Origin of the sequence: Gilliamella sp. Occ4-3, from assembly GCF_001690675.1 — a bacterium.
GTDB lineage: Bacteria > Pseudomonadota > Gammaproteobacteria > Enterobacterales > Orbaceae > Gilliamella > Gilliamella bombi.
Window position 1 is genome coordinate 1 of record NZ_LZHR01000108.1, and the last position, 115,343, is coordinate 115,343.

Annotated in this window: 95 protein-coding genes, 5 tRNA genes, 1 other RNA gene, 4 pseudogenes and 1 riboswitch (1 of these 106 running past the window's edge); of the genes and pseudogenes, 57 read left to right on the plus strand and 48 right to left on the minus strand. The window is 35.1% G+C overall.

Going from position 1 to position 115,343, the window contains the following annotated elements:
- Positions 1–385: 385 nt before the first annotated feature.
- Positions 386–1,126: pseudogene (locus tag A9G44_RS10525) on the plus strand (IS3 family transposase); the annotation flags it as partial.
- A gap of 111 nt (positions 1,127–1,237) precedes the next feature.
- On the opposite strand, the gene A9G44_RS10530 reads toward A9G44_RS10525, so the two are convergent.
- The 5 genes and pseudogenes from A9G44_RS10530 to trxB form a co-directional block, all read right to left on the minus strand.
- Positions 1,238–1,801 carry a hypothetical protein gene (locus tag A9G44_RS10530; protein WP_065609922.1) on the minus strand — a complete coding sequence of 188 codons (564 nt, stop codon included), beginning with the start codon at positions 1,799–1,801 and terminating at the stop codon, positions 1,238–1,240.
- A 23-nt stretch (positions 1,802–1,824) separates the two neighbouring features.
- Positions 1,825–2,896: pseudogene (locus A9G44_RS10535) on the minus strand (IS3 family transposase).
- A gap of 123 nt (positions 2,897–3,019) precedes the next feature.
- Positions 3,020–4,651: a heme ABC transporter ATP-binding protein/permease CydC gene (gene cydC / locus A9G44_RS10545; RefSeq protein WP_065610910.1), complete on the minus strand. Its 1,632-nt coding sequence runs from the start codon at positions 4,649–4,651 to the stop codon at positions 3,020–3,022.
- Positions 4,645–6,360 (minus strand): heme ABC transporter permease/ATP-binding protein CydD, encoded by a 1,716-nt coding sequence (gene cydD / locus A9G44_RS10550; RefSeq protein WP_065610912.1) that lies wholly within the window; start codon positions 6,358–6,360, stop codon positions 4,645–4,647. Before cydD ends, cydC begins: the two co-directional genes overlap by 7 nt.
- A gap of 15 nt (positions 6,361–6,375) precedes the next feature.
- A complete protein-coding gene (gene trxB, locus A9G44_RS10555; RefSeq protein ID WP_034909659.1) occupies positions 6,376–7,329 on the minus strand; it encodes a thioredoxin-disulfide reductase in 954 nt (317 codons plus the stop codon).
- A 363-nt stretch (positions 7,330–7,692) separates the two neighbouring features.
- On the opposite strand from trxB, the gene A9G44_RS10560 reads away from it, so the two are divergent.
- Complete coding sequence (locus A9G44_RS10560; RefSeq protein ID WP_034909658.1) at positions 7,693–7,878, plus strand: hypothetical protein; 186 nt, start codon at positions 7,693–7,695, stop codon at positions 7,876–7,878.
- Positions 7,879–7,941: 63 nt separating this feature from the next.
- Here the strand turns inward: A9G44_RS10560 and A9G44_RS10565 are convergent, their stop codons facing one another.
- Together A9G44_RS10565 and A9G44_RS10570 are read right to left on the minus strand one after the other, a co-directional pair.
- Positions 7,942–8,613 carry an NAD(P)H-dependent oxidoreductase gene (locus A9G44_RS10565; protein ID WP_065610914.1) on the minus strand — a complete coding sequence of 224 codons (672 nt, stop codon included), beginning with the start codon at positions 8,611–8,613 and terminating at the stop codon, positions 7,942–7,944.
- Positions 8,614–8,621: 8 nt separating this feature from the next.
- Positions 8,622–9,836, minus strand: coding sequence for an AmpG family muropeptide MFS transporter (locus tag A9G44_RS10570; protein ID WP_218837586.1), 1,215 nt, complete (start codon positions 9,834–9,836; stop codon positions 8,622–8,624).
- 330 nt (positions 9,837–10,166) lie between these two features.
- Here A9G44_RS10570 and A9G44_RS10575 point away from each other — a divergent pair, with 330 nt between their 5' ends.
- The 5 genes from A9G44_RS10575 (at position 10,167) to A9G44_RS10595 (ending at position 15,452) form a co-directional block, all read left to right on the plus strand.
- The gene (locus A9G44_RS10575; protein ID WP_065611049.1) at positions 10,167–11,156 is read left to right on the plus strand and encodes a 2-hydroxyacid dehydrogenase; all 990 of its coding nucleotides are present in this window, start codon (positions 10,167–10,169) and stop codon (positions 11,154–11,156) included.
- A 55-nt stretch (positions 11,157–11,211) separates the two neighbouring features.
- Positions 11,212–12,285, plus strand: a complete 1,074-nt coding sequence (gene mltB, locus A9G44_RS10580) for a lytic murein transglycosylase B (RefSeq protein WP_065610918.1) — start codon at positions 11,212–11,214, stop codon at positions 12,283–12,285.
- Between the two features lie 575 nt (positions 12,286–12,860).
- Positions 12,861–13,280: an OsmC family protein gene (locus A9G44_RS10585; protein ID WP_034909652.1), complete on the plus strand. Its 420-nt coding sequence runs from the start codon at positions 12,861–12,863 to the stop codon at positions 13,278–13,280.
- A gap of 112 nt (positions 13,281–13,392) precedes the next feature.
- A complete protein-coding gene (locus A9G44_RS10590; protein WP_218837587.1) occupies positions 13,393–14,721 on the plus strand; it encodes an APC family permease in 1,329 nt (442 codons plus the stop codon).
- A gap of 104 nt (positions 14,722–14,825) precedes the next feature.
- Positions 14,826–15,452, plus strand: coding sequence for a LysE/ArgO family amino acid transporter (locus A9G44_RS10595; protein ID WP_065610922.1), 627 nt, complete (start codon positions 14,826–14,828; stop codon positions 15,450–15,452).
- Positions 15,453–15,629: 177 nt separating this feature from the next.
- Here the strand turns inward: A9G44_RS10595 and A9G44_RS10600 are convergent, their stop codons facing one another.
- From A9G44_RS10600 to A9G44_RS10620, 5 genes are all read right to left on the minus strand, one after another.
- Positions 15,630–16,583, minus strand: coding sequence for a tetratricopeptide repeat protein (locus tag A9G44_RS10600; protein WP_065610925.1), 954 nt, complete (start codon positions 16,581–16,583; stop codon positions 15,630–15,632).
- A 163-nt stretch (positions 16,584–16,746) separates the two neighbouring features.
- A complete protein-coding gene (locus tag A9G44_RS10605) occupies positions 16,747–17,352 on the minus strand; it encodes a tetratricopeptide repeat protein (protein WP_065589568.1) in 606 nt (201 codons plus the stop codon).
- A gap of 443 nt (positions 17,353–17,795) precedes the next feature.
- Positions 17,796–17,871 (minus strand) — tRNA-Lys (locus tag A9G44_RS10610).
- A gap of 9 nt (positions 17,872–17,880) precedes the next feature.
- Positions 17,881–17,956, minus strand: a tRNA-Val gene (locus A9G44_RS10615).
- Between the two features lie 35 nt (positions 17,957–17,991).
- A tRNA-Val gene (locus A9G44_RS10620) sits at positions 17,992–18,067 on the minus strand.
- Between the two features lie 203 nt (positions 18,068–18,270).
- Between A9G44_RS10620 and A9G44_RS10625 the strand changes: the two genes are divergently transcribed.
- The 6 genes from A9G44_RS10625 to tusA all read left to right on the plus strand — a co-directional run bounded on the left by A9G44_RS10625 (position 18,271) and on the right by tusA (position 22,533).
- Positions 18,271–19,221 carry a PilN domain-containing protein gene (locus A9G44_RS10625; protein ID WP_065610927.1) on the plus strand — a complete coding sequence of 317 codons (951 nt, stop codon included), beginning with the start codon at positions 18,271–18,273 and terminating at the stop codon, positions 19,219–19,221.
- Complete coding sequence (locus A9G44_RS10630) at positions 19,211–19,678, plus strand: hypothetical protein (protein WP_034915054.1); 468 nt, start codon at positions 19,211–19,213, stop codon at positions 19,676–19,678. Before A9G44_RS10625 ends, A9G44_RS10630 begins: the two co-directional genes overlap by 11 nt.
- 1 nt (position 19,679) lies before the next feature.
- On the plus strand, positions 19,680–20,051 hold the full coding sequence (locus A9G44_RS10635) for a hypothetical protein (protein WP_065610929.1): 372 nt from the start codon (positions 19,680–19,682) through the stop codon (positions 20,049–20,051).
- Positions 20,044–21,378, plus strand: a complete 1,335-nt coding sequence (locus A9G44_RS10640; RefSeq protein ID WP_218837588.1) for a secretin N-terminal domain-containing protein — start codon at positions 20,044–20,046, stop codon at positions 21,376–21,378. The genes A9G44_RS10635 and A9G44_RS10640 overlap by 8 nt, the downstream gene beginning before the upstream one ends.
- 102 nt (positions 21,379–21,480) lie before the next feature.
- Positions 21,481–22,287 (plus strand): Cof-type HAD-IIB family hydrolase, encoded by an 807-nt coding sequence (locus tag A9G44_RS10645; protein ID WP_141671787.1) that lies wholly within the window; start codon positions 21,481–21,483, stop codon positions 22,285–22,287.
- A 9-nt stretch (positions 22,288–22,296) separates the two neighbouring features.
- On the plus strand, positions 22,297–22,533 hold the full coding sequence (gene tusA, locus A9G44_RS10650; RefSeq protein ID WP_065610931.1) for a sulfurtransferase TusA: 237 nt from the start codon (positions 22,297–22,299) through the stop codon (positions 22,531–22,533).
- A 47-nt stretch (positions 22,534–22,580) separates the two neighbouring features.
- Here tusA and A9G44_RS14130 read toward each other — a convergent pair whose 3' ends face one another.
- Positions 22,581–22,985, minus strand: a complete 405-nt coding sequence (locus tag A9G44_RS14130) for a protein YgfX (RefSeq protein WP_065610933.1) — start codon at positions 22,983–22,985, stop codon at positions 22,581–22,583.
- A 258-nt stretch (positions 22,986–23,243) separates the two neighbouring features.
- Here A9G44_RS14130 and A9G44_RS10660 point away from each other — a divergent pair, with 258 nt between their 5' ends.
- The 10 genes from A9G44_RS10660 to rlmB all read left to right on the plus strand — a co-directional run bounded on the left by A9G44_RS10660 (position 23,244) and on the right by rlmB (position 38,067).
- Positions 23,244–25,775 carry a penicillin-binding protein 1A gene (locus tag A9G44_RS10660; protein ID WP_442902936.1) on the plus strand — a complete coding sequence of 844 codons (2,532 nt, stop codon included), beginning with the start codon at positions 23,244–23,246 and terminating at the stop codon, positions 25,773–25,775.
- Between the two features lie 13 nt (positions 25,776–25,788).
- The gene (gene rsmD / locus A9G44_RS10665; protein ID WP_065610935.1) at positions 25,789–26,352 is read left to right on the plus strand and encodes a 16S rRNA (guanine(966)-N(2))-methyltransferase RsmD; all 564 of its coding nucleotides are present in this window, start codon (positions 25,789–25,791) and stop codon (positions 26,350–26,352) included.
- Positions 26,352–26,621, plus strand: a complete 270-nt coding sequence (locus tag A9G44_RS10670; RefSeq protein ID WP_065589576.1) for a DUF1145 domain-containing protein — start codon at positions 26,352–26,354, stop codon at positions 26,619–26,621. Before rsmD ends, A9G44_RS10670 begins: the two co-directional genes overlap by 1 nt.
- A gap of 72 nt (positions 26,622–26,693) precedes the next feature.
- Positions 26,694–26,769, plus strand: a tRNA-Gly gene (locus tag A9G44_RS10675).
- Between the two features lie 940 nt (positions 26,770–27,709).
- Positions 27,710–29,053, plus strand: a complete 1,344-nt coding sequence (locus A9G44_RS10685) for a hypothetical protein (RefSeq protein ID WP_143426389.1) — start codon at positions 27,710–27,712, stop codon at positions 29,051–29,053.
- A gap of 260 nt (positions 29,054–29,313) precedes the next feature.
- Entirely contained in the window at positions 29,314–30,657 is a 1,344-nt protein-coding gene (locus tag A9G44_RS10690) for a hypothetical protein (RefSeq protein ID WP_143426390.1), read from the plus strand.
- A gap of 286 nt (positions 30,658–30,943) precedes the next feature.
- Positions 30,944–32,326, plus strand: a complete 1,383-nt coding sequence (locus A9G44_RS10695) for a hypothetical protein (protein ID WP_143426391.1) — start codon at positions 30,944–30,946, stop codon at positions 32,324–32,326.
- A gap of 1,142 nt (positions 32,327–33,468) precedes the next feature.
- Entirely contained in the window at positions 33,469–34,389 is a 921-nt protein-coding gene (locus tag A9G44_RS10700) for a hypothetical protein (protein ID WP_143426392.1), read from the plus strand.
- Between the two features lie 429 nt (positions 34,390–34,818).
- Complete coding sequence (rnr, locus tag A9G44_RS10705; RefSeq protein WP_065610947.1) at positions 34,819–37,278, plus strand: ribonuclease R; 2,460 nt, start codon at positions 34,819–34,821, stop codon at positions 37,276–37,278.
- A 27-nt stretch (positions 37,279–37,305) separates the two neighbouring features.
- Positions 37,306–38,067: a 23S rRNA (guanosine(2251)-2'-O)-methyltransferase RlmB gene (gene rlmB / locus A9G44_RS10710; RefSeq protein ID WP_065610949.1), complete on the plus strand. Its 762-nt coding sequence runs from the start codon at positions 37,306–37,308 to the stop codon at positions 38,065–38,067.
- Between the two features lie 943 nt (positions 38,068–39,010).
- On the opposite strand, the gene A9G44_RS10715 is transcribed toward rlmB, so the two are convergent.
- Entirely contained in the window at positions 39,011–40,471 is a 1,461-nt protein-coding gene (locus A9G44_RS10715) for a catalase (RefSeq protein ID WP_065610951.1), read from the minus strand.
- Between the two features lie 851 nt (positions 40,472–41,322).
- Here A9G44_RS10715 and A9G44_RS10720 point away from each other — a divergent pair.
- Genes A9G44_RS10720 through A9G44_RS10730 form a run of 3 tightly spaced genes read left to right on the plus strand, consistent with a single transcriptional unit; the run spans position 41,323 to position 48,443 of the window.
- Positions 41,323–43,851 carry a TonB-dependent receptor plug domain-containing protein gene (locus tag A9G44_RS10720; RefSeq protein WP_162162642.1) on the plus strand — a complete coding sequence of 843 codons (2,529 nt, stop codon included), beginning with the start codon at positions 41,323–41,325 and terminating at the stop codon, positions 43,849–43,851.
- A gap of 57 nt (positions 43,852–43,908) precedes the next feature.
- The gene (locus A9G44_RS10725; RefSeq protein ID WP_065574695.1) at positions 43,909–45,639 is read left to right on the plus strand and encodes an ABC transporter ATP-binding protein/permease; all 1,731 of its coding nucleotides are present in this window, start codon (positions 43,909–43,911) and stop codon (positions 45,637–45,639) included.
- 5 nt (positions 45,640–45,644) lie between these two features.
- Complete coding sequence (locus tag A9G44_RS10730; RefSeq protein WP_065610953.1) at positions 45,645–48,443, plus strand: M16 family metallopeptidase; 2,799 nt, start codon at positions 45,645–45,647, stop codon at positions 48,441–48,443.
- A gap of 406 nt (positions 48,444–48,849) precedes the next feature.
- Here the strand turns inward: A9G44_RS10730 and A9G44_RS10735 are convergent, their stop codons facing one another.
- The 13 genes from A9G44_RS10735 to A9G44_RS10795 form a co-directional block, all read right to left on the minus strand.
- A complete protein-coding gene (locus A9G44_RS10735) occupies positions 48,850–49,395 on the minus strand; it encodes a 5-formyltetrahydrofolate cyclo-ligase (RefSeq protein WP_065610955.1) in 546 nt (181 codons plus the stop codon).
- 29 nt (positions 49,396–49,424) lie between these two features.
- Positions 49,425–49,605: non-coding RNA, 6S RNA (gene ssrS, locus A9G44_RS10740), on the minus strand.
- Positions 49,606–49,670: 65 nt separating this feature from the next.
- Positions 49,671–49,955 (minus strand): cell division protein ZapA, encoded by a 285-nt coding sequence (gene zapA, locus A9G44_RS10745; protein ID WP_034910649.1) that lies wholly within the window; start codon positions 49,953–49,955, stop codon positions 49,671–49,673.
- 7 nt (positions 49,956–49,962) lie between these two features.
- Positions 49,963–51,819, minus strand: a complete 1,857-nt coding sequence (gene dxs, locus A9G44_RS10750; protein ID WP_065610957.1) for a 1-deoxy-D-xylulose-5-phosphate synthase — start codon at positions 51,817–51,819, stop codon at positions 49,963–49,965.
- Positions 51,820–51,846: 27 nt separating this feature from the next.
- Entirely contained in the window at positions 51,847–52,725 is an 879-nt protein-coding gene (ispA, locus tag A9G44_RS10755; protein ID WP_081298322.1) for a (2E,6E)-farnesyl diphosphate synthase, read from the minus strand.
- Positions 52,709–52,954 (minus strand): exodeoxyribonuclease VII small subunit, encoded by a 246-nt coding sequence (gene xseB / locus A9G44_RS10760; protein ID WP_034910657.1) that lies wholly within the window; start codon positions 52,952–52,954, stop codon positions 52,709–52,711. Before xseB ends, ispA begins: the two co-directional genes overlap by 17 nt.
- Positions 52,955–53,020: 66 nt before the next feature.
- Positions 53,021–54,373: a DNA recombination protein RmuC gene (rmuC, locus tag A9G44_RS10765; protein ID WP_065610961.1), complete on the minus strand. Its 1,353-nt coding sequence runs from the start codon at positions 54,371–54,373 to the stop codon at positions 53,021–53,023.
- 2 nt (positions 54,374–54,375) lie between these two features.
- The gene (gene epmA / locus A9G44_RS10770) at positions 54,376–55,350 is read right to left on the minus strand and encodes an elongation factor P--(R)-beta-lysine ligase (RefSeq protein WP_218837591.1); all 975 of its coding nucleotides are present in this window, start codon (positions 55,348–55,350) and stop codon (positions 54,376–54,378) included.
- 64 nt (positions 55,351–55,414) lie between these two features.
- On the minus strand, positions 55,415–57,775 hold the full coding sequence (mdoH, locus tag A9G44_RS10775; RefSeq protein ID WP_065610965.1) for a glucans biosynthesis glucosyltransferase MdoH: 2,361 nt from the start codon (positions 57,773–57,775) through the stop codon (positions 55,415–55,417).
- A gap of 35 nt (positions 57,776–57,810) precedes the next feature.
- Positions 57,811–59,373, minus strand: a complete 1,563-nt coding sequence (locus tag A9G44_RS10780; RefSeq protein ID WP_080702306.1) for a glucan biosynthesis protein G — start codon at positions 59,371–59,373, stop codon at positions 57,811–57,813.
- Positions 59,374–59,391: 18 nt separating this feature from the next.
- Entirely contained in the window at positions 59,392–60,054 is a 663-nt protein-coding gene (locus A9G44_RS10785; RefSeq protein ID WP_034910661.1) for a hypothetical protein, read from the minus strand.
- A 202-nt stretch (positions 60,055–60,256) separates the two neighbouring features.
- A complete protein-coding gene (locus A9G44_RS10790) occupies positions 60,257–60,496 on the minus strand; it encodes a YecH family metal-binding protein (protein WP_034910662.1) in 240 nt (79 codons plus the stop codon).
- Positions 60,497–60,700: 204 nt separating this feature from the next.
- Positions 60,701–62,638: an exoribonuclease II gene (locus A9G44_RS10795; RefSeq protein WP_065610967.1), complete on the minus strand. Its 1,938-nt coding sequence runs from the start codon at positions 62,636–62,638 to the stop codon at positions 60,701–60,703.
- Between the two features lie 136 nt (positions 62,639–62,774).
- On the opposite strand from A9G44_RS10795, the gene A9G44_RS10800 reads away from it, so the two are divergent.
- Entirely contained in the window at positions 62,775–63,524 is a 750-nt protein-coding gene (locus tag A9G44_RS10800) for an alpha/beta fold hydrolase (protein ID WP_065610969.1), read from the plus strand.
- 22 nt (positions 63,525–63,546) lie between these two features.
- Here the strand turns inward: A9G44_RS10800 and A9G44_RS10805 are convergent, their stop codons facing one another.
- The 4 genes from A9G44_RS10805 to A9G44_RS10820 are packed head-to-tail and all read right to left on the minus strand — an operon-like array spanning position 63,547 to position 65,326.
- Complete coding sequence (locus tag A9G44_RS10805; protein WP_065610971.1) at positions 63,547–63,882, minus strand: prepilin-type N-terminal cleavage/methylation domain-containing protein; 336 nt, start codon at positions 63,880–63,882, stop codon at positions 63,547–63,549.
- A complete protein-coding gene (locus tag A9G44_RS10810) occupies positions 63,875–64,309 on the minus strand; it encodes a DUF2509 family protein (RefSeq protein ID WP_065610973.1) in 435 nt (144 codons plus the stop codon). Before A9G44_RS10810 ends, A9G44_RS10805 begins: the two co-directional genes overlap by 8 nt.
- On the minus strand, positions 64,293–64,856 hold the full coding sequence (locus A9G44_RS10815; RefSeq protein WP_065610975.1) for a prepilin peptidase-dependent protein: 564 nt from the start codon (positions 64,854–64,856) through the stop codon (positions 64,293–64,295). Before A9G44_RS10815 ends, A9G44_RS10810 begins: the two co-directional genes overlap by 17 nt.
- A complete protein-coding gene (locus A9G44_RS10820) occupies positions 64,850–65,326 on the minus strand; it encodes a prepilin-type N-terminal cleavage/methylation domain-containing protein (RefSeq protein WP_034910673.1) in 477 nt (158 codons plus the stop codon). Before A9G44_RS10820 ends, A9G44_RS10815 begins: the two co-directional genes overlap by 7 nt.
- Before the next feature lie 922 nt (positions 65,327–66,248).
- Between A9G44_RS10820 and A9G44_RS10825 the strand changes: the two genes are divergently transcribed.
- From A9G44_RS10825 to yqfB, 5 genes are all read left to right on the plus strand, one after another.
- Entirely contained in the window at positions 66,249–67,778 is a 1,530-nt protein-coding gene (locus A9G44_RS10825) for a hypothetical protein (RefSeq protein WP_065610977.1), read from the plus strand.
- Between the two features lie 733 nt (positions 67,779–68,511).
- Entirely contained in the window at positions 68,512–69,336 is an 825-nt protein-coding gene (gene dapD, locus A9G44_RS10830; RefSeq protein ID WP_065610979.1) for a 2,3,4,5-tetrahydropyridine-2,6-dicarboxylate N-succinyltransferase, read from the plus strand.
- A 104-nt stretch (positions 69,337–69,440) separates the two neighbouring features.
- Positions 69,441–69,932 (plus strand): YajQ family cyclic di-GMP-binding protein, encoded by a 492-nt coding sequence (locus A9G44_RS10835; protein ID WP_065610981.1) that lies wholly within the window; start codon positions 69,441–69,443, stop codon positions 69,930–69,932.
- A gap of 213 nt (positions 69,933–70,145) precedes the next feature.
- Complete coding sequence (gene bglX, locus A9G44_RS10840) at positions 70,146–72,425, plus strand: beta-glucosidase BglX (protein WP_442902937.1); 2,280 nt, start codon at positions 70,146–70,148, stop codon at positions 72,423–72,425.
- A 43-nt stretch (positions 72,426–72,468) separates the two neighbouring features.
- The gene (gene yqfB, locus A9G44_RS10845) at positions 72,469–72,777 is read left to right on the plus strand and encodes a N(4)-acetylcytidine aminohydrolase (protein ID WP_065610985.1); all 309 of its coding nucleotides are present in this window, start codon (positions 72,469–72,471) and stop codon (positions 72,775–72,777) included.
- Positions 72,778–72,830: 53 nt separating this feature from the next.
- Here yqfB and A9G44_RS10850 read toward each other — a convergent pair whose 3' ends face one another.
- The 3 genes from A9G44_RS10850 to A9G44_RS10860 all read right to left on the minus strand — a co-directional run bounded on the left by A9G44_RS10850 (position 72,831) and on the right by A9G44_RS10860 (position 74,648).
- On the minus strand, positions 72,831–73,295 hold the full coding sequence (locus tag A9G44_RS10850) for an NfeD family protein (protein ID WP_034910677.1): 465 nt from the start codon (positions 73,293–73,295) through the stop codon (positions 72,831–72,833).
- A 106-nt stretch (positions 73,296–73,401) separates the two neighbouring features.
- Positions 73,402–73,632 carry a hypothetical protein gene (locus tag A9G44_RS10855; protein WP_065610987.1) on the minus strand — a complete coding sequence of 77 codons (231 nt, stop codon included), beginning with the start codon at positions 73,630–73,632 and terminating at the stop codon, positions 73,402–73,404.
- 107 nt (positions 73,633–73,739) lie between these two features.
- Positions 73,740–74,648, minus strand: coding sequence for an SPFH domain-containing protein (locus A9G44_RS10860; protein ID WP_034910684.1), 909 nt, complete (start codon positions 74,646–74,648; stop codon positions 73,740–73,742).
- A 359-nt stretch (positions 74,649–75,007) separates the two neighbouring features.
- Between A9G44_RS10860 and A9G44_RS10865 the strand changes: the two genes are divergently transcribed.
- From A9G44_RS10865 to A9G44_RS10920, 12 genes are all read left to right on the plus strand, one after another.
- Positions 75,008–76,570: an anthranilate synthase component 1 gene (locus tag A9G44_RS10865; protein WP_065610989.1), complete on the plus strand. Its 1,563-nt coding sequence runs from the start codon at positions 75,008–75,010 to the stop codon at positions 76,568–76,570.
- A complete protein-coding gene (gene trpD, locus A9G44_RS10870) occupies positions 76,570–78,201 on the plus strand; it encodes a bifunctional anthranilate synthase glutamate amidotransferase component TrpG/anthranilate phosphoribosyltransferase TrpD (RefSeq protein ID WP_065610990.1) in 1,632 nt (543 codons plus the stop codon). Before A9G44_RS10865 ends, trpD begins: the two co-directional genes overlap by 1 nt.
- Before the next feature lie 15 nt (positions 78,202–78,216).
- Positions 78,217–79,599, plus strand: a complete 1,383-nt coding sequence (gene trpCF, locus A9G44_RS10875) for a bifunctional indole-3-glycerol-phosphate synthase TrpC/phosphoribosylanthranilate isomerase TrpF (protein ID WP_065610991.1) — start codon at positions 78,217–78,219, stop codon at positions 79,597–79,599.
- A 26-nt stretch (positions 79,600–79,625) separates the two neighbouring features.
- Positions 79,626–80,819 carry a tryptophan synthase subunit beta gene (trpB, locus tag A9G44_RS10880; protein WP_065560175.1) on the plus strand — a complete coding sequence of 398 codons (1,194 nt, stop codon included), beginning with the start codon at positions 79,626–79,628 and terminating at the stop codon, positions 80,817–80,819.
- A complete protein-coding gene (trpA, locus tag A9G44_RS10885) occupies positions 80,816–81,622 on the plus strand; it encodes a tryptophan synthase subunit alpha (protein WP_065610993.1) in 807 nt (268 codons plus the stop codon). The genes trpB and trpA overlap by 4 nt, the downstream gene beginning before the upstream one ends.
- A gap of 220 nt (positions 81,623–81,842) precedes the next feature.
- Positions 81,843–81,919, plus strand: a tRNA-Met gene (locus tag A9G44_RS10890).
- A 191-nt stretch (positions 81,920–82,110) separates the two neighbouring features.
- A complete protein-coding gene (gene rimP / locus A9G44_RS10895; protein WP_065560173.1) occupies positions 82,111–82,572 on the plus strand; it encodes a ribosome maturation factor RimP in 462 nt (153 codons plus the stop codon).
- A 16-nt stretch (positions 82,573–82,588) separates the two neighbouring features.
- A complete protein-coding gene (gene nusA / locus A9G44_RS10900; RefSeq protein ID WP_065610996.1) occupies positions 82,589–84,064 on the plus strand; it encodes a transcription termination factor NusA in 1,476 nt (491 codons plus the stop codon).
- Positions 84,065–84,081: 17 nt separating this feature from the next.
- Entirely contained in the window at positions 84,082–86,745 is a 2,664-nt protein-coding gene (gene infB / locus A9G44_RS10905) for a translation initiation factor IF-2 (protein ID WP_065610997.1), read from the plus strand.
- Between the two features lie 66 nt (positions 86,746–86,811).
- Entirely contained in the window at positions 86,812–87,189 is a 378-nt protein-coding gene (gene rbfA / locus A9G44_RS10910) for a 30S ribosome-binding factor RbfA (protein WP_065560170.1), read from the plus strand.
- A gap of 66 nt (positions 87,190–87,255) precedes the next feature.
- Positions 87,256–88,161, plus strand: a complete 906-nt coding sequence (gene truB / locus A9G44_RS10915) for a tRNA pseudouridine(55) synthase TruB (RefSeq protein WP_143426394.1) — start codon at positions 87,256–87,258, stop codon at positions 88,159–88,161.
- 492 nt (positions 88,162–88,653) lie between these two features.
- On the plus strand, positions 88,654–90,012 hold the full coding sequence (locus tag A9G44_RS10920) for a hypothetical protein (RefSeq protein WP_065611001.1): 1,359 nt from the start codon (positions 88,654–88,656) through the stop codon (positions 90,010–90,012).
- Here the strand turns inward: A9G44_RS10920 and A9G44_RS13845 are convergent.
- A pseudogene (locus A9G44_RS13845) lies at positions 90,011–90,196 on the minus strand (transposase); the annotation flags it as partial. The gene A9G44_RS10920 and the pseudogene A9G44_RS13845 sit on opposite strands and share 2 nt — an antisense overlap.
- A gap of 407 nt (positions 90,197–90,603) precedes the next feature.
- Between A9G44_RS13845 and A9G44_RS10930 the strand changes: the two are divergent.
- Together A9G44_RS10930 and A9G44_RS10935 are read left to right on the plus strand one after the other, a co-directional pair.
- Complete coding sequence (locus tag A9G44_RS10930; RefSeq protein ID WP_065611002.1) at positions 90,604–91,113, plus strand: hypothetical protein; 510 nt, start codon at positions 90,604–90,606, stop codon at positions 91,111–91,113.
- A 117-nt stretch (positions 91,114–91,230) separates the two neighbouring features.
- On the plus strand, positions 91,231–92,154 hold the full coding sequence (locus A9G44_RS10935; protein WP_065611003.1) for a hypothetical protein: 924 nt from the start codon (positions 91,231–91,233) through the stop codon (positions 92,152–92,154).
- 206 nt (positions 92,155–92,360) lie between these two features.
- On the opposite strand, the gene pssA is transcribed toward A9G44_RS10935, so the two are convergent.
- Positions 92,361–93,716, minus strand: a complete 1,356-nt coding sequence (gene pssA, locus A9G44_RS10940; protein ID WP_065611004.1) for a CDP-diacylglycerol--serine O-phosphatidyltransferase — start codon at positions 93,714–93,716, stop codon at positions 92,361–92,363.
- A gap of 181 nt (positions 93,717–93,897) precedes the next feature.
- Positions 93,898–94,950 carry an AI-2E family transporter YdiK gene (ydiK, locus tag A9G44_RS10945; protein ID WP_051634168.1) on the minus strand — a complete coding sequence of 351 codons (1,053 nt, stop codon included), beginning with the start codon at positions 94,948–94,950 and terminating at the stop codon, positions 93,898–93,900.
- 100 nt (positions 94,951–95,050) lie between these two features.
- Between ydiK and eco the strand changes: the two genes are divergently transcribed.
- The 6 genes and pseudogenes from eco to ribB all read left to right on the plus strand — a co-directional run bounded on the left by eco (position 95,051) and on the right by ribB (position 101,522).
- A complete protein-coding gene (eco, locus tag A9G44_RS10950) occupies positions 95,051–95,545 on the plus strand; it encodes a serine protease inhibitor ecotin (protein WP_034910714.1) in 495 nt (164 codons plus the stop codon).
- A gap of 339 nt (positions 95,546–95,884) precedes the next feature.
- Positions 95,885–96,994, plus strand: coding sequence for an extracellular solute-binding protein (locus tag A9G44_RS10955; protein ID WP_034910715.1), 1,110 nt, complete (start codon positions 95,885–95,887; stop codon positions 96,992–96,994).
- 101 nt (positions 96,995–97,095) lie between these two features.
- The gene (gene potG / locus A9G44_RS10960; protein ID WP_218837592.1) at positions 97,096–98,232 is read left to right on the plus strand and encodes a putrescine ABC transporter ATP-binding subunit PotG; all 1,137 of its coding nucleotides are present in this window, start codon (positions 97,096–97,098) and stop codon (positions 98,230–98,232) included.
- A gap of 321 nt (positions 98,233–98,553) precedes the next feature.
- Positions 98,554–99,423: pseudogene (locus A9G44_RS10965) on the plus strand (ABC transporter permease subunit); the annotation flags it as partial.
- A 243-nt stretch (positions 99,424–99,666) separates the two neighbouring features.
- Positions 99,667–100,425: an ABC transporter permease subunit gene (locus A9G44_RS10970; protein WP_141671052.1), complete on the plus strand. Its 759-nt coding sequence runs from the start codon at positions 99,667–99,669 to the stop codon at positions 100,423–100,425.
- Positions 100,426–100,535: 110 nt separating this feature from the next.
- Positions 100,536–100,713, plus strand: a riboswitch (FMN riboswitch).
- 161 nt (positions 100,714–100,874) lie between these two features.
- On the plus strand, positions 100,875–101,522 hold the full coding sequence (gene ribB, locus A9G44_RS10975) for a 3,4-dihydroxy-2-butanone-4-phosphate synthase (RefSeq protein ID WP_065611006.1): 648 nt from the start codon (positions 100,875–100,877) through the stop codon (positions 101,520–101,522).
- Between the two features lie 122 nt (positions 101,523–101,644).
- Here ribB and A9G44_RS10980 read toward each other — a convergent pair whose 3' ends face one another.
- From A9G44_RS10980 to A9G44_RS10990, 3 genes are read right to left on the minus strand one after another with little or no spacing between them, the layout of a single operon-like run.
- Entirely contained in the window at positions 101,645–102,745 is a 1,101-nt protein-coding gene (locus A9G44_RS10980) for an amidohydrolase (RefSeq protein WP_065611008.1), read from the minus strand.
- A 14-nt stretch (positions 102,746–102,759) separates the two neighbouring features.
- Positions 102,760–103,227 carry a YjiG family protein gene (locus tag A9G44_RS10985; RefSeq protein WP_065589180.1) on the minus strand — a complete coding sequence of 156 codons (468 nt, stop codon included), beginning with the start codon at positions 103,225–103,227 and terminating at the stop codon, positions 102,760–102,762.
- Positions 103,220–103,876 (minus strand): nucleoside recognition domain-containing protein, encoded by a 657-nt coding sequence (locus A9G44_RS10990; protein ID WP_034910728.1) that lies wholly within the window; start codon positions 103,874–103,876, stop codon positions 103,220–103,222. The genes A9G44_RS10985 and A9G44_RS10990 overlap by 8 nt, the downstream gene beginning before the upstream one ends.
- A gap of 559 nt (positions 103,877–104,435) precedes the next feature.
- On the opposite strand from A9G44_RS10990, the gene A9G44_RS10995 reads away from it, so the two are divergent.
- Together A9G44_RS10995 and A9G44_RS11000 are read left to right on the plus strand one after the other, a co-directional pair.
- A complete protein-coding gene (locus tag A9G44_RS10995; protein ID WP_202961581.1) occupies positions 104,436–104,759 on the plus strand; it encodes a DMT family transporter in 324 nt (107 codons plus the stop codon).
- Between the two features lie 24 nt (positions 104,760–104,783).
- Positions 104,784–105,098, plus strand: a complete 315-nt coding sequence (locus A9G44_RS11000) for a DMT family transporter (RefSeq protein ID WP_065574718.1) — start codon at positions 104,784–104,786, stop codon at positions 105,096–105,098.
- A 90-nt stretch (positions 105,099–105,188) separates the two neighbouring features.
- Here the strand turns inward: A9G44_RS11000 and A9G44_RS11005 are convergent, their stop codons facing one another.
- Together A9G44_RS11005 and srmB are read right to left on the minus strand one after the other, a co-directional pair.
- Positions 105,189–105,791, minus strand: coding sequence for a peroxiredoxin C (locus A9G44_RS11005; RefSeq protein ID WP_034914850.1), 603 nt, complete (start codon positions 105,789–105,791; stop codon positions 105,189–105,191).
- Between the two features lie 131 nt (positions 105,792–105,922).
- Positions 105,923–107,221: an ATP-dependent RNA helicase SrmB gene (gene srmB / locus A9G44_RS11010; RefSeq protein WP_034914852.1), complete on the minus strand. Its 1,299-nt coding sequence runs from the start codon at positions 107,219–107,221 to the stop codon at positions 105,923–105,925.
- 368 nt (positions 107,222–107,589) lie between these two features.
- Between srmB and trmA the strand changes: the two genes are divergently transcribed.
- The 3 genes from trmA to A9G44_RS11025 all read left to right on the plus strand — a co-directional run bounded on the left by trmA (position 107,590) and on the right by A9G44_RS11025 (position 111,119).
- A complete protein-coding gene (gene trmA, locus A9G44_RS11015) occupies positions 107,590–108,687 on the plus strand; it encodes a tRNA (uridine(54)-C5)-methyltransferase TrmA (protein WP_065611010.1) in 1,098 nt (365 codons plus the stop codon).
- A 361-nt stretch (positions 108,688–109,048) separates the two neighbouring features.
- Positions 109,049–109,735 carry a heavy metal response regulator transcription factor gene (locus tag A9G44_RS11020; RefSeq protein WP_034914857.1) on the plus strand — a complete coding sequence of 229 codons (687 nt, stop codon included), beginning with the start codon at positions 109,049–109,051 and terminating at the stop codon, positions 109,733–109,735.
- A complete protein-coding gene (locus tag A9G44_RS11025; RefSeq protein WP_179854844.1) occupies positions 109,722–111,119 on the plus strand; it encodes a heavy metal sensor histidine kinase in 1,398 nt (465 codons plus the stop codon). Before A9G44_RS11020 ends, A9G44_RS11025 begins: the two co-directional genes overlap by 14 nt.
- Here the strand turns inward: A9G44_RS11025 and A9G44_RS11030 are convergent.
- The 6 genes from A9G44_RS11030 to A9G44_RS11055 all read right to left on the minus strand — a co-directional run.
- Positions 111,112–111,312, minus strand: coding sequence for a YaeP family protein (locus A9G44_RS11030; protein WP_034914884.1), 201 nt, complete (start codon positions 111,310–111,312; stop codon positions 111,112–111,114). The genes A9G44_RS11025 and A9G44_RS11030 overlap by 8 nt on opposite strands.
- A gap of 24 nt (positions 111,313–111,336) precedes the next feature.
- Positions 111,337–112,299: a lipopolysaccharide heptosyltransferase RfaC gene (gene rfaC, locus A9G44_RS11035; protein ID WP_065611014.1), complete on the minus strand. Its 963-nt coding sequence runs from the start codon at positions 112,297–112,299 to the stop codon at positions 111,337–111,339.
- Entirely contained in the window at positions 112,299–113,348 is a 1,050-nt protein-coding gene (gene rfaF / locus A9G44_RS11040) for an ADP-heptose--LPS heptosyltransferase RfaF (RefSeq protein WP_065611017.1), read from the minus strand. Before rfaF ends, rfaC begins: the two co-directional genes overlap by 1 nt.
- 15 nt (positions 113,349–113,363) lie before the next feature.
- Positions 113,364–114,290 (minus strand): ADP-glyceromanno-heptose 6-epimerase, encoded by a 927-nt coding sequence (rfaD, locus tag A9G44_RS11045; protein WP_065611019.1) that lies wholly within the window; start codon positions 114,288–114,290, stop codon positions 113,364–113,366.
- 100 nt (positions 114,291–114,390) lie between these two features.
- Positions 114,391–115,170: a methyltransferase domain-containing protein gene (locus A9G44_RS11050; RefSeq protein WP_065611021.1), complete on the minus strand. Its 780-nt coding sequence runs from the start codon at positions 115,168–115,170 to the stop codon at positions 114,391–114,393.
- A gap of 3 nt (positions 115,171–115,173) precedes the next feature.
- Positions 115,174–115,343: the final stretch of a 1-acylglycerol-3-phosphate O-acyltransferase gene (locus tag A9G44_RS11055; RefSeq protein ID WP_065611023.1), read on the minus strand. 562 nt of this gene lie beyond the right edge of the window; only the last 170 of its 732 coding nucleotides appear in the window; the start codon falls outside the window, past its right edge; it ends in the stop codon at positions 115,174–115,176.

The following is a 115,343-nucleotide window of genomic DNA, read 5'->3' on the forward strand; positions in this document are numbered from 1 at the left end:
TACGGCAGAGTTCCTTGACAGGAATACCTGCTTCAGCTTCTTTTAAAATAGCGACGATTTGATGTTCAGTCATTTTTTTCATAATTAAATCCCCTTTTACTTTTATCATAGATAATTTTCTACTTTTTTGCTGTACTATTTTAGGGGATAGTTACACAATCGAAGATCCGGAAACTGATAAATTTGTCAAAACGGTTTGGAAGTTATTTAAAAAAGGGACAAAAAAGCTGTATTTTATTGATAGAGAAACGGGTAAAGTACAGGAAAAACCTGAGACTCGTTTTTTTGCCTGGTCTGATGCAGCAAAAAAATTTAATGGTGAAAATGGGCATTATTTAACTAATCATGCTTTTGCTTATTTTATTCCAAAGCAACCTTAATACAGTATTGGCAACATAAAGCCCGTTTGGGTGCACCAAGCCTGCTTCATGAAGCAAGGGAAGTGGGCTATCAAGTTTCAGAAAGGACAATTAGCCGTGTTTTGCAACAATTGGGATTACGTAGTTTGAGATGACATAGTAAAGCAGCACGTAAATTCAAGTATAAAACAGACACGGCTCATCACAATATTGTGCCCAACACGTTAGATAGACAATTTAACCCTGATAAGCCGAATACGACATGGGTAACCGATATTACTTATATTAAAACGGGGGAAGGTTGGTTATATTTGTCGGTGATTATCGATTTATATGGACGAAAAGTGATTGCTAGGCAAACCAGTCGCTACATAGACCGTCATTTAGTGTGTAATACATTAAAACAAGCCTTATTTCGGCGTCACTTTCCTAAAAATGTACTCATTCATAGTGACCAAGGAAGCCAATATTGCAGTGCTGATTTCAAGCAATTATTGTTACAATATGGGCTAAGGCAAAGCATGAGTCGAAGAGGAAACTGCTTTGATAATGCGGTTGTTGAGAGTTTTTTTCATACACTCAAAACCCATATTATTCATGACTGTTACTACAAAACGAGGAAGCAGGCTAATAAAGCACTATTTGAATATATTGAAATCTATTATAATCGGATACGCCGTCATTCAGCCAATGGCTGGGTATCACCTGAACAATATGAACAACAATATTACCAAAACGAAAAAATGATAGAGGCGGGCACTGTCTAATATTTTGGCAAGGATCAAGCTGATGTTTTTAATAAGCCTGTCTAGGGCATAGTAGTAGTCGATATTATTGCTACTGAATATTTATTTATATGTTTTATTTTAATTAAATAGTTATGAAAGCTCTATTTCCCTTGAAAAATCGAAAGCAAGTAGGCCTGCTTCTTCAACTCGCTGTTTAAATTTATCTGTCACAAACACTCGGCTAATATCTTCTTCAATTGAAAAAATATATTCCTCTGTAATATTTTCGGCTATTAATACAGGTTTTTCAATTAGTAATCCTTGATCTGCTTCCTTGTATATTGATTTTTCTCTATCTAAACATCCTGATAAAGGATTGGTTGGGTAGTATCCAAAGAACTGTTTTCTTTTGCTTTCAGTGATGACAGACAGTATTTGTCCCTTTACCAGTAGAATATCTTCTAGTTTTTCTAAAGTCAGCTGGCTGCAAATATAAAAGGGTCTCAATGATCCACTAAAATCTAGCTTGTAATTTTTTTTACCAGTATCACTTCTGTGTAATTCAAGTTTTATCGGTTCGTATCTCTCAAAAGATTTCCATTTTTGATCCATTGCTATACCCATAATACCTTCTGTCTTATTTGGATCCCAGTCCTGAATAAATGATGAGTAATTTCTTGTATCAGATTTCAAAAAATATATTTTATTAATCATAGTATGTGATCCTCGCCAAAATATTAGACAGTGCCCGCCTCTATCATTTTTTCGTTTTGGTAATATTGTTGTTCATATTGTTCAGGTGATACCCAGCCATTGGCTGAATGGCGGCGTATCCGATTATAATAGATTTCAATATATTCAAATAGTGCTTTATTAGCCAGTTTCCGCGTTTTGTAGTAACAGTCATGAATAATATGGGTTTTGAGTGTATGAAAAAAACTCTCAACAACCGCATTATCAAAGCAGTTTCCTCTTCGACTCATGCTTTGCCTTAGCCCATATTGTAACAATAATTGCTTGAAATCAGCACTGCAATATTGGCTTCCTTGGTCACTATGAATGAGTACATTTTTAGGAAAGTGACGCCGAAATAAGGTTTGTTTTAATGTATTACACACTAAATGGCGGTCTATATAGCGACTGGTTTGACTAGCAATCACTTTTCGTCCATATAAATCGATAATCACCGACAAATTAACGTGTTGGGCGTAATATTGTGATGAGCCGTGTCTGTTTTATACTTGAATTTTACTATGCAATCTCAAACTACGTAATCCCAATTGTTGCAAAATACGGCTAATTGTCCTTTCTGAAACTTGATAGCTCGCTTCTCTTGCATCATGAAGCAGGCTTGGTGCACCCAAACGGGCTTTATGTTGCCAATACTGTTTTTGGATATACTCGCTGAGTTTGGCGGATTTGTTTGCTCTTTTTAACCAAGCATAATAACCTGATGAACTGACACCAAGTAATCGGCATATCCTAGTAACGGGATAGCAGGTTAAATGATTTTTCATATAAGCGTACTTCATCGACTTGGATTGTTGATGATATGCACATGCGCCTTTTTTAGTATATCATTGGCCATTTTCAGTTCTTTAATCTCTTTTTCTAACACCATAATCCCTGTTGCTCAGCTGTTAACTCTCGACGGCTGGTTTTATTCGGGGAAAGTTGCCTAATCCATTTATCTAGGGTTGATTTACCCACACCTAGATGGTTGGCAAGTTCGCTGATAGAAAGGTGTGCATTAGATAACGCATAATCCACTGATTGTTGTTTGAATTCGATACTAAATTTTTTGACCATGATATTTGTCTCCTATGATTTTTGTTTATATCATAGAGGCGACTTTTGTCCACTTTTTTGGCGAGGATCAGTTTTTCAAATTACTGTAAACAATGCTGGTAAATTCTACAATTAAACCATTTATTAAAGTGAAATAATTCGATCAAACAGCGGTTTATCAGTCAAACGATGTGTAACCATGATTAGTGTTTTGCCTTTACATGTCTGTTTTATCAATTGAATAATTTGTTGTTCTGTTTGTTGATCAAGGCTTTCTGTTGGTTCATCCATTAAAATTAAAGGGGAATTATGCAGTAATGCTCTTGCAATGCCTATACGACGAATTTCACCGCCAGATAAAGTACGCCCACCTTGTCCAATTAGCATATTTAAACCTTGTTCTGTAGTTAGTAATTTGTCCAATTCAACTTGATGTAGAACCTCAATAAGCTGTTGATCAGTTGCATTAGGATTACCAATGAGTAAATTTTGCCGTAAAGTCTCACTAAAAATAGTAATAACTTGCGGAACCATTGCAATGGCTTGTCGCAAAGTTTTTTCATCCAGTTGATTTATTGGGGTATCATTAAAATAAATATTGCCGGAGCTTGCCTCCCAAGTCCGATTTACTAGGCTTAATAAAGTTGATTTACCACAACCTGTTTTACCAATTATTCCAATATGTTCACCTTGTTCAACCATTAAGGAAAAATCAGTTAATATCGCAAAAGGTTGATTTGGATAGCTGAAATTAATTTGTTCAAATTGTAATTTTGCCGTAGTTAAATCTATCGCTTTACCTTTAGAAACAAATTGAATGTCGGGTGTTTGATTAAAAATAGCCGTTGTGCGTGTGGCAGAAGTCAGTACTTGTCCTAAAAAGATAAATGCGCTAGGAATTGGCATGAGTATTTCAGCACTTGCAAGACTAACAAATACAAATAGTGCCACTAAAGGCGATAGGGTGTATTGGGTAATTAGCCATAGAACAAGCAACGTTAAAAATCCAGCAATCAGCACAATCAATGCGCTTGATAGTGCCATTAATGTTGATTGACGTTGCTGGTTACAAAGCCAGTTTGATTCAAGCTCATCAAGTTTAGCACGATAGCGTGGTTGTGCATTAAATAGGATAAGTTCAGCTTGTCCTTGTAGATAATTAATTAATAATAAACGATATTCACTTTGTTGTTTAGCTAGTGTTTTGCCGAGTTGTTTTCCTGCTTGATAAAAAATGACCGGAACCACAAGTAAGGCGGTTGTAAGGATAATAGTAATAATTAACGCAATAGGTAAGTTTATATTTGCTAACCCAACAAACAAAACAACAATGGTAACAAGTGCGGTTACAATAGGTGAAAAAAGTTTTAGGTATAAGTGATCAAGTGCGTCAATATCGACAATAAAGCGATTAAGCAAGTCAGCCCGTTGGTAGTGGGCTAATTGATTGGCACTTAATGGCAAAATCTTACGAAAAGCTAACGTTCTTAAATAAGCTAAGATTTTAAATGTAGTATTATGATCAACTAAACGCTCCATATAGCGAGCGGCGGTTCGAATAATTGCCGCAGCACGAACACCAGCAGCAGGCAACATATAATTGAAAGTATACAAACCTGCAACGCCAACAAAAGCGGTAGAAGCCAAAAACCACCCTGATAATGACAGCAAAAATACGCTGGCAAATAGGGTAAGAATTGACAAAAATAATCCCAATAAAATTTGCCCAAAATAGTGTTTATATAGTGCGATATAAGGGCGTAATATAGCTAGCATAAATCCCCCTTGATATCACAGTGTAGCTTACCATTAGCCAATTGCCAGATTTGTTTAAAATCTTCCATGTCATCTGTTTGATGAGTAATTGTAATGCTATTCGGGGCAATGTGCTGCTGATCCAAATTTTGGATGGTTTGTTTATCTAAACTAGCAGTTGGTTCATCGAGAATCAATAATTGACAGGGTTTTAGCATTGCTCTGGCTAAGGCGATCCGCTGTGCTTGCCCAACTGATAAACGTACCGCATCTTCGCCAACTTGGGTTTTAATTCCTTGTGGTAATTTAGCAATAACTTCGGTCAATTGGGTTTTGGCTATCACGTTATCCAGTTCATGGTTGGTTGCATTTTGTTTACCCAATAAAATATTTTCATGGATAGTACCATTAATCAAGTAAGGATTTTGACCAATCCAGCTTACTTGCAGTTGCCAATCATTAATATCTAATTGATTAAATTCAATACCATTAATCTTTAGTGAGCCTTGATAAGGTAAAAAGCCGAGTAGTACTTGCATTAACGAAGTTTTACCCTCGCCACTAGTTCCTATTAGCGCTAATTTAAATGGTGCTTGCAAGCTAAACGATAATGGACCAACGATAGGTTGTTGTTCGTTAGATAATACAATTAAATTATTTGCTTCAATTATTTTTAATGGCTCAGTCAATTTTATGTTTGTTATATTATCATTGGCTTGTTTTGTTGCGATTTTTTTACTTAAAAAAGTTTCGATATTATCTGCTGCTGCGATTGCCTCAGCTTTGGCATGATAGTAAGTTCCCAAATCACGTAAAGGTTGAAAGTATTCAGGGGCTAACATTAGCGCAAAAAAACCAGCAAATAAAGTAACAGTTCCATTATATGCACCAAAATCGAATTCGCCTAAATACGAGAATCCAAAATAAACCGCCACAATGGCGATTGAAATAGAAGTAAAAAACTCCAATACGGCTGAAGATAAAAAGGCTATTTTGAGCACTTGCATAGTTTTAATACGAAAATCTTCAGAGGCAATGGCTATTTCGTTAGTTTGTTTTTCGCCTTGGTTGAATAATCGAATGGTATTGAGTCCTTTTAAACGGTCTAAAAAATGACCGCTTAAATATGCGAGCGCTTTAAAATGACGACGATTAATATCGGCGGCTCCCATTCCCACTAAAATCATAAAAATAGGAATTAGGGGGGCGGTGCACAGCAAAATTGTAGCAGCAGCCCAGTTAAATGGGAAGATAGCAATACAGATTAAAATCGGTGCCATGCCTGCCAATCGCATTTGGGGAAGATAACGGGCAAAAAAGTCATGCAATTTATCAACTTGTTCAATAAGCAACGTACTCCATGCGCCGATCGTGCTTTGATTTAAATAAGCAGGCCCATGCAACTCAAGTTGATCAATTAATTGCTGTCGAATTTGCTGGCGAACTTTTTTGCCTATGGCAAAGTTGATCTTTTCGCGTAGATAAATTAAGCCTGCTCGACCGAGTAACACTGCAACTAGTGCGCCAAAAAAAGGCAGAATATCCAAAAAATAGTGTTGTTCAATAATAATTTTTTGCAAAATTACAGCGAGTAAAGCAGATTGAATAATGATTAATATAGTTAAAACCAAGCTGGTTAAAATTGAAGCTCGCAAATTAGTTTTATGCATTTTTGCTTGCTGTTTTAACCAGCCAAGTAGATAGGTCTGGCGTTTTTTATCTAATGACATAAAGATCTTTACTGCTTATTTTAAATTATCCAAATAATGTTCTGCATCTAAAGCAGCCATACAGCCTGTACCTGCTGAAGTGATTGCTTGACGATAGACATGATCCATTACATCACCAGCAGCAAAAATCCCTTCGACACTGGTTTGAGTAGCGTTGCCTTGCGTGCCTGATTGTACTTTGATATAACCACCATTTAGTTCAATTTGACCTTCAAATATGGCGGTGTTTGGTTTGTGACCAATAGCGATAAATACGCCTAAAACCGATAACTCTTCGGTAATATTAGGATCTTGTGAGCTACGGATTCTAACTCCAGTTACTCCCATGTTATCCCCTAAAATTTCATCAACTACACGATGAGTATGTAAGATAACTTTGCCTTCTTTAATTTTTTGATCTAAACGATCCATTAAGATTTTTTCTGCTCTAAAAGTATCTCGGCGGTGAATTAAATGCACTTCACTTGCGATATTGGCTAAATAAAGCGTTTCTTCAACCGCAGTATTGCCACCACCCACTACGGCAACTTTTTGGTTGCGATAGAAAAATCCATCACAGGTAGCACAAGCCGACACACCTTTACTTTTGAATGCTTCTTCTGACGGTAAACCAAGGTATTGTGCTGATGCGCCAGTTGCAATAATAAGCGCATCACAACAGTATTGCGTTTCGCTACCATAAAGCTTAAATGGTTTTGTGCTAAAATCAACGCGATCAATTTGATCTAAAATAATTTCGGTATTAAATCTTTCTGCATGTTCTTTCATCTTAACCATTAATTCTGGACCTGTTAAATCAGGAGCACCGGCTGGCCAGTTTTCAAGATCGGTTGTGGTTGTTAGTTGCCCACCTTCTTGCATTCCAGTAATTAACACGGGTGAAAGGTTAGCTCGTGCAGCATAAACAGCAGCAGTGTAACCGGCAGGACCAGAGCCAAGTATTAATAAGCGAGCATGTTTGGTTTTCATTTTAAATCCTTACTTATTTTAAAATTTTGACGATTTTAGACAAAATTAACGCAATTTATTACCAATAAGTCTAACATTATCAATCGTTATAATGTAAAAAAATTGTTTATTGTAGCAATAGGTAATCATAATAGGCTTTTTTGTATTGCGCTAATTTTTATTAAACTAAAAGTTTATCTTTTTATTTTCAATTATTTTAAATACATTTATTCTTTATTTAAACTACATTAATTTTTGTTTTTGTTTTTACTGTTTAGAATATGCGATTTTCTTATTCTTATATCCGTTATCTCAAATTTTTTATTATTTAATAAGATATTTTTGATTATTGGTTTAGTTAACATCCTAACAGTAGGAGAGAAGATGAGTAATCCTTCAAAAGAAAGTGTCGAAGCTGTACTTACAAAAATTAATTGGGCTCAAGAGATTTTAAACTCAGTACAACAAAATATTACTGATCCTCAGATTGGTAATATTTTATCAGGAATTGCCTTTATTATGGATTCAGCTTCATCTGAAGCCGAAGCACTTTATCAATCAATTGAATAATAATAAGTATCTATTTTTATCAACACCTTCAATTACCATTTTGTGATTGAAGGTGCCTATTGTTTAATTCGTTTCACTGTTATCAGTTAGATATGTTGTTAAGTCTGAAAGTGGCCAACGAATATGCGCTGTTGGTTCATTAATTCGATAACCAAAAGCTAAGCAAAGTCCTATCCCGAATGAGTCGCCACCAAATTGTGGAATATATTTTTCTAGAATCTTGATGACTTTATCATGATCGAATCCTCCAATAGCACATGAATCAATATCACGAAATGCCGCTGCAGTCATCATGTTGGCGCAAGCAATATAATCTTGCATTTCTGACCAATGATTAATTGTTAAACCGTCAGCGAGTCCTTGTTCACAAAAATTGATAAATGCTTGGCAGGCTATGTCAATAGAAGTTTGATTATTTGGATCAGGTAAAGTGCGTGCAATTGATCGTCGTAAATAATCACTTTGCAACGTAAAATTATTGGCTTTGCGGTAAAGTACAATTACAAAATGTGAACAGCTGGTAACTTGTTCTTGGTTATAGCAAACATTACGTAATTCAACTTTTATCTTGTGGCTATCAACAACCACAAAATGCCATGGCTCCATACCAAATGATGAAGGAGATTGACGACCCGCTTCTAAAATATATTTAATATCATCATCACTAATTTTTTGGGTATTATCAAATTTTTTACATGCATGTCTAAAGTCGAATGCTTGGGTTAGTTTGTCCATATTTTCTCCTAAGATTGGCTATTCCACGGGGCAACTTTTAACAATAATAACATACCAGGAAAAGCAAGAATAAAACATAACCAAAAAAAGTTTGTCCATCCTAAGTGTTCAACCATAAAACCGGTAGATGCATTAATTAGAGTTCTTGGCACTGAAGCAATGCTGGTAAATAAAGCAAATTGTGTAGCGGTATAAAGTGGATTGGTTGTTTTAGCAATAAAGGCTACAAAAGCAGCCGAACCAAGACCGACACCAAGTGATTCAATCCCTATCACTATGGCTAATAACGTTTTTTGAAATATTCCTATTGTAGTAAAAGGTCCTTCTATCGAAAGCCAAATAAATCCTAAAATTGATATAACTTGGACAACACCAAAAGACCATAATGCTCGGTTTATGCCTATTTTGATCATCAAAATGCCACCCATTAATGCCCCAATCACACTTGGCCATAAAGAAGCATTTTTGGCAATCCAACCAATGTCGGGTCTGCTGTAACCCATTTGTAAATAAAAATTCGTAGCTAAAGCGGTTGCCATACTGTCGCCTAGTTTATATAAAAAGATAAATGTTAAAATCCATATGGCTGTTTTAAGTCCATTTCGAGTAATAAATTCACTAAATGGCTTAATGATGATATCTTCAAAAGTATGATTTAGGGGCGATTGGTTAATTGGTTCTTTTACTAGTAACGTCATAATGATAGCAGGTAGCATAAATAATGCAGTGATGATAAAAACACTATTCCAAGGCAAGGTATTTGATAATATTAGTGATAATGAACCAGGCACTAAACCTGCAATGCGATAAGCATTAGTATGAATACTATTACCAAGTCCTAATTCTTTATCAAGTAATAACTCTCGTCTAAAGGCATCAAGTGCAATATCTTGTGTAGCTGAAAATAGTGCAATAATAAAGCAAATGGTTGCTATTAACCAAATATTTAATGAAGGTGAAAAAAATCCTAATATTGCGATCGAAAATATAAGTATTATTTGAGACCCAAGCATCCAACCACGCCGTCTCCCTAAATTAAAGAGAGAAATATTATCCATCAATGGTGACCAGATAAATTTAAAAATATAGGGAATTTGCGTTAATGAAAAAGCTCCAATTGTTTTGATATTAATACCATCACTTTCTAACCATGCAGGTAACAGTTGTAATAATAAATAAAAAGGAAGACCAGAAGCAAAACCTGTAAAAATGCAGATTAGCATCTTGGTCGTAAAAATGGTTTTTAAAAGTGAATTCTGCGAGCTATTCATTATTTAACTTTATTGTTAGTTTTTGGCAAAGTGTTATCATAGCACACAACATATAAAAAATAATTCTGCAAGCCAAGATTGACCGTTTTATCCAAAGTCATGTTTTCAATATAAGGAAGTTATGCGCAATGACTTTTTAAAAGTTAGAGATTCATTATTTTAGCTATTCTTTGTTAAAAAGTTTCAGGTAACTATGTGTTTCAGTATAAAATTAATGTCAATAATAAATTAAGAGATTAACAAACTACCATTTAAAAGGGGTGTAGTAATATGAAAAGTTCAATTAGAGTGGCTGTTTTTAGTAGTAAACATTATGATAAAGAACATTTAGAAATCGCTAATAAAAAATATGGCTTTGATATCGAATATTATGAACATAAACTTAGCTGTAAAACAGTGGTTACCGCTCAAGGTTATGACGCAGTTTGTGCATTTGTTAATGACGAAGTAGATAAAAAAGTACTAAAAAAATTAGCAAGTTATGGCATTAAGATTTTAGCGCTTCGTTGCGCTGGATTTGATAATGTTGATTTAACTGAAGCTGAAAAGTTAGGTATCACGGTGGTTCGTGTGCCAGCTTATTCACCAGAAGCAGTTGCAGAACATGCAGTGGCTTTAATGATGACGTTAAATAGAAGAACGCATAAAGCCTATCAACGTACTCGTGATGCTAATTTTTCGTTAGATGGTTTGACTGGCTTTAATATGCACAATCGTACTGCTGGTGTTATTGGTACGGGCAAAATTGGTCAAGCAGTTATTCGCATTTTGAAAGGTTTTGGTATGCATATTCTTGCCTATGATCCTTATCCTAATGATGTTGCAGTTGAATTAGGAGCGCAATACGTTGAGTTAGATGAGTTATATGCAAAATCTGATGTGATTACGTTACATTGCCCTATGACCCCTGAAAATTATCATTTATTGAATAAAGATTCTTTCCAAAAAATGAAAGACGGTGTGATGATTATCAATACTAGTCGTGGCGCATTACTTGATGCAACCGCAGCTATTGATGCATTAAAGAAAACAAAAATTGGTGCTTTAGGCATGGATGTTTATGAAAACGAACGTGATCTCTTTTTTGAAGACAAATCTAATGATGTTATTTTAGATGATGTGTTCCGTCGCTTATCTTCCTGTCATAATGTTATTTTTACGGGGCACCAAGCCTTTTTAACACAAGAAGCATTGTTAAATATTTCTGATACGACGTTAAATAATATTAAACAAGTTTCGGCAGGAGAATCATGCCCAAATATTGTTAAATAACAATAAATATCTTATGATGTTGTCGATTTTTAATTACTTAAAATATGGATTTTTTATGCAGCGTATTGCCATTTTTATTAGTACAATTTTATTGCTTGTAGCTTGTAGTAGTAATAAATCTTCAACATCTCCCATGAAAGAACACCGTGGACATGCAAATGTTAAAGGCGGTGTTTATCTCGAAAAAGAGCACAATCAATCTAAAACCGTTAGTGCGTCACTAGACATAGATAAAGAAAAATTTATTGATAGAATGGTCAGTAAGCATGGTTTTAATCGTCAACAACTCCGTAATGTGCTTGCTCAAGCTAATAAGCTTGATTGGGTAATTAATTTAATGGATAAACAAGCACCAAAAGCAACTTCGCCAACGGCACCAAATGGCGCTTGGATTCGATATAAAAATAAATTTATTACACCAAGTAACCTTCCTCGTGGTGTTGAATTTTGGAATCAATACCAAAAAGAATTACAGCGTGCTTATAATGAATATGGTGTGCCACCTGAAATTATTGTTGGCATTATTGGCGTCGAAACAGGTTGGGGTAGAGTGATGGGTAAAACTAAAATCATTGATGCCTTGTCAACTCTTGCATTTTACTATCCAAGACGTGCCCAATATTTTTCTGACGAATTAGAAGATTTTTTAGTTATGTGCCGAGATGAAGGCGTTGATCCCTTTGATTTGAGTGGATCATTTGCTGGTGCTATGGGATATGGTCAATTTATGCCATCAGCATTTAGACGTCACGCTGTTGATTTTAATCATGATGGGCATATTGATTTATGGGATCCTGTTGATGCCATTGGTAGTGTGGCAAGCTATTTTAAATCATACGGTTGGCAACGTGGTAAAAAAGTGGCTGTAATGGCTGATGGCCAAGCATTATCACTTGATACTGGTTTTAGTACTAAATATTCAATTGAAACATTGGCAAAAGCTGGATTAAAACCGCAAAGTTCATTAGAAGGACATACGCAGGTAAGTTTATTGCGTCTTGATATGGGCGATCGTTACCAATACTGGTATGGATTACCAAACTTTTATACTATCACCCGTTATAACCACAGCACTCATTATGCAATGGCTGTTTGGCAATTAGGACTTGCAGTTAAAGAAGCAAGATAGTCATTTAATGGTATTGCATCAAAACTGATAAGGTCGCTTTTGCGGCCTTTTTATTTGTTAATGATGTTTAAGAAATGATTAATTTCGTTGCAAGCAATAATAAAATATACCAAAGAATTTAATTAATTTTTTAATCGATAATTTTTGTGTAAGTTGTGCACCTACTTTAGCCATCGAGATGCTTGCTAGCATAATAACTAATACGTCACCACCAAAATACTAGCTAATAATCTAGCCAAGGATCCTATCAAAAGGAAGATAATAAACTTAAAAATCATATTCAATCCTTAGAGTAGAGGAAACCAATCTGTATAATTATTTGTTAAGCAAAAATCAAGATGAAAACATTGATTTTAATTACACATTGCTAATATTTTATTGCAAATAATACAGTGATTTTACCTGAATAATTTAAAAGATCTTAATGATTCTCTTAGTAAAAAGTTCACTAACATTGTCATATTTGATCAATAAAGTAATAATCAAAATGATGACAGCGTGGTTAAAAACGATTATGTTATTTAATAAATTTGTAACTAATAAGAAGTTTAAAGATAAATTTAAAGGAGATAATTATGAAAGATCGTTTAAAGTGGATTGATGAATTTGGTTTTTTAGGTGAGACAGCAAGTGGACATTCGCTAGTGATGGATGGCGGTATTGAACATGGCGGTCGTAATCGTGGAGCTCGTCCTATGGAGCTTTTATTGCATGGTGCAGCTGGTTGTATGGCTTATGATATTATTGCGATTTTAAAAAATAAAAAAAAAGATGTTCGTGATCTTTGGATAGATATTGATAAAACTCAAGCAGAATCTTCCCCTAAAGTGTATACGTCAATTAATTTTCATATTGTTATTACAGGTATTAATATCGATAACGAAACAGTCGAAACAGCCGTAAAACTTGCATCAGAAAAATATTGCAGTGCCTCTATCATGCTTGGTAAAACAGCAAAAATGTCTTATACCTATGAGGTTAAAGAATATCACTAAAGTATTTTTTTATAACAAATAATTATAACCTAATAACAAGCTGATCTTAGCACGTTGTGAATTAATCATTTAATATTTCATCATTACAGATAATTGTGATACGAGAATGATTATGCAACAGTTAAATAAAAATATGCGATTCCGGGATTTGGTTATTCTGGGATTGCTTTTTATTGGTCCAGCAGCACCTGTAGGATTATTTGGTGTTTTAGATGCGATAAGTGATGGTGCAGTTGCTTTGGTTTATATCATAGCAACTTTTGTAATGGCATTTACCGCGCTTTCTTATGCCAGAATGGCAAACGCTTTACCGCATGCGGGAGCCGTTTATGCTTATTGTTCTATTGGCATTCATCCAAGTGCTGGATTTTTAGTAGGCTGGTTGCTATTACTTGATTATATGTTTATCCCTGCGGTTGCGTACTTATTTAGCGGTATATCGTTCAATGCATTGATTCCCGAAGTACCAATATGGGTATGGACATGTTTAGCTGTTATGTTAACTACTACGCTGAATTTAGTTGGTGTTAGAAAATCGACTAAAATTACGTTAATCATCTTGATATTTGAAATTATTATATTACTTGCTGTGTTATCTGTTGGTATTTGGATAATAGCCACTAATGGTAGTAACAGAGATTGGTTACTACCTTTTATTGGTGGTGATTTGTTCAGTTGGAGTAATTTATTTAATGCTGTGTCTATTGCTGTACTATCTTATTTGGGATTTGACGCTATTGCTACTTTTTCAGAAGAAAATGGCGGACCTCATAATTTAGTTAGTAAAGCGATTATATGTTGTTTAATTTTAGCTGGTTGTTTATTTGTGCTACAAATTTATGTCGGTAGCTTACTTAACCCTTATAACCCTGAATATTTGCGTAGTCATCCAGAACTACAAGGTAAAGTTTACTATCATATTGTTAATCAAGAAATTAATTTATGGTTAGGATGGGCGCTAGCTTTAATGAAAGCTATTGGTGCATCATTTGCAGCAATGGTTGGACAAGCCGCAGCAAGTCGTCTTTTATTCAGTATGGGGCGTGACAAACGTTTACCTTCATTTTTTGCAAAAGTGGGAAAAAAAAGCGGTGTACCGACAATGGCTATTATATTTGCAGCGCTATTTAATTTATGTTTAGTTGTTGTTGCAGCTAATAATGCTAAAGGGTTGCCAACTTTAGTCTCATTTGTTGATATTGGAGCATTAACTGCATTTATCATGTTACATTTATCTGTAATTGGCTATTTTAAGTTTAAAAAAGGCTCAAAAGGATGGTTTTCGTGGTTTTTAGATGTCTTTATGCCTATTATAGGTATTTTAGTGCTATTACCTGTATTATTACATATTGATAATGACGCAAAAATGGTCGGTATTATTTGGTTAGTTATTGGAATGATCATTCTCTATTTAAACAAAAATAAAACCAAGCTATTGTGATTAGAGAAAAATAACAAATAACAAATTCAATACGTTTGTTATAAACTTATAGCATTTAGATTATATAATAAATTATCCCATCTTTATTCTGGTGTTATAACTAAATGCTATTAGAAATATTACGTGGTGCTTTTATTTCAGCTAGTCTAATTATTGCTATTGGTGCTCAAAATTTATTTGTACTCAAGCAAGGATTATTAAAAAATCATATCTTTTATGTGTCGGCAATTTGTTTTATTTGTGATTTTGCTCTAATGTCAATAGGGATTTTTGGGGTAGGTACTTTTATTCGTAGCAATTCTTTAATTACTAATATTTTAGCAATCTCTGGGGCGATTTTTTTAATTTGGTATGGTTTTTGTGCGTTTAAAAGTGCAATTAAAGGCACAAGTAGCATGCAAATAGAATCTCAATCTCTTAACAATATCAACTTATTAAAAGTTGTATTGGCAACTTTGGCTGTTACACTACTCAATCCTCATGTCTATTTGGATACTGTTGTTATTGTTGGAGGAATTGCTGGCACGTTAACTAATGAACAAAAATTTGCATTTTTGGTTGGTGCCGTCAGTGTTTCATTCATCTGGTTTTTTAGTCTTGGTTATGGAGCAAAATTACTCATACCGCTATTTAGAAAGAAAAGAATGTGGGTAATATTGGACTGTATAGTTGGTGCTGTAATGTTCTATATTGCCTATTGTTTAGTTATGTATGTATTTGATGTGCATTAAGCACATATATAACCAAAACGTTGAACTAATAATTATTATTTGGGAATTGTGTTAGGTTATTTTTGACAAGCTTGATATATATTATTTTTACAATATTGTTTAAAAGTAATGTTTACCAGTTTAAATACCTTTTATAGTGCCATTTTGTTATTTCCCATTGCCAATATTATTCTTTTATTAAAGAAGTTTCTTGACATGTTTACATGCCTCTTGATGGTTGTTTTGGCAAGCTTGTTGAAAGTAATATTTTGCAGTATGGGTATTTATTGCCACTCCCAATCCTTGATGATAGATAATACCTAAATTGTATTGTGCATCGGCATGATTTTGTTCAGCGGCAAACTGAAACCATCTTCTAGCTTCTGTATAATTTTTTTCAAACCATGAACCGTTATAATATAACCAACCTAAGCTATATTGTGCTTCAGGATTTCCGCTTTGTGCAGATTGAGTGTCTAATTCTACACCTTTGGCAAAATCTTTTTTTAATCCACCTAATCCATTGTAATACATATTTGCTAAATTATGCAGTGCATATATATTGCCTTGCTTGGCTGCTTGTTCATATAGTTTTCTAGCTTTGGTATAGTTCTTTTTAACAACAATTCCAATATAATAAAATCTACCCAGATTGTTTTGAGCCTCTTTGCTACCTAGTTGCACTGCTTTCTCGTAAAAATATTTTGCCTTAACATAGTCTTGGCTAATAACATTATTATCTGAATTTTGTTCAATTCCTTTTCGATAATGTTTTTTTTCTGCAAATTCGTAAAGTGCCCCTAGATTGAATAGACCTAAAGCATAACCGTTTGAGGCTGCTTTTTCATATAGCTGCTTTGCTTTAAGCAAATTTTTTTTCACGCCGAGACCATAATTGTACATGTAGCCTAAACTCACTTGTGCATCGGCGTAATTTTGATTAGCCGACTTTTGGTACCATTCAATAGCTTTAGCATAATCTTGTTGAACGTTTAGACCGTACTGGTACATATAACCTAACCGGTTTTGTGCTTCGGCACTATTTTGTTCTGTTGCTTTTTTATATTCAACATCAAAGTTATATTCTATATTTTGTGTTGCAAAAATGGGCACATTAACAAATAAGCATATTATTAATAGTAATCTTTTCATTTAACTGCCTCTTTATTTTTTGCACAAATTATTTTTTATTAAAGAATGTTTTTAACTTGTTTGCAAGTTTCTACGTGTTTATTTTGATAAGTCTATTGAAAGCGATGATTTAGTGTATAGATATCTTTTAATATTTTTCCATTTTGGTATAACAGATTAATTATCAACAACCGCAATCGTTATTACTAGCTTGCTTTTTCTTGGCCTGTTGTTTGGCTACAATGGCATTAACCTTTTTTGTTACAACATTTAAGTGATCTTTAGCATCGGAATAGTTTTGTTCAGCGGCCTTAGCAAACCATTGTTTAGCTTTAAAATAGTTCTTTTTAACCCCTGTACCATTGTAATAGAGTGTTGCTAATGTATATTGAGCAACGGCATCTCCTTTTTTAGCTGCTTTTGTATCCCACTCAATTCCCTTAGAATAGTTTTGTTTTGTTCCTTGTCCATTATAATACAATAAGGCTAAACTGTGTTGAGCTGCGATATGACCTTGATTGGCAGCCTTTTCAAACCACTCTTTTGCTTTAATATAATCAGGTTGTGCTTTTAATTGCTCATCAAAACCATATTCGAAACCTTTAAATTGCCGTTTTTTAGTATATGAGCCATCAGCGTACATAAGACCTACATGGTATTGCGCCTCTGCATCTTTTTGTTCTGTTGCTTTTTGATATTCTTCATTAAAATCAAATAATGTTTGTTGATCAGCATTAACAGCAATACTAAAACATAAAACTAATGATAGTTTTGCAAAAAACTTTAGCATACAACTTCCTTATAAATTAAATAACTTAATTATTCTATCGTATTTATCTGTTTAGTATAGCGTAATTAAATAAGTTGTTTATTAATTAAATATTGATGTTATGAAATAGTGGGTCGTGAGCGATTATTCGGCACATCGTGTGCCTCACCCCTTCGGGGCCAACACTGCATGTTGTTCAAATTTGTTCCAGAAAAATTTGTCGAACGCTATCGTTCTCATCGCTTTTTTTACTTAATTAGATTGATTGGACTTATTCAGAAATTGTTTAATAAAATGGTGGGTCGTGAGCGATTATTCGGCACATCGTGTGCCTCACCCCTTCGGGCCAACACTGCATGTTGTTCAAATTTGTTCCAGAAAAATTTGTCGAACGCTATCGTTCTCATTGCTTTTTTTTTACTTAATTAGATTGATTGGATTTATTTAGGAATTATTCAATAAAATGGTGGGTCGTGAGCGATTCGAACGCTCGACCAACGGATTAAAAGTCCGCTGCTCTACCGACTGAGCTAACGACCCATCTAAAGATGGTGGGTGATACCGGGTTCGAACCAGTGACCCCCTCCTTGTAAGGGAGGTGCTCTCCCAACTGAGCTAATCACCCCAAGTGTTTCATTACTGAAACATCACGGTAAAGATTGGTGGGTGATACCGGGTTCGAACCAGTGACCCCCTCCTTGTAAGGGAGGTGCTCTCCCAACTGAGCTAATCACCCTTACCGTGTGGATGTGCATTATAAGGCACGACTTATTTCAGTCAACCTTTTTTTTTAAAATTCTCTAAAATCTACTTCGTTCGATTTAATTTTAAACATTTTTTGGGTGATAGTTCGCAAAAATCGCTTTTGTCAGTTTTTATTTAGGAAAAGATGATTATGATTAAGTGATGCTATTATCAGAAACAAGAAGATAATCCATCATGATTTTTAATAAAAGTAGCGTCATTATTTATGTCGAATCCACAATTTTACGCTATAGGATTGAAAATTCAGTTAAGCGAAATGCTACAACAGCCACTAGCGAAGATCTGATTGTATTTAATTATCAAAATGAAAATGATATAGATATTTTTATTGATGAGTTACGAAAAAAAATTTCTGAGTGTGCGGTATTTGAACTTAATTTGGATATCAATTTAATTCAAATACAACAATTAACCTTACCTGATGTAAAGCTAAATTTAAATGAATTGATTTTATATGTTGAAGCTAACATTTATAAATTATTCCAAGTATCAGCTAAAAGTGTATTTTTTGATTTTGTTTATTCAACTGAACATAAAAAACAAATTACAGTGATGATAGTTGAACGTCATTATATTGAAAATTGGATCAATCTTTTTAAAAAGCATCAACGACTATTAACCTTTGTAGGTTGTCGATTTGAAAATAATAAAGTTAATTTTTTACCTTGGCGGCAAGAAAAACATGCAAAACATCAACGACAATTGACAGGCGTGGTTGTTGGATTTATGGGCATAATAAGTTGTTTACTCTGTTATTTGTGGATACAAGCTCGAAATGATTTAAAAACTTATGATGAAAAATTACTACACCAGCAAAAGGTAGTACAAAAATTAACTGAAGAATTAGCTAATTATTTGCCTAATCCGTCATTAAGCCAAAAACAAATTCAGCAATCTCTATTATTGCTTTCAGAACAGTTACCTTCAGTAATTTGGCTTGATTCTTTCTATTATGAACCTAAAAAAGTAGCGATAGAAGGACAAAGCTTTAGTTATGTCGAACTTACTCATTTTAACCAAAATTTGTTAATGCTAAAAAATATCGCTAAAAGTCAAATAAAGACAGTATCGACCAATAAGAATAATTTATTTTTTGAAATGGAAATGGAACTTAATGAACAGTGATTTTTTCTATCGCCCAGTTTGGCAACAGTACGCATTGTGTATTTTATGTTGTTTAGCGTTTTTTGTTATTGTTTATCAACTTTTTATTAAAGAAGACCAGCAACAAGCTGAGCTAAAGGTCGAGTTATATCAGCAAAAGATTACTGAAATTGAATTGTTACAAGCAAAAGTAAGGCGTTATCAGGCAAGTAAAAATAGTTTATATAGTTTGATATCTGAAAAAGAATTAGCGTTGGCTATTGAACAAAATCATCTAACACTAAGTTCCTTTAAACATTATCAAACTGATAATACGGTTAATTGGGATATTGAATTAGAAGGGCAATTTTTTGATTTTATGGCTTTAATTTCATCATTAACGGATGATTTTTATTATCTTGATTTTCAGAATCTAAAAATCAGCAAACAAGAACAGCAGTTACAGATCATGTTTACGCTCTTATTTAAAAAGGCATAAAGTGAAACGTTATATCTATCAATTTATTAGTTTATTAATTGCTATCTGTTTTGAATTAAAGGCTGATATGCCTTTAGAACGAGATCCTTTTCAACAAAATTACTCGGTTTCTTGTAGTGAGCAAACGGCGTTACTGCTTGAACAAATTCAAGTTTGGCATTTTAGGGGAAGCATGAATCAAATTGATCAGAATTATCAGCAAATTTGGTTAACATCTGAAAATCAATGGTTAGCAATAACTGAAGATGTGGTGCCTAACGTTTTGTTTCCTTGGCGTTTGCAATCTTTATTAAACGATAAAATAACGTGGCAAGCTGATTTACCTGATTATTGCCATAGTACTGTATCATGGACAATGTCGCTAAATGAATAATAATAGTAAAAATCAAACGTATCAACGGTTAGAACAATGTATTTGCAGATTGACTAAAGCAAAAATAAGTTTGTTAGCTGTAATAATTTTTATATTTGTAACAGTGGGCATAAGTGTAACTCATGCAAATATGAAGCAAACGGTAAATATCGATTCGCAACAAAATATTTCAATGACATTTTACCAAACCGACATTGCAATTATCTTACAAGCTTTAGCCGATAGTCAGCAGATGAATTTAGTCATGACCGAAGATATACCAATTAAGCAAACCATTAAACTCAACAACGTTGATTGGCACAAAGCGCTAAAGATCATATTAGATTCGGCAAATTTACAAGCCGAAATTGACGATAATATTTTGTTCGTATCTAAAGCGATAGAACCAGAAGTTTTATTGAAAAAACAGCAATCTGAACAAAGAGAAAAAGAATTAAACCAACCACTTAATTCTTTGCCTATAGCTGTTAATCATGCAGACCCAGCCACCTTAATTGAAACAATTCAACAACAAGGATTATTATCAGAACGGGGCAAGATTACGCTCGATAAGCGGACAAATTCACTTATCATTACTGATTTAGCTAAACAATTTGCTAATATCCAAAAATTAGTTAAAACACTGGATAAACCTATGCCTCAAGTTCATATTTCAGCGCACATTGTTACCATGAATGAGGAGAGTATGTCAGAGCTAGGTATAAAATGGGGATATTCAGGAAAATCATCACAATTATTAGATAAGTTCGATGTGGGGCTTGGGGCTAGTTATCCCACCACAACTGTAGGTTTTAATTTGGCTAAAATATCTGGTCATTTACTTAATTTAGAGTTATCAGCGCTCGAATCTGAAAATCAACTTGAAATTATAGCCAGCCCAAATTTGTTAACAGCCAATCAAAATATGGCGTCGATAAAACAAGGTACTGAAATTCCTTACGAGGTTTCTAGTGGTAGTAATGGTGCAACATCTATTGAATTTAAGCCTGCGGTGTTAGGGCTAGAGGTCACACCGAAAGTACTAACAGATGATAGGATGATTTTAGACTTATACATTACGCAAAATACGGCTGGTCGCTCAATAAAACGTAGTGATGGTGGTGAGGCAATAGCTATTGATACACAAGAGATCAAAACACAAGTTCAAATAAAAAATGGCGAAACAGTAGTTTTAGGTGGTATTTTTCAACAGCTTAACACCAATGGGCAACAAAAAGTACCTGGTGCGGGCGATGTGCCCATTATTGGAAATATATTTAAATATAATAGAAAAAAACAGCAAAAACGGGAGTTGGTTATTTTTATTACACCGCAATTGGTTGAGTAAATGTTAACGGAGTTGTATCATACTTTAACTTGTTTTAGCAGTTGCTTTGATAAGTAAATATTGTTTTAAAGTATATTACCATTAATTATAAAAGTAGAGAATATTATGCATGTTGTTGCTTCTGATTTAGACGGTACTTTATTAACTCCTGAACATAGCTTATCACCTTATACCAAGCAAGTCCTTCAAGCGTTACGTAAAAAAGGCATTCACTTTGTTTTTGCAACTGGCAGACACCACATTGATGTCGCTCAAATGCGTGAAAACATGGAAATTGACGCCTTTATGATAACAGCAAATGGTGCTAGGGTGCATGATAGCGAAGGTAATCTAGTTTTTAGCCAAAGTATTGAACCATCGCTTGCTAGTGAAATAGCTAAAATGAGTATGGATGATCCTTTAATTTATACTCATGTATATCGTGGTGATCATTGGTTAATTAATAAGGAAGATACATATTCATTAGAATACTTTCGAGACACAGATTTTACTTATCAATTATTTAATCCACTTAATTTTGACACTAGCGATGTTGCTAAAATTTATTTTACGACTACGGATAATGCACTTTACCCGCATTTAGTCCAATTAAAGAATCGACTTGATGCCAAATTTGGTGCCAAACTTAGTATTGCTTTTTCAACCCTAAATTGCCTTGAAGTGATGGCCGAAAATGTATCTAAGGGTAGTGCACTAAAAAAAGTGGTAGAAAAATTAGGTTACAGTTTAAAAGATAGTATCGCTTTTGGTGATGGCATGAATGACTACGAAATGTTAAAAGCCGCAGGTAAAGGTTGTATAATGCAAAACGGAAGCTCGGAATTAAAATCATTATTGCCTGAGTTAGAGGTTATTGGCTCGAACGCTCAAGATGCTGTACCACATTATCTAAGTAAACTGTTTTTATAATTATTAAATATGAATATAACTATTGACAAAGAACTCAATACGCTTGGATTGCGTTGTCCTGAACCTATTATGTTGATCAGAAAAGCGATCCGAGAACTAGCTATAGGGCAAGTCCTTTATGTGATCGCTGATGATTTTGCAACTACTCGTGATGTACCTAGCTTTTGTCGCCATATGGATCATCAATTACTGTCATTGCAAATAGAATCTCAACCTTATCAGTATTGGATCAAAAAATCCCATTAGTGTAACGATTTTTATGGCAAAAAGTTTCAGGAAAGTAGGTGTTTGTGTCAATTTAATTCGATTTGCTTTAAGTAAAAACGTAATGTACGCCAATCATTAGGTTGAAGATTATCAACCATTAATAATAGCGTACAGCGTTTGCCATTATGTCGTGATTTTAAGTTTAAAATAATGATATAACGAAATATCAACGGTCTATGCATTAAGTACCAACGTTGTTTGTGCCAGTATATTTGATTGATATAGTGAAATAGCGCAAATTCGTCTTTAATAGTTTTGAAGTAACACAGACTGTGCCACCATTCTATTATTAATAATAGAATAATAACAAAGGTATAACAATTTAAGTATGTGTTAGCAAACATAACTAAACAAAGTGCGATTAACACTGAGTAAAAAAGAGTTGAAATCAATAATTGTATCTTTGATATGCTAAGTTTTATGCTCCACATAATTTATTCTTTACTTTAGTTAAATTAGGATTATTTCATTCTTTTGCAAAAAATTACTTAAAATAAAGACAAATATGGGAGATAATGCGCATAATTTTTGTGTGTTTTAATAAACGAGCGATCAAACATAGACATTTTATTTTAATGTCTATGTGAAGATCCTGAACTGAAGATAGTGTTACTAAATTTGGCGCAGAGAGAACTCTCGTGCCATTATTTTTGCCTTAAAATTTAGAATAGGAAAGATTTGTGATATTAATTAGAGTGTTAAAAATTATTCTAAAATTATTCATTGGTTTATTTCTTTGTGGCTTAATTATTGGTATTGCAGGTTATGCTCATTATTCAAAGGATCTTCCTGACGTCACTACATTAAAAGATGTTCGACTTCAAACACCAATGCAAGTATTAAGCAAAGATGGTGAATTAATTGCCATTTTTGGTGAACGACGTAGAACCCCTCTGAAATATGATGAAATTCCTCCAATAGTTATTAATGCGGTCATTGCAACTGAAGATGCTCGTTTTTATGAACATTTTGGCATCGATCCAGTTGGTATTGCTCGAGCGATGTATATTGGCTTAAAGCAAAAAGGATTTTCTCAAGGTGGCAGTACAATTACGCAACAAGTCGCTAAGAACTTTTTCTTAACACCTGAAAAAAGTATAGCGCGTAAAGTCAAAGAAATGATTTTGGCTATCCGTATGGAAAAAGAGTTATCAAAAGAAGAAATCATGGCACTATACCTTAACATGATTAACTTCGGATCGAGGGCATATGGTGTTGCAGCTGCATCTTATACTTTTTTTGGTAAAACACCTGATCAGTTAACTGTTGATGAAGCGGCTTTATTAGCTGGTTTACCAAATGCACCATCAGCTTACAACCCAATTTCACATCCAGAACGAGCATTAACTAGACGCAATTGGGTACTAGGACGAATGCTAGATCAATCCTATATTACTCAAGCAGAATATGACGAAGCGATTAAAAAACCGTTAGGCGCTAGTTACCACTCACCACAAATTGAGTTTTCGGCGCCTTATGTTGCCGAAATGGCACGTCAATTTATGTACGACAAATTTGGCGAAAATGCCTACACAGATGGCTATAAAGTCTATACAACTATCTCAAAAACCGATCAAATAGCTGCAACAGAAACAGTGCAAAAGCATATTATTGAGTATGATACCAGACATGGTTATCGTGGTGCTGAAAAAATATTATGGCAACCAGACGAAGCACCATGGAATTCTGAACAAATCCAGCAAACTCTTAATAAATACATGTGCTATGGCGGAATATGCCCAGCGGTGGTCATGACATCTTCAGATAAAGAAGCAACAGCGGTATTATCTGATAAAAGTAATATTACTATTGCATATCAAAACATGAAATGGGCGCGTCCATTTATTAGCGATACAAGACAAGGTGCTTACCCTAAAAAAGTTTCTGATACTATCAAAGCGGGGCAGCTAATATGGGTGAAAAAAACTGATGATAATTGGGAATTATCACAAATTCCTGCTGTTAACGCTGCGCTAGTATCACTTGATTCAGACAATGGTGCAATCAAAGCGATTGTTGGTGGTTATGATTTTAATTTGAGTAAATTTAATCGAGCAACACAAGCACTAAGGCAATTAGGATCGAATATTAAACCATTTATTTATACCTCAACATTAGAGCAAGGTTTAACAATGGCTACGCTTCTTAATGATGCACCAATTGTTCGTTCTGCGGGTAGTGCTACATGGCGTCCTAAAAACTCACCACCTACCTATGCAGGACCTTTACGTTTAAGAATTGGCCTAGGAATGTCTAAAAATGTAATGATGGTAAGAGCATTGCGTGCAGTTGGTATAGATTATGCTGCGACTTATTTAGAGCGTTTTGGATTTCCTAAAGAAAATATTTCTTATAATGAATCGTTAGCTTTAGGTTCGGCATCATTTACGCCATTGCAAGTGGCAAGAGCTTATTCGGTGATCACTAATGGCGGTTATTTAATATCACCATATTTAATTGAAAAAATTGAGGAAAATGATGGTAAAGGTCTAATTTATCAGCATCAACCTTTAATTGCTTGTCACAATTGTACTGACGATGACGTCATTGTAGGGGCCACACCAGTATCACTTGATAATGTTGAAAATGAATCAACCGAATTAGGTAATGAAGAGCCAGAGCAAGAAAATCTAAAAGCAGATGATAATATAATTTTACCTGATATTGATACTGAAAATAAAGTCACTGATGTAACACCAAAATACGCACCGCATACGGTAAATAGTGGTATTGCATTTATTATGAAAGATGGTCTTCGATCCATCGTATTTGGTGGTTCAGATTGGCAAGGTACTGCATGGCGTGTAAAAGCATTGGGTAGAAAAGATGTCGGAGGTAAAACTGGGACAACTAACTCATCTAAAGACGTTTGGTTTTCTGGATTTGGTGGCAATATTGTAACTACTGTTTGGATGGGATTTGATGATCATCGCCGTGACTTGGGGCGAACAGTCCGGGCTGAAGCAGGGGCAGTAACCGCAAATCCAATATGGGTTGATTATATGAAAGTTGCCCTAAAAGATGTACCAGTAATAGAAGATGTAAAACCTGCAAATGTTATTTCTGTTACTATTGATCAAAAAACAGGTCTATTACCTCAATCTGGATCTAAAACAATGTCAGAGTACTTTATAAAAGGTACCGAACCAACGACTTATGCGACCCAAGAGGTGGGCACGAAAGTAACAGATTCAGAAGGTAATACTTCAGAACTATTCTAATAAAGGATTTAGCATGAATGGTTCAATAAGAATTATTGGCGGAAAATGGCGTGGGCGTAAATTGTCGGTACTAGACAAACAAGGATTACGCCCAACTACCGATCGAATCAAAGAAACCCTATATAACTGGTTAATGCCAGTTATCCATGATAGTGATTGTTTGGACTGCTTTTCGGGTAGTGGCTCATTAGGTTTTGAAGCAGCATCAAGAGGTGCCCAAAGTGTTACTTTACTTGAAAAAGATAAACAAGTAGCACAGCTACTTAGCAAAAATAAACAGATTATTGCTAGCAACTCAATCGACATTTATCATACTGATACTTTACAATGGCTAAACAGGCCAGCTGTAAAACAGTTTGATATTGTATTTATCGATCCGCCATTTCATCAATCATTAGTCGAAAAAACGGTTAGCGAGCTTGAAAATAATAATTGGCTAAAGCCGTCAGCTTATATTTATATTGAAATAGAAATACAGCATGATCTAACAACTTATATCCCAACTAACTGGCGCCTACATCGTGAAAAAATTGCAGGGCAAGTTCACAGCTATCTATTTATACGAGAAGATAATTAATGTTCATTTTTATTGGTAAAACCTTATATTCATTAATGTGGTTATTTTTATTATTTAACTTAATCTACCCATATCCAAAACCGGCAAATGTTGTTGCCAATATTGGCTTAATCGCCTTTACTGTTACTCATGGCTTACAAGCTTGGATGTTAAACTCAACCATGACCAAACAAGAAAAACAACAAGACAAATTTAAAGTGTTACGGCTATTTTTATTTGGTGTTTTTGAATCACTTAGTTGGAAAGATAGTTTGAAAGACAAAAAATAATAATAAAAAGAGGTTGCGAGATACAAAAATTTTTGTATAATGCTCACCACTTCTTACGAAGCACCTCAATAAGCGGGAATAGCTCAGTTGGTAGAGCACGACCTTGCCAAGGTCGGGGTCGCGAGTTCGAACCTCGTTTCCCGCTCCAATAAAATATCTATTTAGTATAAAAGTAAATTTATATCCCATACGGTGTTAACTAACGAAAGTGATTAGTTGTGTGCAAGGCACAAAAAACACAGCAAAAACATTGTAATAAAAACAGAAATTAGCTAATAATTACTTAAATTAAGTAAAATAAAAAACTTGAATAAAATCAATAGTCCACCTGAGCTATTTTAGAGAAAACACACAACACGGCAAGGTTAATCTACCTATCTTTTAACTGTGTCGGAGTGCTTTGCTGATAGACTGAGGGCAGCACGCCAAATAGGACTGTTTGGTGTGTTTGTGCTTTGTTAGGGATGCCAATTTGTCAGGAACAATTTGGCATTTCTGAGCAAAGCAAATAGGTTTAAAAAAGGCGAATATCATAATGATTTGAGTAAATCATACCGATGGTTAAGAGTGAGCGTAGGCGTTGGGTACCGTAGTTCATATTTTGTATCTCATGTGAGTTGTAAGATGTTACGTTCAAAATTCTTAAATTAAACGTTACCACCAATATCAGTTATTCCGACAAAATTCAAAAGCTATAAAGCTAACAGCATATTTTAATTTAAAATTTACTTACCTATAAGGTGAATTATTTTCATTTTTACATTTATTTACAAAAAATCCGCCAAAAAACTAGCCAATTATTTTTAAAACAGTTATAATTTCATCGATCTTCAAATAAAAGCTCATTAAATGAGCAATGGATTATAAAAATTCAAATAAAACAAAATATTACTTGACATGGGGAGCGTGATGCATTATCATTTAAGGCACAAGGCACAAGGCACAAGCACTGGCAAACCTATGTCTTAAATTTATCAATTAATTCTATTCGACGAGTTTTTACACGAACCTCATTTATACCTTCAAAATTATCTTTCGAATTATCATCGAAATTATCTACAAATTTATTTCCAAAAATACAATTGGTATTGGTGCTGTTTTTATCGTATTCATTAGAATCACAGGCATTAACAGCTACGACGGTCAACGCTATTCGAGGCTCTGCACCGTATTTAACCTTTGATGATGGTGTCACTAAAGTGACTAAAACAGAGGACTTATTAGGTATTAAGTTATCGGACGGTCGAATATTCACACCTCAAAGCAACTCTTCATCATTGACAAGTCCGATTGAGTTGCCAGTGGTAGGTCAAAGTTTTATTGATATTAACTTGATGGTACCGGCATCATTTAATTCAGTGAATTTTAGTGAGTTAGTGGCACTAGGAAATTGGGGCGATGATGATGGAGATGGACAGAGGTCGAATGAAGTAACGGCTACAGGAAATATTTCGCTGAAAATCACGGATAAGTATGGTCAAATGGTAAGCCGTAATGATGTATTGACGAAATGTAATGCGCCTTATAAAGTGGAATTAAGTACTACAGGAGGTAGTATAAGTACTCGTTATGGCTTACCTAGTAGTAGTACATTTGAAGCAGGTAGTGAAATATATTACCTTAATCCTAACTCATCAAGTAACAATGTTTGCGTAAAAGTAGAATTCGCAAAGCCTAATTTGAGCTATGACTCTGGTGAAAGTTCTGATTCCATGTGGAAAGCTAAAAAAGGTTTTCTTACTCAATCAATTATACCCGAATCTTACGGTTTAAATTTTCCGACCACAGCGGCCAATAACTTATATTTTGATTTGGAGATAAGTGGAAGTGACCAATCGCTTACTTGGCCCTCAGTTACTCATGAGGGTATAACTGCTACGATGAGTAATGTAACTAGTACTAGTGTACGGGTTACTCTAACTGGCCCAGAAGCAAAAAACCAATTGGAAAATTCTAATCCTAGTCAAATAGCTAAACCTAATTTACCTCAGACATTTGTGTTAGAGGGTAGAGATAGTAATGATAACGTAGTAGTTAAATATGGCTTTAAGTTACAGACATGGTTTGTGAACCGCGGAGAATATTCACCTGATAGTCCTTTGAGCCAAGCCCTATGGTGTAGCGGTTTAGGATATCGTATGCCGCAAGTGAAAGACCTTTCTAATGCAGACTGTGCTTATTTAGATAGTAGTTGCCAGGGAGCACTTCCATCATCAAGTGGAAACCACTATTCGCGACAAATAGGGGCGGGTTTTTTCTCTGAGTGGGGCAGCATGCAATATTATAACAATGCTGAATTCAGTTTCATCGAATACTGGACGAGTAGTGATGGTGAAAACGAAAACTCTAAGTTTGCCGTTAGCCCGTTCGACGGTTATGTGGAAGAGTACGATCCTGCACCTGATTTCTATGGAATATGTGTTACTCCCTAGCTTTTAGTTTTTAGCTATTGTAGGAGTTTTATAGGACAACTAAGTGAGGATAGTATGACCACAAGATAAGGCTGATAATATTAAATAGTTAAGTTTTTTTTGAATAAATAGCAAAAACATATAGAAATAAAAACAGGTTGAAAATAATGCAGTATTGTTATAGTTGCCACTGTTGGTGGATTTATATTTTAAATTTTTTTAAGAATAACTTTGTGCAAGCTTTTTCTTTAATTTTATTTGTACCATCAAAAGTTTTGTTGATGTCGTTATTACTATTATCATATTCATTAGAATCGCAGGCATTAACAGCTACGACGATCAACGCTATTCGAGGCTCTGCACCGTATTTAACCTTTGATGATGGTGTCACTAAAGTGACTAAAACAGAGGACTTATTAGGTATTAAGTTATCGGACGGTCGAATATTCACACCTCAAAGCAACTCTTCATCATTGACAAATCCGATTGAGTTGCCAGTGGTAGGTCAAAGTTTTATTGATATTAACTTGATGGTACCGGCATCATTTAATTCAGTGAATTTTAGTGAGTTAGTGGCACTAGGAAATTGGGGCGATGATGATGGAGATGGACAGAGGTCGAATGAAGTAACGGCTACAGGAAATATTTCGCTGAAAATCACGGATAAATATGGTCAAGGGGTAAGCCGTAGTGATACTTTAAATATTTGCAAAGCTCCATATAAATTATCTATTGCTACTACAGACGGTAGTTTAACAACTCGTTACGGTGTGCCCAATACTAGCACTTTTACAGGTGGTGAAGTAGAGTATTATATCACGCCGAAATCAACGGTAGTCATTTGTTTTGCAAGACCGAATATGGCACAAAGATCAGGTGAAGGAATCTTCGCAGGACCTGTTGAAATATGGGATTCGGATAAGGGCTTCTTGACGCAATCATTCTTATCGTCACAGTATAAGCGAAATTTTCCGACTACAGGTGCTGATGGATTGTATTTTGATTTGGAGATAAGTGGAAGTGACCAAGCACTTACTTGGCCTTCAGTTACTCATGAGGGTATAACTGCTACGATGAGTAATGTAACTAGTACTAGTGTACGGGTTACTCTAACTGGCCCACAAGCAAAAGGTAGATATCCTTCTAGTCAAATAACTAAACCTAATTTACCTCATACATTTGTGTTAGAGGGTAGAGATAGTAGTGATAACGTAGTAGTTAAATATGGATTTGAGTTGCAGAAATGGTTCGCGTCTTCGCTAATGGAGGATGTATATTCTAAACAGGAATCTTTGTGTCATCGTATTGGTTATCGTATGCCACATGTAAGAGACCTAACAAATTCAGTCTGCTCAGGTATAGGCTCAGGTACTTATTGTCAAGGAGCTGTCGGTGCTATACCATCATCAAGTAATAATCGTTACCAACGTCAAATAGGAGCAGGATTACTCACGGAGTGGGGTAACTTACACAATTATCGTGGTGCTTTCGAAGAAGGAGAATATTGGACAAGTGACGAACTCCATGTTGAAAATCAAGTTTTCACTGTGTACACATGGCATGGTTCTGTACAAAACAGTGACACCACCACCAGACTAAATTTAATTGCTTGTGTTTATCCTTAGTTAGTATTTAATTCTTAATCTTTGGATGAGTGCGGGTTTGTGGGGGTAATTAAAGGCAAATAACTAAAGATAGTCGCTTTTTTAAGAAGGTCTGATACATACAAAATGTTAAGTTATGCACTTTTGCGGGTAAATGCAAGAGCACATAAAAATAAAAAATAGGTTGAAAATAATGCAGTATTGTTATAGTTGCCACTGTTGGTGGATTTATATTTCAAGGTTTTTTAAGAATCACTTTGTGCAAGCTGTTTCTTTAATTTTATTTGTACCTTCAAAAGTTTTGTTGATGTCGTTATTACTATTATCATATTCATTAGAATCGCAGGCATTAACAGCTACAACGGCCAACGCTATTGAAGGCAGTGCACCATATTTAACGTTTGATGGTGTAACTAAAACTACTACAATAGATAGTTTGTTAAGCATTACTTTGTCGGACGGTACTAAAATAACACCGCAAAATAATGACTCAGCGACAATACCAATCGTATTACCACGCACAAAAGATACTCTTGCTAATATTGATATGGTAGTTCCTACATCAAGCAACTCAGTGAGTATAAATGACATAGTAACAAATGGTCATTATTGGGGGGATGATGATGGAGATGGTCAGCTAACGGCAACGGGGGATATAAGGGTTAATTTTACAGATAAGAATGGTCAAGTGGTTCAACGTGGTGATGCTTTAGATATTTGTAATGCACCTTATAGAGTGGAATTAAGTAGTGCTGGTGGTCATTTAACTACTCATTATGGTGTGCCAGCTAGTACTACTTTTACTGGTGGTAGGGTAACGTATTATATTAATCCTAATGTACCACCCGTTATCTGCTTTGTAAGGCCGAATCTACTTGAGGGTGCAACTGTCTCTGAACTCAACTTTGCAGGCCCCGATGCCATATGGAATCCAACTAAGGGATTTTTAGTTCAATCAATCGATCCTTTATTTTACGATCGGAATTTTCCGACTACGGGTTCTGATGGTTTGTATTTTGATTTAGACATAGGTGGAGGAGGAGCGCAATTAACATGGACATCTGTTACGCATGAGGGGATAACAGCTACAGTGAGAAGGATAAGTGCAAAAGATACTTGGTTTCCTAGCAACAATCGCACACAAACTGTAACACGAGTTACCTTAACGGGTCCTAAGGCAAGTGCTGCACAAAAAGGGAAAGCTAAACCAGGTCAAATTAACAAGCCAAATTTACCCGAAGTATTTAAATTAGAAGGTAAAGATAGTAATGGTAATGTAATAGTCAGATATGGATTTGAGTTGAAGAAGTGGTTTGTAAACCGAGGTAATAAAAAAGATACGGCTTCTAACCAAGCATCTTGGTGTGATAGTTTAGGCTATCGTTTAGTACAGGTAAAGGATTTGACTAATGCAGTCTGTTCAGGTGTAAATTCAAGCAGCTATTGTCGAGGTGCGGTCGGCGCCACTCCATCATCAGTAGCTAATCACTATCAGCGTCGAATAGGTGCTGGATTATTCACGGACTGGGGTTTTGTGGAAAACTATATTGGTGTGGGTTTTTCCGATGGCTACTATTGGACAAGTGACGACACTACGGAAAACAATCAGTTTGTTGTGTCCTCGCACAATGGTGGAGTTTACAAGTTCGAGCTAGATAAAAATAATTATGGTGTTTGCATTGCTCCTTAACATTTAACACTTATTTGATTGCAGAATCTTATGGTATTAATAGTGTGACAATCAGTTAAAGAAAAGGCTCAGAGTAAGGCGCTATTTTTAGCCGGTGAAACGGGTAAGTTTGTAGTTTGCGTGTTATAGGACAAGCTCATAGGGAGATAAAAAAATATAGTTCGGTTGAGCTAACATATTTGCTCCAAAAATAGCAAATGAGGTGTTGATGGTAATGGATATATAAAATGGCTTAACTGAAGTTATAAAGTTTAATTGCTAGCATTATAAATAAAATTAACCAAGCAGTTGGTTGCAGCAATGTTTTAAGTATTCGTATGGTGTTCCTAACAGCAAAAACTTCATTGCTGAACGGTTATTTATTACATCAATCCAAATTAATTTTTACTGTCAGCTAAGCAAAGCAGAATTGATATGCTACTGAACTTACTGACAAGTGAAATGATAGAAGGGTTTTATTGTTCGATCTACTTTATTTTTCATCTTACAGTCGCAACTTCCCGACTAGCGGTGTTAAAAGTTATATTTAGATTTGATAATATTAGCAAACAACTAACTGACTTGGCCCTTATCTTGACCGTAAGGACTAAAAAACAGGGATATTGCTATTTATTGCCGTGTCAGGATATGCTGATAACGAAGTAAAGCTAGCCCAGCAAATTGGGCTGTTTGGCGTGTTTGCGTTTTAAACGTTATCACCAATATCAGTTATTCCGACAAAATTCAAAAGCTATAAAGCTAACAGCATATTTTAATTATAAAATTAACCTATCTATAAAGTCGAATTGTTTTATCTTTACATTTCTTTACAAAAAATCCGCTAAAAAACTAGCCAACTATTTTTTAAATGGTTATACTTTTATCGCTATAGGAAAACAAGCTTATTAAATAAGCGAATAATTATAAAAATTTAAATAAAACAAATCATTACTTGACAGGCGAACCATAATGCATTATCATTTTAGACACCAGACACCAGACACCAGCACTGGCAAACCTATGTCTTAAATTTATCAAATAATCTTATTCGACGAGTTTTTACACTAAGCTCATTTATACTTTCCAAATTATCTCTCAAATTATTATCGAAATTATTGCTCAAATCACCTAAAACAGCTTTGCTGGTATTAGCACTGTTATTATTGTCATCGTCATGGGATGTACAGGCGAATGGTAAAAAAGCTCGAGCGAGTAATCGCAGTGATGCAATAATGCTACAACCGTCGGCAGTTATCAATTATGTAAGGCCGTATTTATCTAATATTTATGATGACCGATATGCAGGCCCAGCTGACATATGGAATCCTAATAAGGGCTTTTTAGTTCAATCTACCAATCCTGAATCATACAGCCTAAATTTTCCGACTACAGGTGCGCATAATTTATATTTTGATTTACTCATAACAGGAATAGAACCAGAAGAATTGACATGGGAACCAGTCACGCATGAGGGAATTACTGCAACAGTGACAAATGTTGTACCTAATGATTACTGGATTCCTTATGAGGACTTGGGACAAGTTGTAGCTCGCGTTAAGCTAACAGGTCCAGAGGCAAGAAATCAATGGTACAATCCTCATCCTAACCCAATTGCTAAGCCAAAGTTACCGCAGACGTTTGAGTTAGTGGGTAGAGACATTAAAACTAATAATGAGGTAGTAAAATATGGGTTTGTGTTGAGGCAGTGGTTCGTCAGTCGGGGGCATACATGGAGAGATTATAGTGACTATTCAGCATGGTGTGATAGTTTGGGTTACCGCATGCCGAGGGTAAGGGATTTAACCAATGCGAAGTGTGGTGTAAGAGGGGATATGGGTTTTTTCCCATGTATAAATGGCATAAATAGCGCCATGCCGTCGTCTGATTGGAATGGTTACAGGCGTCACATAGGCGCTGGATTTTTTACGGAGTGGGGTTCGGTGGGCATCTACGCTGATTCAGGTTTCTCCGAGAACAGCATGACGAGTGACGGCTCAGCTAGTAGCAAGCTCCATGTCAGCACGTACGATGGCGGTGTTATACTCGGCGATGGACCCGCCTATGGTGTTTGCACCATACCTTAGCTTTTAGCGTTTGGTACTTAATCTTTAGATCTTGAGACGAAAGGGGGCTTATGGTGTAAATAACTGAGAGTTATGGCTTATTCTAACGTAGTGAGGTTTAGGACGTTTTATTTGGCAAAGACAAAACGCCCTAAACCAAACACCTCTATAACTATTTTCATAATATTGATTTAAAAATATCATTAATACAAAATATAAATCAACACAATATGATTTATGTAGTATTGTAAAATAATTATCTACTGAATTATGATTCTTTAGCAGTGCCATTAAGGCTCAATACGTTATTTTGATGCAGATTTAGATATTTTTTTATGTTTTTATAATTTATTTTATAGATTTTGATTCTTGGTTATAAATTGAATCTTCATTTTAAGTTATACGACTCTGTGTTATGCTACAGTTAATATTAGTCACAGGATATTCCTTATGATAAAAGATCCTTTTTTTGACCGCGAAGCCGAGAAGTATGATTCCCCAATTGCCAGTCGAGAGCTTATTTTAGATTACCTTAAACAAGAAGCAAAGCCTGCCAGTTTAGAAAAAATTGCTCAAGCTGTTGATATTAAAAATGAAGAGCAAAAAGTGGCATTGCATCGTCGTTTGCGCGCAATGGAGCGTGATGGACAAGTAGTTTTTACACGCCGTAAATGTTATGCCTTGCCTGAAAAATTTGATATGGTTAAAGGCAGTGTGATTGCGCATCGTGATGGATTCGGTTTTTTACGCGTTGAAGGAAGTCCTGAAGACTATTTTTTATCACCGGAGCAAATGAAAAAAGTTTTACAAGGCGATGTAATCTTAGCTCAGCCAATGGGAACTAAATATCGCGGAAAAATGGAAGCTCGTGTTGTGCGAATTTTAGAGCCACGCAATAATCAAATTGTTGGGCGGTATTTTATTGAGCAAGGTGTTGGTTTTGTTGTCCCTGATGATAGCCGTTTAAACTTTGATATTTTAATTGCGGGTAAACCTAGCCGCACGGTTCGTATGGGAACGGTTGTGGTGGTTGAGTTACAACAACGCCCTGAACGCCGTCAAAAAGCTGTTGGCATTATAAAAGAAGTGCTCGGTGAAATAATGGGGACTAATTTGGCGATTGATATTGCTCTGCGGAATCACGAAATCCCTTATGAATTGCCAAAGGCTGTTGAAAAAGAGGTAAGCAAATTCACCGAACAAGTTCCAGAAAGCGCTAAAAAAGGGCGAAGAGATTTGCGACAATTACCTTTGGTAACAATTGATGGTGAAGATGCACGTGATTTTGATGATGCGGTTTATTGCCAAAAAAATCGTGGTGGTGGCTATCGGTTATGGGTGGCTATTGCAGATGTGAGTTATTATGTTAGACCAGGTAAGGCGTTAGATAAAGAAGCTTGTTTACGAGGTACATCGGTTTACTTTCCTTCACGAGTTGTACCAATGCTTCCAGAAGCATTATCTAATGGGCTTTGTTCGTTAAATCCGCAAGTTGATCGCTTATGTTTAGTTTGCGAAATGACCGTCTCTAATAGAGGGCGTTTAACGGGGTTTGAGTTTTATGAAGCGGTAATGAACTCGCATGCTCGGTTAACGTATACTAAAGTGGCTAAGATTTTAGATGGTGATGAAGAACTTCGTGAACATTATCATGAATTAGTCCCTCATCTTGAAAATCTTTATGGACTTTATAACGTGCTTGATAAAGCACGGGTTATTCGTGGTGCGATAGGATTTGAATCAGAAGAGCCGAAATTTGTTTTTAATGCCGATAAACGTATTGAAAGTATTGAACTGGCACAGCGAAATGTGGCACATAAAATTATTGAAGAGTGTATGATTTTAGCCAATGTTTCAGCGGCAAAATTAGTGATTGGTGCCCAAGTGCCATCATTATTCCGCGTACATGACAGACCCGATGAAGATCGAATGAGTAACTTGCGCAGTGTATTAAGTGAACTTGGTTTATCACTTGGTGGTGGTGCAAGTCCTAAACCTAAAGATATTGCCGAATTAATGAAAGTGGTTGAAACACGCCCTGATCATGATATGTTGCAAACCGTGATTTTACGCTCTATGAAACAAGCTATTTATGATCCAGAAAATCGAGGACATTTTGGTTTGGCACTTGAGGAGTATGCACATTTTACTTCGCCAATTCGCCGTTATCCTGATTTGCTTTTGCATCGTGCTATCAAATGGATTTTAGCTGATGAAAAACATAAAACCAGTAAAACAGGGGGGTATCGTTATGATACAAATGAAATGCTTTACTTTGGTGAACACTGTTCAATGACCGAACGGCGAGCTGATGAGGCCGTACGTGATGTCGTGGATTGGCTTAAGTGTGATTACATGCAAGATCATGTAGGTGAAGTATTTAACGGCTCTATTTCAAGCGTGGTTAATTTTGGTTTCTTTGTGAGGTTGGACGATCTATTTATCGATGGTTTAGTGCATGTGTCATCGCTTGAAAATGATTACTATTTTTTTGATGCCTCGCACAATCGCCTAGTTGGTGAAAATACACGTTTTACTTATCGTTTAGGCGATAAAGTGCAAGTGAAAGTCGATAATGTTAATCCAGAAGAACGTAAAATTGATTTTTCATTGGTTGGCAGTAATAATAAGCCAAAACGTCAGGGTAAAACGGCAAAAGATAAGTCCAAACAAGTCAAAAACGATCAAATTGTCGATTTACCAATAAAACGAAAAGGCAAAAAATCAACCAGTAAAAAAAGTAGCGCGAAGCCAAATACTAAGCAAAATACTAAACCAAGTACTAAATCAAGTACCCCAAAAAAGGCAAAATCGAACGCTAAATCAAGCATGAAAGCAAGTGCTAAAGTTGAAGTGAAAGCCAAAAGTAAAAAACGTAGTAAATCTAAATCAACGAATAAAACTAAATAGTTAATAAAATAAAAGAGTAACAAATAAATGAGTGAAACAGTTTATGGCCTGCACGCCATTGAAGCATTATTAGCACGTTCGCCAGAAAGAATTATTGAAGTATTTATTATTAAAGGGCGTGAAGATAAACGCCTTCTTGCCGTTGTGCGTCAATTAGAGCAACTTGGTTTGCCAGTTAAAGTTGCTAATCGCCAATGGTTAGATGAAAAATCTAAAAATGGTGTACATCAAGGTATTTTAGCCATGGTTACGCCGAATCGAGGTTATCAAGAAAATGATATACCTTTGCTCATGGAACAACAGCCAAATCCAGTTATTTTAATTTTAGATGGTGTAACTGATCCGCATAATTTAGGTGCATGTATAAGAACTGCTGATGCTGCTGGTGTCGATTTTATTATTGTACCAAAGGATCGCTCCGCACCGCTCAATTCAACGGCACAAAAAGTTGCTTGTGGTGCAGCTGAAAGCGTGCCTGTGGTTAGGGTAACCAATTTGGCACGTACTATGCGAATGCTGCAAGACGAGTATCAAGTTTGGATTGTGGGTACCGCAGGCGAAGCAGATAAGACGCTTTATCAAACCGATTTTTATAAAACATCAACACAGACCGCACTTGCATTGGTAATGGGTGCTGAAGGTGAAGGTATGCGTCGTTTAACCAAAGAACACTGTGATGAATTGGTGAGCATTCCAATGGCAGGTATTGTGTCATCACTAAATGTATCGGTTGCAACTGGTGTTTGTTTATTTGAAATTGTTCGGCAAAAATCAGCTATCAGAATCTAATTTAGATGGTTATAACCGTATTGGCTATCTAACTATTTAAGTTTCATACGAAATAATAGATTAGTTGAACTTCAATACGGTTAATTAAAACAATCATAAAAATATATTAGCAAGCATCTTTTTTATTAGCATGAATTTTTCATTTGTCTTTAAAAAATTAAGTAAACAAGTGAGTATAATTTTGTCAAAAAGTTTCAGGTAACCCTACGTTTCAGTAAAAAATATTGTTTTTTAGATCGTTAAATGCTTTTTAACAAGTTGCGATCTTATTTTTATTTATACTCGTGCGTACTGCCTAATATTTTATCTATGGGGAAACATCTATTATTGCTTGAAAATGAATTTCTTATATATTTTTTCAATCCAAAAAATTGAGTAGTGACAGCACAATAAAATAGCTGGGTATATTATAAAATTAAGGGTAACGGCTGATGATATACACAGATATGCAATAATTGCGTCAATATCTAGAACTAATGTATTGTGATCTCCCATAATGAATGGGCGGACAATCCATGAGATAAAGTTTATTAAAACACCAATAACTATCCCACAAAAGATTAAACCTGACGGTCGTTTTATTTTATCTAGCATAAAGACTGAAATAAGAATAAAACAGAAATAACACAAGCAATACAATATTAAAAAATGAGATTCTGGTGTACTGTGTTTTCTTATAAACTGATAACACCATTGATAACTTAACAATCCTCCAACACAATTAAACAATAATAATTAGCTTAATGATTTTCATCGGATAATCCTTTTAACTTCAATAAGTTATATGATTTTACTGTAATCTATGCTAATAATATGTGACTTTGCTAAATTAATGAAGTGTTTTTATAAATTTTGTACCGTGATCAATTTATATTTGTGTATTTAGTTACAGTCAATAATTAAAAATGCCGACTAAAATTGTAGGCATTTTTATTTTTAAGTACTAACTTTTTATTAGATCAATATCAATCCCTAATCCTTTGGCAATTCCAGTTCCATAGTCAGGATGCACTTTATAGAAGTGTTTGAGCTGTCTGATTTGAATGTCTCGATTCACGTTTTTCATTGAGCCAACGATATTATCAATAAGCAGTTGTTTTTGATCAGGCTGCATTAAATTAAATAGTGCGCGTGGTTGTGAGTAATAGTCGTCATCAACACGATGATCGTGCCTGTCCATTGTGCCAGCTGGTACATGCATTGGCGGTTCGGCATATTGTGGTTGTTGTTTTGGTGCGCTATCGACGCTATTAGGCTCATAGTTAGGCGCATTATCTGGACTATAAAAGCGCATTGCGCCATCGCGTTGATAATTATGAACAGGGCATTTTGGAGCATTGATCGGCAATTGTTGATAATTAGTACCAATACGATAGCGGTGCGCATCGGCATAAGCAAAAATTCGACCTTGAAGCATTTTATCGGGTGATAAACCCGTTCCTGGCACTACATTACTTGGTTCAAATGCTGCTTGTTCAACTTCAGCAAAATAGTTTTCTGGATTACGATTCAGTTCCATTACGCCGACTTCGATTAATGGGAACTGTTTTTGTGACCAAACTTTAGTAACATCAAATGGGTTTTCAGGATGGTTGTTAGCTTGTTCTTCTGTCATTACTTGTATGTAAAGTCGCCATTTTGGATAATCTCCTCGCTCAATGGCTTTGAACAAATCTTCTTGTGCTGAATCTGGATTAGTTCCATCCATTTCTGCTGCTTTTTTAGGATGAATGTTTTTTATTCCTTGCTCAGTTCTGAAATGCCATTTAACCCAAGTGCGAACGCCATCTTTATTGATTAAGCTATAAGTATGGCTACCATAGCCGTGCATATGGCGGTAACCATCAGGGATTCCGCGATCAGAAAATAAAATAGTAACTTGATGAAGTGATTCTGGTGATAAAGACCAAAAATCCCACATCATTTGTGGATCTTTTAAGTTGGTTTTGGGATCACGTTTTTGGGTGTGAATAAAGTCAGGAAACTTTAATGCATCACGTATAAAAAATACAGGTGTATTATTACCTACTATATCCCAGTTGCCTTCATCAGTGTAAAATTTTACCGAAAATCCACGAGGGTCACGGGCGGTGTCTGATGAGCCACGTTCTCCACCAACTGTTGAAAATCTTGCAAAAAGAGGGGTTTGTTTACCTATCTTAGCAAATATACTAGCGTGAGTATATCGAGTGATATCATTTGTTACCGTAAAGGTACCGTGTGCGCCAGAGCCTTTGGCGTGTACACGTCTTTCAGGAATATTTTCACGGTTAAAATGGGCTAGTTTTTCAATGAGTTGATAATCATCAAGCAATACTGGACCACGAGGGCCAGCAGTTCGAGAGTTTTGATTATCGGCTATTGGGGCACCGTTATTGGTGGTTAGTTCTTTTTTTTCTGACATTGCAACACTCCTTTATATGATATTAAAAAGCCTTGAGGGATAAATACTCAATCGTTTTTTGAATATTGTGTCCTAGAGACCTTGTTTGGGACTTGTAGAGCGTGATAAAAAAGATCATTTTTAAATTGATCTTACCTACTTTAAAAAAATATATTTTACTTTTCAAGTAGAATATTTTTTATTTGAAGATATTACAAATATTTGTTTGTAAAACATTAAGTTGTTTGAATAAAACCTTTAATAATTACTTCATACCTGTTCAACTAACATAATCTATTATAAACGTCGAACTGTTTACATTATATGCTTAAAATAATCCTCTAGAAAACTATAAGGTATTTTATCCAAAATCGCTGAAACTTCTGTTTTCTATTTTTTGAATCGCTAAATATTTGCCGGTTGATGCCATATCATCATTCAAGTGCATATTAATCTTTCGGCTTTCTTATTCGTTGCTTGGCTAGCAGGTTGAGTGAATTTTTCATTTATATGAGGGTTATCACCTATTTTATTGGTTATTGGTTCTAAATAGATCAACTCTTGTTAAAAATATTCAGGAATCTATACCTTTTCAGTATAAAAACATAGTGCGTTTAACAGAAATGATTTTTGGTTACATCTAAACATTAATACAAGGGGGGCGCAAACTACTGATTAGCTACTATTTTGTTACGATGGTAAGGCCCCTATGTGTATATAGGAGTGCTCTATTTGATAGCAAATTTATTCTTTTCGATTGACAAATATAAATTTTATGATGAAATGTTATTAAGAATGATTATCATTATTATTATAAAGTGAAAATTTAATGATGAATGCATCGTTATTATATTTGTGGATGGATTTTTTACATGAAAAAAGTAGTAATATCGGCTTTACCTTTGTTGTTAGTTAGTTATAATCCTGCAGTTTTCGCCAAGCAAAATCAAATCAGTCAAACTATCGTCGAAAATAGTGATGATGAAGTCAATAATCAAGATGATGTTATTGTTGTGACATCACCTATTCCTAAAATATCGAAGCCACAATCGGTTGATTCTGCTCAAATAACGCAAATGAATACAGGTGATGGTAACATCACCGATCTATTAAAGACGTCACCAGCAGTACAAATGTCTAATAGTAGTTATAATGGTATGACTCAAGGAGAGATTAAACCCGCCGATATCTCAATTCATGGCAATACTAGTTATCAGAACAATTATCAGTTAGACGGCGTTAGTTTTAATAATGATGTCGATCCGGTTGATCCTGGATTAGGGGTAACCAATACCCGTGTCGATAGTGATGAACAAGGTCTTTACATTGATAGTCGTCTAATCAATGAAATTAAATTATATGACAATAATATTCCTGTTGAATATGGCGGGTTTACAGGCGGTGTTGTGGATGTGATTAGTCGTCATTGGAATCATGAGACTAATGGTAGTATTTTTTATCGTAGAACTCACTCTTCATGGAATAAGACACATGTTGATCCAGCAATTAATTTTGATAGTTCAGCAAATGATGCAAGTCATCCGAGTCGATTTCAACCTAAATATAGTAAACAAAATTTTGGTGGTTGGTTTGAAACGGGGATTACCGACAATCTTGGTTTGATGTTTGCTGCATCTAGAAGAGAATCGGATATTTCTTCAGTCACTTATCAAGGACCTTCATTATTATTAGAAGGAGATGATTTGATTGAAATTCGAAAAAACGGTGGCATGAAAAACCAAACACGTGTTTCAGATAATTTTTCATCTAAATTTACTTGGTATGCTACTGATCAAACAATCGTCAATATTTCGGCCAATTATTCTAAGTATGATAATTATTCCTTTGCTGCAACTGTAGCTAATTCTGGCTATGATACTAAGCACAATGGGTTAAGCATGGCGTTGCAACTAATGCATGAGTTTGATTTTGCCAAATTAGATGTGACGACTAGTTATCAAATGCTAGAAGATAAAAGAACCAATGATCAAAATTATTTTGTTACGTTAGTTGATTATTCTGACTGGCGAAATCCCGTGCAATATCATTCGGGAGGCGTCGGTAATTTAACCACTAAACAAAATAATTGGGGATTTAAATCAAAGCTTGAGTTTATGCCTATTAATTGGTTGAATGTAACGCATGAGCCCTCTATGGGGTTTGAATTGACAAAAACCAAAGCTCGCTATATTCGCAATGAAGATTTTTATCGTTATACCTATACTGGTACATGGGATTCTCTTCCTTGGCTCTCTTTTGCTGATCATGCTTCAGTTTTCCAAGCAGGTCGTTATCAAGCAAGCTATGATAATTACACACTATTTGCTGATGATACAATGCAATATGGTCGCTTAACTGTTCGTCCAGGGATACGAATTGATTATGATAGTTTTATTAAAGATGCCAATCTGGCCCCAAGATTAGTGACTAGTTTTGATGCTTTTGGTAACGGTAATACGGTCTTAACTACGGGGTTTAACCGTTATTATGGCCGTACTATGATGGCTTATGCTTTATATGGTGCACAAAATGCAGGATTAAAGAACTGTTATTATTTTTGTACTCCTGGACAAGTTGATGAAGATTGGATAAGTTCAAGCGATTTTGAGGGGTTAGATTCACTTTCTACGCCTTACAATGACGAAATTAGCTTAGGCATTGAGCAAATCGTAGATAATAGTTTATGGCAATTACAATATGTGCATCGTAAAAGCTATGATGAAGTTCGCAGTCGCCCTAAATATAATAATGGTAGATCAAATGTTCGAACCTTTGATAATTCTGGGCGTAGTAAGCATGATACTGTTTCACTAACGGTAAAAAATAGGCTACCTATTGAGTTTTATCATGCTGAACATACAGCATCAGCATCTATTTCATGGCAGCAAAGCAAAAGTAATTCACCTAAAGAATTAGGATATGCGCATTATGATCCAGCAAATAACGTTCGCCATGATAAAGTTTGGTATAACGGCAAAATAATTAATGCATCGGATTTACCCGCAACAGATTTTAATATCCCTGTTAAAGTCAATGTTGAGCTCACAAGTAAGATCCCTGAATATGATTTAACTCTTTATAATTTACTACAATGGCAAAGTTCACGGCATCAAGCTGTTCGCTATAGTAACCAATATTACATAGATCCTAATACGGGTAATAAAATGGCAAAATACGAAAAAGAACGCTTTGCCAGTACTTTTCGGTGGGATACTAAACTCGGTTGGACACCAAGTTTTGCTAAAGGAGCTAATTTTTCGGTAGAAGTTAATAATATTTTAAATAAAAAAAATGTTATCGATCGTTATGTTTATGGTGCTGATAAGGTTGGTAATGATAGAGTTGTCAATGCTTATGCTCCAGGTCGTCAGTTTTGGATTCAAGTTGGTTATGACTTCTAATTTACATAAAACGTTATACTTTTGTCAAAATAATATAAATTTTAGTGCCTCATAAATATGCAAAAAATTAAACAATTTTTATATTTAGTAAAGCCATTTTGGTGTTCATCAGCATCAAAGGTGGCTTGGTTATTATTACTTTCTGTTGTCGTATTAAGCTTATCTACTGTATGGTTTAATGTTAAATTAAATCAATGGAATGGTGATTTTTATAATGCTTTACAGACTTTAAATGGGCAAATTCTTTATCGTTTATTAGGCGATTTTATTGTTCTTATTGTTATTATGATTTTGGTTGTTGTGTACGCTGATTATTTACAAAAGAAATTGTTAATAATTTGGCGTCACCATATGACAGAAAAGGTAACTAAGCAATGGTTATCTAAACATTCTCACCATTATCACCTTAAATGTAGGCAAGATAAATTAGATAATCCCGATCAACGTATTGCGGAAGATGTTTATTTACTAATCAAACAATCATTGGATTTATTGCTTTCATTTTTGCGTTCATGTATGACGTTAATCTCTTTCACTGCCATTCTTTGGACGCTATCTGGTACTATTTCCTTTACTTTGCTATCGATAGATATTTATATTCCAGGTTATATGGTTTTTGTCTGTCTTATTTATACATTATTAGGAGTTATTTGTACGCATGCTATAGGCAAACCATTACATAAGATTAATGTGGAAAAACAAAGAAGTGAAGCTGATTATCGTGCAGCCTTGATTTATTGTCATCAATCTAGCGAAGCAATTGCTGGTCAACATGGTGAAAAACAAGAAACAGCTAGATTACAAAACAAATTTACTGCTATTATTCATAATTGGCAAAATTTGATGAGTAATGAAAGAAATCTCTCATTTTTTAGTGTAGGTTATCAACAAGTTTCTTCTTTAGCGCCCATTTTTTTTGCCTTACCGGCATTTATTGCTGGCTTAATTAATTTAGGTGGTTTAATGCAGATTAGGCAAGCCTTTATGCAAGTTTCATCGGCATTAAGTTGGTTTATTTATGCATACCGAGATATTGCTATTTGGCAAGCAACGGTAACTCGGCTTTATCATTTTATTCGACTTTTAGATGAGCTACCTGAAAACACTGTTATCCCATCTACCAATAAGGATAAGTTACTCGATGCACAAGTAGTATTACGAAGTGCGGATAATCAGCAGGTATTATTATCAACTAATATTGAGTTAGCTAAGGGAGATACTCTATTACTTCAAGGGCTTTCTGGTATAGGCAAATCGACACTATTAAAAGCCATTAGTGGTTTTGGGGCAAACTATCAAGGTGTTATTCAACGCACAGATAATTATCTGTGGATCCCACAAAAAATTTGGCTTAGCTATGATAGATTAGATAATTTATTGACTTATCCAGCGTGTCGGCAAAGTTTTGCTCGAGATGCACTAATTGAAACGTTGTCATTGGTGGGTTTAGATAAATTAAATAGTGAATTAGAAACGGAAGATGATTGGAGCAACCGTCTATCGGGTGGGGAACAGCAACGCTTAATGTTTGCTCGATTATTACTTAATAAACCCGATCTGATATTATTAGATGAAGTAACTTCCGCATTGGATTTACCAAGCGTTTATCAACTTATTTCGTTATTACAAGAAAAACTGTCTGAAAGTGCTGTGATCTTTGTTTCTCATCAGCCGATACAAAATTATGTTAAATACATGATCAATTTAGATACTACTGTTACTCCGTCAAATCAACAATCAACTAAACTGCGCAGTAATGCTGTTAATATGTTTGTATCTAAGGTTTAAATACTATGTTAAAAAATTATTTATATTGTACTTTATTTATTTTATTGCTAAATTTTCCTCATTTATGTTGGGCAATAACGCCAATTGACACTGATCCTGCAATAGAAACTTACCAATTAGAGAATGGTTTAACCGTTTATCTACAACCACGCCCAAAAGCAGGATTAGAATTAAGGTTAATTGTGCATAGTGGTTCCTTGCAAGAAAATGAAAAGCAACTAGGTTTAGCACATTTTGTTGAACATATGGCATTTAAAGGAACAAAAAATTTCCCAGATAAATCAAGTTTTAAGTCGCTAGAAGAGCATGGTATTCATTTAGGTAGCCATATAAATGCGGCGACCAGCTTTAATTCTACTGTATACCGTTTGTCGTTACCAACTAGTACAGATCAACAGGTAGAAAAGGGATTAATGGTATTATCTGATTGGGCTTATCATATTTCTTTTGAATCGAAAGATTATGAAAGTGAACGCGATGTTATTATCGAAGAATGGCGTTTACGACAAGGTGTGGCTTATCGTATTAATACTATCTTAGATGAATTACGTTATCATGGTAGCTTATATGCTGATCGAGCACCGATTGGTTCGTTAGATATTATAAAAAATGCGCCTGTAGAAGAGGCGAAAACCTTTTATTCCAATTGGTATCAACCTCAAAGAATGAGCCTAGTTGTTGTAGGAAACTTTGATACTAAAGTCGCAAAACAATGGATTGCTAAGTTTTTTGGCCAACGTCCTCGAGGTAATGCACCTGTTGATGTTCCTCAATTAAGGGCTTTTGCATCGCAGAGTGAGCCATTAGTTAAGATTATTCTTGATCGTGAACAAGGGCAAAGGATAATACAATTAGCATTACAACGTAATTTGCCAACAACCTTAAATACACCACAAGGCATAAAAGAAGACGTTTTTGATCTAGTCTGGTTAACACTACTTAATCAACGGTTATCGTTATTGGTAGAAAATCAGATATTGCCTAATTCTCAAGTTAATCAACAAGGGATCTTATTTGATGATAAACGTATGCAATATCTTATTTTTGCACAGCCAAAAGATCAACAGTATTTAGATGCAATAAAGCATCTTTTTACTGAATTACAGCGGATGTCAACCAATCGTGTATCTGAAATTGAATTGCAGCAGATAAAAACGCAAATCTTGACAAAATTAAAACAACAATTAGAAAATGAAAGTAATTATCAAAATGATTATTTAGCTAATCAATTAGTTAACAACATCACCAATAGTTTGCCCATACAAAATAAACAGCAACAATTAACACAAACAGAAAAGATTTTAAAAAAGGTTAATACAGAACAATTGCAAACAATGGTGGCTGAAAGGTTAAATAGTGTTGATTTACGGATTGCTATTATTGGACCTGATAGTGATGAAGAAGCTATTAATATATCTCAAATCAAACAATTATGGCAATCTATTAGGCAAACTCAGCTTGGTGACTTTTCTTTTAAAAAGGTGGACGTTAAGCTTGATATAGTACCGTTAGAGCAAGGAAAGATTAAAACAACCCGTAACATCAGCGAAATAAAAGCATATGAGTGGCAATTAAGCAATGGACTTCGTGTTATTGCTCGTCCTGATAATACTTTATCAAGTGATGTTGAAATATTATTACAAATTCCAGGAGGATTATCCCTAGATACCTATCAACAATTAGGTATTATGCGTTGGTCTCAAAGATTGGCTGAAGCAAGTGGATATGGATCTTATAGTGCAGCAAAATTAAACCAATTTGAACGGCAACATCAAGTTAGCGTTTACCCTTATGCAGAATTACTTTATCATGGTTTACGTGGAAAAGCCCCCAATGATCAATTAGCATCATTATTTAAATTATTCTATTTGAAATTAACAGCGGCTAATTTTGACCCAGAAAGATTAGCTAAGACCAAACAAAAATTGGGCTTGGCTTACGAAAAACAACCTGTTGAAAGACAATTTTTAGATTTAATCAATAAAAATGCTTTTAACCATGGCGAGCGATTACTCGTTTCGCCAAAAGGACCTTGGATCAATTTTACTGTTGATCAACTTAAACAATACTATTCACAAACGTTTAACTTACCGCTATCAGCTAATATTATTATTTCTGGACGTTTTAATATTGATGACATTAAGCCATTAGTGGAACGTTGGTTTGCAGGTTTACCTGTTGTTGATAGGAAAACGACATGGATAGATAATGGTATCACACCAATTCATCATTCAATGCAAAAAGCCTATCCAATGGCTAGCAGTGATAAGTCGATGGTCAGCATACTTTATTCTGAGCAAAAATCATGGCAGTTGAGTGATCAACTGAAACTTGAATTACTTGATTATATTGTTAATTTAAGGCTACGTCATTATGTAAGGGAACAAGCGTCTGGTGTTTATACGATTATTTTTTCTCAACAATTGATTAAATATCCGACTTCTTATTATTTGGCTAGGTTAAATTTCACCACGGCACCAGATAAGGTTAACGCTTTAACTTTACTGGCTGATAAAGTGATTCAATCAGTAGCACATGATGGTATTACCTTAGATGAACTAGAGCAGGCGAAAAAATCATGGTTACTCGATCATCAAGAAAAGGTGACAAGTTCTACTTATTGGTTAACAGCTATGGCACAAATAGCCGCTGATGGAGATCGTTTTGATGAGTTAAAGACACAACCAAATATCATTGAAGCTATCACATTGGAGGATACCAATCATTTAGCGAAGCAATTATTAGGTAAAAATCCAAAAATTTTCACTTTATTACCAAAAGAAAACAACAGCTTGAATCAATAAAATTATTAATTTTGTTATGGAGTTAAAGTAATAAGCCAGCATATGGGGTATTACTTTTAATCATATATTTTAGATATTTTTATACGGGTAATCTCTATGTCCTACTCTCATAATTATGATCGGCTTATTGTTTAATCAAACTTTTAGTGACAAAAAGATGCCTTATATAAATAAAAATATGGTTTCCAGTTTAAACCATGAGCCATTAAATTTGCTTAAACAACGGTATTTTATTTATTTTAGGTGTCTAATTATGGCAAGTCTTCTTATTTTGAATCTTCGTTTTCCTAATAAACTAATTTTTATATCTAGGCTGAATTTCTAGATATGAAGGTAAAACTGTTACAATTTATTCTTTATAATAAGAATGATTGTAATTTATAGTTTCAATAAAAAATAAAACAACTTAAGCATAGATAATTTCGGGCAATCGAACATCCCAAGGTTTGTTATCAATATGTTGGACTTTTTGGCAAGCAAAAGCAAGTCCAATTGGTAAAATTTGTTGAGTTTGATAATTTGCTAGTAATCGGTCGTAAAATCCACCCCCCATTCCCATACGATAACCTCGTTGATCGAAAGCAACTAGTGGCGTAAAAACAATGTCGAGTTGATGGTAAGGAAGTACATTTAATACATTTAACTTTGGTTCTAATATACCAAATTTATTTTTTATAAGTTGAGTTTGGCTAGTATATTTTAAGAAGAGTAAATGTTTAGAGGAAAAAGGGTGAATAATAGGTAAATAGACAGATTTATTTTGTTGCCATAAATAGTTAATTATAGGTTGGGTTTCGACTTCGCCATCAAATGATAAAAATATGGCAATATTTTTTGCTTTGTTAATCGCTTGGTGACAGGCAATTTTTTGATATATAGCGTGTTGTGCAATGTCTCGTTCACTGGAAGATAATTGTCGCCGTTTTTGACGAATGATTTGCCTTATATTCATCAGTTTTCACTGTTGTTTAAAAGTAAAAGAGCGCTCCAAGATGTCGTTAGGGTCGTAACCCTTGAACCCAAGGTTCAAGGTGAACATTGTGTTTTAATTTTTAGGTTTCCTTACAAGTAAGGCATACACACCAATTAAAAGTCACTCCGTTCTTAAGTTTAGAATATCGGCTCAGGGGACTAACCCATATGGCGATCATCTCAGAGTCGTGTGCTATAATACAAAATTTGACGGATCATACAATATTATTTGTATTAAATTTACAATTCAAGTAGTTAATTATTAGGATTTAGGGCTGAATCGAGTAATTGTTGTAACATTTTTAACCGATCGCCAAATTCATTGCTTTTTTCTTTTTCTTTTGAGAGTTCGTAAGAAATGTTTAGAGCAGCAGTCATAATAAGTTGATCACTGCCAACATGTGGAGACTTTTCTCGTAAATTTGTTAAGCGCGCATCTAAATCTTTTGCGGCATTGTTAAGTGCGTCGACTTCATCAACAGGACAATTAAATTTTAATGTTCGTCCAAAAATTTGAATAGTGACAGCTTGAGTTTCCATATTTAACCTATTGATTCATAAAACGATTAATTTTATCGATAATGTGTTTTTTATCTAGTCCTATTTCTTGCCTTATTTCGCTTTGAGAGCCTTGAGAAATAAACTTGTCAGGGAGTCCAATATTTAAAATATCACATTTTATTTTTTTCGATAATAAATATTCACAGACGGCGCTACCTGCTCCGCCTTTGATACTGTTTTCTTCGATGGTGACAAGTATATTATGAGTTTGGCTAATGTGCAAAAGGACTTTTTCATCTAATGGTTTAACAAAACGCATATCGATAACTGTAGCATTGATTTGTTCTGCAGCTTGTAAAGCTTCGGTAATTAAAGAGCCAAAATTTAGTAAAGCAATATTTTCACCTTGCCGGCACAATTTAGATTGTCCCAAAGGAATTGCTGTTAATGGGATTAATGGCGTTCCAGTGCCTTCACCACGGGGGTAACGTACTGCTGCAGGACCATTATGTAAATAGCCTGTGTAGAGCATTTGTCGACATTCGTTTTCGTCACTCGGTGTCATAATGACCATATTGGGTATGCAGCGTAGATAACTTAAGTCAAATGCACCTTGGTGAGTTTCACCGTCGGCGCCGACAATTCCTGCACGATCGATAGCAAACAATACGGGTAAGTTTTGAATAGCAATATCATGAATCACTTGATCATAAGCGCGTTGCAAAAAAGTTGAGTAAATAGCTACAACAGGTTTTAATTCACTAATTGCAAACCCAGCAGCAAGGGTTACCGCATGTTGTTCGGCTATTGCAACATCAAAAAATTGGTCAGGATAACTATTTGCAAATTTTGTCATACCTGAACCTTCTCCCATTGCAGGGGTTATTGCCATTAAACGTTTATCATTTTGCGCCATTTCGCATAACCAATCGCCGAATACTTGCGAATATGTTGGCGCAACTTTTTGAGTAGTAGGTAATATACCATCATTTGGATTAAATTTTGGTACGCCATGCCATAAAGTCGGATCTTTTTCAGCTGGTGCGTAGCCTTTGCCTTTTTGTGTTATTACATGAAGCAGTTGTGGACCCTTTAATTGGCGAACTTTTTGTAAAGTTGCGACCAATCCATTAATATCATGTCCATCAACAGGACCTATATAATTAAATCCAAGTTCTTCAAATAAGATAGCTGGTGTGACTAATCCTTTTAAGTGTTCTTCAGTTTTTTTAACAAGTTCTTTTAATGGTGGAATATTAGCTAATATCCGTTTGCTATTTTCCCTAAAAGATGTATAGGCTTTACTTGATAAGATTTGAGTTAGATGTTGGTTAAGTGCTCCAGTATTTGCAGAAATTGACATATCATTATCGTTGACAATCACTAGCATATCTGGCTTAACATGACCAGCGTGATTCATTGCTTCAAATGCCATACCAGCAGTTAATGCTCCATCACCAATAATGGCAGCTACTTTTTTACCTGATTGTTTTTTTTGTTCGCTAATTGCAATACCAAGTGCTGCACTAATTGAAGTTGAAGAATGACCTGTGGTTAGCACATCATATTCACTCTCATTACGATGAGGAAATGGATGAAGTCCCCCTTTTTGACGAATAGTGAGCATTTGGTCTCGTCGACCCGTCAAAATTTTGTGAGGGTAAGCCTGATGACCAACATCCCAAATAATTTTATCAAAAGGTGTGTGATAAACATAATGCAAGGCTGTTGTTAATTCAACAACACCTAGTCCCGATGCTAAATGACCACTTGATTGACTTACGCATGCGAGTAAATATTGTCTAAGCTCGTGACAAATAGACGATAACTGTGACTGAGGAAAACATCTTAGATCCTCAGGCGAGTTTATTTGTTTTAACAAAGGGTAATTATCTAAATTCATTATGTAATGCTGTATTTTAGCTAGTTATTAACTATTGCGATTAATAATATAACCAGCAAGTTCCTGTAATGGCTGATTATTATAAGGTATTTGTTTTAGACTATCGATAGCTTGCTGATAGAGTTGCTGGGTTAGTTTTACTGCGCTATCTAGCCCAATTAATGCAGGGTATGTACTTTTTTCATGAGTAAGGTCTGAACCTTGTGGTTTACCCATAATAGATTGCTCGCCAATGATATCTAAAATATCGTCTTGAATTTGAAATGCTAGCCCAATTGCCTCAGCATAGCGATCGAGCATTAGCTGATAAGGTTTAGCTATTTCACCGCATGCAAAAGCACCCAAACGGATTGCCGTTTTGATCAATGCTCCTGTTTTATAACAATGTATTTTTTGCAAATGTTCAAGACTAATTGATTGATGTGTGGCCTGTAAATCAAGTGATTGACCAAGGCACATGCCATTAACGCCACTGGCATGGGCAAGTTCAGTTATCATATTAATTTTAGTTTCAGCATCGATTAATTTACTTTTTGCTAGCATTGAAAAGGCTAAACTTTGTAAGGCGTCACCGGCAAGTATTGCTTGAGCTTCACCAAATTGGATATGGCAGGTTGGTTTTCCTCGGCGTAAGTCATCATTATCCATTGCAGGTAAGTCATCATGAATTAATGAATAAGTATGAATTGCTTCAATCGCAGCAGCGGCTTCATCTAACTTAGAAAGGGGGCAATTAAACATTTGTCCGGTTAAATAGACTAAAATAGGTCGAATTCGTTTTCCACCAGCCAACAAACTATAACTCATTGCTTGTTGAAGTTGAGATGATTCAATTTGTGAAATATAGGTGGTTAAAAACGAATCAATTCGTTCTTGTAATGGCTTTAAACTATTCATTATCATCATTTGAAAATTCTGACAGTTCGGCGTCACTATTTTCAGATAATAAAATCTGAATGCGCTGCTCAGCTTGTTGTAACTGCTTTTGTCCTGCTTTTGCTAATTTAATCCCTTTTTCAAACTCATTTAGCGCTTCATCTAATGGTAGATCGCCGTTTTCTAATTGAGCTACAATGGTTTCGAGCTGTTTAAGTGTCTCTTCGAAACTTACTTCTTTGTCTTGCTTTTTTGCCATATTCAATTCCTCTTTGCGTGCGATGAGTATACACTTATTTCCCCTAATCGTGAATCTAGGTTTTGTTTATTTACTCTCATTTTCGTTATTCAATTCATCGATTGATAATAAGGTAATATCTGGATTAATCGGTTTTTTAACTTCGATACCCATTTCACGAAATCGTTCAATTTGTCCAATTACATTGCCACGACCTTTACATAATTTGTTCATGGAATTTTGATAGGTTTGTTGAGCTTTGTCTAAACAATTGCCCAGATTTTCCATATCTTCAACAAAGCCACGCATTTTGTCATATAATTTGCTTGCTCTATCGGCAATAAGTTCAGCATTACGATTTTGATATTCAAACCGCCATAAATTATGGATAGTCCGTAATGCAACTAATAAAGTAGTGGGGCTTACTATCATAATATTACTTTTCAGAGCATCGTTAATTAATGTTGGGTCATTATCTATTGCACTTAAAAATGCTGGCTCGACAGGAATAAACATCAAAATATAATCTAATGAATTAATTCCAATAAGTTTATGATAATCTTTTTGACTAAGTTGTTTTAAATGGTTACGCACAGCCGTTAAATGTTCGGCCATTGCTTTTGCTTTAACGTTTTCGTCATCACTATTAAAATGGCGTTCGTAGGCAACCAAGGTCACTTTTGAATCAATAACTACATCACCTCCTTGCGGTAAGTGAACAATGACATCAGGTTGTAATCGTTGATTGTTTTCGTTGGTTAGATTAACTTGTGTTTCGTACTCATAACCTGAACGTAATCCTGAATTGTCCAGAATTTGACTTAGAATAAATTCTCCCCAATTCCCTTGGGTTTTGTTATTGCCTTTTAACGCATTAGTTAGATTGGTTGCTTCTTTACTCATTTGTTCATTAAGTAGTTGCAAGTTACGGATTTCATGCGTCAGTGTGTGGCGTTCTTTTGCCTCTTGCCCAAAACTATCTTGAACTTGCTTTTTGAAGCCTTCTAACTGTTCTTTAAGTGGTGAAAGTAAAAAATCAAGGCTCTGTTTATTTTGTTGTTCAATCTTTTTACCACTCTGTTCAAAAATGCGATTAGCTAGGTTTTCAAATTGAGTGGTAAGTCGTTGTTCACTTTGTTCTAGTATAGTTTGACGTTCTTGTGTTGCACTTAATGTTTCTTCTAAGCGTGTTTTAAGTTCGCTAATTTTAACATTCTGCGCTAGATTTTGTTGTCGATACTGCTCTAATTCGTGTTCGAGTTGTTTTACTTGAATTATTAAAGTTTGGTTTTCTTCCTTTTTTTGAATTAGTTGTAGATCGAATAGTTGCTGTAAATTATTAATTGTTAATTGAGATTTTATAGCAAACACAAATAACATTAAGGCAACAATCCCAATAATAATGGCAATCCATTCTGTGAATCCTAAAGCATTGAACATAATTAAGCCCTTTCAAAAGTAAATGACATTACATCATTCAAGCTATTACAGTTTAGAGCAAGCATAATTAAACGGTCTAATCCGATAGCAACTCCTGCACAGTCTGGTAGCCCAGCTTCCATAGCGGCCAGTAATTCAATGTCAATATTCTGAGCTGGTAAGTTTTGATTAGTACGATCTAAATTATTTTGTTCAAAACGCATTCGTTGTTCTTGTGCATTAGTCAATTCTTTAAAGCCATTAGCAAGTTCAACACCTTTGTAATAGAACTCAAAACGGCTAGCTACACGATGATCTTCTGGGCTAATAGCGGCTAATGCAGCTTGTGATGATGGAAAGTTAAATACAGCAATAGGTTTGTCTTGACCAATATGTGGTTCAACGCCGAAAGTGAATAAGCATTGTAACAATCCATCTTTATCATAATTATCTGTATTAAGTCCGATATCAAGCTGATTTGCTGCATTAGCTAAGGTTGCGTGATCGGCTTCCAAAGGGTCAATATTAAGATGTCGTTGAAATGCTTTTTGATAAGAGATGCGTTCAGCAGGTTCACAATCTAAAATAGTTTGTAATAGATCATCGACTTCATTAATCATTTGCATCATATCAAATTGGATGCGATACCATTCTAACATGGTAAATTCAGGGTTATGATAACGGCTGACTTCTTCATGATTACGAAAACATTTACACATTTGATAAATTGGACCACTACCAGCAGCTAGTAAGCGTTTCATATGATATTCAGGGCTGGTAATTAATGACATGTTTCGCCCTTGTTGATCATCGATTTCACCAGGCTTTAAAAACTTAGTGTGAAAAGAGCTTAAATGTACGTCTGTTACTGCATATTGGCTTAAGGTAGGTGTTTCGACCTCTAAAATACAGCGATCAGCAAAAAATTGACGAATTTGAGAAACAATTTTCGCGCGCTTAAGTAAATTATTTATAGGTGCAGAAGGTTGCCAAGTCATAAAAATATCCATGGATTTTGATTAGTTACTAAAAAGAAGTGAAATAGGGCAAAAGCCCTATTTCTTATTGTTGGCGTTCATTTTGCCATATTGAGAACAAATTGTCGTATTTTTCTTGTTGTTGCCAAATATGACGATGTAATGCGGAAAGAATAATTGGGTCTTCTAAAATCGCTAACTGCTTTTCTTTACTCATTTTTTCTAAGTCTATGTGTTGATATTGTTCAATAAGCTCATTGCGTTTTTGTTGGTTTTTATTATTAACTCTATGTCTTGAAGTCGATAAAGCGCAAGTTAGCGCATTATATATAGGATCGACCAACGCCATAACAAAGCCATGCTCAACAAATTCAGTTTCAGTTTTAATTAAATATTCGCCTGTAAGAGTAACAGCTCTTGTAGGATGCGTTTCTTCAGGGGTTAAAAATAGTCCTGCTTTTTTTGCCTTCATGCCGATACTTGAAAGCCCAGATACTCTAATTACTAAAGGTGAAATGGTTAAAGGTATTAATATGGCTATATACCAATAAGTAAATTGTGGATTTAACCAGATAATTACTCCTAACCAGATAATACCTAATAATGACAGTGGCCAACAAAAATAAAATGACTCCCCCCATGTTAGAGCGTCGTCACTTCGGGATGGTGACTTCCATTGAATTTTACTGCCCATCCATGCTTTAAGTACAAATTTACTATGAAAGATCATGCGTATTGGCGCTAAAATCATTGACCAAATCATTTCAATCAGTATTGATAAAGTTAATTTAAATATACCGCCAACATCTTTTGCCCCAGTTCTGGCTATAATAATACCGTAGCTGAAGAATTTAGGTGCAAACAGTAAAACCATTGTGGTTGATAATAGTTGAATGGCTAATTGTTCATCCCACCTTGGCCAAGTCGGATAAAATTGGTTAGGTTGGAAGAAATATTGAGGCTCAGAAATATTAAACACCAATAATAATAGTGTCGAAAATATTAAAAATACTAGCCACAATAATGAAGAAATATAAGCCATGCCACTAGTTGCAAACATTAAACGATGGGTCAATTTAATACCGCTTTTGAAGATTAGCCTTAAATTAATTAAGTTACCCATACACCAGCGATTATCACGTTTTAAATCTTCAATCATATTACCAGGAAGCTCTTCATAACTTCCATTCATATTATAAGCGATCCAGACGCCATAACCAGCACGACGCATCAGAGTCGCCTCAACTAGATCATGCGATAAAATATGAATTGGACCCTTACGTTTTTGCAATGGCGATAATATGCAATGCTCAATAAAAGGTTTTAAGCGAATCATTGCATTGTGACCCCAATATTGTGCTTCGCTTAGTTGCCAAAAGTGTGTGCCAGAGCAAAATATATCACTATAAATCTGATTGGCAAATTGTTGAATACGTCCGTAAAGTGTCGTCATTCTGACTGATTTTGGTGGTGATTGTAAAATACCTGCTTTAGGTGTCATTTCCATCATGGCGATCATTTTTAAAATACAATCACCTGTCATGATACTATCGGCATCAAGGATCATCATGTATTCATATTGGTGCCCCCAACGACGGCAAAAATCATCAATATTACCACTTTTACGTTTTACTCGGCGTTTGCGATGGCGATAAAAAACGTTGCAACCATTGTTTTGTTTTGCTGCATTAAATTCAGCCCAAGCTTTAAGTTCGTTCACATATAGATCGGGATCGTTAGTATCACTTAATATATAAAAATCACAACAAGCTGCGTGGCCTGTTTCTGCTAAAGATTGATAAGTTGCTTGTAACCCAGCAAATACTCGAGCAACATCTTCATTACAAATTGGCATAACAAGAGCGGTTCGATGTTTTGTGTCGATATGTGATGCTGGATCCTTGGGAATAGGAATAGTGTAACGGTCTTTACCCATGACGGCTAAAATTAGTCCCATAATGCTGGTCCAAAATCCAATAGAGATCCAACAAAACAAAATAGCAAACAGGATAATAATCGCCCCTTGTATGATATAAGGTATTATGCTGTAGATGGCTAATTCAGGATTGATATCCCAATTAGTCATAAAATTGATTTTTTGCCAACTCTGGTATGGTAATAAAGAAGATAGATAAGTGGTTCCATAATATGTTTGTACTACAATCAACGCAAACATAATAAAGCGTCGAATTATAGCTAAAATATTAAAGTTATGTTTTGACTTGGCAATATAGCGCTGGTTCCAGATTTGAGGTTGAATTGAAACGCGTTCAACTTCAGGATAACTTGGTTGTTGTTTTCGGTCATCAATAAAAGAACTAGTATCGCCAATCTGATTTAAGCGATATTTTAAGAACTCAACATCATCAGGTGGTGTTGTATTATTTTCATATTTTTGACGCCAAGCTTCAGCATCAGGTAGATTTGTAAAGTAATCTTTTTTCATATTTTTATCTTATAATAATAATGACTATTACATTACTATTGTGCTGGGTATTGCCCGCTCCAAGTTTCAGAAATCACTTCATTGGTTGCTTGTGAAGCGAGTTGTACACGAATATCCGTTGCCTTTTTACTATCTTGGACGTTGAATCTAACAATTACACGCCATCCTTTTATTATTGGATTGTACTGTGAATTACAGCTTACAATAGAGCCGTTAGTAATACTTGAAATTACTTTGACTGGGTCATTTTCTGATAATGAAGGACCAGCGAAGTCAATCACGTACGCATTAGAGCCATCAAGTTTACGAATTAAATTAGCTTGTTTTATATCGCCGAGTGATAATCGGGTACTAATAGCTTTTGCGATATTATTAGGATAACGCTGTAATTCATGTAATGAATAATGTAATCGATATTTTATATCAAGCACGTCGCCAGCTTTATATTGTTTTTCTGGCACCCAAAAAGTGACAATATTATCGTTAGTTTCGTCTGCTGTTGGGATTTCAACTAATTCGACTCGTCCTTTTTGCCAATCGCCTAAAATTTCAGTCCAAACGCTTGGTCGTTTTTCATAGTGATCATCGAGATCTTGATAATCATCAAAACCTTTATCACGCTGAATTAAGCCAAAAGCTTTTGGGTTTTCTAAGCTATACGATGAAAACGATAGACGTTTAGGGTTATTTAATGGACGCCAGATCCATTCGTTATTATTTGCTAATATTGATAGTCCATTAGAATCATGCATTGCAGGTCGATAATTTAACAATGGTGATGGTTGATTAGGCCCAAATAAAAACATACTGGTTAGTGGGGCAATGCCAAGTTTTTTTACAGAATCGCGGAAAAAGACCTTAGCTTGAACTGTAACAGTAGTATCAATACTTGGAATCAATGTAATTTTATAAGCACCAGTTACGCTTGGTGAGTCGAGTAATGCATAGATAACTAAATGTTTTTGATTTGGTTCTGGTCTTTCAATCCAGTACTCTTTAAAACGTGGAAATTCTTCACCAGACATTTCTCCAGTGTTAATGGCAAGCCCTCTTGCCGAAAGACCATAGCGTTGATCTTTACCTACCGCACGAAAATAACTGCCACCAAGAGCTGAAAATATTTCATCGTCGGTTTTTGTTGGATTATTAATTGGGTAATGGACTTTAAAACCAGCAAAACCCAAATTTTTAGTATCTAGTTTATCAAGATTAATCTGGCTTAAATCAAAATAGCTAGGATCATATTGTATTGGAGTTATTTGGTTATTAACAATTTCATTAATCTTTATTGGAACATCAAAGTACATTCCTTCGTGATAAAACTCAAGTTTGAAACGGCTTTTTTGATCACCCCAGTAAGCTTTTTTATGATTAAATAGAATTTTTTGGTAATCAGCAAATTGTAAAGATGCTAATTCATTAGGAATATTTTTAGATGGTTGAACATAAGCCTTTTTAGATAGTTTTTCAGCTTTTTCAACTACATCATCAAGCGAAAAAGCCCATGCAGAAAAACTAATACAAGTAGCTGAAGCTAAGCAAAGCACCTTGCAAATTAAAGTTTTATTAAACTTATGAATTGGAAATAAATTGCACATAAAAGACTCGCGTTAGTATTATCTAAAAATATTGAAATAATTGATAATATTGTTTTTTGGATCATCTAAGCATTTCTCAACGTAATCCACTTTCATTTCTTGAAGAATGCTTGGGTTTTCGTTTATTAGGAAGTAAGAATAGTCATCTTTAGTAATCTTTGCTTTTAAGGATGAGATATCTTGTTCTGACATTCTAAATTGTGGTCGAAAATATTGTGTTATTTTTGCATTATCTTTTGTATAAATTGCTGCAACGAAATCAGCTGAATATTGGCAATAACTTTTTATATTGTTTTCAGTTGCTTTTATTTTACTTAGTTCCATATTATGTTCGGCTTGGTTTTCCTCAACTACTTTTTTGAGTTGCACATGATACTTTAATTTATATAGTTCATTTAAATAAAAATTCAATACACAAGAGGAGAGGTTATTATCGCCTTTACAATTTAGAATACCTTGTTTAATAATGTAGTTATCGAAGTTTTTATCACCAACAAACCGAATTAATTGATTTTTAGCATCAACAACATAAGGGTCGTTAGTTTCAGTTTGTTGTTTTAATAGAGATAGTTGCTCTGTTTCGGAAATTGGTTCATTATTTTTTAAAGGTAAATTTTTTTTTGCACAACTTGTGACAAGAATAGCGACAAAGGTGCATATAAGGATATTACTTACTTTCATTTATCAAATTCCATGAGCATATTCTTTAGGTTAATTTTAAAGCGAGCAACTTTGCCACTAATTTAGTCACGTTATTAGTAACAACAGCCACTTATAACGATTATTGTTGTAGTGCGAAATTATATACTCTTATTAATTTAAAAAACACTAGCAGATTAAATTAAATTTATAAAAATTGTACTTTATATACGGTCATTTTTCTCTAATGTTTGCATATTTTTTTATTATCGACCGTAAATTTAGTTTCATGATCAACTGAGGGTTTAAATTTCCCCTTTGCTTTTAAAAAAGCGATTAGTTGCTCGGCATTCATGTTGGATTTTGAACAAGTATGAAATATGGCATCTTCTCCAAACTTACTTTTGATAGCATCAAGTAAAGAAGATTCGGTATAATTGTTTCCATTCATCATATGCAATACTTCGTGTCCATGAATTGACATTATAGCCTCCCTGAATTATTGTTCATTTTAATGATTAATTCATTATTTTTAGTCCCGAAAGATAACAGATATTTTTAATAAGAAAAAGAGGTTTAATATTAAAAATATGATAAAGTTTTAATTATTCCCCCTGATTTACATCGGGGGAAGAAATAACAGCAAAAAAGCTGTAAATTCAAGCAAGAATAATCTTTCTTTTATTTTTTAATTGTTGGCTAATTTTGTAATGATTGATTGATTTTCGCTTTTAACCTGATGAATAACAACAGAGATAGTATCAGCAAGTTTGTAGCAAACCTCATCTTTAATTTTGATGATTCCTTCCTCAGGTAACAAGATAATTTCTTCCTTGACTGAGTGAATCATTGAAAGTGGCATAAATGCAAAAGCGCCTATATCACATAAACGAACTCGAGCACCACCACGATTGATATCGATAATTTCAGCAGAAAAACTTTCACCTACTTTATTTGATAAGTATTGAGCATAAAGGTTTTCAGCCATATCACGTTCTGCATAGCGTAATGTTTTGCGTCTTTCATTCATGTTTTTTAATTGATCTTTATCGGGTGCGATTAATTCTTGTGATCGGATAAATGCTTTGATTAATCGATGGTTGACCATATCACCATATTTACGTATTGGTGAAGTCCATGTTGCATAGGCATCAAATCCCAAACCAAAATGTGGTTTAGGTTCAGTTGAAAAATCAGCAGGGCTTTGGAACTTGCGAAGTTTTGTGGACAAAAATGGAGTGTTGTCGATTATACGACGCAACTTTACGTAACCATCGAAAGATAATAATGATTCTTTATCAAATTCAGTGATTCCGTTGTCATTTAAAAAAGTCACTACTTGTTCAATATATTTATTATCAAAACCTGAATGAATATTAAAAATTCCAAAACCAATTTTATTTTTTAATTGCAGTGTTAAAGCTTGGTTAGCTAAAACCATGACTTCTTCTACTATTTGGTTTGCAATCCGACGAGACTCTTTAATTATTGATTTAACTTGGCGATTTTCATCAAGTTCAAAACGATAATCTCCATTATCTTTAAAAACTAAAGCATGATTTTGCCGCCATGTCATACGAATTTTTGCTAAGTCAGCTAAATGTTTAAGTTGCTGTTTAATAATTGGATTGTTAGTTTCTAAATCTTCATTATTTTCTAAAAAATTAGAAACATTGTTATAAGTTAATTTAGCTTTTGATTCAATCCAAACTGGTATAAAAGTGATCTCATCGCTATTAATATTGCCCGTTTCGTCAATACTCATTTTACATATCATTGCAGGACGTTTTTGATTTGCTTTTAATGAACATAAATCATTGGCAAGCTCTTTGGGTAGCATAGGGATATTAAAATCAGGTAAATAAGTGGTAAAATTTCTGATTTTGGCAATACGATCAAGTTCGCTATCTTGTAATACATAAGCGGTAGGATCGGCAATGGCAACCATCAATTGATAATCTCCTTGTTCACCTTTTGATATCGCAATAGCATCATCCATATCTTCTGTATCTTCGCTATCGATGGTGAAAAAGTTAACATCGGTTAAATCTTGACGGTTATCAAGTTCAGTACCGTTAATTGATAATGAATCGAACTGTGGGGCGTGAGTTTCTAAATCGTAGCGCGCTAACGTTTTTAGCCAAAGTTGATAAGGTGAATTGCTTTCAGCAACAAAACGAACAATTTCGGCAAGAAATTGATTCCGTTCTTCTTGCAAAGGGTGAGAAACAAGCGTTGCCACAACCCAATCGCCTTCTTTTAGTTTTTCGCTAACTTGCTTGTTTATTTTGCAACGAATGGCTAGATTAGTTGACATATTTTCAGGATAAATAACCATTGCACGATCTTGAAAGCCTATTTTGCCAATAAATTTTTGCAATGCACTTTCAATTAATGATTCAGGTTCAAAAGACTCTTTATCGTTATTACTTATTACTGTCCCTGATACCTTATCACCATTGCAAACTCTTTTCATTTTAGCAATAGGGATGAAATAACTTTTTTTATTATCAACATCTAAAAAACCAAATCCTTTTTCATGAGCTCTAATAGTGCCTTCAATGCGTGGTGTTTGTTCATGGAGTTCTTGTTTTAATTGTGCGAGTAGAGGGTTATTTTGAAACATATGGCCTAAAACTAGTTAAAAAGTTGGTATTAAATTCTATCATATTTATGCAAATTGTGGTTATTGAATTAATCGGTGATGGTATTGAAAATAGACGTATAATAATGCCACTTAAAATAATTGGTCGAATTAAAGTATGAAATTAAACTATAAATTACAGGGTGATGGACAGCCGATAGTGTTTTTACATGGGGTATTTGGGAGTTTAGATAATTTAAATATGCTAGCGAAGGATTTTGTGCAGTATTATCAAACCGTGCAAGTTGATCTTCGTAATCATGGGCATTCCCCTTGGTCTGATAAGATAACTTATCAAACTATGGCTGAAGATGTAGCTGAACTTTGTTATGATTTACAATTAAAAGATATAATATTAGTTGGTCACTCAATGGGGGGGAAGGTTGCTTTGCAATTGTCGCAAATGCTTTCAGATTCTATCCAAAAAATTGTTGCTATCGATATTGCGCCTATAAAATATCACCGTTCGTCCAATGCCACTATTTTAAGAGTGTTAATGTATTGCCTTAGTAACCAAATTACCGATAAAAAGCAGATCATCAATTTAATGGAACAAGTAGGTATTAACATGCCAACCATTCTTTTTTTACTAAAATCGTTTAAGAATGATAAATGGTTGTTTAATATTGAAGCAATTAATTCACAATATGCTCATATATGCGATTGGCAAAATATCTCACCTTGGTTAAAACCGACGTTATTTATTCGGGGAGGTAACTCTTCTTATATTACAAATGAAACTTATCCAGCGATTTTCGAACAATTTCCTAATGCAAAAATTGAAGTAGTTGAAGATGCTGGGCATAATGTTCATGCAGAAAAAACACCACAAGTTTTGCAACTTCTACATAACTGGATAGAGGGATAAATGGTATTTAAATTGCAAATATTTAGAGTGAATTACAAAATAATCGTTGCTGCTCGGCAACTTGTTTGTTAGGTGCATTAACCGTTATAACAACTATTTTACACTGGGCATTATAAGTTTTACTGGTGAGCTTATAGTGCCAACCAGAAGGAATAATTTGGTTTGTGGTATAAGGGTAGCTATCAAGTAGCTGAAAAGCAATTTTGTTGGCACGTAAGTAGTTTGTAAAGTAGTGATGTTTATAAAACAATGCTTGTTGGTAATTAACAAATCCTAACATAATAATTGAAAATAATAGCGTTGCTATCATAACTTCAATTAAACTAAAGCCAGCTATTTTTTTCTTTTTGTTATTCACAATAAATAGCCCTTTTTTCTGGGCAATAATCGAGCCAATGACCTTTTTCAACAATCAATCGATTGTTATCAAAATGTGCGAGTGTATATAAATAAAAATCTTTAGCTTCGCCTCTTACTAACACATACTTATCAATTTTTAATAAAGACTTTTTTATACATGCTTTTAATTGATAAGTGGGTTCAGTCATACAATACCAATTTGTTTTAGGAGTTTGCCAATTTTGGGTTATTGCCCAAGTTAAAGATGAACTAGCTTGATTAAATTTTTGATAGTATTGACTTTCCATTAAGATAGTTTTTTGCCACGAGGTAATAAGTATATTAAAACCAATTAATAGCACCAATCCCACAACCATCAAAATAATTACCATTAAAATAGTGCTAAACCCAGACGAAGTATAAATTTGTTTAAAATAGGTTTTCATTTTTGATTATTTCAGTTATGTGATAATTAATCTGCTTGTTTTTTCTTAATTCAGCAGTAACAGATAGACTAATGGCATCGGGTAGCTGTTTTATTGTAAAATCGGTTACTTTGATTTCGTTTGAATCAAATAAGTTTTCCCATTTAGTTCCAAAACAATCTATTGCTCCTGTTTTATAGGCTATATTGTTTTCTTTATAGCGATAGGTAAAAACATCTGACTTTATAGGGGTAAATTTGTCCCAAACCCAAGAATTGCGAATTTCGCTATCGTATCGAAGAACAATACATTTTCCTTGTTTATCGATTTTAATAGCTTTAGCTGTTATTTTTTTGGGGTCATTAGCAATAAAACCAGCTCGTCTTATGTCTTTTTTCATACCAGCTAATCCAAGTTCAATTGCCTGTTGTAAACGTGTTTTTTGATAATATTGCATCATACTTGTTTGTAATTGAATGTAAAACGAGGTTATACCCATAAAAATTAGACTTGATAATATTAAGCTAATAAGCATTTCAAATAAGGAATATCCAGATGCTTTTAACATGGAGGTAAGCCTGTTATATAGCTATTTTCTGCACAGAATCGAATGCGTCCAAATAAAGAAATAAAAATCCTGCTAGTACCTATCTTATTTTTTAATTGGAAAGACATTGTTTGTGCTAAGTTGCGACGACCTAAGATCAAAGCATTTTTATTGTTTAATAATTCACTAATTTCAACAGAATTATCAGGTTTGATAAAATAAAGTACTCCTTCACTGCACGAAGTGGGTTTTTCATCATTAGTGATAGCAATACACCAAGGTGAAGTAAATTGATGAATAATGTAATTCTCATTTTTAATCGACGCTTTTATTTGAACTTCATACAAAAAATAAGCTAACTGTTTGGTTGTATAAGCTAATTCATTACGCAGTTGTTGCTCTTTCCAATGCTCAACGCCTATTGTGACTAAAATAGCACTAATACAAATAGTTATTAACAGTTCTAGTAATGAAAATCCCCAATTTTGCATAATATTGTCTTGGTAACTATCATGATAGTTGCAGAGTACATTTTAATTAAACAATTGGTTATTTGACATTCTAGATTTGTGATACATTGCTCAAATAAATTGTGCTTTTTTCGTTAATACTTTGCTTTTTGTTTTGATGAAAAGTTTATTTAAAAATTACGTCAAAAAGCGGTTGGCAAGTATGTTGATTTTATTAAGTTTTTTATTTTGTTTTTCTTGAATTCAAACATGAAGTGCAATTTTAAACACGGTGGAGTGAAGAAAGTAGAAAGGTGATTTATACTAGCACCTTCGCACCATCACAGTTTGGAGATTGCTATGTATTATAATCACCTTTCTAGGAAGGAAAGATACTAGATTTTTGTATTTATAACTATACACAATATCTATTGAACTCACGCACAAGAAAACGGCATAAGTTTAAAAGCCCTGCCGCTTTTTATTCTAAGCGTTAAGACGAATTACACTTCATGGTGCAATCTAGGGGAATTTAACAAAAAATTCAATAAAATCAATAGTTAGCCAGAGAAATTTTAGAGCAAAAAACACATCGATAGCTCCACAATATTAATAAGTTTGCTTTATCACAGCATCAAAATATGCCGATAACGAAGTAAAGCTAGTACGCTAAACTAGGTTGTTGGGCGTGTTTGTGTTTTAGATGTTATCAACAATATTAATCATTCCGCAAAATACAAAAAATTATAAAACTAACACCTTATTTTAATTAGAAAATTCACCTATCTATAAAGACGAATCATTTTCATCTTTACATTTCTTTACAAAAAAGTCCGCTAAAAAACTAGCCAACTATTTTATAAATGGTTATACTTTCGCCGTTATAGGAAAATAAGCTTATTAAATAAGCAAATAATTATAAAAATCTAAATAAAATAAATAATTACTTAATAGGTAAACCATAATGCATTATCATTCTAGGTACAAGCACCGGCAAACTTATGTCTTAAATTTATTAAATAATCCTATTCGACGAGTTTTTACACAAAACTCCATTATATCATCGCAATTATCTCTCGAATTATTATCGAAATTATCCACAAAACTATCTTTAAAAATCCCATTGGCATTAGCGCTTTTGTTGTTATTGCCGTACTCCTTAGAATCGCAGGCATTATCAGCCACGACTTTTAAGCGCATTCACGGTACTGCACCTTATTTAACCTTTGATGGCGGTGTTACTAAAGTGACTAAAATAGAGGACTTATTAGGTATTAAGTTATCGGATGGTCGAACATTCGCACCGCAAGATAATCCTTCATCACCAACCTCGCCAATCGAGTTATCTAATGTAGGGGATACTTTTGCTGATATTGAAATGATAGTTCCGCCATCAAGTGACTCAATAAATATAAATGACTTAGTGGCACAAGGTAAATGGGGCGATGATGATGGGGATGGACAGGGAGCAGGTGGAGTTACTGCATTAGGAAGTATATCGTTAGCAATAACGGATAAAGATGGCAATACCATTAATCGTAGTGATGCATTAAATATATGTAATGCACCTTATAAGGTAACTTTAAGTAGTACTGGAGGGAATTTAGCTACGCAGTATGGTGAGCCAAGAAGTAGTACTTTTAGTGAAGGAACAGTGGAGTATTATATCACTTTACCGTCACAGCCCGTTATTTGTGCAGTCAGGCCGAATCTAAATTATGGTACAGACGACCATGCAGGCCCATCTAGCATGTGGAATCCAGCAAAGGGTTTTTTAGTTCAGTCAACAAATCCATCATCTTACGGTTTAAATTTTCCAACAACAGGTGCAGATAGATTGTATTTTGATTTGGATATAGTTGGGATAGATGCAAGTCAGTTGAGTTGGTCTGTTACCACATATGGTGGTAGTGGTGATATAACAGCAACGGTGAATTGGGTTTACTCAAACACGCAGGTAACATTGAATGGTCCTAAAGCTGATAGTACTCAGATGAATTCAGATAATCCAAGTCCACTTAGACGTCCTTCTTTGCCACAGACATTTGAGTTGGTTGGTAGGGATAGTCAAGGTAATGAGGTTAGGTATGGATTTGTGTTGAGGCAGTGGTTCGTCGATCGGGGACTTCGAAGAGATAGCCTTTCTAATCAAAGCACATGGTGTGATAGTTTGGGTTATCGTTTGTCACGGGTAAGGGATTTAACCAATGCGGTTTGTTCTGGCTGGGGCATGAATAGTTACGCTCCTTGTACTGGTGCAGTAGGTGCCACGCCGTCGTCTAGTGGTAATGGTTACATGCGTCATATAGGAGCAGGTTTTTTCACGGAGTGGGGCTACTTGGGCAACTACGTTGGTGCGGGCTTCTTCAACAACACCTGCTGGACAAGCGACACGATCGGTAGCAATGGCTTCTTTGTTCCCTCGCCCGGCGGCTCCGTCGGCGGCACCGACGCTTCTTCCTACGCCTTCGGTGCTGTTTGCACCGCACCTTAGCTTTTAGCGTTTAGTTCTTAATCCTTAGGGCGCGGAAGGTGGTTATGGTGCCTGAGAGGACAATATAAAAAAGAATAAAGCCCTCGCGTCAGTTGGGGCGTTTTCCCTTAGGGTTGCGCTGTTGCGGCGAAGCCGCAATCGCGCCGCCCCCGCCGCCGCTGAAAGCGTGGCGGGTAGTCCAGTATTACGCTGTGGCGGTTTAAAGCTGTGGTCTATTTTAGTTCGGCAAGGTTTCGGACGTATTGACCTTTGGGGAATAAAATAGCTATCTTGAATACGTCCTAGCAAGGGGAATTAGAGCGAACTCCTTTTGCAATCCTCACGCTTTAGCACATAATGTGTCTATGGCGCTACTCGTATCATCCTGATACTCGCCTCTACGAGGCCATCTTCGCTGTACTCAGATGTTCAAATTTGTTCCAGACAAATTTGTCTGACGCCAGAATAAGACAAATAACATAGCCTTAGGTGGTTTTTGTGAGTTGTTTTGTGTTAAAAAGCAGTGCAATTACATCCCAAAAGTGATCAGAAAGGGTATTGATTTTTATTAAAGCTTTTATTTTTCTGTTTTTTTGTGATTTCCTATGACTTTACTAAGATTTCGATTGTTTTTGATTGCTTGGATATTGATTGTGGTGTTTTGATTAAACCACTTAAAAAGCGAGAAAGATTATATTATACTGTCTATCTATTTATTATTTGCTAACGGGCTATAAATTAAAGGAAACTTGAGATGCAACAATTACAAACTATTATTGAAGCAGCATTTGAACGTCGTGCTGAGATTACACCGTCAAATGTTGATACAGTTACACGTGATGCGATTAACCAATGCATTGCTTTATTAGACAGTGGTAAAATGCGTGTCGCAGAAAAAATCAATGGTGATTGGGTAACTCATCAATGGTTAAAAAAAGCTGTTTTGCTCTCTTTCCGTATTAACGAAAACCAACTGATTGATGGCGGTCCAACTAACTATTATGACAAAGTGCCATTAAAATTTGCTGAATATGATCAAGCAAGATTCCAACAAGAAGGTTTCCGTGTTGTTCCATCTGCTATTGCTCGTAAAGGTGCCTATGTTGCTCGAAATACAGTATTAATGCCATCTTATGTCAATATTGGTGCTTATGTCGATGAAGGTACGATGGTTGATACATGGGTAACTGTTGGTTCTTGTGCGCAAATTGGTAAAAATGTTCATTTATCGGGTGGTGTTGGTATTGGTGGTGTTTTAGAACCGTTACAAGCTAACCCAACCATTATTGAAGATAACTGTTTTATTGGTGCACGTAGCGAAATTGTTGAAGGCGTTATTGTTGAAGAAGGTAGCGTAATTTCAATGGGTGTATTTATTGGTCAAAGTACTAAAATATATGACCGTGCAACAGGTGAAGTTCATTATGGTCGTGTACCAGCTGGTTCAGTAGTTGTTTCTGGCAACTTACCGACAAAAGATGGCAAATATAGTCTTTATTGTGCAGTTATTGTGAAAAAAGTTGATGCTAAAACTTTAGGTAAAGTAGGTATCAATGAATTGCTTCGTACTATCGATTAATTCACGCTTATATTTTAAAGTCGCCTAAATTATTGTTAGGCGACAATTATTCTATTTATTAACTAGATAATTTTAGTTTTATAACCATTAGAAGAGGAGAATTTATGCCTTCTTTTGATATCGTTTCAGAAATTCAAATGCCAGAAGTTAAAAATGGTGTTGAAAATGCCACTCGAGAGTTAGCTACTCGTTGGGACTTTAAAAATGTTGAAGCATCGTTTGAATTAAATGAAAAAAATGAAACGATTAAAGTAACAAGCCAATCTGATTTCCAAGTACAGCAACTGCTCGATATCCTGCGTGATAAGCTAGCTAAACGTGGTATTGATGGTGGTGCACTTGAAATTCCTGAAGAAATGGAGCACAGCGGTAAACTTTATAGCATTACGGTTAAGCTTAAGCAGGGTATTGATAAAGAGCTATCTAAAAAGATTGTAAAAGCGATCAAAGACAGCAAAATTAAAGTACAAGCTCAAGTACAAGGTGAACAAGTCCGTGTTACAGGTAAATCACGTGATGATTTACAAGCTACTATGGCATTAGTTAAAAATAGCGAATTTGGTCAACCGTTTCAATTTACCAATTTTAGAGATTAATGTGTTATTGAGTTGATATTGCCAACAATTGTCGGCAATATTATCCCTTAAACTTTGTAAAAAATTTCAGAAAAGACAGTGTTTGAATAAGGGGATGCAATAACTATTATGATGTTTTAAACCTGAATGTAAGTAGATAAAAAACGAGATTTTTTGTAAATACGTTATGCTGTCTGCTTGTCTATCCTCTTAATTATAACAATATTTATTATGATGAAAAAAGTAGCTATATATTTATTTTTTCTTATCTTTTCTGGGCATTTGTTTGCACAAGAACCTAATAGCGAAGTAAAGGAAATAAAGAAAGTTTTTATTGATAATCTATTATCAAAAATGACGCTTCAAGAAAAAGCGGGACAATTGCGCCTAATTAGTGTTGGTGGTGATCTAACGTTAGATAAAGTACTTGATAAAATCGAAGCTGGTGAAATTGGTGGCATTTTTAATACTGTTGTCGAACCTGACCTTTCTCAAATGCAGGAGCGTGCTCTAAAATCTCGCAATAAAATTCCTCTATTTTTTGGTTTTGATATAATTCATGGACATAGAACTATCTTCCCAATTAATTTAGGTATTGCATCCACTTGGGATCGTAGTGCAATTGCAAAAGCTGCTGAAGTATCAGCTGACGAAGCTACCTCGGATGGATTAAATATAACTTGGGCGCCAATGGTTGATATTACACGTGATCCTAGATGGGGGCGTGTGTCTGAAGGGTTTGGTGAAGATCCTTATTTAACCTCAGAAGCTGGGCGGATTTTTGTTGAAAAGATGCAAAAGCAATCGCTTGCCGATAAAAAATCATTGGTGACATCAGTAAAACATTTTGCACTTTATGGCGCAGTTGAAGCAGGGCGTGAGTATAACAGTACGGATATGAGCGAACGCAAAATGTTCCAAGAATATCTTGTGCCTTATAAAGCAGCAATTGATGCAGGTAGTCGAGCTGTGATGGTTTCGTTAGTGAGCGTTAATGGTATTCCAGCAACGGGGAATCATTGGTTGTTAACCGAAGTACTACGGAATCAGTGGCATTTTGATGGTGTTGTTGTTAGTGATCATGGAGCTATTCGTGAACTTATAAATCATGGCGTAGCTAGTGATCCGAAAGATGCTGTACGTGTTGCGATTAAAGCTGGCATTGATATAAGTATGAATGATGAATATTTCTTACAATTTTTGCCTGAATTAGTCGAAGAAGGTGCCATTACAGAAGATGAAATAAACCAAGCTTGTCGTCATGTACTTGAACTTAAATATGATATGGGGTTATTTAGTGATCCTAATCGTAATTTAGATCCAAAATTAGATATCGATACAATGTTTGCTGATAATCGATTACATCGTGAAGAAGCTCGTGATGTGGCACGCCGCAGTATTGTGTTATTAAAAAATGAGAATGAGATATTACCGCTAGCTAAAAATAAGAAAATTGCGGTGATTGGTCCATTAGCTGATTCAAAACGTGATATTTTGGGAAGTTGGTCGGGAGCTGGGCGTGCTAATTTAGCGGTAACTCCATTAGAAGGTATTAAAAATGCAGTTAAAAATCCTGAATCAATTAGCTATGCATTTGGTGCCAACCTTTCTGATGATGAAAATTTATATCGGTTTTTAAATTTATACGGAGAAACATCTAAATTTGATAATCGACCAGCCGATAAAATGATTGCAGAAGCGGTGAAAATAGCTAAAAAAGCTGATATTGTTATTGCTTTTGTTGGTGAAGCAGAAGGTATGGCTCATGAATCATCAAGCAGAACAGATCTATCTTTGCAAGCGACTCAAAAACAATTAATTAAAGCAATGAAAAAAACAGGTAAACCTTTGGTCATTGTCTTAATGAATGGTCGTCCTTTAACACTATCTGAAGAATATGCTCAAGCTGATGCTATGCTTGAAACTTGGTTTTTAGGAACTGAAGGAGGTAATGCCATTGCCGATGTGCTATTTGGTGATTATAACCCTTCGGGCAAATTACCCATGTCTTTTCCTTATAATGTTGGGCAGATCCCAGTCTATTATAGCCATTTAAATACAGGTCGTCCTCGTGGTACGGAAAATATGGGCAAATATACAACCTCGTATTTTGATAGTCCCAATGAGCCGTTATTCCCCTTCGGATTTGGTTTGAGTTATACTAATTTTGCGATGGACTTTTCGTTATCAAGTACTAAAATGAATCGAGAGGGTGAAATTATTGTCACCGTTAATGTTGAAAATACAGGGACTAGAGAAGGTATGCAGACCGTCCAGCTTTATTTGCAAGATGTGACAGCGTCGGTTAGCCGTCCAGTGAAAGAGTTAATTGGTTTTGATAATATTACTCTAAAACCGCACACTAAGGGTCAAGTAAAATTTGTGATTAAATATGATATGCTAAAATTCTGGAACAAAAAAATGCAATATGTTGCCGAACCAGGAAAATTTAATGTGTATATTGGTAGTGATTCGACAACTCAGAACAAGCAAACATTTACTTTGCTTGATTAATACTTGTTAAATAATTTGGGTAATTTTCATATAGGATAATGCTGTGCAAAATGATATTACTTTTTATCAACGTTTTAAGTCTGATATTTTAGCTGGTTTAAAAGTCATTACCATTCGAGATAAAAGTGAATCACATTTTAAAGTTGGTGATAAGCTTCGTGTTGGAACTTTTGAAACTGATGAGTATTTTTGTACAATTAAAATAGTTAATATTACACAAATTACATTTGATCAACTTACCGAAAAACATGCCCAACAAGAGAATATGACTTTGAGTGATTTGAAAAAAGTAATTTCTGACATATACCCCAATGAAAATCTTTTTTTTGTAATTCATTTTTCGCTTTTATAATAAAAAAGACGCATTGTTAATGCGTCCTATTTATTTTTATAACTAGCAAAAAACTATTGATTTATAGGTAGCACATCTAAAATTAGACCATCCACAGCAATAATTTCAACACGCTGCCCAACATTAAGATCTTCAACACATCTTGCCGACCATGTTCCATCTTTGATTTTTACTCGACCTGAGCCATTAACAATAGCATCTGTGACAACTGTTTTAATACCAATTAAATCTTGTTGTGGCTGATTGATTTCGCCTTTATTTGATTTATCTTTACCTTGCTTTTTGAGCCAAAGCCACCAAAGATAAGCAGATACAAGCGTTAGAATTGCGAATAAAATCCATAAAATTGGCCAAGAAAGAGGTAAAATCCAAGCAATTAAACCAACAATAATGGCAGCAATCCCACTCCAAAGCCCGTATCCGCAGGTACCAAGTAATTCTATAATCAGCAAAATACCGCCTAAAGCAATAAATACCCATTGAGGCGAATTATAGAAAACCATAAAAAAATCAGTCATGATCAATTACCTTTAAGATTCATTCAGTAAAAATCTTAAAAATAGCGTTTATAGATTTTGTCAAAAAGTTTCAGGAAACACTATGTTTAAGTATAAAATTTGATTTTTATTTAGTATTTTTAATCATTTCGTTAATGCCTCCAATGCTATCCATGATCCACAAAATTGGCCAAGAAAACGGTAAAATCCAAGCAATTAAAACAATAATAAAAGTAGCGATCCCACTCCAAAAACCATATTTGCCAGTATTGAGTAATTTTATAACTAGCAAAATACCACCTAGAACAATAAATCCCCAATAAGGCGGATTATAGAAAACCATCAAAAAACCATTCATTATCAATCACCTCTAAGATTCATTCAGTGAAATTTCTAAATATAGAGTTTACGATTTTGTTAAAAAGTTTTCAGGGAACACTTTGCCTATGTATAAAAATTGATTTTTTATTTCGTGTTTTTAATCAACTCAGCAATACCGCCAATACTACCCATTAAACTTGACGCATCAAGTGGCATCATAATCACTTTACTATTATCCGATGAACCAATTTGTTGTAATGCTTCAGTATATTTTTGGGCAACAAAGTAGTTAATAGCATTAATATTACCTGCAGCAATAGCATCGGATACCATTTGAGTTGCTCTTGCTTCTGCCTCGGCAGCACGTTCACGCGCTTCGGCTTGTAAAAAGGCAGATTGTCTTTCACCTTCCGCTTTTAAAATTTCAGATTGTTTTTCACCTTCAGAGCGTAAAATCGCTGCTTGACGAACACCTTCTGCTTCAAGAATTTCGGCACGTTTATTACGTTCTGCTTTCATTTGCGCATTCATCGCAGCAATCAATTCTGCTGGTGGGCGAACATCTCGAATTTCGATACGGGTAATTTTGATTCCCCATGGACTTGTTGCCTCATCGACAATACTTAGTAACTTAGAGTTAATATGATCACGTTGTGATAACATTTCATCCAATTCCATGCTACCTAAAACAGTACGAATATTAGTCATCATTAAATTAATGACAGCACGCTCTAATTGATTTACTTGATATGCAGCCCTTGCTGCTTCTTGTACTTGGATAAAGCAAACAGCATCAATTTGCACATTAGCATTATCTTTTGAAATGACTTCTTGTGATGGAATATCGAGTACTTGCTCCATCATATTAATTTTACGACCAACACCATCCATAAACGGAATAATGATATTTAAACCGGGTTCAAGTGTATGGGTATATTTACCAAAACGTTCAATAGTATATTGATAACCTTGGGGAACAATTGTAATTGCCTTTAAGACAGTAATTAACGCAAGCAAAACAATAACACCAATGACGATATAAAATACTGGCATAGTTCAAAAATCCTTATAATTTTTTATAATAAAAATGAGTCAACCATTTTATAGATTATTAAATTTTTTGCCTAGTTATAAATGAGAAGTTTGTTTTTAAAAATAAATAATCTCTTGACAGTGTGCTAGTAAACTAGTTTAATAGTACAAAATTTATTTTTAATCGATAAAAATTATGAAAGCACAATATTTACATCTTATTAATCGTCAATTCACTAGCTTTGGTTGGTGGTGCGTTACCTTTTGCGGGTGATGTAATGATGTATTGTCTTTTTTACAAACCCGCTTTATGCGGGTTTTTTAGTTTTTGGATGTTAAACGAATCAGCTAAATAAAAATTTAAATGTAGAGAGCCAACAATGAATAAGCCGACATTAACACAAATAACCCAAACCATCGGTTATTATCAAGATCCAACTCAAGTGTTTTATCAATTGTGCGATAGTAAACCGGCAACGTTGTTACTAGAATCAGCCGAAATTGATAATAAGCAAGGAATTAAAAGTGTCATGATTGTCGATAGTGCATTACGTATTTCGGCAATAAATAATGAAGTGAGTTTTAAGGCATTGACCACAAATGGTGAAAAGCTATTACCTTTATTACAACAGGCTTTTACAGACAAGTTAGATAATGTACAAGTGGATGAACAAACACTTAAATTGGTATTTCCCACTATTGATAGTATGCAAGATGAAGATTCAAGATTAAAGTCGCTATCAGTTTTTGATGCATTACGCACATTATTGACTATTGTGAATATCCCTGAACAATGTGGTCAAGATGCGATTTTTGTTGGTGGGCTATTTTGTTACGACCTTGTCGCTGGATTTGAAAACTTACCTAATTTACCTACAGAGCAGCGTTGTCAAGATTTCTGTTTTTATTTAGCTGAAACAATATTAGAAATAAATCATAAAGATCATAAATCCATTTTAAAAACGACGGTTTTCACTTCTGATTCAAAAGAAACTGAGCGCTTAACGCAACGGTTAACTAATTTACAAGCAACATTAAATAGCACAATGAAAGCCATTCATACTCAGTCCCTTACTAATATCGATGTGACATGTAATAAAAGTGATGATGATTTCAATACAATTATCAAAAAAATGCAAGATGCAATTGAGCAGGGGGAAATTTTTCAAGCAGTACCTTCACGGCGTTTTAAATTACCTTGCCCTGAGCCATTATCGGCTTATCAGATATTAAAAAACAATAATCCAAGCCCTTACATGTTTTATATGCAAGATAGTGATTTTGTGTTATTTGGGGCCTCACCTGAAAGTGCACTTAAGTATACTAAAGCAACTAATCAAGTTGAAATCTACCCAATTGCCGGTACTCGTCCACGTGGATTAACTACAAATGGTGAAATTGATTTTGATTTAGATAGTAGGTTAGAACTTGAAATGCGCACCGATAAAAAAGAACTAGCCGAACACTTAATGTTAGTTGATTTAGCTCGCAACGATTTAGCGCGTATCTGTAAACCCGGTACTCGTTATACTAAAGATTTGTTAAAAGTGGATCGTTACTCTTTTGTGATGCATTTAGTTTCGCGTGTGGTTGGTCAGTTACGCAGTGATTTAGATGCGCTTCATGCTTATCAAGCCACTATGAATATGGGAACATTAACAGGAGCACCCAAAGTTCGTGCGATGCAATTAATTGCTGAATCAGAAAAAGTTAAACGTGGTAGCTATGGTGGTGCTGTTGGCTATTTTACCGTGAATGGCGATCTTGATACCTGTATTGTGATTCGAAGTGCCTATGTCGAAGATGGCATAGCGACAGTACAAGCTGGCAGTGGTGTTGTGCTAGATTCAAAGCCACAATCAGAATCTGATGAATCACGTAATAAAGCACGTGCAGTTATTCGAGCTATCATGGCAGCGCATAATGTAGAAGGTGTATTCTAATGGCTAATATCTTATTTATTGATAATATTGATTCTTTTACTTATAACTTGGTCGATCAATTACGTAATAGTAAGCATTGTGTGACGATTTATCGAAATACTATCCCTGCAAATGTAATTATTGAAAAATTGTCACAAATGCAAAACCCTATTTTAATGTTATCACCAGGTCCAGGAGCGCCAAGTGACGCTGGATGCATGCCAGAACTGTTAAAATGTTTAAAAGGTAAATTGCCTATTATTGGTATCTGTCTTGGTTATCAAGCTATTGTGGAATCCTATGGTGGAGCGATTGTGCCAGCTGGTGATATTTTGCATGGTAAGGCATCTTTAATTGAGCATGATGAGCAAGCGATGTTTAAAGGATTACCAAATCCGCTACCGGTGGCTCGTTATCACTCTTTAAAAGGTGAAAATATTCCAAAAACACTAACCATCAATGCGCTTTGCAATAATATTGTAATGGCAGTTCGTAATGATGAGGATCGGGTTTGTGGTTTTCAATTTCATCCAGAATCGATATTAACCATTCAAGGTGTAGAATTATTAGAACAAACTATTAAATGGGCTCTAAATCCTCCACAAAAACAAGAGAAGCCAAAACAGGAAGCTATTGTTGATAAGCAAGAGTACAATATTCAACCTATTGTTAATAAATTATATTTAGGGCAAGCTCTTACACAAGAAGAAAGTAAAATACTATTTAGTTTAATTATTCAAGGTAAGATTGAACCAACTGTATTGGCTACCGCAATAATTAGTATGAAAGTTCGTGGTGAAAAACCAGATGAAATAGCAGGGGCAGCTTTAGCATTGCTTGAGAATGCCGATCTTTTTGATTCTCCAGATTATGATTTTACTGACATTGTTGGTACTGGGGGTGATGGCACCAATAGCATTAACATCTCAACAGCTAGTGCTTTTGTGGCTGCAGCATTGGGTTATAAAGTGGCTAAACATGGTAATCGTGGTGTATCAAGTAAATCAGGCTCTTCCGATGTGCTTTCTGCCTTAGGCATTAAATTAAATATGTCAGCACAAACATCTCGTCAGGCATTAGATGAACTTGGTGTGTGCTTCTTATTTGCCCAGCAATATCATTCAGGTTTTCGCCATGCAGCACCAATACGCCAACAATTAAAAACTCGGACCATTTTTAATGTGTTAGGACCATTGATTAATCCATCTCGTCCTAAACGTATTTTATTAGGCGTGTATCATCCAGATTTGATCCAACCGATTGCTGAAACATTAAAAATGCTTAATTATAAACATGCTTATGTGGTGCATGGCGCAGGTATGGACGAGGTTGCTATTCATGGCGAAACTGACGTTGCTGAAGTTAAAGATGGTAAAATTCGATATTTTACGCTTAAACCTGATGATTTTGGCTTGCCAACATTTACCTTAAAAGATATTGAAGGGGGTACACCTGAGCAGAATCGTGATATGTTAATTGCCATTTTACAAGGTCACGGAAAACCAGCACACCAATCAGCAATTGCCGCTAATGTTGCGATGTTAATGAGCTTATTTGGCGAGTCAAATTTAAAACAAAATGCACAACGGGCAATTGAAATGATGCAAAGTGGTAAACCTTATGCATTATTACAACAACTAGCAGCAAGATAATAAGTGGAGAATAACATGGCAATTGCAGCATTAGTAAAAAATGTTGAAATGGCAACAGTATTGAAAAAAATCATTGAAGATAAACAAACATGGTTAACTGAGCAGTTAGCAGTAAAGCCAATTAATACCTTTAAATCAGCGATATTCCCTAGTGATCGCAATTTTTATCAAGCGTTAAATCAACCTAAAACGGTTTTTATTTTAGAGTGTAAAAAAGCGTCGCCATCAAAAGGATTGATTCGAGATGATTTTGATCCAGCCGCTATTGCTAAAGTTTATAAAGATTATGCTTCAGTAGTTTCAGTATTGACTGATGAAAAATATTTTCAAGGTAGCTTTGAATTTTTACCCATAGTTCGTAATGAAATCACACAACCCGTGCTTTGTAAGGACTTTATTATTGATGAATATCAGATCTATTTAGCGCGTTATTATCAAGCTGACGCAGTACTATTAATGCTATCTGTATTGACGGATGATGAATATCGTCATCTAAGTAACATTGCTCATAAGCTCAATATGGGGATATTGACAGAAGCTAGTACTGAAAACGAAGTTGAAAGAGCCATCCAACTGGGTGCGAAAGTAATCGGTATTAATAATCGTAACTTAAGGGATTTGACGGTTGATCTAAATCGGGTAAAAGCCTTATCCAAATCAATTCCTAACGATCGCATTATTATTAGTGAATCGGGTATTTATACTCACAATCAGGTTAAAGAACTGAGTCGTTTTGCAGATGGATTCTTAATTGGTAGTGCGTTAATGTCTGAACCAAACTTAACTTTGGCAATTCGCAAGGTGATGTTAGGCGAAAATAAAGTATGCGGTTTAACACGTCCCGAAGATGCTGTTAGTGCTTATCAAGCTGGTGCAGTTTATGGTGGTTTGATTTTTGTTACAAATTCAGCACGTTATATACAGCCAATTAAGGCTCGAAAAGTTATTGTTGCAGCACCGCTTAATTGGGTTGGTGTATTTCGAAATGAAGAGATCGAAACAGTAGTTCAAATAGCAAAACAGTTATCCTTGTATGCTGTCCAACTGCATGGTAATGAAGATGAAAACTATATCGAAATGTTGCGACAAGAATTACCCAGAACTTGCCAAATTTGGAAAGCATTAAGTATTGGTAGCACCGTTCCTGAACATAATAATCTCTTAATCTCACGTTATCTGTTTGATAACGGGGATGGTGGTACAGGTGAATGTTTTGATTGGACAATGCTCACTAATCATAATTTAAATAATGTCATTCTAGCAGGGGGTATTAATTCAAAAAATATAAGGTCAGCTTTAGCAACTGGGGTGATAGGCGTTGATCTAAACTCTGGTGTTGAAATATCCCCAGGAATTAAAGATAAACAAAAAATCCAAGCTGTATTTGAACAAATTTAATTTTTATTTAAAAAAAAGGAATAGTTATGTCTAAGTTAAATCCTTACTTTGGCGAATTTGGTGGGCAATATGTTCCTCAAATATTAATGCCAGTGCTTGAACAACTTGAAGATGCTTTTATCTCTGCAGTCAACGATCCTAACTTTCAGAAAGAGTTTAACGACTTATTAGTTAACTATGCTGGTAGACCAACAGCATTAACTTTATGTAAAAATCTAACGGCAGGCACCAAAACCAAGCTTTACTTAAAACGAGAAGATTTAGTGCATGGTGGTGCGCACAAAACTAACCAAGTTTTAGGACAAGCATTGCTTGCTAAAAGAATGGGCAAAACTGAAATTATAGCCGAAACAGGTGCAGGGCAACATGGTGTTGCTTCGGCTTTAGCCTGCGCACTACTTGGCTTAAAATGCCGAATTTATATGGGTGCAAAAGATGTTAAACGCCAAGCACCTAACGTATTTAGAATGCGGTTGATGGGCGCAACAGTCATCCCAGTTGAAACTGGTTCAGCGACTTTAAAAGATGCGTGTAACGAGGCATTACGTGATTGGTCTGGCAGTTATGAAAAAGCGCATTATATGTTAGGTACTGCAGCAGGTCCGCATCCTTTTCCAACAATTGTACGTGAGTTTCAACAGATGATCAGCCGTGAAGCTAAACAACAAATCCTTGAAAAAGAAGGACGTTTGCCTGATGCAGTAATTGCATGTGTTGGTGGTGGTTCAAACGCAATTGGTATGTTTGCTAATTTTATTGATGATAAATCCGTCAAATTAATTGGTGTAGAGCCAGGAGGTCATGGGATTGAAAGTGGCGAACATGGCGCTTCGTTAAAGCATGGTAAGCTTGGCATCTATTTCGGTATGAAATCACCGATGATGCAAACGGAAGAAGGACAAATTGAAGAATCTTATTCAATATCGGCAGGGTTAGATTTTCCATCAGTTGGTCCACAGCATGCGTATTTAGATAGTATTGGTCGTGCTGATTATGTTTCAATTACTGATGATGAAGCGCTTGATGCATTTAAAGCGTTATCACGGCATGAAGGTATTATTCCTGCGTTAGAATCATCACACGCATTAGCTTATGCTATGAAAATGATAAAAGAAAATCCAACTAAAGAACAGCTACTAATAGTTAACCTGTCAGGGCGTGGCGATAAAGATATCTTTACCGTTTATGATATTTTAAAAGCAAAAGGAGAAATAGAATGAGCCGTTATCAAAAACTGTTTGCAACATTAACAGCCGAAAAACGAGGTGCTTTTGTTCCTTTTGTTCCAGTTGGTGATCCAACGCCAGAACTGTCATTTAAAATCATTCAAACTTTAATTGAATCTGGCGCTGATGCACTAGAGCTAGGGATCCCATTTTCAGATCCTATGGCCGATGGTCCAACTATTCAAAATGCCAATATTCGGGCATTTAAAGCAGGAATAACAGTTGAAAAGTGTTTTGAAATTTTAACCAATGTCAGAACGCAATACATCAATATTCCAATAGGATTACTTATTTATGCTAATTTAGTTTTCAAAAATGGTATCGACGACTTTTATGCCAAGTGTGCCAAAGCGGGAGTTGATTCAGTATTGATTGCTGATTTGCCAGCTCAATATGCACAAGAATTTACAGTGGCCGCCGAAAAATACAATATAGCACCGATTTTTATTTGTCCACCAAATGCTGATGATAAAGTCATTCAAAGTATTGCTAAGCAAGGCAAAGGTTATACCTATTTGGTATCACGAGCAGGTGTTACTGGTGCTGAAAATCGAGCTAACAAACCGCTTACCCATCTGATCAAAAAATTAGTTGAGTTTGGCGCTCCACCTGCGTTACAAGGGTTTGGTATTTCAGAACCAACTCAAGTTAGCGAAGCGATTAAATCCGGTGCAGTTGGGGCAATTAGCGGATCGGCAACAGTAAAAATTATTGAGAAAAACCTCGACAATCCCGAACAAATGCTTAGCCAATTAGCCAAATTTGTTCAATCAATGAAACAGGCAACTAGCAAGTAATTTATATTACTTTATAGTACTAAATAGTGGGCACAATAATAGGCTTGAAAATGGAATTATTGTGCCAATATAAGTTAAACAATCATGCTTAAGTTAAGTGGTATATATATATTAAAATTGACGTGTAGCATATTTTTAATAATTTTAAGGTTACTGATAAAATCAGTGTGATTTGCAGTTGCATTTTATTTAAAATGCCGTATAATTCTCATTCATCTATCGCGGGGTGGAGCAGCTTGGTAGCTCGTCGGGCTCATAACCCGAAGGTCGTTGGTTCAAATCCAGCCCCCGCAACCACTTAAATTTTCATTCATAAACCAATCTATCCTGTTATTGTCTGAAAGTTCGAATAAAGTGGCTTCATTATAGTTAGTTTTTGAATGTAAGCCTCGCATGTCGAGGTTTTTTTTCGTGTAGTGATTTAAGCGTAAGTTTAAAAAGAATGTTGGGCTTTATGCCCTTTTTTATTTTCTGCTGTGGAGGTTTGTTTGGCTAATATAGAACAACAATTAACCGATATTATCCAAGAGCCAGTTAATGCACTTGGTTTTGAATTAGTCGGAGTTGAATATATTCGTGGTCGTTATCCTATACTACGAGTCTATATTGATAGTGAAAATGGTATTACGGTTGATGATTGTGCTGATGCAAGCCGTCAAATCAGTGCGGTGCTTGATGTAGAAGACCCGATCAAAGATGCTTACAATCTTGAAGTTTCATCACCAGGAATGGACAGACCTTTGTTTACGCTTGAGCATTATCAGCGGTTTATTGGTGAAGAAGTTACAGTCAGTCTACGTATACCTGTTGCTAATCGCCGTAAATGGAAAGGACGAATTAAGTCTATCGATAGCCAAATGATTACATTAACTGTAGATGATAAAGATGAAGTATTTGCTTTTAGTAATATTCAAAAAGCGAATATTGTACCTAATTTTAACCTTAAATAGAGTACGGATGTAAAGGATGAATAAAGAAATTTTAGCTGTTGTTGAAGCTGTATCAAACGAAAAAGCACTTACGCGTGATAAAATTTTCGAAGCTTTAGAAACCGCATTAGCAACGGCCACAAAAAAGAAGCATAATGTTGATATTGACGTTGTTGTTAAAATAGATCACAAAACAGGTGATTACGACACTTTCCGCCGTTGGCTTGTTGTTGATGAAGTTACGCAACCAACTAAAGAAATGACATTAGACGCTGCACAATACGAAGACCCATCTGTTAAACTTGGCGATTACGTTGAAGAGCAAATTGAATCCGTTGCTTTTGACCGTATAACCACACAAACAGCAAAACAAGTTATCGTACAAAAGGTACGCGAAGCTGAGCGTGCAATGATCATTGACATGTTTAGAAATCGTATTGGTGATATTGCGACTGGAATTGTCAAAAAAACCAATCGCGATAGCGTGATTCTTGATTTAGGTAACAATGCAGACGCAATGATGTCACGTCATGATATGTTACCGCGTGAAAACTTCCGTATAGGCGATCGTGTCCGTGGTATTTTATATCTTGTAGAACAAAATAATAAACCTGCACAACTATGCATTAGCCGTTCAAACCCTGAAATGATGGAAGAGTTATTCCGTATTGAAGTCCCTGAAATTGGTGAAGAGATGATTGACATCAAAGGCGTGGCTCGTGATCCTGGCTCACGTGCTAAAATCGCAGTTAGTAGTAATGATCGTCGTATTGACCCTGTTGGTGCTTGTGTTGGTATGCGTGGTGCGCGCGTACAAGCAGTATCTAATGAATTTGGTGGAGAACGTATTGACATTGTTTTATGGGACGATAATCCTGCACAATACGTAATTAATGCTATGGCGCCGGCAGATGTTGTTTCAATTGTTGTTGATGAAGACAAACACACCATGGATGTAGCCGTCAATGCTGAAACTTTACCACAAGCCATTGGTCGAAATGGTCAGAATATCCGTTTAGCTTCACAGCTTACTGGCTGGACACTAAATGTGATGAGTAACGAAGATTTACAAGAAAAACATCATGCAGAATCTTTTGCTGCAATCAATAATTTGATGAAACATCTTGATATTGATGAAGGGCTTGCACAGCTATTAGTTGAAGAAGGCTTTACCTCACTTGAGGAACTTGCCTATGTGCCAGTTGACGAATTGCTTGAAATTGAAGAACTTGATGAAGATCTTGTTGAAGCTTTAAGAACGCGAGCAAAAGATGCATTAACAACACTTGCACTAGCAAATAGTGGCGAAAAACAACCAGCTCAAGATTTGCTAAATCTACCTGGTATGACACAAGAGTTAGCTTATCAATTAGTACAACATGACATCATTACTTTGGAAGATTTAGCAGAACAAGGTACTGATGATTTAGCTGAAATTGAAGGTATAACAAACGAACAAGCAGGCGATTTTATTATGGCTGCTCGTAATATTTGTTGGTTTGCAGATGAATAATTGAGGAAAAGTAATACATGACCAAAGTATCAATAGAAACACTGGCTCAAGAAATCAATACACCAGTGCAAACACTTTTGCAACAGTTTGCTGATGCAGGTATGAAGAAATCTGCAACAGACACTGTCACACAAAAGGAGAAAGAAGCTTTGCTTGCTCATTTAAAACCTCAGCAAGGTCCAACAAAGTTAACATTGCAACGTAAGACGCACTCAACCTTAAATGTGTCGAGCGGTGGTGGCAAAAGCAAAGAAATAAAAGTAGAAGTTCGTAAAAAACGCACTTTTGTTAAACGCGATCCAGCTGAAATTGCGGCGGAGCAAGAAAAAGCACGCTTAGAAGCTGAACAAAAAGCTCGCCAAGAAGCAGAACTAAAAGCGAAACAAGAAGCCGAATTAAAAGCGCGTAAAGAAGCGGAAGAAAAAGAAAAGAAAGCTGAAGAAGAAGCGAAAAAGCGTGCTCAAGAGGAAAAAGCGAAAGCGGCACAAGAGCGAGTAGTTGATCCAAAAGTAAAAAAAGCGCAAGAAGAAAAAGCACGATTAGAAGCTGAAGCGAATGAAATTAAACGTAAAGCGGAAGAAGAAAATCGTCGAAAATTAGAGGAAGATGCCAAGCGTATGGCTGAAGAAGCTCGTAAGCTAGCAGAACAATATAATGAAGTTGATGATAGTGAGCATACAGAAGATGAAGATTATCATGTGACAACCTCTAAATACGCTAGAGCAGCAGAAGATGAAACTGACCGTGAAGTTGAAAGCGCTCGTGGACGTGGCCGAAACACTAAACAAACTAAACAGAAAAAAGGCAACAAGCTATCAGAAGGCAAAGCGGAACGTGAAGAAGCTCGAGCTGTGACTCGTGGCGGCCATAATAAAAAGAAAGGTAAAAGCACGTTGCAACAAAGTTTTACTAAACCTGTCCAAGCGGTTAATCGTGATGTTGTTATTGGTGAAACCATTACCGTTGCTGAATTAGCGAATAAAATGGCAGTAAAAGGTTCCGAAGTGATCAAAACTATGATGAAAATGGGGGCAATGGCAACTATTAATCAAGTTATCGATCAAGAAACAGCACAATTAGTGGCTGAAGAAATGGGACATAAAGTAGTACTTCGTCGTGAAAATGAGCTCGAAGAATCTCTTATGAGCGATCGTGATACAGGTGCAGAAAAAGTTTCTCGTGCACCTGTAGTTACCATTATGGGACACGTTGACCATGGTAAAACCTCTTTACTTGACTATATTCGTAAAGCAAAAGTGGCTTCAGGCGAAGCTGGTGGAATTACACAACATATCGGTGCTTATCATGTTAAAACTCCAAATGGAGAAATAACTTTCTTAGATACTCCAGGTCATGCGGCGTTTACCTCTATGCGTGCGCGTGGTGCTAAAGCAACGGATATTGTAGTACTTGTTGTTGCTGCTGATGATGGTGTAATGCCTCAAACTATAGAAGCAATCCAACATGCTAAAGCGGCAAATGTACCAATTGTTGTTGCTGTTAACAAAATTGATAAACCTGAAGCTGATCCAGAGCGTGTAAAAGGCGAACTTGCACAATATGGCGTGATGTCAGAAGATTGGGGTGGTGATACTCAGTTTGTTCATGTGTCTGCTAAAGCAGGTACTGGTATTGATCAACTACTTGAAGCCATCTTACTACAAGCTGAAGTGCTTGAATTAACCGCGTACGAAACAGGTATGGCAAGCGGCGTTGTGATTGAATCATTCCTTGATAAGGGTCGTGGTTCAGTTGCAACAGTACTTGTTCAATCAGGTACATTGCATAAAGGTGATATCGTACTTTGTGGATTTGAATACGGTCGTATCCGAGCGATGCGTAATGAACTAGGTAAAGAAGTGACTGAAGCTGGTCCATCAATACCAGTTGAAATTCTTGGCTTGTCTGGAGTACCATCAGCTGGTGACGAAGCTACTGTTGTACGCGATGAAAAGAAAGCTCGTGAAGTTGCGCTTTATCGACAAGGTAAATTCCGTGATGTAAAACTTGCTCGTCAACAAAAGGCGAAGCTTGAAAACATGTTTACCAACATGACAGAAGGCGATGTTTCTGAACTTAATATTGTTCTAAAAGCAGATGTTCAAGGTTCTGCTGAGGCGATTTCTGATTCATTACTTAAACTATCAACAGATGAAGTTAAAGTTAAAATTATTGGATCAGGTGTGGGCGGTATAACCGAAACTGACGCATCACTGGCTGCTGCATCAAATGCGATCATTTTAGGCTTTAACGTTCGTGCCGATGCTTCAGCACGTAAAGTGATTGAATCAGAAAATTTAGATCTACGTTATTACTCTGTTATTTATGATCTAATTGACGAAGTTAAACAAGCCATGAGCGGTATGCTTGCACCAGAATACAAACAAGAAATTATTGGTCTTGCTCAAGTGCGTGATGTGTTTAAATCACCTAAATTTGGTGCAATTGCAGGTTGTATGGTAACCGAAGGTGTTGTTAAACGTCACAACCCAATTCGTGTATTGCGTGATAACGTTGTTATCTATGAAGGCGAACTTGAATCATTACGTCGCTTTAAAGATGATGTTAACGAAGTACGTAATGGAACCGAATGTGGTATTGGTGTGCGTAACTACAACGATGTTCGTGTTGGCGACACGATTGAAGTTTTTGAAACTATCGAAATCAAACGTACGATCTAATTACAACGTATTTGATGTTATAAGCAAGGTATAGTCCTTGCTTATTCATTTATAAGGAAAATAGATATGGCAAAAGCATTTAATCGTTCATCTCGAGTTGGGCATGAATTACAAAAAGAAATTGCAATTATCTTACAACGAGAAATCAAAGACCCTCGTCTTGGTATGGTAACTGTTTCAGGCGTTGATATCTCGCGTGATCTTTCGTATGCCAAAGTTTTTGTGACTTTTTTGAATGACGATGATCCACAAGTTATTGAACAAGGATTAACGGTACTTAATGATGCTAAAGGTTACATTCGAACCTTAATTGGCAAAGCGATGCGTTTGCGAATCATTCCAGAGATAAAATTCTTTTACGATGAGTCGCTCGTTAAAGGTATGCAAATGTCGAGTTTGGTGGCGGATGTTATCAAACAAGATAATGAGCGTCATAAAGATTAATATTAAAAAATAGTCCTGAACTCTGTCAAAAAGTTTCAGGTAACTATGTGTTTCAGTATAAAAATGATGAATATAAAAAAAACTCGCCGTGATCTTCACGGCGTTTTGTTGCTAGACAAAACGCAAGGCATGACATCAAACGATGCGTTGCAAAAAGTAAAATGGTTATTTAATGCTAAAAAGGCAGGGCATACGGGAGCTCTTGATCCACTAGCGACAGGGATGCTTCCTATCTGTTTTGGTGAAGCAACCAAATTTTCACAATATTTATTGGATTCAGATAAGCGTTATCGTGTGATCGCCAAACTAGGAGAACGAACCGATACATCTGATGCCGATGGTCAAATTATATGTACCAAACCTGTTAAAGTGACTGAATCACAAATCAACCAAGCTTTAACACATTTTCGCGGTGATATTTTACAAGTGCCAACTATGTTTTCGGCATTAAAATATCAAGGAAAACCGCTTTACCAATATGCTCGCCAAGGTATTGTGGTTGAACGTGAAGCTAGACCAATTACCGTTTACGAAAATCAATTTATCCAATTTGATGCAATAAAAAACGAATTAACGTTAGAAATACATTGCTCAAAAGGCACCTACATCCGAACCATTATTGATGATTTAGGGGAATTATTGGGTTGCGGAGCACACGTTATTTATTTAAGGCGTTTACAAGTTACCAATTACCCGATTGAAAACATGGTCACCTTAGAACAGTTACAAAATATCGAACTTAAAGATGATCTACTAATGCCCGTTGACAGCCCATTGCAAGATCGCCCAAAAGTTACCCTTAGCGATACGCAAGGTAAAGACATATTATTAGGACGAACCATTGAACTTGAAAGCTCCACGAAAGTTGAAACCTTAGTGCGAATTTATCAAGGCAAGCAATTTATTGGCGCTGGTATAATGCATAATAACAAATTATTGCCAAAGCGTTTAATATCAACATTCATCAAGTAGTTTTGCTTAGTTTAAAGCTAACCGCAAAAAACAAGCAAATAGTACAGCAGAAGTTGTGATTCTAAATTAGGTTCAGAAAATTCTTGCCTAAATTATTTTTTAATATAAAGACGATTTGGTACTCTGTTATTTTTACCAAAGCGAATTTACTACTTTTTGCTGTACTATTTTAGAGGATAGTTACATTTACTTTTTCAAAATGAACAATATTTTCATTAAAAATCTCTATTCTTTTGCTTTGTTCAAATTGGGCAGTCATTTGCCATCCTTCAACTTGAAAACGTGTATTTGTTTTCATACATTTTTAATGTTTTAATCGACATATTAGGAAATACTTTTGTTGCCGCAGAATTTGCTGCAATATTTATTTCTTTTAGTTTAGAAAATATGTCTTGTTTAACCACAATTTTACGGTTACTTCATTCTATTTTGTGAATATCATTATTTTCATTATAATATGTGGAACTATGTAATAGTTGAAAAAATTAGAATATGCGAATTTTTGTTACAATTTTACTCACAATTGAATGCCTTATTATTTTTTCTCGACTTGGTCAAGATAGTAATCTTATACTTAGTGATCAAAAAATAACAACGTTTATAATTATTGTTTTATTTATTTTTAATGCTCTTGTCGGTGTATCTTACTTACTAATCAAATCCAACAAAAAGGAAGGTGACTATATAACAATTACAATGTTATTTGCGATTATCTTTTTTATCCCAATAAATAACTCAATCATAGAAAATAAAACGCAAAATTATTTAGTGGCAAAAAAAAATCTTAAAGAGAAACTACTTGGCGATACTTTAAAACCATTCTATCAAGATACTGGGACATCAGATGAAAAACGGATTCAAAAGTTAAGAGAGAATTTCGCTGAAGGCTATGCAACAACCGATAAAAAATTTTATTATTACAACCCCAACTATGGCAAACCAATTTGTCATAAATTTAAACACTCTTTTGTTACCAACGACCAAATGTACATTATTTTAACCTGCCAAAATCCAGATAACAGCATACTAAGTTATGCGCTGGCTACCAAAAAAGGTAATTCTTCATTTATTAATCCTTGGTTTGGCGGAGGGTTAGATGACTATGAAGAATATTTTGTTCCAGAATATCCTTATGTTAATTTACTCAATGATAATGATTATAGCATTATCTATACTGATCCTGTTGATGGAACCAGATATGGTAAATATTATGATCAACTATATGTTATACCTATTCTAGATAGGAACAATAGTGAACTAAAATCCCATATTAGTGATAGTATTATTAAATTTCAAAAACAACATACATCCCAATTCCCCTATGATAAAGTAATTAAATTAGCTTACTATTTACTTGCCTCAAATCAATGTCAAGCAATAGAAAATGTTAGCTTATTTGGTAATGATAGGTTAATCATGAAATGTAATCAAAAATCTTTTACCGTCAATTATAAAAAACTTTATCAACCAGCCCCCGCTCCATCTTTAGTGATTCCATTAGAAGTATTTGGTGAAAATCAAACGAATGATCAGCAAGACTGTTTAATTTGTACCTGTTCAAAAACAGGTCAAGCAAATTTGGTAGAAGACCCTGATTTTGATGCATCAGAACTAAGAGGAAGTATTGCTGAACGATGTGAAAATGATAACAAGTGGCCTTATAATCAGTGCGTCGGTATTTATTATGAGAGTTTATTAAAAACCAATTTTGGTAATTACTTAAGAGTATCTATCGTCCATGTAAAAGAGGATACAAAAGTAGCTGAATGTATTGTGGAAGTGTCAGAAAAGAAGTTTATAGCAATACAAAAACAAACTGGACTGAAAACGGATGGCACGAGTCGCTTGTAGCACTTTCCGCCTCTAGTTCTTTTAGACGTTTAATATCTGAGCTTTCCATACCACCGTATTTTTCCGGTCATTTATAGAAAGTTGAATTACCCATGCCATATTTATGGCACAGATCTTTAACGGGAATACCCGCTTCAGCTTCTTTTAAAATAGCGACGATTTGATGTTCAGTCATTTTTTTCATAATTAAATCCCCTTTACTTTTATCATAGAGAATTTTCTACTTTTGGGTTGTACTATTTCAGGGGATAGTTACAAAATATTTATGCTAAGTTTTTTGTAATGTTTCAATCGTATTCAAGACATTACAATAAATTAACAAAATACTAGCTCTTTAGTGTTTAACCAGCTATAATTTCGACGCATTATTTAGTATAATACAGCTTATTAAATAAGCAAATAATCATAAAACACAAATAAAACAACAAATTATTTGACGGGTAGAATGTTATGCGCTATCATAACAGGCACCAGCACTGGCAACCCTACGCCTTAAATCTTTTTCAATTTCACAGTAGTCAAAAACAGATTCGATTCTTATTTTTATCACCAAATCTATCGAAATCGATAAAGTTGTTGGCAAGGATATCTTTGATTTCTAGATTGCTATCCAAGTCACCGCTGGTTTTTGCTCCATTGCTTTTATTGCCTTATTCGCTGAGCTCGCAGGCGTTATCGGCAAAGACATCACAGGTCATTCACGGCTCTGCACCATATTTAAGTATTGATGGTGTAACTAAAGTTGCTAGTATGGAAGATTTATTGGGTATAAGACTACCAAATATTAGTTATATTCCTCAGGGAGCAAATAGTGCACTTTATCCCAATGCAGTAATAGATCAATCTAACGTAGATGCACCAATTGAAATGCCAAATATAACAGATACATTTGCTGATATACAAGCAATAGTACCATTGGTAAATTACCCAAGAATTCAATTAAGCGAATTAATGGATTCACCTTATAATTATGGTCGAGACGATGATGGCGATGATAATATAAATGCAATAGGAAATTTAACCATAAAATGGCAAGATAAAAATGGTACAGATATTACAGGAGAAGTTAAAGCAAATCCGAATAGACGGCTAAATCTTTGAGATGGGTCTTATAAACTTACCTTAACAGCAACTGCAAGCACCTTATCGACGCAGTATGGTGTTCCCAATAGTAGCAATTTTACTGGTAATGAGCATAGTTACTATATTAATGCCAATATGAATAGGCCAGTTGCTTGCTATGCGCAACCAAATTTAGCTTACGATGACCATGCTTTTGGTACTACCATTTGGGATATGGATGGACCAAATTGGGTTTCGTTAAAAGGGTTTAAAGTCACAAATAATAGCAATATAGCAGAAAACTTTCCGACGACAGGATCTGATAGGTTATATTTCTATTTATTATTGGGAGGAATCTCTCCTGAACAAGTTATAGCTGCAAATGGAACAACGGTGAGTGCGGTTAGCGGTAGTGGTGTATCATTATTGTTAAGCAAAGAGAATACACAACATTGGGCTATTGACATTGATAGGATATGTAGAACTTGTATTAGAGATGGTAACCTTTATCTTGGTGGCGAACAAGCACTAAAGATTATATTAAAAGGCCCTTCCATAAATTCAAGTAATAAGGCTTTTTCCCCTTCGTTATTTAAGCTTTACTCTGATGTAAATCATACAAAATTACTGTATAGCTTTAAGATAGAACGTTGGTATATCTCTCAACCAGGAATCACAGTAAGATATGGATATGCGGATGCTCAAAACTTTTGTCGTAATTTAGGTAATGGTTATCGAATTCCCGATATAAATGACTATACCAATGGGAATGGAGCTGGTTGGACAGAAGGTTTACCTGGAAGAAGTATTAATAACTGTCAACGAAAAGTCAGTTATAAAGATATTAGCGGTAAATGGGTTGGCGGACTATTTAACGAGTGGGGTTTTACTGCCAATACTATGAATAATTTCTATGAAGGTAGTGATTGGAATCTCAGTATTGGTAACAACTGGGCTAATGATACAGGATATTGGGCTAATTCATATAATGGCAGTCTATATGGTGTTTATTCAGCCGATGGGGGAATTTTTCTGCAGAGTACAGCTAATAGTCACTTTATGGCTTGTGTTACCCCTTAATTCTATATGTGCTTTTCTTGTTAAAGGCGATATTGCCTTACTGCAATGATTAGAACGCACCTATCTGTAGACCTTTAATATGAAGTCTAGATCAAATTTGCGCTTTTGTTTTTAAACAGCAAAAGCGCTTTTTTCTCAAAATTAGTTGAAAAATATTGTTTTTATTATGTTTTTTTAGAAACCTTTTCTTTCAAAACATCTTACCTTTACAACAACCGCTTAATAATCCTATCCACTTTAATGCGGCTCAGTCGCTTTATCAACTTATGAACTTGACTTGGATAAAATTGGCTCGCTTGGATTTGTTGAAAATGCGTTATCAATGTTGTTTTTTGAAGGATGGTATCCAATTCCTGATTGAATTTGTCACTTAGTTCTTGTTGTGGGTCGTGTACTAATATGCCATTTTCCAGATCAAGTCGCCAAGCGCGTGGATTTAGGTTGTTACCTGTTATAAGTACCCAATTATTGTCCACCCAGATACCTTTAAGGTGATAGGTTTGCCCTCCATCCTTCCACAGGCGTATGATGAGCTGCTCTTTGTCAATAAAAGATTGTAGGCGCTCAATAAAACTTCTTAAATTGATTTCGTATAAGTAGGGTAATCCACCTGATATGTTAAAAGGTTGGTCTGGTGGAATATAAAAATCATTGGCTTCTTTATCACCAATAATCAGTTCAACTTGGCGACCTTTACGAAGCAAGCGAATGATATCGCGAACTAGGATGTTAGGCAAATTAAAGTACGGCGTGCAAAATATGATTTTTTGTTCGGTTACGTTGATTAAATGATGGATGATTTTGTTGAGCGAGTTATTTCGGCCAAGCCCCATTATTGGTGCAACCGATAAGGTGTTGTTGTCGGTATTGCTATTATATTGATAGCCGGTATTCATTAAGTGTTGGCGTAGCTCTTTAATTTCAGACTTAATTTGTTTGCGGGTTTTATGGGTGCCAGTATTAAGTAGTTGCAACGCTTGATATGGTAAAAAGTGGTCGTGAATAAACTGCACCATGCTGTCTGCTAATAGTGGGTTAGTAATAAAGTGATAACGGTCGTAACGGTATTTTTCACGCTTGTGTAGGTAGACGTTATTAATGCTAGCCCCACTATAAATGACAGTATTATCAATAATAAAACCTTTTAAATGCAGTACGCCTAGTACTTCACGACGATTGACAGGTACACCATAAATAGGAATGTCAATATCTGGATATTGCTGTTTTAGTTGGTAATAATAATTGGCGTTGGTATGGGCTTTTTCTTCGCCAATTCTACCGCGCTGTGCACGGTGCCAGTCAACAAATATTTTGATATCTAAATTAGGGCGTTGCCGTTTGATTTGGTACAGTTCATTAAGAATTTCTTGACCTGCCTCATCTTGCTCTAGATAGAGCGCAACTATATAAATTCGGTGCTGAGCTCTTTTTATACTTTCAATTAAAGCCAGTCGATATGCTTTTGGGGTATAGCAGATATGATATTGCTTGGCGTCTTGCTGAATTTTACCTAATTCGTCAAGATGCTTTTGGTGATTGTATTTTATAAATGGTATTCGCATGATTTTTTGTCATTATAACTGTCAAGTTACTTTAGAAACTTGTTTTCTAATATAAGCTAAGCCAGTAAAAATAACACTCCTTTTAATTTGTATGCATTTTAGCTCAGTTGCTTTAAGTCATGTAGCGTATTTAGCAACTTGTTTATGCGCTTATGCTTCTTACTGGGTGATAATAAATTGTTTAAGATTGTTCATCAACCCAAGTTTGAATTATTTTGTAAGTTAAAGCTAGTACGACAGGACCAATAAATAATCCCATTATACCAAATCCAAGTAAGCCACCAATCACACCAAATAATATAAGTAAAAACGGTAAATTGGCACCTTTTTTTATCAAGTAAGCTCGCATTACGCTATCTAAGGTGGTTAAGATAATTGCCACAACAATTAATACGATACCAGCTATGGTGTTGCCCGCCCAAAATTGCCAAAAAATGCACCCAAGCATTACAATCACAGGACCAATTTGTGCGACACAACAAATAAATAAAATTAGAGTGAGTATACCTGGTAACGGCATGTCGGTTAATATAAAACTTAATCCACCAATTAAGGCTAAGGTAATGGCAGTAACCACAACACCAAGAGCAACAGCTCGAATGGATTGTCCTGCTAATGTGACAGTGATTTCGCCATATTGTTTTGATAATCGGTTGGCTAGTAGGTAAACGTATTTGGTGATACTTTCGCCTTTTAAAAATAGTAATAGACTAAAAATAATCATTACACCAGCATGAAAGATAAATAGTCCAATATTAGTGGCTTGCTCAAGTAGCCAACTTATCATGGTGCCAATATAAGGTTGTATGCTTGAAACTAAATCAGAGCCATCAGTTTGTATTAAGTTTAACCATTTTTGGTGTAGTTCAGAGCCAAAGGCAGGTACGCTTTCAAGCCAGTCAAATGTTGGTAGTTTTTGGTGAGATAGCGTTTTTGCCCATTCAATAAGATGGTGACCGTTTTGTGCTACTGAGCTAATAATTAATATGAAAGGTATAATACAAACAAAGGCTAATATTAGGGCCATTACTAGTAGTGATAGCCAGCGTTTGTTAAATAATTTTCGTTGTATTTTTATCATTAAGGGCCAAGTGGCAATTACCACCATCACCGCCCAGAAGAAACCAAATAAAAAAACTTCAACAACACGATAGGTAATAATGATTAGTAAACCAATTATTAACAGGTTTAAAATCAATTTAAGTAAATCGGTAGTATTTTTTTCTGCTGGCATTTTTACACCAATTTTATTAATCTAGATGATGTTATTATACGCATTATCACTGAAAATTAATACGATGGTGTTTATGATTAATTAGTTAAAGGAGATAAAAATGAAAAAATTATTGTTATTAACATTATTAGGTGTAGCATTAACAGCATGCGCAAATTCACAAAAAACGCAACCTGTTGCACAAAGTGTCAATGATATAGCGCCATTCCCTGCAGCTCAAGTTGGCTATACGCGGTATGCTATTCATTTACCAACTATTGCTAATGAAAACAATGCGAAAGTTGAGGTGATCATTGGTAAAGAAATGAATGTTGATTGTAATTTGCAAAATTTAGGTGGTGTAGTTAAGCAAGAAGAGCTTAAAGGTTGGGGATACTCTTATTACGTAGTTGAAAAGACTGTTGGTAACATTTCAACATTAATGGCTTGCCCTGAAGGTACTAATAAAAATCAATTTGTGACAATCAACCATAATTTAGGTTTGTTTAGCTATAACAGCCAATTACCGTTAGTCTTTTATGTTCCGAACGATTTGCAAATTAAATATCGTGTTTGGCAACCAAATGCTAAAACTATGCAAGCAAGTGCTGAATAATTTTGTTATCTAATTGTTAATTGGTTGTTCCTTACTCCTTGGGTGGTTAAAATACAACCACTCAATCTTTAAACTTTCAATATTTGATTTTTTAAGTGGACATCTTTAAAAAAAAAGGTATTTTATCCCTCGTAATGCAAGGTTAGCTCTACTAGTTCATTTATTTTATTAATGACTTGTGATTGCCTGATTACCTCGGTTTCGCTAGATGGTTGTTACTTTGATAATTTTTATTATTGTTAACAATGTCGATAGTAAAATTTGGGGGTCCGTTGTGTCTTTGCAATGGGCTTGTGTCTAACATGTAATATCCCTACAACTAGAGGAGAAGTGGTGAGCATGTTTACTCAACGTAAAACAATTCTTTCAATCGTGGCTGGTGTTTCACTAGCGTTATCTCAATCTGCTATAGCTAAAGATCGTGTCGTACATTTTTACAATTGGGCAGGGCAAATTGGTTCTAATACGATTTCTGATTTTGAAAAATCGACTGGTATTAAGCTGGTTTATGATGTTTATGATTCTAACGAAGCTCTTGAAGGTAAATTAATGGCGGGTCATTCTGGCTTTGATGTGGTTTCGCCTTCAGATAGCTTTTTAGCTAGACAAATTAAATCTGATATCTATCTTCCATTAGATAAGAATAAATTGCCTAATTGGAAAAACTTAGATCCTAATCTAATGAAATTAATGGCAACGCATGATCCTGATAATAAATATGCTATCCCTTATGTATGGATGACAACAGGTATCGGTTATAACATTGATAAAGTTAAAGAGCGTCTAGGTGATAATGCACCAGTTGATAGCTGGGATTTAGTGTTTAAACCAGAAAATATGGAAAAACTAAAAGATTGTGGTGTGGCATTTTTGGATGCGCCTACTGAAATTTTTGCTAGTGCTCTTCAATATTTAGGTAAAGATCCAAATAGTACAGATGCCAAGGATTATACTGGTGCTGCCTATGAGCTGTTAGAAAAAGTTCGTCCAAATATTCGTTACTTCCACTCTTCACAATATATTACCGATCTAGCTAATGGCGATATTTGTGTGATTTTGGGTTGGTCTGGCGATATTTTACAATCACGAGATAGAGCTAACGAAGCAAATAACGGTGTGCATGTTGGTTATCAGATACCAAAAGAAGGTGCTTTAGTCTTTTTTGATACTTTCGCTATTCCAAAAGATTCAGCAAACCCAGATGAAGCTCATGAGTTTTTAAACTTTGTTATGAAACCAGAAATTGCAGCGCAAGTTACTAACGATGTTAACTTTGCTAGCGCTAATCAGGTTGCTAATGAAAATTTTGTAAAACCAGAAGTGAAAAATGATCCAGCAGTTTATCCAAAACCAGAAGTGATGAAAAAACTATTCACTTTAAAAGTTAAAGATCCTAAACTTGAGCGTGTAATTACCCGTACGTGGACTAAGCTCAAAACTGGTAAATAAGCGATATTTTGTATATTGAATCTTAATTAATAATCCAAGACGGAGAGGCTATGAGTCTTTCCGTCTCGTTTTTTTTGGCTTGTTGTTATGAGGAAAAAAGAGTGAACGATAAAACAACAAATCAGGTACAGCCTAAAAAAAAGATGATAACTCCTTTATTGGAGATCAAAAATTTAACAAAAGTTTTTAATGATGATTATTATGCCGTCGATGATGTAAATTTGACTATCTATAAAGGTGAAATTTTTGCATTATTAGGCGCATCTGGAAGCGGTAAATCAACACTATTGCGTATGCTAGCTGGTTTTGAGCAACCGACTTCGGGGCAAATCATTTTAGATGGAAAGGATTTATCACAAGTTCCGCCTTATAATCGTCCTATTAATATGATGTTCCAATCGTATGCTTTATTTCCTCACATGACGGTTGAACAAAATATTGCCTTTGGCTTAAAACAAGATAAATTAAGCAATAGCGAAATTAAACATCGCGTTGAAGAGATGTTAACGCTTGTACATATGGAGCAATTTGGCAAACGTAAACCACACCAATTATCAGGTGGTCAGCGCCAACGTGTGGCTTTAGCAAGAAGCTTAGCCAAACGACCAAAATTATTGTTACTTGATGAGCCAATGGGTGCACTTGATAAACAACTTCGTGATCGAATGCAACTTGAAGTGGTGAGCATTTTAGAACAAGTGGGGGCAACTTGCGTTATGGTTACCCATGATCAAGAAGAAGCTATGACTATGGCAGGTCGTATTGCTATTATGAATAAAGGTCAATTTGTACAAATTGGTGAGCCAGAAGAAATTTATGAACATCCGAATAGCCGTTATAGTGCTGAGTTTATTGGTTCGGTTAATATTTTCGACGGTATCTTGCAAGAAACGTTAGAAGATGGTTTGATTTTGAGTTGTCCTACTATTAAACATCCATTTAAAGTCGATTATGATTCGCCTGCGGTTGAAGGCGTGCCGATTAAAGTTGCTTTGCGCCCGGAAAAAATTCAATTATGTGAACAATTACCTGAAGATGGATATAACTGTGCTACAGGTGAAGTTGTTGAAATCGCTTATCTTGGGGATTTATCGATTTATCATGTCAAATTGCCAAGTGAGCAAATTATTATTGCACAATTACAAAATGAGCATCGTTATCGTAAAGGAATGCCAACTTGGGGTGATATAGTAAACTTAAGTTGGGAAGTTGACAGTTGTGTTGTGCTTACTGAATAAACAAAAGAGGATATCATAATGCGATCCATTGTATTAGGATTGTTGTTAAATGCATTTGTGTTGCTCAATGTTTATTGGCGTTTTGTAACAACAGGTGCATTTGACAATTTATTTTTAGATGCGCTATTTACCGCAATGACATTGAGTTTTTTATTGTCATGCTTTGGTTGTTTTTTAGCGCATTATAGGCCGTCTAAATTTGCTTATCGGCTTATTATTGCTGGCAGTATTTTATTTATTCCAGCAGGATTAGTTGTAATTTTTTATACATATAAAAAATTGCGTCAACAGCGAGATGATTCGGATTTAATGACTCTTTATGGACGGTTAACCGTAATTGCGATCCCTTATTTATGGATGCTATTACTGTTTTTGTTACCATTTTTAATCGTATTTAGGATCAGTTTTTCTGAAATTGCTTTAGCTGTACCACCTTATACTGATTTGTTAAGTTATGACGATGGTTTGCTTAATATTACGTTAAATTTTGGCAATTATTTAAATCTAATTAGTGATACGATTTATATTGATTCGTATTTGCAATCACTCAAGATTGCTGCGATTTCAACCGTGCTTTGTATTTTAATTGGTTACCCGTTGGCTTGGGCTATTTCTCAGTGCAAACAGTCAACCCGTAATATTTTATTGTTGTTAATCATTTTACCTTCATGGACATCGTTTTTAATTCGTGTTTATGCGTGGATTGGTATTTTGAATCCTAATGGTTTATTAAATCATTTTTTAATGTGGTTAGGGGTTATTGATCAGCCTTTGATTATTATGAAAACCTACTTTGCTGTATATATTGGTATTGTTTATTCTTATTTACCATTTGTGGTATTGCCAATTTATACGTCGTTAAGTAAGGTCGATTCAACGTTAATCGAAGCTGCATTAGACTTAGGTTGTAAACCGATAAAGACATTTTTTAAGATCATTGTACCTTTAACCAAAAATGGGGTGATTGCTGGGGGGATGTTGGTGTTTATTCCTGCTGTAGGTGAGTATGTGATCCCTGAATTATTAGGCCCTTCAGAAGGGATTATGATTGGTACACAGCTTTGGACTGAGTTCTTTAATAATCATGACTGGCCAGCTGCCTCGGCTGTAGCTAGTGTGATGTTGATGATATTGATTGTGCCTATTTATTATTTCAATAAATTCCAAAATCGACAAATGGGAGGTAAATAGATGAACAATTTGCCCGTTATTATGCGATCGGCTTTGATTGTTTTTATCTCGTCATTGCTTGGTGCGATTTTATTGAGTATTTTGATTTCATCATCGGGATTATTGCTTTTGGGTGAATGGAGCTTTTATTATGGCTGTTTTGTTTTTAGTTTCATTATTACAGTTTTAGTTACCATTGCGTTGTTATTCCGGTGTTTGAAAGGACTTATCTTTTTGGTGGTATTTTCGTTTTTATATATCCCAATGATTATTTTGATTGTTTATTCGTTTAATAGTTCGCGTTTGGTGACAGTTTGGGCGGATTTTTCGGTCAAATGGTATTTTGAGTTAATTAATAACGAAACATTACTTAAAGCTGTTGGGCTAAGTTTATCTATTGCTGCAGGTGCTGCAACGTTTGCTGTTGTGCTTGGTACATTAGCGGCTTATGCTATCATTCGTTTTAGAGGATTCCGAGGCTCTAATTTATTTTCGTTTATGACTACAGCACCGCTGGTTATGCCAGATGTTATTACTGGTTTGGCTTTGCTGTTGTTATTTGTGGGAATGGGACAGGTACTTGGTTGGCCAAAAGACCGTGGAGCTATAACTATTTGGATGGCTCATGCTACATTTTGTACCGCTTATGTGACTGTGGTAATTAGTGCTAGGTTGCGTGAATTAGATAAATCAATTGAAGAAGCCGCATTAGATCTTGGTGCAAACCCTTTAAAGGTATTTTTTATTATTACATTACCAATGATCGTACCAGCGTTAGTGTCAGGTTGGCTTTTAGCATTTACATTGTCACTTGATGATGTGGTTATTGCTAACTTTGTGACTGGACCAGGTGCTATGACGTTACCTAAATTGATATTTTCAAAAGTACGTTTAGGGGTTGATCCTCAGGTTAATGCTTTAGCAACAATTATATTGCTAATTGTTGGTATTATTGGCTTTATTTCGTGGCTATGGATGCGTAAAGCCGAACGGCGTCGCATAAGTGAAACTCGTAGGCATTAATTAAACTCTGCTCTTTCTATTATTGCCGCTGTTTGCGGCAATATTTTCGTTTTAAAACTCCGTGTCTTTTTTATCATTTTGTATTATAGTGTGGTTCGTCAACTTTTTGGCAAAATTCTCAGGGCGGGGTGTAAGTCCCCACCGGTGGTATAGCCCACGAGCGCTTAATTTATTTTGTTAACTGTGGTAGTTGTTTTATTGCTCAGTTAGATTTTGATAGATTAAGGACAAGCAGATTTGGTGAAATTCCAAAGCCGACAGTAAAAGTCTGGATAAAAGAGAGTTGCTTATCTTTCCAATATTTGCTGAAAGGCAAAGTCATGCTGGTCAAGCACTGCCCTGATTCTGGTATTTTATTTATACTTAATTAATTAGATAGCAAATAGCCATTTGATTTTAATTAGATAAATAATGAAATAAATGAGTTAATAAAAATATAGGTATTTACCATGAATCAGTTTAATTTAAATGAATTTGGAACGCCCATTGAACGTGTTAAAAAAGCAATTGCTTCTATTAAAGCCGGTCAAGGTGTACTAGTTTTAGATGATGAAGATCGCGAAAATGAAGGTGATATTATTTGGGCTGCCGAGTCTATTACCAGTGAACAAATGGCTCTAACTATTCGTTACGGCAGTGGTATTGTTTGTTTATGTTTGCCTAAAAAACGCTGTGATGAGTTAAATTTGTCTATGATGGTAGAAAATAATACTAGTAAAAATAATACAGCGTTTACCATCTCAATTGAAGCGGCTAATGGAGTTACAACAGGTGTATCAGCCGCTGATCGCGTTACGACTATTAAGGCTGCTGTGAATGATAATGCCAAACCAAGTGATCTTAATCATCCAGGGCATGTGTTTCCTTTAGTTGCTAAAGAAGGTGGTGTATTAATTCGCCGAGGTCATACTGAAGCATCTATTGATTTAGTAACATTAGCGGGTTTAAAGCCTGCCGCAGTACTGTGTGAGTTAACCAACGACGATGGCACTATGGCAAGAGCGCCAGAGGTTGTTAAATTTGCTAAACAGTATCATATGCCAGTTGTGACGATCGAAGATATTGTTGAATATCGTAACTATTTGGCATTGAAGTGAAAATCTTAACTTAAAAATGTTAAGTGCTTATCAACAGTATTATACAAGTTAGGGAAAGATCCTTTGTTTGTGATTTAAATCATCTTCCGCCGAAGTAAGGTATCGGCGGAATAGGGTGGAAATTAGCCAAGTACTTTTAATGCACAAGCTTTGGTTATTTTGACTCCATTTTCTAATGCTAAAGTGTCAAACTTCATTTCAGGATGATGTAATCCTGGCGTTAGATCAGCTCCTAATCCCCAAAAACCAGCTTTGACATTACGTTCACAAGGATAATTGAAAAAGTCTTCTCCACCTGGGGTGAAAATAGGCTCTTTTAGCCCCTCTTTGCCAAGTACATCGACAATGGCTTCGGCAATAATTTTTGTGACATCATTATCAATTTCCGCGGCTGGAATTTCTTTAGTGACATTGATATCCACTTTCGCACCGATAGATTCAACACTGAGTTTTATCGCATTTAACGTTTTGGCTTTTAGTTCATCCATGGCTGGGTTAGTTGGCGCTCTTAGATCCCAGCATACATATGCTTCAGATGGAATAGCATTGGTGACTCCAGCATCGCAAATGCAACGTGTGGCTTTAACACTATAGTTTAAGTTAGGTGCAAGGTGAATGGTATTAACTGCTTGAATGGCCAGTGTTGCTGCATCAAGGGCATTAACGCCTAAATGAGGTCGAGCACCATGTGCTGGGATACCATGAATATTTACTTCAACTGTGGTGGATGCTGAATAATACATTGCCGCTGCAGCAAAGCCTTTTGGACATTCATCTTTTGGACGTAAATGTAAACCGATAATCATATCAACATCATCAATAGCTCCTCCTTCAATCATAGCTAAAGCACCTGTTCCAAGTTCTTCGGCAGGTTGAAAGATGAGTTTCAATCGACCTTTTTTGATGTTACCTTCTTTTATTAACTCTTGTGCCGAGCTTAATAATATTGATGAATGGCCATCATGACCGCAGGTATGTCTTGCGCAAGGTTCGCCGTTAATAATATGTCCTAGAGCATCCATATCTGCCCGTAAAGCGAGTACAGGGCCAGGTTTGCCGCTATAGTATTGCGCAACAATTCCTGTTGTGTTATTGATGTTGCGAGTTACTTTATAGCCTGCTTGTTCAAGTTGCTGTGCGATATATGCCGATGTTTTGTGTTCTTCAAATCCCAACTCTGGAATTTGGTGTAAATATTGATAATGTTCTAATACGTTAGACATGCTTATCTCCTTTATTAAACAAAAAATCGCATAATAATCATTGAAACTAATGCATTAAAAATACTGGTTAACATGAGTAATGGCCAGTATTTTTTTGGTACATCGGCAACGCCTAATAATCGTCCCATATATTGTAATTGTGAGCCCATTAAGAAAATAGCTGGGGCTAATATGGTTATTGCTGTTGGATTGATTGTTCCTGCAGTAAATAAGTTAACTGCTACGCCTGTACCTGCTGATGCTGATAACCATGCAGTTAGTAATACGGTAATTGCTTCGCCCGGTAGGCCAAAAATCTCCATTACTGGTGCACAATAAGTTCCTATTAATTGCATTATGCCTAAACGTTTTAGAATTTCGGTGATTACAAATGCCATTAAAATATTGGGCATTAAATTGTTAATAGCAATGTTGAATCCTTTGCGAGCACCAATTACAAAGATATCTAAAGGGTTATTAGTTTGTTTTTGCGAATTACTCATTGATAAAATCCTTTTTATAAATTGAATTTAATACTATACGAACCATTATTGCGCCTACAAATTTAAGCACTAACATGATGACAAGAGGAATAAAAATAGCTACAGTCATTGAGGCAAATAATGCCGAACCAATCGAGAAGTAGTTATTAATTAAACCCGCACCAGAATATTGCCAAGCACTAATAATGATAAGGTCTTTTTTAGTAATTTGCTTTTCGTCATATAACTCTTTAGTTAATACAGCACCAGCATCAGTGCTTTGTAGGTCGGTAATTAATGCAAGTCCAGTTTTACCTGGTACACCTAAAATTGGTTTTAATAATGGTGTTAATAATTTATGTGCAGCACGAATGGTGCCGTAATGGGTAAATATTTCTAACACGCCTAGCGCTAACATAACCGTAGGTATAAGTGATAAGGCGAAAATAAAACCAGCTCTTGCACTGTTACCTCCTTCACCCACGAAAGTATTTTTTTCAGGATGTAGCATAGTGCCAAATTTGCCGCTTAAACTGGTAAAATCAAACGCTCCTAGCCATTCTTTACCTTCTACATTAAAAAATAAGCCTGAAAAAAATAAAATTGCTACTATTAGTGATATATAGGCTTTTATACCAACTTTAAATTCATTATTTGTCTTTTTTGACATGCTAGCTCCCTTTTTCCTAATGTTTAAAAAATATTAAGTATTGTCACAATTAACAATATTTAATAAGTACAATATGTTTATTATACAATTTAGTTAAAAAATGCCTAAAAAGTGTTTTTTTATCATTCTATAACGATTTTAGGTTAAATTAAAAAAGATATAACTTTTTTTATTTTTTTCTAATAAATCACAAAACTTTATTATATCTTGCATGCTTAAGTATTATATAGAGGTGAATTGGTTAGTTTGTATAAGCTATCTAACTTTGAATTGTGTAATTTTGTCCTTGCCATTTATATATCTTCATTATAGAATTACTTACTTATTGAAAAATAATAATAAAAATTGTGATGATGTTTCGTGAACGTTAGGCGTTTTGGTTTAATGGATAGGACCATATAACAATTGATATCTTTTGGCGGCAAATTCTATTTGCGAACCATCTTTTGTTTTGTCGTTGCTTTTAGGCAATAGGGCATAATCAAGCATTATACTTAAACACATTGCAGCAGAAAATTGATTACGACATAAAATAAAGTAGCATAAACGAGGTAGCTATATGTTTAGCATGAATAAAGAGTGGGCATTTGTGGTGCTAACCTGCTTTTTTGAAATATGTTGGATTTTAGGATTTAGCATCGCAACTGAGCTTTGGCAATGGATTATTATTGTATCGCTCATTATTATTGATTTTACGTTTTTAACCAATGCTTGTAAGACAATACCTACAGGCACGGTTTATGCCATATTTTCAGGTGTTGGTGCTGTTGGTGCAACGCTAATTGATATCTTACTTTTTAATAAAGAGATTAAGCTAATTCAACTTTTTTTTGTGGCAATAATTATTATTGGTGTTGTACAACTAAAACGTGCCGACAGTTAATATTTTAATAAGGACAATTTAATCATGGGATGGCTGTTAATATTAATTGCATCAGTTTTTGAAGTAATTGGTGCTATAGGCCTTAAATTATATGCTGAGCAAAAAGGTCTATTTAGATTGGTTTTATATTGGGGAGGTTTTTTTGTCTCTTTTGTGCTTTTCTATTTTTCGCTCCATTATCTTGAATTGAGTATTGTATATCCTGTTTGGGTTGGTCTTGGGACTTCGGGGGCCGTGTTAGCCAATATGCTGTTATTTAATGAGCCTAAGAATTTTCCTCGTATATTTGGTCTCACCATTATTATCGTTGGTGTTGTAGGATTACATGCCACTCTATAATTAATTGCGTTTATATATAAAAAAACCGGAGATTAACTCCGGTAACGCAAAGCGTAAAATAAGATATGGATGAATAAAAATTATACTGAATTAAATCTCGTCAGCATGCTGTTTTAAGAAACTAGCAACGCCATTTGGATTTGCTTGCATGCCTTTTTTACCTTTTGTCCATTGAGCAGGGCAAACTTCGCCATGTTCTTCATGGAATTGGAAGGCATCAACAATACGAATCATTTCGTCAATGTTACGTCCAATTGGTAAATCGTTAATTGTTTCATGGCGTACAATTCCTGATTTGTCAATAAAGAACGAAGCTCGCAGTGCAACTCCTGCTTCAGGATGTTCAATACCATAAGATTGCATAATTGAGTGTTTGACATCTGCAACAATTGGGAATTTAACTGCACCAATACCACCTTTATCTTGTGGAGTATTGCGCCATGCATTATGTACATATTCAGAGTCCATCGAAACACCAATTACTTCAACACCACGTTTTTTGAATTCTTCTAGACGGTGATCAAATGCAATGATTTCTGATGGGCAAACAAAGGTGAAGTCCATTGGCCAAAAGAATACAACGGCATATTTACCATTGATGTGTTGTAATAAATTGAAATTATTGACAATTTCACCAGTACCTAAAACTGCTGCTGATGTAAAATCTGGTGCTTTGCGAGTGACTAGTGTCATAGTATTTCTCCTTTATAATTAACTGCAACTCATATAGCGTAGCATTATAGCAATTAAAATCCATTGTCAAAGTTGTTATAAACGATTGGTATCATAAGTTTAAACTATTAAGTTATGATTATTATTCGGTATTAGTTATTGATTTTCGGTTTGCCTTTATTTTTTGTGTCTCGATAGCGTTGTTTTATCTTTTTCTTTTTTACTTGTTCTTGCTTTTTGTTCGCACTTTTTTGTTTTGCTTTTTGTGAAGGTTTTTTCTTAGTTACTGGTTTTGGTGCTTTAGTTTTAGGGCGTAATCCATCAATCGTTCTTAATTTGATTGGTTCTTTAATATAGCGCTCAATTTTTTGCAGTAATTCGTTATCATGCGCTTCGACTAGCATAATAGCTGTTCCTTTTTTCCCCGCTCGAGCGGTGCGTCCAATTCTGTGTAAATATACATCGGCAGTTTTTGGTGCATCAAAATTAATAACATGAGTAATATTGTCAATATCAATACCTCGAGCAGCAACATCGGTTGCAACAAGTACACTGACAATATTATTGTTGATCCTTTTTATTGCTTCGTTGCGTTTTGTTTGTACCATTTCACCTTCTAAATAGCAGCTATGGATACCAGCTTGGTGCAGTAAACTAACTAATTCATGCACACGTTCACGTTTACGAACAAATACAATTGTTTTTTTTAATTCTTCTTGCTTTAATAAGTGAATAAGAAGTGCTACTTTATGAGTTAAATCATCGGCACGATAATAAAATTGCAGGATTTTTTTACGCTCTTTTCGTGAAGGCTCGGCATTGATTTCGATTGGATCATTCAAAATACGGGTAGCAAAGTTATGCAGTCCTTCACCTTCCAGTGTGGCAGAAAATAATAAGGTTTGCTTACGCCAACGGGTTTCGGCAGATATCATTTCGACATCTTGTGAAAAACCCATGTCTAACATCCGATCAGCTTCGTCTAAAATAAGCATTTCAACTGCTCGGCAATCGAAATTCTCTTCTTTTATATACTGTAATAATCGGCCTGTTGTAGCAATAACGATATCTTGGTTTTTACTAAACACTTCAGCGTGATTTATATAAGCAACACCGCCAGTTATAGTTGCAATACTTAAATTTGTTGATCCGGTTAATAATTTGGCTTGTTCAGCAATTTGCATGGCTAGTTCACGCGTTGGTGTTAAAATCAAAATTCGTGGTGGGCCTGGTTTACGGCGTGGAAAATCGAGTAGATGTTGTACGGCCGGAATTAAAAAAGCTAGCGTTTTACCTGTGCCTGTTGGTGCAGAACCTAAAATATCTTTGCCATCTAAAGCAACAGGGATTGTTTGTGCTTGGATTACGGTTGGAGTATTTATATTTTGTGTTTGGAGATTGTGAATTAAAATATTATCTAATTCTAAACCAGAAAAAGTGTGTGCAGTCATAGTGTTCTTTTCATCTAAAATTATTAGGCACATTATAACGTTAATCGTTATAACTACAATCAATAAAAATGTGATGGAATATTATTCTATTTTTATGGGGCGATTAATTGTAAGGTAGTTATTACAGTGTAAGACATAGTTTTATATCTAAAACTAGATGTTTTATTTAAGCAAAACTTATCATTGTTAGCTGCTTGTGATAAGATATGCGTCCGTTAAGCGATAACATGCATAATGATTATTTATACTACCCTACTGAGGTTAAATTGGTTTAAATAATTAATGTTTAATTATTTTGTTGTTTAACGCAGATTGGCTCAAATTTCCATATTAAATAATACTTCTTTAATAACTATTAGATAATGAATATGACCGAATGTTTCTCGAATGATAATTATAATCAACAGTTGAAAAAAAAAGTAGATAATTTAAAAGCGTTATTATCGGATTTTTCACTGCCCGAATTATCGGTATATTGTTCACCTATTAGTCATTATCGTATGCGTGCCGAGTTTAGGATCTGGCATGATGGTGAAGATCTTTATCATATTATGTATGATAAAAAAACAAAAAAACGAATACGGGTTGATGAATTTCCTATTGCAACAAAACTAATTAATCAAGCAATGCAAACTATTTTACCTTTGTTACAACATAATTTGTTACTTCGCCATATGCTGTTTCAAATTGATTATTTTTCGACTTTAAGTGGTCAGCTATTAATTACGCTTTTATATCATAAAAAGTTAAGTGATGGATGGATCATCGAAGCAAAAAAATTAAAAGCTCAATTAGCTGAACATGGAGTAGTTGCTAATATTGTAGGGCGAGCGAGTAATCAAAAAATAGCAATTGATGTGGATTATGTTGATGAAGTGTTGCCAGTAATGGATAAAACGTTTATTTATCGGCAAATTGAAAATAGTTTTACTCAACCAAATGCTGCCGTAAATATTAAAATGCTACAGTGGGCTATATCGGTCACTAAAAATTCAACTGGTGATTTACTTGAATTTTATTGTGGTAATGGTAACTTTTCAATTGCACTAGCACAAAACTTTCGCAAAGTATTGGCCACTGAAATAGCTAAAGCATCTGTTTATTCAGCTCAGCATAATATTGAAGTTAATCAAATTGATAATCTTGATATTGTACGGTTGTCAGCCGAAGAATTTACTAGTGCAATTAAAAAAGAACGAGAGTTTAATCGTTTAAAAGGAATCAATTTGGATGAATATCAGTGTGATACGGTACTTGTAGATCCACCACGTGGGGGAGTGGATTTAAATACCATTAATATATTAAAAACCTATAAAAAAATTATTTATATTTCGTGTAATCCTAATACATTGCGTGACAATTTACAGTTATTGATTAAAACACATTCAATTCAACATTTTGCTATGTTTGATCAATTTCCTTATACAGATCATGTTGAGACGGGTATTGTGTTGTATAAAAAGTAAAAGGAATTAATATTCAATGTAGAGTATTTTTGTTAAAATATACTCAATTCATACCTAACTAATTGTTGTTTCGGGTGTATGTAAACTTGCATCGATCTATAACAAAAAAAAACCCTAGATAAACTAGGGCTGCATTAAATTGCAAGGAATGGATGAAAGGAAATAAAACAATGAAACAATAATGTCTAGCCTCATGAATCATTGTGTAGCTACTATAACAAAGATAAACCAACTAATTAATGACATTAGGATTACAAAATAGTCATTAAACCATCATGATTGGTTTGGTGTTTATCATTTATTCTATAGCTGTGTTATGCAATTACGACAACCAGACAAATAACAAAGGAAATATTCAAGTATGAAATTGTTAGTAGTTGAAGATGAGCAAAAAACAGGTGAGTATCTTCGTCAAGGTCTAGTTGAATCTGGGTTTGTTGTTGATTTAACAAATAATGGTCTTGATGGTTATCATAGAGCCATGACAGAAGATTATGATCTAATTATTTTAGATGTGATGTTGCCTGATATAGTTGGTTGGAAAATTGTTCAGTCACTGCGTGAAGCAGGCAAAGAGACACCTATCATGTTACTTACCGCTATGGGAAGTGTGGATGATAAAGTTAAAGGCCTAAACTTAGGTGCTGATGATTATCTAGTAAAACCTTTTTCGTTTGCCGAGTTATTAGCTCGTGTGAAATCTATGCTCCGACGTAATGTCCCTCAAGTCAATAATTCCCAATTGAGTATTGCAGATCTGGTCATGGATCTTCCTAAACGTATGGTAACACGTGGAGATAAACGCATTGATTTAACCAATAAAGAATTTTTGTTATTAGAATATTTTTTACGTTATCCGGGGGAAGTATTACCACGATCATTAATTGCATCTCAAGTTTGGGATATGAATTTTGATAGTGATACTAATGTGATTGATGTTGCAATTCGGAGATTGCGTAATAAAATTGATGCTGATTTCGAGCCAAAATTGATTCATACAGTCCGTGGAATGGGGTATAAGTTAGATGTCTTGGATGAAACAGAATAAGTTAATATCATTTCGCTTACCTCTTATTGTTTGTTTATTAACCTGCGGTTTACTTTATTGTTTTAGTTTTTTTATTGAACGTTCTTTTGAAAAAATTTCAATCCAACAAAATGTGTCTGAACTTAATTCGGTTATTGATTCTATAGAACGTGAACTTATTTATTATTCTCCAGATGAAAATCGTGACGAATTTATTCAAAATTTATTATTAATTTTGACAGGACATCATCGCCTATTTGTTTATGTTATTGATGAGAAAGGTAAAATTGTTTATCGAACACGTGGTCCTAATCTAACTGTTGCTAAAAATCACATTGATTTTGATACCATTATTGCAAATCACAGTACCGCTATTTGGAATCAAGATAAAGCATCATATCGAATTGCCGCTTCACGAGTTTCGATTGAAAATGGTAGACAATATACCACTATAGTTGCTGTTGGTCGTGATTTACATCTCGAATTCATTCGGCGATTACACGATGGTTTAGGCTTGCTTATTGCTATTGCTTGTATTTTGGCCTTAATTGGTTCTTTTATCAGTGTCTATTTTACCCAAAAACCAATTAATCGGTTGATTAAAAAGATCGAAAAAGTTAATTTTAAAAGTTTAAATTATCGTATTCCTGCTTCTTTAGTACCAATTAAATATGTTAGTTTAGTGAAAGCATTTAATGAGATGCTTAATCGGATAGAGGATGTGTTTCAGCGGCAACGTAATTTTACCGCAGATATCGCTCATGAGATGCGAACGCCTATTACCAATTTAACAACTCAAACGCAAATAGTACTGAGTAATGCTAGAACAACTAATGAATATCGCGAGATTTTATATTCAAATTTAGAAGAATACGAAAAAATGTCACAGATGATTTCTGATATGTTATTTTTAGCACAAGCAGATAATCGTCAATTGGTGCCTAATTTAATCAATATTGATTTACATAGCTTGATCACAATGATGTGTGAATATTTTGAACCACTTACCGACGAGAAGAATATTGCCTTTAATCTTGAAGGAAATTGCTCCCATATTCAAGGTGATAAGATGATGTTAAGTAGGGCAATCAGTAATATTTTATCCAATGCAATTCGTTATACACCTGAAAATCAGACTATCACTATAATTTTAAGTCAAGTAAGTGAAAAGCGAATTCGAATCATCATTTCGAACCCAGGCAAGAGAGTTGATAGTAAACATTTGCCACACCTTTTTGATCGGTTTTATCGAGTTGACGAATCACGTCATCGTAATGATAATTCAGGCACTGGAATAGGGCTTGCTATCGTCAAATCCATTATTCAAACACATAAAGGTTCAATTTACGCTGAGTCTGATGAGCAATCAACCCGTTTTATTATTAATTTACCAACCACTATTTAACATCAAAGTCGCTGATCAGTAAATTAGCCGCTGCATAAGCGGCTTTATCTTTTAGTTCTTGTGGGACATTTTCGTTACGAACAACTTCGTCTAATACTTGCATAACAGCACCTAAGGCATCATCAATATAACCAAGATCATTGCTGCCAATTTGCGCATATTTTTCATAAATAAGAGTACTATATTTATTCATTAAATTCATTTCTTTTTATTCCACTTATAAAAAGCTAACTAATTGTTTATAAACTTGTTCAGCTTGAATGGTTTGCATGCATTTTTCATCTGAGATAATACTAAATTGATTTTTTCCATAGCCGCCAATCAAATTAGGATCGGTTTTGCCAAATAAAGTAATATTTGGACGATCCAATGCAGCAGTTAGGTGACTTAAACCTGTATCAACCGAAACAACGGCTTTTGCTCCCGCAATGATGGTTGCTATATCTGAAAGTGAAAGTTTGGGAAGCACCTCTACGTATTGGAATCCTTGTGCTAGACGAATTGCTCGTGCTTGCTCATGTGGTGCTCCCCAAGGTAATTTTATTTTTAACCCAGTAGGCTCAACTAATTTAATTAATTTTCGCCAAGCATCTTCGTTCCAGTGCTTTTCATCACGTGTTGTTGCGTGTAAAAAAATTAGATATTGCTGATTATCGTTAGGTAATGAAGATAAAAAGTGACGCGCAATAGCATAATCACCCATTGAATTAGGTAATGTATATTGTAGGCTTTTTGCAAACAGTAATCTAACGCGCTCAATAGCATGCATTTGTTTAGGTACATTGTGTTTTACATCATAAAACCAACTAGCAATTGGTTCTTTGATACTTTTGCGATCCAAACCGTGTTTAATACCCCGTGCTTTACGAGTAATAAGAAACGCACTTTTAATTAGTCCTTGTGCATCAATAATCACATCATAATGTTGTCGTCTTAAGGTATCAACAAAATCATGGCGCTCTTGACGAATTGCTTTAGCGAACCAATTTTTTCGCCAGCGTCTTATTGCAACCGGTATCACTTGGTTTACAGCAAAGTGCCAACTAGGTATTTGGGCAAAATTTTCTTCTACTACCCAATCAAAGGATATATTTGGTAAATTGTTAGCAGCATCAGTTAATGCTGGTAAAGAATGAAGTACATCCCCCATGGATGATGTTTTAACCACTAATACTCTCATTATTCATTACTCTTCTTACAGCGCATGATGAGTTTCATCAAGGTTTCGAAAACAATATCGGGTTTAATATCGATCAGGCTTTGATGGTAACCTTGTTCTGCATCGCCTTTACGAACACGGTGGTATCCGGTAATTAAACGAATAACTTCAGCTTTATCTGATAGTGGAGGGGTAAAATCTGGACTACTTGGCCCATAAAGAGCAACCAGTGGTCTGTCTAAAGCTGCTGCAACATGCATTAGTCCAGAGTCATTAGTCACAATAGCTTTACAAGCAGCAATTAGGCTAACAGCTTGTTCTAGTTGTGTTTGACCTGCTAGATTGATACATTTATCGCGATGTATCATTTTAGCAATAATTTGTTCTCCTACTTTGCGATCATTTTGGGACCCCAAAATAATAACTTTAGCGTGCTGTTTAACTAGCATATCAGCAAGTGCCGCATAATGATAATCGGGCCAACGTTTTGCAGGACCAAATTCAGCACCAGGACAAAAGCCAATTAATGGTTCATCTTGTGTTATAGTAAAAGTTGAAAGAGCTTGGGTTATTTCATTTTGTTCGACATTGAGTTTTGGCCATAGTAGTGGTTGTGGTAAATCGGAAGCCGAATGAGTCTGTCTATTAGGATAAGCAAGAGCAATATAGCGTTCAATCATCAACGGAAATGCTTGCTTATCAAGTTTACGAAGATCGTTTAATAAACCATAACGCATCTCGCCTTTCCAACCTGTACGTTTAGGAATTTTGGCAAAAAATGGAATCAATGCTGATTTGAATGAATTAGGTAATACAATAGCATGATCATAATGGTTATCACGCAGTGATTGACCTATTTTATGACGTTTTTTTAACGCAAACTCACCATGGTCTAATGGCATTGCAATTGCTTGATTCACTTCTGGCATTTTATTTAATAGCGCTCGACACCAAGCCGGTGCTAAAACATCAATTTCGTTATTAGAATCAAGTTGTTTTAATGTACGATACAGGCTTTGCGACATCATCATATCGCCAACCCATGAAGGACCAATAATGAGTGTTTTCATTTAATCAATTCCATCTTATTGTTCATTGAGCCATTTCATATATTCAGCAGTTCCTTCTGCAACATTCTTAAATTCAATTGGGCATTTAGTTTGTTTAAATTTAGTCAGATCAGCTTGGGTATAGCTTTGATAGCGTCCTTTTAGATGTTCAGGGAAAGGAATATAATCAATTTCATCTTTTTTATGATAAGTAAGAACCGCATTAGCAACAGCTTGGAACGACTCTGCTCGACCTGTTCCACAGTTATAAATTCCTGATATTTTATTTTTCCAGAACCATAAATTGACTTCAACGACATCACCAACATAAATAAAATCACGTTTAAAGTTTTCACTACCTGCAAAGAGTTTTGGTTTTTCCCCTTTATTAATTTGTTCATTTAAGTGAAATGCAACGCTAGCCATGCTACCTTTGTGTGATTCACGTGGTCCATAGACATTAAAATAACGGAATCCACAAATTGGTGAATTAGCTTTGGGTAGTAATTGTCTTACATATTGGTCAAATAAGAATTTAGAATATCCATATACGTTTAATGGCTTTTCGTAAATGCGATCTTCAATAAAGTTATCACTGCGCCCACCATAAGTAGCAGCTGATGAAGCATATAAAAATGGAATATTGAAATCGAGACAGTAATGCAACAAGTCTTTAGAATAGTCATAGTTATTTTCCATCATAAACTTGCCATCCCATTCTGTGGTTGACGAACAAGCACCTTGATGAAAAACAACATCAATATTAAGATCTTCATGGCTAATAATGGCTGCGATGAACTCATCTTTGTCCATATAATCAGCAATATCTAGATCAGCCAGATTAGAAAATTTAGTGCCGTCAGTTAGATCATCAACCACCAAAATATCTTTGTGCCCCAGGTCATTCAAACCTTTAACAATATTACTACCAATAAACCCAGCGCCGCCTGTTACAACAATCATGATCATTTTCCTTAATCAATAAAACTAATCTGCTTATAATAGCGATTTATGATAAATTTTTCGAGTGCTCATTTAAAAAAGCATGAGCAAGACGAGTTTTTTATGAATTCATTTTGTTTTTTGCAGTAACTAAAATATATCTTGCTAAATTAAGATAAGGTTCAGTTTGGCAGTATTTTTGTTCAAGTTCTAATAGTTGTTCAAAATGAGTTTCTGCTTTGGATTTGTTGATTAGATAGTCATGAAAAATACGAATCCCTGTTTTTTGCAAAATATCAAAATCAAGTTGTGTAAGCCAGAGATATACGTCAGAAGGAACTCTTGGATAATCGGGCGAAAGAGTTTTTTTCTTACGCTTTGCTAACCCTGATTTTGTGTAACCAAAATTGCCTAATGTGACCGTCTTAAACAAAAGCGCATGATAGTTATAAAACATTAACGATAAAAAACCATCAGATTTAAGGTGTTGTTTTAATGATTTTATTAATTCAATTGGTTCAGCAACCCACTCTAATACAGCATGACAAATGACTAAATCAAACTGTTTGTTTATTAAGTTATCAAGCTGCTGAATAGAGCAACAAAGACAATCTATATTTATCTTTTCGGATTGAGCTTTTTGTTTTGCCAGTTCTAGCATTTGTTCAGAGATATCGCAAAGCGTTACTTGATGCCCAAGTTTGGCTAGCCGACAGGCGATCTGACCTTGTCCTCCACCAGCATCTAGAATATTTAATGATTTATTGTGCGGATAGGTAGCTAAAACTTTTTCTAGTTCTTGCCATACTACCGCTTCGCGAATTTGACCTTTGGTTGTGCCATAAATATTTTGTGCAAATTTATTGCTGATATCATCAAAATTACGATCTTGTTTATTCATGACTTATTTTTGATTGTTTAGTTGTTCTGCTTCAGCATTTATTTGCTCTATTTTAGTTGCCATTTGGCTATAGCACTGTTCCATTAAGGCTCTAGCATCCTCTTTGCCTAGATTTTTGGTTTCGATAGGTTCTAACATTTCAACAATGATATGTCCATTATTTAGGCGGTTTA

What these genes read in the sequence shown, in the direction of transcription:
- A9G44_RS10835 (WP_065610981.1), top strand. Translation starts at nt 69,441, where the DNA reads ATGCCTTCTTTTGATATCGTTTCAGAAATTCAAATGCCAGAAGTTAAA.
- A9G44_RS11000 (WP_065574718.1), top strand. Translation starts at nt 104,784, where the DNA reads ATGGGATGGCTGTTAATATTAATTGCATCAGTTTTTGAAGTAATTGGT.
- pssA (WP_065611004.1), bottom strand. Translation starts at nt 93,716, where the DNA reads ATGCGAATACCATTTATAAAATACAATCACCAAAAGCATCTTGACGAA.
- A9G44_RS10815 (WP_065610975.1), bottom strand. Translation starts at nt 64,856, where the DNA reads ATGTTAAAAGCATCTGGATATTCCTTATTTGAAATGCTTATTAGCTTA.
- srmB (WP_034914852.1), bottom strand. Translation starts at nt 107,221, where the DNA reads ATGACTGCACACACTTTTTCTGGTTTAGAATTAGATAATATTTTAATT.
- rfaF (WP_065611017.1), bottom strand. Translation starts at nt 113,348, where the DNA reads ATGAAAACACTCATTATTGGTCCTTCATGGGTTGGCGATATGATGATG.
- A9G44_RS10605 (WP_065589568.1), bottom strand. Translation starts at nt 17,352, where the DNA reads ATGCTAAAGTTTTTTGCAAAACTATCATTAGTTTTATGTTTTAGTATT.
- A9G44_RS10935 (WP_065611003.1), top strand. Translation starts at nt 91,231, where the DNA reads ATGAATAGGCCAGTTGCTTGCTATGCGCAACCAAATTTAGCTTACGAT.
- trpCF (WP_065610991.1), top strand. Translation starts at nt 78,217, where the DNA reads ATGGCAATTGCAGCATTAGTAAAAAATGTTGAAATGGCAACAGTATTG.
- ribB (WP_065611006.1), top strand. Translation starts at nt 100,875, where the DNA reads ATGAATCAGTTTAATTTAAATGAATTTGGAACGCCCATTGAACGTGTT.
- zapA (WP_034910649.1), bottom strand. Translation starts at nt 49,955, where the DNA reads ATGGAAACTCAAGCTGTCACTATTCAAATTTTTGGACGAACATTAAAA.
- truB (WP_143426394.1), top strand. Translation starts at nt 87,256, where the DNA reads ATGAATATAAAAAAAACTCGCCGTGATCTTCACGGCGTTTTGTTGCTA.
- A9G44_RS10715 (WP_065610951.1), bottom strand. Translation starts at nt 40,471, where the DNA reads ATGTCAGAAAAAAAAGAACTAACCACCAATAACGGTGCCCCAATAGCC.
- A9G44_RS11030 (WP_034914884.1), bottom strand. Translation starts at nt 111,312, where the DNA reads ATGAATAAATATAGTACTCTTATTTATGAAAAATATGCGCAAATTGGC.
- A9G44_RS10600 (WP_065610925.1), bottom strand. Translation starts at nt 16,583, where the DNA reads ATGAAAAGATTACTATTAATAATATGCTTATTTGTTAATGTGCCCATT.
- A9G44_RS10860 (WP_034910684.1), bottom strand. Translation starts at nt 74,648, where the DNA reads ATGCCAGTATTTTATATCGTCATTGGTGTTATTGTTTTGCTTGCGTTA.
- A9G44_RS10990 (WP_034910728.1), bottom strand. Translation starts at nt 103,876, where the DNA reads ATGTCAAAAAAGACAAATAATGAATTTAAAGTTGGTATAAAAGCCTAT.
- A9G44_RS10855 (WP_065610987.1), bottom strand. Translation starts at nt 73,632, where the DNA reads ATGAATGGTTTTTTGATGGTTTTCTATAATCCGCCTTATTGGGGATTT.
- A9G44_RS10590 (WP_218837587.1), top strand. Translation starts at nt 13,393, where the DNA reads ATGCAACAGTTAAATAAAAATATGCGATTCCGGGATTTGGTTATTCTG.
- A9G44_RS10820 (WP_034910673.1), bottom strand. Translation starts at nt 65,326, where the DNA reads ATGCAAAATTGGGGATTTTCATTACTAGAACTGTTAATAACTATTTGT.
- A9G44_RS10865 (WP_065610989.1), top strand. Translation starts at nt 75,008, where the DNA reads ATGAATAAGCCGACATTAACACAAATAACCCAAACCATCGGTTATTAT.
- A9G44_RS10785 (WP_034910661.1), bottom strand. Translation starts at nt 60,054, where the DNA reads ATGAAAGTAAGTAATATCCTTATATGCACCTTTGTCGCTATTCTTGTC.
- rbfA (WP_065560170.1), top strand. Translation starts at nt 86,812, where the DNA reads ATGGCAAAAGCATTTAATCGTTCATCTCGAGTTGGGCATGAATTACAA.
- A9G44_RS10695 (WP_143426391.1), top strand. Translation starts at nt 30,944, where the DNA reads ATGTCGTTATTACTATTATCATATTCATTAGAATCGCAGGCATTAACA.
- rnr (WP_065610947.1), top strand. Translation starts at nt 34,819, where the DNA reads ATGATAAAAGATCCTTTTTTTGACCGCGAAGCCGAGAAGTATGATTCC.
- rmuC (WP_065610961.1), bottom strand. Translation starts at nt 54,373, where the DNA reads ATGTTCAATGCTTTAGGATTCACAGAATGGATTGCCATTATTATTGGG.
- A9G44_RS10640 (WP_218837588.1), top strand. Translation starts at nt 20,044, where the DNA reads ATGAATAATAATAGTAAAAATCAAACGTATCAACGGTTAGAACAATGT.
- mltB (WP_065610918.1), top strand. Translation starts at nt 11,212, where the DNA reads ATGCAGCGTATTGCCATTTTTATTAGTACAATTTTATTGCTTGTAGCT.
- A9G44_RS10690 (WP_143426390.1), top strand. Translation starts at nt 29,314, where the DNA reads ATGTCGTTATTACTATTATCATATTCATTAGAATCGCAGGCATTAACA.
- A9G44_RS10810 (WP_065610973.1), bottom strand. Translation starts at nt 64,309, where the DNA reads ATGAAAACCTATTTTAAACAAATTTATACTTCGTCTGGGTTTAGCACT.
- A9G44_RS10995 (WP_202961581.1), top strand. Translation starts at nt 104,436, where the DNA reads ATGTTTAGCATGAATAAAGAGTGGGCATTTGTGGTGCTAACCTGCTTT.
- A9G44_RS10850 (WP_034910677.1), bottom strand. Translation starts at nt 73,295, where the DNA reads ATGACTGATTTTTTTATGGTTTTCTATAATTCGCCTCAATGGGTATTT.
- trxB (WP_034909659.1), bottom strand. Translation starts at nt 7,329, where the DNA reads ATGAAAACCAAACATGCTCGCTTATTAATACTTGGCTCTGGTCCTGCC.
- rfaC (WP_065611014.1), bottom strand. Translation starts at nt 112,299, where the DNA reads ATGAGAGTATTAGTGGTTAAAACATCATCCATGGGGGATGTACTTCAT.
- dapD (WP_065610979.1), top strand. Translation starts at nt 68,512, where the DNA reads ATGCAACAATTACAAACTATTATTGAAGCAGCATTTGAACGTCGTGCT.
- A9G44_RS10955 (WP_034910715.1), top strand. Translation starts at nt 95,885, where the DNA reads ATGTTTACTCAACGTAAAACAATTCTTTCAATCGTGGCTGGTGTTTCA.
- A9G44_RS10565 (WP_065610914.1), bottom strand. Translation starts at nt 8,613, where the DNA reads ATGGACAAACTAACCCAAGCATTCGACTTTAGACATGCATGTAAAAAA.
- A9G44_RS10985 (WP_065589180.1), bottom strand. Translation starts at nt 103,227, where the DNA reads ATGAGTAATTCGCAAAAACAAACTAATAACCCTTTAGATATCTTTGTA.
- A9G44_RS10530 (WP_065609922.1), bottom strand. Translation starts at nt 1,801, where the DNA reads ATGATTAATAAAATATATTTTTTGAAATCTGATACAAGAAATTACTCA.
- A9G44_RS10670 (WP_065589576.1), top strand. Translation starts at nt 26,352, where the DNA reads ATGTTCATTTTTATTGGTAAAACCTTATATTCATTAATGTGGTTATTT.
- A9G44_RS10625 (WP_065610927.1), top strand. Translation starts at nt 18,271, where the DNA reads ATGATTTTTAATAAAAGTAGCGTCATTATTTATGTCGAATCCACAATT.
- A9G44_RS10585 (WP_034909652.1), top strand. Translation starts at nt 12,861, where the DNA reads ATGAAAGATCGTTTAAAGTGGATTGATGAATTTGGTTTTTTAGGTGAG.
- A9G44_RS10560 (WP_034909658.1), top strand. Translation starts at nt 7,693, where the DNA reads ATGAGTAATCCTTCAAAAGAAAGTGTCGAAGCTGTACTTACAAAAATT.
- A9G44_RS10735 (WP_065610955.1), bottom strand. Translation starts at nt 49,395, where the DNA reads ATGAATATAAGGCAAATCATTCGTCAAAAACGGCGACAATTATCTTCC.
- A9G44_RS14130 (WP_065610933.1), bottom strand. Translation starts at nt 22,985, where the DNA reads ATGTGGAGCATAAAACTTAGCATATCAAAGATACAATTATTGATTTCA.
- ydiK (WP_051634168.1), bottom strand. Translation starts at nt 94,950, where the DNA reads ATGCCAGCAGAAAAAAATACTACCGATTTACTTAAATTGATTTTAAAC.
- trmA (WP_065611010.1), top strand. Translation starts at nt 107,590, where the DNA reads ATGACCGAATGTTTCTCGAATGATAATTATAATCAACAGTTGAAAAAA.
- A9G44_RS10725 (WP_065574695.1), top strand. Translation starts at nt 43,909, where the DNA reads ATGCAAAAAATTAAACAATTTTTATATTTAGTAAAGCCATTTTGGTGT.
- A9G44_RS10800 (WP_065610969.1), top strand. Translation starts at nt 62,775, where the DNA reads ATGAAATTAAACTATAAATTACAGGGTGATGGACAGCCGATAGTGTTT.
- A9G44_RS10730 (WP_065610953.1), top strand. Translation starts at nt 45,645, where the DNA reads ATGTTAAAAAATTATTTATATTGTACTTTATTTATTTTATTGCTAAAT.
- tusA (WP_065610931.1), top strand. Translation starts at nt 22,297, where the DNA reads ATGAATATAACTATTGACAAAGAACTCAATACGCTTGGATTGCGTTGT.
- A9G44_RS11025 (WP_179854844.1), top strand. Translation starts at nt 109,722, where the DNA reads ATGAAACAGAATAAGTTAATATCATTTCGCTTACCTCTTATTGTTTGT.
- A9G44_RS10630 (WP_034915054.1), top strand. Translation starts at nt 19,211, where the DNA reads ATGAACAGTGATTTTTTCTATCGCCCAGTTTGGCAACAGTACGCATTG.
- A9G44_RS10920 (WP_065611001.1), top strand. Translation starts at nt 88,654, where the DNA reads ATGCGAATTTTTGTTACAATTTTACTCACAATTGAATGCCTTATTATT.
- bglX (WP_442902937.1), top strand. Translation starts at nt 70,146, where the DNA reads ATGAAAAAAGTAGCTATATATTTATTTTTTCTTATCTTTTCTGGGCAT.
- A9G44_RS10790 (WP_034910662.1), bottom strand. Translation starts at nt 60,496, where the DNA reads ATGTCAATTCATGGACACGAAGTATTGCATATGATGAATGGAAACAAT.
- cydC (WP_065610910.1), bottom strand. Translation starts at nt 4,651, where the DNA reads ATGCTAGCTATATTACGCCCTTATATCGCACTATATAAACACTATTTT.
- rfaD (WP_065611019.1), bottom strand. Translation starts at nt 114,290, where the DNA reads ATGATTGTTGTAACAGGCGGCGCTGGGTTTATTGGTAGTAATATTGTT.
- A9G44_RS10570 (WP_218837586.1), bottom strand. Translation starts at nt 9,836, where the DNA reads ATGCTAATCTGCATTTTTACAGGTTTTGCTTCTGGTCTTCCTTTTTAT.
- A9G44_RS10720 (WP_162162642.1), top strand. Translation starts at nt 41,323, where the DNA reads ATGAAAAAAGTAGTAATATCGGCTTTACCTTTGTTGTTAGTTAGTTAT.
- epmA (WP_218837591.1), bottom strand. Translation starts at nt 55,350, where the DNA reads ATGACTTGGCAACCTTCTGCACCTATAAATAATTTACTTAAGCGCGCG.
- mdoH (WP_065610965.1), bottom strand. Translation starts at nt 57,775, where the DNA reads ATGAAAAAAGATTACTTTACAAATCTACCTGATGCTGAAGCTTGGCGT.
- rlmB (WP_065610949.1), top strand. Translation starts at nt 37,306, where the DNA reads ATGAGTGAAACAGTTTATGGCCTGCACGCCATTGAAGCATTATTAGCA.
- nusA (WP_065610996.1), top strand. Translation starts at nt 82,589, where the DNA reads ATGAATAAAGAAATTTTAGCTGTTGTTGAAGCTGTATCAAACGAAAAA.
- A9G44_RS10780 (WP_080702306.1), bottom strand. Translation starts at nt 59,373, where the DNA reads ATGTGCAATTTATTTCCAATTCATAAGTTTAATAAAACTTTAATTTGC.
- A9G44_RS10795 (WP_065610967.1), bottom strand. Translation starts at nt 62,638, where the DNA reads ATGTTTCAAAATAACCCTCTACTCGCACAATTAAAACAAGAACTCCAT.
- A9G44_RS11050 (WP_065611021.1), bottom strand. Translation starts at nt 115,170, where the DNA reads ATGAATAAACAAGATCGTAATTTTGATGATATCAGCAATAAATTTGCA.
- infB (WP_065610997.1), top strand. Translation starts at nt 84,082, where the DNA reads ATGACCAAAGTATCAATAGAAACACTGGCTCAAGAAATCAATACACCA.
- dxs (WP_065610957.1), bottom strand. Translation starts at nt 51,819, where the DNA reads ATGAATTTAGATAATTACCCTTTGTTAAAACAAATAAACTCGCCTGAG.
- trpA (WP_065610993.1), top strand. Translation starts at nt 80,816, where the DNA reads ATGAGCCGTTATCAAAAACTGTTTGCAACATTAACAGCCGAAAAACGA.
- A9G44_RS10970 (WP_141671052.1), top strand. Translation starts at nt 99,667, where the DNA reads ATGATTATTTTGATTGTTTATTCGTTTAATAGTTCGCGTTTGGTGACA.
- A9G44_RS10825 (WP_065610977.1), top strand. Translation starts at nt 66,249, where the DNA reads ATGCATTATCATTCTAGGTACAAGCACCGGCAAACTTATGTCTTAAAT.
- trpD (WP_065610990.1), top strand. Translation starts at nt 76,570, where the DNA reads ATGGCTAATATCTTATTTATTGATAATATTGATTCTTTTACTTATAAC.
- cydD (WP_065610912.1), bottom strand. Translation starts at nt 6,360, where the DNA reads ATGTCATTAGATAAAAAACGCCAGACCTATCTACTTGGCTGGTTAAAA.
- trpB (WP_065560175.1), top strand. Translation starts at nt 79,626, where the DNA reads ATGTCTAAGTTAAATCCTTACTTTGGCGAATTTGGTGGGCAATATGTT.
- A9G44_RS11005 (WP_034914850.1), bottom strand. Translation starts at nt 105,791, where the DNA reads ATGACACTAGTCACTCGCAAAGCACCAGATTTTACATCAGCAGCAGTT.
- xseB (WP_034910657.1), bottom strand. Translation starts at nt 52,954, where the DNA reads ATGGCAAAAAAGCAAGACAAAGAAGTAAGTTTCGAAGAGACACTTAAA.
- eco (WP_034910714.1), top strand. Translation starts at nt 95,051, where the DNA reads ATGAAAAAATTATTGTTATTAACATTATTAGGTGTAGCATTAACAGCA.
- A9G44_RS10980 (WP_065611008.1), bottom strand. Translation starts at nt 102,745, where the DNA reads ATGTCTAACGTATTAGAACATTATCAATATTTACACCAAATTCCAGAG.
- A9G44_RS11020 (WP_034914857.1), top strand. Translation starts at nt 109,049, where the DNA reads ATGAAATTGTTAGTAGTTGAAGATGAGCAAAAAACAGGTGAGTATCTT.
- A9G44_RS10595 (WP_065610922.1), top strand. Translation starts at nt 14,826, where the DNA reads ATGCTATTAGAAATATTACGTGGTGCTTTTATTTCAGCTAGTCTAATT.
- rsmD (WP_065610935.1), top strand. Translation starts at nt 25,789, where the DNA reads ATGAATGGTTCAATAAGAATTATTGGCGGAAAATGGCGTGGGCGTAAA.
- ispA (WP_081298322.1), bottom strand. Translation starts at nt 52,725, where the DNA reads ATGATGATAATGAATAGTTTAAAGCCATTACAAGAACGAATTGATTCG.